Source organism: Paenibacillus jamilae (genome assembly GCF_050482105.1).
Lineage (GTDB): Bacteria > Bacillota > Bacilli > Paenibacillales > Paenibacillaceae > Paenibacillus > Paenibacillus jamilae_B.
The window spans coordinates 57,296-172,638 of the sequence record NZ_JBCNHI010000015.1 but is presented as its reverse complement, the minus strand read 5'-3'; the positions used below and the strand labels follow the sequence as shown (position 1 = coordinate 172,638).

Genomic DNA, 115,343 nt, shown 5'->3' with positions numbered 1-115,343 from the left:
CTTCCCGTTTTTTTGTTTGTCAAAGCTTACAACTACACTGCCATCACTGCTTTTGAATTGTCCATTGCCTATATATACATATTTTTGGGCTGGGACGAATTCCCCAAAAAAAGCAGGTAAATCAAACTCACCATTTTTAATGTCTACATTGATGGTAGTACCGACAGAACCGTATAATCCCGAATATGCAAGTAAATCAGACGGCATTTCTACTTTTACAGGAGACTCAAATGTTTTATCCGGTTTGATGTCTTTAATGATGCCCTTATCTTTTAAAAGTTCCAATAAAATGTTAGAAGCAAAAGTACTATCTAAGATAGAAGACCCTCCAGATGAAAGCACAGCCATAGAGATATGATGCTCTGGTATGGTGATCAAAGTAGAGTGATACAAAACAGTATCCCCCCCCTTGGATAACGCAGTTATTCCGTAATCACTAAACGGTGCCAACTGAACCGCATCCCAACCAAGTCCATAATTAAAGCTGTTTGTCTCTTCAGGTACCCATATTCCTTTTCGATATTCATGACTTTGCATGGACTTCGCCGATTGTACAGATAAAATATCGGGTCTGTTCCCCGTCAATACTCCTGCAAACATAGCCACCTCTTCTGCGGTGGAGTATAAGCCCCCTGTCCCGATGACATTGGCATTTTCAACCGGTAAGGCCCCCTCAATCGCAGGAAAATAAGTTTTGGACAGCTTTTGTCTATCAAATTGGTCGAGAGGTGTTTTGGTAGATTTCAAACCCAAAGGGGTACTAATATGCTTTGCCAGGAAATCAGTGTAGCTTAAACCGCTCACCCGCTCAACCAATATTTCAAGCAATTGAAATCCATCATTGGTGTATACGGAATATTCGCCAGGGTTTGATTTTAAAGTTTCTGATTGCAATCTCAGCAAGAGCTCATCATGATTTTTTGTATCATTGTCATTAAATAACATACTATTTTTAAGGTGAGCACCATAAAGACCTGACGAATGATTTAAAAGCATACGCGGTGTAATTTGTTTGTATCTTTCATCAGACATTTTAAAGTCCTTAATATATGTTGTTAGCGGCTGATCAATATCTACCTTATGGGCATCCACCAGCATCATCGTTGCAGCAGATACATACATTTTGCTTGTAGAGCCTATACCGAACATCGTATCTTTGGTGATTGGCTCGTTAGTTGCTTTATTCTTTACACCCACGCTATCCGATAGTACGATGTTTCCTTGGTCCATAATGGCATACTGCACACCGCTAGCACCGTATTTGGATACCAGCTCCGAGGCCAGACTGCGAGCCTTTTCCTTGATCGGTTCAGGAGTGCCTTGAGCAAAAGTATTTGTCATCGGTAGTACAACAAGCATAGCCGAAACGAATACAGCTATTATTTTCTTCATTCCATATTTCCTCCTCTTATAGCTTCACCAGATTTTATTACTGACCTGATCATACAGTGAACGAAGATTTTATATAAAAAATCACCCTTAAACGAAAAAAACAATCCCTAAACAACATATTGTCTAAGGATTGTCCTTATAAAATGGCAATAAAACCATATTATTGAATACTTTATTTTTCGTTTCAATGGTCATATTCCCACCGTATTTATCACATATTCTAGATATATTGGTTAAGCCAATACCATGAACATCCGGGTTTGACTTTTGACTATGCAAATGGGCCACTTCATTCTCCACATGATTAAGGATGTGAATGAAAAGCGCAGATTCATTGGAATGTATTTTAATAAGAATATATCTATCATCAGCAATTTTGACCTTTTTAGATGCTTCTATGGCATTATCCAGCATATTGCCCAGAGCGACACATAAGTCATAACGTTCAATATTTACTTTCTGTGAGTATAAGTTGAGCTGGGTATCTACCTTTATGCCATTGGCTTGCCCAATATTAAGACTATTCGTGACAAGGGCATCTATAACTAGATTACCGGTATTAACTCTTTGATAGGCTCCTTCGATTTTATTTAATGTGACCTTAATATGTTCACTTGCCTCAGCTAATTCATTTCTCTTGATACATTCGTCAATATACAAAAACTGTTGGTGTGTGTCATGAATAATTCTTTTCATATTTTTAAAGCTGTGAACCGTTTTTTCGTAGTTAGCATCTTGGTAGTCCATCTGGTGTTGTAGTTGAGCATTTTCATGCATTAATTGGAACTTTTCAATGACATTATCGAAGATGTATATGATAAAAACATTTAAAGAGATAAAACCAATAATAGAACCAAAATAATACAAATTCTTTTCACTATAAACAGATAAAACATGGACCTGGTATAAACTTATGATAGGAACGATTAAAAATAAAATATAGTAGCGATGCTGCAAAGGGAAGGTTCTGCGCTTGGCAAATAGCCGTATAATCTGAATGACAGCAAACATGATAATGCAGCTGAGTAACATAACCTTAGAGGATATCAAGCGATCTTGTCCGCCCAAATGGCTAAAGTTACTGATTTTAGCGGAGCCTACAGCATATAAAATATAAAGAGATATAAAATTAACGATAGTTATCAATACAGCATAAAGGATAGAAAAAATAATCTTTGTCTTTATTTCCACTGTATACGATTGCGCTAAACTAAATATGACAAGTAATGCTAAAATCGAAGATATCGTAGGAGATAGATAAACACTTAAATATAAAAAATTCAGCAACCCGAAAATAATGAAATACATCATTCTGTTCGGCTTTCGACTGGACTTATCAAAAACCGAGTTGAAGTAAAAATTCACTTGGAAGCACATAACAAGAACAACGCAAAGATTAAGCAGCAGGGAGTTATATTCCATCATATTAATGCATCTTCATGATCATAAATTTGGTATATAGATCTTTAACTTCTTTTATTTTAGAACGTCCAATAGGCAACTTCACATCATTTGACATCAAAACATCACCGCCAGCAAATTTTTTCACATGAATTAAGTTTATAATAATCGAACGATGAATTTGTAGAAAATTATGTTCTTTTAATGCTGAAGCATAGTCCGAAAGAATCCCTTTGCTATCATAGGTTTGTGTAGGGGTAACAAAATGCAGTTTGTTTTTTATGGTTAAGCTTTTAGCCACTTCAATACTAATGATATCATCATATTTTAAAAGCATCTCTTCATAAGCTGACTTGATGATAACGAATTTTTTATCGAGAGATTGAAAGTACTGACACAGCTTGATCATTTTTTCCTCAAAGATATGGGGAGCAATTGGTTTTATTAAGTACTGAAATGTAACTACGTCAAAACTTTCCAGCATATACTCAGGATAGCTCGTTAAAAAAACAATCTGTTCATCCAGGTGATTTAAACTCCTTATTTTTTTGGCGGTTTGAATTCCGTTTATGCCATTCATTTCAACATCCAATATTAAGATATGGAATGGAGACTGATGGTTTTGATAATGAGATACCAGCTTTTCTCCTGAGTCAAATAATTCAACTTTAAATTCTATATTGGTCTTGATCGACAACGTAATTAGCATATTTTTAACAAGTTCTCTCTGCTTGTGCTCATCATCACAAATAGCCACTCTATACATAAATAACATACACCTCATTCCTATTGCATTGACATGGAATTGTATTCTAAACAGTATATAACCTTTTAATACTCTATAAATAGCTTTTGGATAAAACGCAAATTCAAATCCCTCAAATGCCAGTATACAAGTCGCTCAGCAGTTGCATCCAAGGTAAAAAAGAAACCCTCGTCTTTAAAAGACGGGGGTTTCTTAACTGTTTTACTGATCGTTATTTAAAAAAATCTGCTCTCTTGTCTCCACCGTGGGAACGTCTGGCAAAATCGACGAATTGGAATTTGTCTAACCGATGTCTGGATTCGGTGTACTGGAACAATGTAGTGTCTTCCAGATAAACATAGTTACGTACTACAACCACATGAGTGTAGTTCAGGAGGTCCATCAGCCTACGGTCTTCTTCATCTGCATCTTCTACAGAAACGACCTTTTTGGCATAACTGATCGGAAGATGGAGTTCCCCCTCCAGATATTCGTAGATGGATTCACGACTAATCTCCTCGGTAAGCACTGGGACAATGTCTGATCGAAAGTAATCTTTGTCCAGTATGACGCATTCACCTTCAATTTCGCGCGCACGAATGACCTTCCAGACTAAATACTTGTCTTTGTCAATTTCAAGGTGAGTCGCGATGTCGTCTGGAACGGGAATCAGCTGATTTTCATGAACAATCGTTTGGGATTTACGTCCAATCCGCTCAGACATTTCTTTGAAACTGACCAATCCTCCTATCGGAAAATCCATCCGCCCGATGTCCAGAACAAAAGATCCTTTTGCCTTTATTTTATGGATATACCCATTTTGGGCAAGCAAGTGAAGTGCCTTACGCACGGTCTCGCGAGAAGTGTTATACTCTCGGGCCAGTTCATTTTCAGAAGGCATTTTCGAGCCTGGAGCTAATTCGCCTGTCTGAATTCGTCCCGAGTACTCCTGATAAATTTGCAAAAATATATTCTTAGTCAATTTTCATCACCACGTTTATTGTAGCATTCTTTCACTGACCAAGTTACTAAATTAGGCTAGCAGGATGAATCAGGCTTAATTCGTATTGTCCGATGAAGAATTCAAATGAATTCTCATTAAAACATATTGCAGATCGTTTGCCTCACCCGGCAGCTCCTCCACCGATTCAATCATACTCTGCCCATCGGGCACAATAACTGGTGTGATGATAGGATATCCCGATTTCTGAATCAGCTCACGGTCAAATTCCATCAGTAGCTGTCCCTGCTCGACGGTTTGACCTGTTTCCACATGCATGGTGAATCCTTCTCCCTTTAATGATACCGTGTTGATTCCTACATGTAACAGAATCTGCACACCTGTCGGGTGTTCTAAAATCAAGGCATGTTTGCTTTTCACCATGATGTGAATGACTTTACCACTGAAAGGGGCAAGAATTCGACCATCCCTCGGTTCCACTGCAATACCTTGCCCCATCTGCCGTTCGGCAAATGCCGGATCAGGAACCTGTTCCAATGGCACTACATGCCCTGGTACCGGAGTTTTTACTTCCAGCACATCCAGTGCAGAATTTTGTTGATCCGAATCTTTCCGTATGGAATCCTTAGCTGGTGTAGCTGGAGTTTGATGGCGCTTACTTAGCAGTTTTCCATACATAAAGGTTAAAGCAAACGGTACAATCAATACGATTGCCATCCCGATGAAAAATACTCCCCAGTTGTTTGGGAAAATAGACAAGAAGCCTGGAATCCCTCCTACACCAATGGAAGAAGCCAACACATGATTTACGGTGAGTAGTATACCTGCGATACCTGAACCGATCATTCCGAATACGAACGGATATTTATACCGAATATTCACCCCGAATATAGCAGGCTCGGTTACACCCAGAAACGCAGAGACGGAAGAGGTAAGAGCCAATCCTTTTCCCTTTTGCTCCTTCAATACCAGCATCATGGCCAGTGCTCCGGCCCCCTGAGCGATATTGGACAGCGCCAGCATCGGCCATAGGAACGTGCCACCCTGCGTACCAATTAATTGCACGTCCACCGCCAGGAAAGTATGGTGCATTCCCGTAATGACCAGCAAGGAGTAAAAGCCTCCATAAATCAAGCCACCCAGCGCAGGAGCCAAATCGAAAACGTATACAAGACCAGACGTAATTGCATTACCAATCATAAAAGTAACCGGACCAATCACTGTGAAAGCAAGAAATCCTGTAATTAACAATGTAATCGGAGCTACGAGCAACAGCTTAAATGAATCCGCTATCTTTTTATTGAGGAATTTCTCAATTTGTGCGAGCACGTAAGCGGATACCAAAACGGGTAGAACCTGTCCCTGATAACCAATCTTGTTCACGTGCCAGCCAAACAAATCCCACACCGGAACGGTTCCTTTGGTAACGGCATCCGCATAACTGTATGCACTTAGCAGATCCGGATGAACCAGAATCAAGCCTAGTACAATCCCGAGTAAAGGACTACCGCCAAACCGGACAACAGCCGACCATCCAATCAAGGCAGGTAGAAATGTAAAAGCGGTGCTGGCAATGGTATTAATGATTGCTGCAAAGTCTGTCCATTGAGGGTAGACCTGAACCAGAGACATTCCTTCGAAAAAGATTCCATTGCCTGTCAGAATATTATTGATCCCAAGTAATAAACCTGCAGTCACGATCGCGGGCAAAATGGGAATGAAAATATCCGCCAGTGTCTTGATGGCACGCTGAATCGGGTTTTGTTTTTTACTAGCTGCGTTTTTAACTTCATCCTTAGAAGCCCGACTGCCTCCTGTAATGGAGATCATTTCGTCATACACCTTATCGACCAGACCTGGACCAATCACGACCTGATACTGTCCTTGTGAAGAAAATTGACCTTTGACCAGATCATTTTGATCAAGTGCATCTTTGTCGACCAGCTTATCATCGTAAAGGGCAAATCGCAGACGAGTTACGCAATGCGTAGAGGCCTCTATATTGTCTTTGCCACCAACGGCTTTTATAATGTCTTCCACCTGTGCTCTTTCAATCGCCATCTAGTCCACTCCCTCGACGTTTGTTCATTTTTAAAGCAGCCACCCCGGTTGAAAATGAATGTACTACCGGGGTGCTGTTAGATGTTTTCATACTATTCACTAAGGTTATCGAACAATCCACATGTAGGAAGCATACGGAGTCAAAGAGACCACCTGATTTAGCTTCGGGGCGTGCTGGGTATTGCTGATTAAAGGCTCAGCCGCATCCAACCCTTTATTTTCTAAAGATGAATAAAATGAATCCGGTATACGGAATTGTACATCCTGCCCGCTAAAATTAGAGATGACGACCAAAGTCTCCTGTTCATTGCTGCGTTGATAGGCATAGACCTGAGGATGAGCTTCGTCCAAGCGTCGATAAGTCCCATCGGTGATGACCTGTACCGTCTTGCGCAGATGAATCAGCTTACGATAATGGTTGTAGATCGAGTTCGGGTCCTCTAGCTGGGACTGAACGTTGATCTGTGGATATCGTTCATCTACCTTAATCCAAGGCGTGCCTGTAGTGAAGCCCGCATTGCGAGTGTTATCCCACTGCATCGGTGTCCTCGAATTATCACGGGACCGCTCTCGAATGATATCCAATGCCTCCTCTGCACTTTTGCCTTGTTCCTGTAAGATACGATACATATTCAGCGATTCAACATCCCGGAATTCTTCAATATCTGACCACTGCGGATTGGGCATACCAATCTCTTCACCTTGAAAGATATAAGGTGTTCCCTGAAGTCCATGTAGCGTGGTGGCCAGTAGCTTGGCGCTTTCCGCATGATATTCGCCGTCATCCAAAAAGCGAGAGATCGCTCTTGGCTGATCATGATTGTTAAAAAACAATGCACTCCAGCCGCCACCCTGCTGCATGCCAATTTGCCAATCCGAGAATAGCCTTTTCAGCATTTCAAAATCATAAGGCATGAGTTCCCACTTTTGTCCATGGGGATAGTCCACCTTCAAATGATGAAAATTAAAGGTCATGGATAATTCTTTTCTCTCTGGGTTGGAGTAACGGATACAGTGATCCAGTGAGGTGGAGGACATCTCCCCTACAGTGACACTGTTATACACTGAGAATACTTTCTCATGTAATTCATGAAGGTATTCATGCACATGCGGACCGTCCGTATAATACTTACGTCCGTCCCCAGGAGCCGTGCTTCCATCATCATCCGAGAATTGCTGATCCTTGGAGATCAAATTAATGACATCGAGCCGAAAGCCACTAACTCCCTTCTCTGCCCAAAATTCCAGCACATGAACAACTTCCTGACGAACTTTGGGATTTTCCCAGTTCAAATCCGCCTGCGTCTTATCAAACAGTGTCAAGAAATACTGGTTGGTAGCCTCGTCATACTGCCAAGCGGGTCCACCAAACTTGGACATCCAGTTGTTCGGAGGTCCTCCGTCGGGTGCAGGGTCACGCCAGATATAATAGTCCCTGTACTCATTATCCTTAGAAAGCCGCGCCTGTTGAAACCAGACATGCTCTGTAGATGAATGGTTAACCACGATGTCGATCATCAAGTACATTCCACGTACCCGAATTTCCTGGCTTAGTTCTTCAAAATCCTGCATTGTTCCGTAATCAGGATTAATCTCGCAATAATCGGCTACATCATACCCGTTATCACGCTGGGGCGAGACATATACAGGCTGCAACCAGATAATATCAACACCCAGTCCTTGCAGATAATCCAGCTTTTGTGTCAGTCCTCTTATATCACCGGTTCCTTTGCCCGTCGTATCGTTAAAGCTTTTGGGATAAACCTGATAGACGACCGATTTGCGCCACCAGTCTTGATCTTGAGGAATTAAAGCTTTGTTCATTGCTTCCATTCATGCTCATTCCTTTCTTACGAAATGAAGTAGCGTAAAAGAATCTAGTATAACGCTTTCAACTTCTTGTATATACAAGATTAAATCATGTATATACAAGTTGTCAACAGGCTTTATCTATTAAGGTAATACCCGTTTTACAGCTAAATGATCAGTAATCTTATTCACGCTGTCCGATTGTTTTTCATGACTCTTTGAATAAGCTCTATTTCACACGAAAAAGGCTCCTGCTTTATAAGTCAGGAACCTATCTTTTTCTATGAGAAATACGTTATTCAATTTATATCCAGATTGATAGTGCACTATAAAGAAGCAATAAGGCCATGATGATATTGAAGGAACGCTCATATTTATTCAAGAAGCGTTGAAACATGGCACCAAAAATCGCCCAGCACATGACAGCAGCAAAGCCAATGCAGGTCAGGAGTAACGTGATCACAAGCATTGTCATATATGACACATCATACGGCATTACAAACGTTGAAATGACCGTAATACCATACAAAATGATTTTTAAATTGATAAATTGCAGCAGCAGGCCTGATTTGAAGGAATACCCTTCATTGTGGTCATTATCCTTCGTAGTAGATTTGCTCTTTGCTATTTTTACTGCCAGATAAAGCATGTACAGACTACCGAGAACATTCATCCAGATTTTGACCCGAGGCAAGAAATGATATAAAGCTAGATTAAAATAGCAGGCTAACAGCATAATGGCAAAACAGCCTGCTGTGACTCCCAGTAAGAATGGAAATGCCCTCTTCAATCCTAATCGCCTGGCACTGTCTAAGGACATAATATTGTTGGGTCCTGGCGTAAAGCTGGTAACAAGCACGTAAGATAAAAATGGAATAAACGGCATAAAAAATCAACTCCAGTGTGTTATAATTGAATAAAGCGTACGTTTAAGCGCATTTTTTGTACTCTATGATTGTACATTATGTTCTTTATATAGCACAATAGGGAGCGGAAAAATGATGGAGCATATTAATTTGATTTTAAGCAAAAATTTAAAGCATCTAAGAAATGAAAGAAAATTGAGCTTAGATAAATTAGCTGACCTGACTGGAATCAGTAAAACGATGCTCGGCCAGATTGAACGGGGAGAATCGAATCCCTCAATTACAACGGTATGGAAAATTGCGAACGGCTTGAAAATATCATTCACTGCCCTGATTAGCGAACCGCCTGCCGATGCCGTAGTCGTTCCTAAAAACAAAGTACAAGTGCTTGAAGAAAGCAATCACTATCGTTTGTATCCGTTTTTCCCCTATGAAGGAAATAGAAATTTTGAGGTCTATACCGTAGAGATCGAAACAGGCGGGGAACTGAGCTCTGCCCCACACCGTGAGGGCACTGAAGAATTTATTACTGTGTTTGAGGGGGAAATGGTGGTAAAAGTCAGCGAAGAAACATACACAGTGAAAGCTGGAGATTCGATCCGCTTTAAAGCAGACCGTCCACACATATACTATAATTTTGGAGAAACACTGGTAAGGATGAATATGATCATTTATTACTCTGTATAGTTCATTCCTTGAAGAGCATATATGTAAAATTCCTTAAATATAAAAGATCCTATTAAAATAAGGAGCTCTTTTAATAGGATCATCGGTACAAATATTAAATGATTAGACCTGTATAGCGTTTAGGAGATTTCAATTTGTTTAATTATTCGTGCTGGATTTCCAGCTACAACTACATGATCTGGAACGTCCTTGGTTACTACTGCTCCTGATGCCACAACGACGTTATTTCCTATCGCAACACCGGGATTTATAACCGCCCTGCCGCCAATCCATACATTGTTGCCAATCGTTACAGGCTTTCCATACTCTGCCCCAGCGATTCTTTCAAACGGATCAATGGGATGAGTCGCTGTGTAAATATGGACTCCTGGAGCCAGAAAACAATTATCCCCAATACGCACTTCGCAAACATCCAAAATAGTACAGTCAAAGTTGGCATAAAAATTTTCCCCAACATGGATGTTGTATCCGTAGTCACAGCGTATGTTAGGCTCCATGCTTATATTTTCACCCGTGGAACCGAAAAGCTGCTTAAGTAATTTTTCACGGTACTCACTATCCGCCTCCGTCGTCTGATTAAAGAGACGTACACATCTTCTCGCATACTCTCTTTCACTCGTTAACTGAGGATCAGCAGCTACATACAGTTCCCCATCCAGCATTTTTTGTTTTTCCGTTTTCATCGACATGTGACAATCTCCTTTATACTTTAATCTTATTTCTTTTCTCTCATCCCTACGGGCCGGGCAGCGCCCGATATCAAACCAGCAATCATAACGCCAATAAGCACGACAATTAAGGCATGCAGGAGGCCCACATGTTCACCTAAAAGCCCTAATCCTGGAGGTCCCACCAAAAAGGCAAGATAACCGATCGTGGCCACGGCTCCTACCCGGATAGCAGCACCACGAGGATCATCTCCAGCAGCTGATAAGCCTACCGGAAAGCCAAGTGATGCCCCCAGTCCCCATAGCAAGATACCCAATCCAGCCAAGAGATCCTGCTGCCCCCAGATCACTAGAATAATACCAACAGCAGCTAGGACAGCACTTCCTTTCAACACAGGGACGCGGCCGTATTTATCCAGGATAAATCCACCTGTGAAACGTCCAACGGTCATCGCTGCCACGAAAAGCCCATACATATAGGAGCTTGTTAAGGAGTCTACGCCGTAACCATCTACCATCATTAGCGGTAGCCAGTCATTCGCAGCCCCTTCTGCAAACGCCATCCCGAGCACGATGATACCAATTAATAGGATTCGCCGTTCTTTCCAGACAGCAAGCTGAACCTTAATACTAGATCCACTTTTATGGGAAGCACCATCCTTTTCTTTACCTGTACCGTGGGGCAAATAACGATACAAATAGAACGTTACTGCTGCAATCATCGCAGCCATAGCTCCGAAATGAATCACAACAGGTACGTGTAGCGCCGCAGCTCCAGAACCGATGATAGCTCCTGCAAGTGTCCCCATACTAAATGAACCGTGAAAGGCGGGCAAAAGCGTTTTATTCAACTGATTTTCTACCGCAGAGCCTTCGACATTAAGAGCTACTTCGGCTGTGCCATAGCCACTACCAAAGATGACCAAACCAACAAACACGATGCTCGTAAGCGAAAATGCAGTTCCCAACCCTACAATGACAAAACCAATCACAATCAAAAGCGCACTTCCCAGAATGACTGACCGTCCACCTATGCGAGAAATAACATTGCCCGCACCAAGTAGTCCCAATAAAGAACCCGCAGCTAATCCAAAAATAATGATCCCCATTTCGGCAGTCGAGGCATGCAAAATATCCCGTATGACAGGTGTGCGAGACACCCAGGAAGCAAAAGCTACACCCGGTAAGGCGAATAAAACAAATAAAATATTACGAACTATCCTAGGATTCATGGAGGGTTCTACTGTCATTGATTAGCTCCTAACGATACTTATTATAAATCTTTTAATAAGTAGCATTATAACAAGTTATTCTATTCGTATCCAGCACTATTGTCAAAAAAACTTGACGGTATGCTAAGCTGTGAGAAGGCAGTCTTCTGTTTTTAGAGCTTCATCATTAGAAGCCTTATCTTCATCCCCCAATTCGTCCCAGAAGGCAGCAGATTGCTACAGGTATCCAGGTTGGTTTAAACCAGCCTTTAGAGTTTAAAACGGCTCATGAAAAAAGAGTGCTCCTGGATTGTTCCAGAAACACCCTGCTTTTCCTATCCAAATTTCTACTTTTCGATTTTAAGCGTTTAGCTTTGTACGGAGGACCTATTATATATTTTTTTCGATACCAGCATATTGCTCTCGATTACTTCTTTAGTAGAACTATCTTTTAACAAAACCATTTGTGACCTCCATAGGATAATAAACTAGCAAGAAGACCTGAACAGATAGGCTATAAACATACACTACCTATTCAATCTTTTAAATTAAACCATACACGATCTATACCGAATCAACCTGAAATGTCATTATTCTTCTTCCATTCTCAATCTGATTTCTCCCTGCAACTCTCCATCTGCTGAAGCTTGAAGCAACAGCTCACCCGCCACACTCCCGGACTGCACGATCACAAGACACCTTCCTCTGTGTGTTCGTCTGCCATTCCCCTGGTAGGGTTCATCACTGGTGAGATCGCCATTGTCTATTCCAAGGATACGGCCATCACCATGTAACTCAAAACGCAAATCAACATCCTGGTTGGGTACAACGATCCCATGTTGGTCTATAACGGTTACTTCCACATGGGATATCTCATACCCATCAGCAGGTAGAATCGCCCGATCAGCTTCCAATTTTAGAGCATAAGGAAGCCCAGCGGTGGTCAGTTCATGCTCACAAACCTGCCGATTTCCATTGCGGCCTATCGCCCGGATTTTGCCAGGTGTATAGGGTAATTCCCATTGAATTAAATGATTAGGGTAATCAGCCAACTTCCTCTCGCCGTAGGATTCCTCGTTCACGATTAATTCCACGCGCTCACAATTGGTGAAGGTAACCAACCGTATTAGTTTCCCTGCGTATTCAGGTAATGTCCAGTGATCTTCCATAGCCGGTGATTTCCAGTGCATCGTCCATGTCGGATTATATTCCGATTTCATATGGTCGTTAAATGCGGCTATGTGCACAACGGGCTGATCAGACCATAGACTTTGTTGGAGATAAGACACAGGTTTGCGGAACCCACACGTGTCGATCAGGCCAGAGGACCATCCTTTGGAGGGGTAGCTTGTTTCCCCCAAATAGTCAATGCCACTCCAAACAAATTGACCGATCACATAATCGTGATTAGCGACATCAAACCATGGATTCTGGGGCAAATAACCTTTAACACGGTTACCTTGACCCCGATAGTATGGGAACGTCTCTGTTCCAAGGATAAGCGTATCTGGCATGGCTGCTCTATAATGCTCATACCACTGCTCCTGATAGTTCAATCCCAGCACATCCACTCGTTGTGCCAGCAGCTTGGTATGCTCCACCTTGGCCTCAATTGAGCCATCACGCAAGCTGATTGGTGTATTATGCGGCTCAAGCGCGCAGGTAACAGGCCGGGTGGGGTCTTTTTCATGGCAAAAGGCAACTAGCTGCTCCAACATGCTTAGCATGGACGGTTGCCCTTGGTTCTCCACTTCATTCCCAACGCTCCACATAAAAACACTAGGATGATTCCTGTCTCTAACAAGCATGGCTTCCAGATCCTTTGCCCACCATTCATCATATACATGCTCATAGGAAAGAGATTTCCATTTGTCAAAAGCCTCATCAACTACCAGGAAGCCCATCTGATCACACAAGTTTAATAATTCGGACGCCATAGGGTTGTGAGCACAACGGATCGAGTTACAGCCCATTTCCTTCAGCTTCTCCAGCCTTCTCTTCATAGCTGTATCATGGTAAGCCGCCCCCAGGCAGCCTAAATCATGGTGAATGCACACTCCCTTCAGTTTCAGGCTGCTTCCATTCAGCAATAATCCATTTTGAGAATCGAGGAGCACTTTTCTTATGCCAAAAGGGGTACGATAACGATCCACCTCCGTATGGTCGCAATAGATTGTCGTATGGGCTTCATAAAGCACCGGATGGTCCGGTGACCATAATTCTGGCTCTATAACTCGCGTTTTCTGCTCAATTTCCTCTGTTTCACAGCCCGCAAGAGCTACTCGAGTTTCAATTTTCCCTTTTACTTCTCCCTGTGAATCCAGTATTTCAGTCATAACCGTACACTCTACGGCATGTGCATGATGATTGCTGATCTGAATTCTGGCACTCACCTCGGCTTCATCTGGTGAAATTTCAGGTGTGGTAATAGTAGTGCCCCATTCGGTTACGTGAAGATAATCCGTATAAATCAGGCACACATTACGATAAATACCAGCCCCCGAATACCATCTATCAGGTGGAAGAAGCGTATTATCCACTTTGACGGCAATTACGTTATCCTCGTCCCACCGAATATATGGAGTCAAATCATACTGAAAGCTAACATATCCATAGGGCCGATTGCCCACAAAATGCCCATTGAGCCAAACCTCACTATTACTGTGAATGCCATCGAATTGTATGTATACGCGCTGTTTTGTAGAGGAGGGCCTCACATTAAAATGCTTTCTGTACCACCCGACAGACCACCTGGGCAAATAAGCTTGATTGCCACCATACGGCATATGTGGATCAAAGGACTTTTCAATACTCCAATCATGAGGAATATGAAGGTTCTGCCAATGCCCATCGTTATAATCGGTCTTCTCGGCGCCTGTGTAATTACCTTCTATAAATTTCCAATCCTTCCTGAACGGCATAATCACTCTGCTTCCCATTATCTTGCCTCCATTTCATAAAGTAGATGAACGGATAAAAACAACAGTGCGGGATGATCATCATTAGGTATGTTCTCGCCTATAATATTTGGAATACGGGACGATCCTCAACAAAGAAGACGGGGAGCATTGGAAATTGGACGGAAAGTGTATCAGCAAGATGCTTCATACCAGGTGCTTCACTTTCAGCATGTCCCAGCATAATAAGTGCTTTATTTTGCCCTTGATAAACAGCGTCCTTCACATATTCTGGTGTTTCCCATTCGGGCCCTTCACCAGCAATGATCAGGTCCACATTTTCATGTAAAAATAATGGGATGGCTAGTTCACCACCTCCCCTATATCCGACTAGGATTCCCACTCGTTCACACGGCATGGAAACCTCGCCAGCAACTCGTACATAACGAATATCAAGTTTGGCTTTTATATATTCAGCAATCTCTTTAACTTTCATAGTCGGAATAGCCAAAATGGAGGAAGAAGGCTGCTGTTTCACAACATAAGGGTGCCAGTCAAGCGCCTGTAGAAGTCCAACCATCACTCCATCCGGTTGGTAACGATGTATAGTGTCATGAAAACGATAAATCCCTACGCCTGAATCGGCGACCAGACGAGATTTGGACAAATAGACGGGATCATGAAGTAAACATTCCTGCATCTCGTGATGACTATAATACATACCTTCATGTGTAATAATAAAATTTGCACCAAGCGAAATAGCTTGCTCTATCACATATTGTGACGCGCAGAAAGCGGTTACAATTCCTTGGATTTCAATATCTCTAAATTTTGGGTCAAGCAAATCTACGCTTGTATTGGGTATGTCTATTCCCTTTGTCAGATAAATTACCATCTGCCCCATAGTTATGGTCATACACGTGTCCCTCCCCATGAAGAATATGCATCCATTGTACCATTTTATTCTATTATGGAGCCTATTATTTCTCGCAAAACAGCCAGCTCCGAGGGAACTAGCTGTTTTGCAAAAGCATCTATTTTTTACTTCAGAACTCCCAAAATAGAGTCGATTCGTTCTTTGGCTCCTTGCCAAGATGCCATGACCGGGAACTCATATTGCTCTCTTGCTCTCAAATTCCATGGATGAGGAATACAAAGCACCTTCTTCCCCTCCTCCAGTGCAGGCACCAAATTGTGGGGACCATCATCAATCAGGAGGTCATAGTTAATCAGATTCTTTCGTTTACATGGAAAAAAGTTCTCGATCGGAATGAATGGCATATGCCTTTGAAGCCAATTCCATTTCTCCACGACGGTTTTCGGTTCTGCCGCTGTCACAATAATGACATCAAAAGCATTGCAAAGCTTCTCCATTTCTTCTACGACATACTCGTCATACAGTTCAAGTTCCTCAAACAAACCCGGTCGTCCATAAAATACATCATGTGTGCTTTTCGGATGACGTAGATGATCGGTATTCCAATCTAACATTTCTTCATAACGAAGCGGATGAGTGGGAAATTCACTATTGTTATGGTATATAGCCCGTTTGACGAGATGACAGATCGTATCGTCCATATCGACTGCTATGATTGGTTTTCTCATCTCTTGCCCCTATCTATTCTGTTAAAAGTAGTACGAGAATATCATACAACAATTTAATACTGGGGTGAAGCTGGGCATAGACTATATCATTGGTGCTCACATGACTCCCGATAACTCCCCAAACGTATTGTTAGGTATTTCATATAAAACATATCTATTATAATAAAAAGTTAGTTTTTATTTTATTGTTTTTAGCTAACTTATCAATAAAAAAACAAGAACACATGTCATTTCAGAGAGAATAATCATAATAAAACCTTTGAAAACACTATTACAACAAGAAATTCGTACATAAATATTCCGAAAACAAAAATAAACTAAAAAAATCAATTGAATAACAAACACGCAAATGATAGAATAACGAAAAATAACTATCTTAAAAATGAAAGCGCTTTATATCGTGTTTAGCTTACTGCTATTTACATACCGGCATACCTACTCCACCTCTACATAGCAGGAAGTTGAATAATATATTTTAGGGAGGAATAAAAGTGAAAGCATTGTTAAGAAAAGCATTATTATCTGGACTCGCTGGTCTGCTTATCATGATTGGTTTGGGGGGATTCATCTCCAAGGCGCAAGCTGCTTCAGGGTTTTATGTAAGCGGTACCAAACTGTACGATTCTACAGGCAAGCCGTTCGTTATGAGAGGCGTCAATCATGCTCACACTTGGTACAAAAACGATCTTAATACTGCCATCCCGGCTATTGCCAAGACAGGTGCTAATACAGTCCGGATTGTCCTTTCTAACGGAACCCAATACACCAAGGATGACATAAACTCCGTAAAAAATATTATCTCCCTAGTCACAAGTTATAAAATGATTCCTGTACTTGAGGTTCATGACGCTACGGGTAAGGACGATTATGCGTCTTTGGATGCGGCTGTGAATTACTGGATTAGTATAAAAGATGCCCTGATCGGCAAGGAAGATCGGGTTATCGTGAACATTGCGAACGAATGGTATGGCTCCTGGAATGGAGGCGGTTGGGCAGATGGGTATAAGCAAGCGATTCCCAAGCTGAGAAACGCAGGTATCAAAAATACGCTCATCGTCGATTGTGCTGGTTGGGGACAATATCCTCAATCTATCAATGATTTCGGTAAATCTGTATTTGCAGCTGATTCTTTGAAGAATACGGTATTCTCCATCCATATGTATGAGTTCGCTGGTAAAGATGTTCCAACGGTTCGAACCAATATTGATAACGTTCTGAATCAAGGACTCCCCCTGATTATTGGTGAATTTGGCGGTTACCACCAGGGAGCAGACGTCGACGAAACAGAAATCATGAGATACGGCCAATCCAAAGGTATAGGCTGGTTAGCTTGGTCCTGGTATGGCAATAGCTCCAACCTTTCTTATCTTGATCTTGTAACAGGACCTAATGGCAATCTGACCGATTGGGGCCGCACCGTGGTAGAAGGAACCAACGGCATCAAAGAAACATCGAAAAAAGCCGGTATCTACTAAAAAGTGCTATAGGAAAATAAATGTAATAGACTCATGGCTGAACCACCATGAGCTATTACATTTTTACACTTCGTATTAAAAGTACTCGCTGAGCGTCTTGATCTTACCCTGTTATACGGTGATTTGGATTTCATACACAGGCACAATGCTGACCGTGCCAATGTCCGCAATTCGTTCCTCCGTTGTCTCTTTCCAGCCAGCCATGGTCGTATTGCTATTAAGAACCTTGCCCTTTCGAATTGGAGAAACATATACGTACATCCCTCGCTCGATAAGCCGATGTTCAAATGACTTCAAACCTATTTCCCAGGTCGTATGGTTGCAGAAATTATCGTGAATCAGTTCACCATCAATAAATGCATAACCGATATCTCCCGTATAATCAATACGCAGCAGAGCCTCCTTGACCCCATCAAGGGCATTTGTTTCAAAATCAAGGACGAATTTATCATGATTCACCCTTTTCAGATGAAAGTGTATTTCCTTCTTAGGAACTCTGAACCGATACGTTGTAAATAATTCACTTGCTGTTGTTGCAAGCAACTCTCCACCGGATATGGATGTGATTGAGTCGTCAAAATCCGGGAATACACTCAGCGTTACAATCTCCTGATCTGTTGATTCCAGCTTCACCTCAGCTCCGGATACAAGTAAATTGGTACTTGTCAAGACAACTCTGTCCCGACCTTGCAGATTGACCTTCCAAAACTCCAAGCTTTGTTCATCAGTCATTGTATAGATGACGACTTTTTGGCCACTTTCAGATACCAGGCGGATGAGACTCTCTTCCTCTTCAGCAACCTGAATGATCGTATTTTCACCCAATTGCTCAATCGAACCTTTGTCAATTGTGGCACGGATGATATCTTTTGATTCCAATACATACGTGCCTTTCATCCCGTCCGGTACAAAGAAAAAATAATATATTTCTCCATCCTCTTCTAGCCTTGTTATCAGCTGTACTGTTGCATATTTGAGCTTTATTCCATCCAAATTGAGGTTAAAAGGCAAAATAGCGAAGCTATCCCGTCCTAATGTCAGTTCACCTTGACTAGGGATTACAATCGTTTCCTCAGGCAGCTCAATGCTTACATTGAAATTGCACAGATCGTAATTTTCAACATGGTCCTGAAAATTATTTAGAAACAAGTACCCCGCCCCGGCACTGGAGCGAACCGCATATCGTAAGGTATCCACATCATAAGGGTCCATTGAGGACGTGTCCTCTGGCAGAATAGTCTTCGTCAGAGAGAATTGCTTTTGGAACGTTGAAAGAAAATAATGCTGCAGCTTTGTTCTTCGGTATGACTCCCTGATTTGACCGAATTCTCCAATCATGGCATTGAAATCATAGGATATTTTAGGTGTAGCCATATCGTTTGTGAACGGGTTAACCTTACCTTGAGGATTGGAACCCCCATGATACATATAGTATCCGATCAGGTTACAGCCTTCTGCAACCTTCATGACAGTCATCGCTGGAACACTACGATAGGGAAAGACAAACCGGTATTTATAAAACTGAACCATACCGCCACCCATTTCGCAGCAAGCGTACGGATAGTCTTCCGGGGCGTATAGGGGCTCGAAATTATAGCTTTTCGAAATCTCATTATTATGCTTGTCTCGGAAAATGTATTCCGGTGTCGCAGGATGCTCGTCCTTCCCCTCCAAGCGTCCCTCTTCATAATAAATCCACGGCCAGTAGGCGTACCCGCCCCATAGCGGCAGCATATCAGGAACAAGCGTTGTCGCTCCTCCCCATCCTGTGCATGTATAGATCGGAGTATCAATCCCCGCTTCTAGAGCTATTTCTTTAAGCTTTAACATATGTGAATTACCGTCACTCCCAGAGTTTAACCACATATCATTAATTCCTACAGTCAATCCCCACTGGGCAGAGGAATGATGATGCTCGTTTTCGATTTGGGTGCCGATGATCGGCCCACCCTCCTTATATAACAGCCCTTTAACCTGAATGCCGATTTCGTTATACATTCTTCTCGTATAAAACAAATATCCCTCATCATTAGAACGAACCTCAAATGGGCGACCAAATAGCCAATCCGGTATACCGCCGTTTCGGATTTCGCCATGATTGAAGGGTCCGATTCGGATAATGACATATAGCTGATGTTTGCCACATAACTCAATAAAATAGCGGAGGTTTTTGTTCCCACTCCAATTAAAAATACCCTCGACTTCTTCATGTAGATTCCAAAAAACATAAGTAGCAATAATATTGACGCCACCCATTTTTATTTTAATAATTTCGTCTTCCCAATAGCGTTCATCATAGCGTGCATAATGGAATTCACCACAAATCCCGAAAAAAGGCTCTCCATCCTTCTCCATAAAATAGTTGGTGAAACCGATTTGTTCTCCCTTTGGATTGGTGCCGCCAAGCCTGAGCTTTCCTTTCACAACATGCTTATGATCATCTCGGACCGTAATTCGATAGTTTCTCATAAAGTTCACTCCTCTCACTCGTTCATATTGAATGACTCTAGCTATCTCAGAGACAATAGGTTGTCTAAGAAGTAAACTCTAATTTGAGTTTAGAATAAATTGGTTCCACTTGCGCTGCCAGGCTATATCATTCCAGAATGGGTGATGCGGCGCACAGTTGGAGCAGAGGGTCATTCCCCAGAACCCCAGTGCCATTCCTTTTCGCAACACATATTCAGCTATATATTTACCGACTGGGCCTTCTTCAAATTGGGCATGCAGGGGTGTATAGCCTACGTAACCTTCTCCTATGACAATTGGAATACCGGAATGACGGGTCCATTCATGAATCTCTTCCAACCGGGAGTCAGCCTTCTGCAACATGGCCATTTTATGATCTCCGTACCGATCGTACAAAAATAAATCCCATTGATCCGGATCTACCCAGTCGTGTAAATAAATAAGCCTCATGCCAACGGGATTGCCTTCCATCCGCCAATTTTGCTCTGGAGGCAGAGCCCAATCTACAAATGGAGGGGCATCTTCCCTCAATAGGGATTGGACGAATGGATTGGGGAACGGCGCCAGCTCATTATCAAGCCCTGCCGCTTCCATAAGCTCATTCAGCACCCCTTTAATATAAAGATGAAAATGGGCCACCTGCATATTGCGCGCCACGTAAGCTTTAGGGTAGGCTTCATTTAGTGTATAGCTGGCTGTCATCATAATATCTGGATGGCTTTGGCGAAGATATTCAATCGCTTCTTCTACGTAAGGCTGCATTGCTTCAATCATTGCCGGTACGTTCGTTTCTGCTATGCCCTCAGACGTTCCGACGGCGTTTAGCTGCCCAAATTCCACTTCGTTATGCAGCTCTGTATAGATAATCTGATCCCTATAGCCTTCTGCTGTAACAAACCGAATCAACTGATCCATTGATTTTGCAATCGTCATGAATCTTTCCTTAGGTGGAATCGCAGCTAATTCATCTCTAAGCTCGGCATGAGCCAGGAAGGTCGGACTCTGCTGATATTCCCAAGAGGATAATATAATGTAACAATTATGAGCCTTGGCCTGTCTAAATAGTTCGAGCAAATGAGCATGCCCATCCAGCACTGCACCGCCGCGACAGTTATACCAGCGCGTACGCTGGCCCACTTTTCCAAGACTCGCAAACTCCAATGGCCCGGGGCGTTTGCCATCCACCGTAAACAACATGAAGGGCATAGCGCATATTCGGATCGTATTGTAGCCTCTTTCGACCGCTTCCTGAAAACGAGCTGCCAGGTCGCTGTAGGGCTCCCCCTCCTGTGTCATGGTATACCAAGAGAAGTCCCACATCGTGATCGTCAATTTGCGCGGTACACTTCTCATCAGATTACTCATTCGATCTCCCTCCCAGCCCCAGTCCATAGGGTTCAATGCTCCTTAATTCACAAGCCTTCCGCAATGCTTCTACAGCCTGTTCAATCTGTCCAGTTACCTTCATGCTCCATTCATCGCTCCCTCATAGTCGCTCTTATATCAAAGCTTATAAGTAAGCGGTATCACAGACAATTGACAATCCACTGTTTATGATGGACTATATACGTATTTCATCACTAGAGCCGCCTATGGCTGGGGGAAAAGTAGACTATGAATAAGAAAGCCGATGGATTTGAGCGTAAAAAAGTATATGTCCTTCCACCCTATATGCTGAATAAATTAAAAATAAATCCGCTAACAAAAAATGTATATATTACGGATATAGGCTGCTTCAGCCATGCCCGTCATCATTTTCGTGAAAGAACACGCGGCTGTGACTCTCATATATTCATTTACTGTGCGAGTGGAAGGGGCTGGATACGAACCAAGGATAACCAAACCATTGTCCTGAAAGAGCGAAGTTTTGCTTACATTCCTAGGGACATTCCACATGCTTATGGGGCTGACGATGAAGATCCATGGACAATTTACTGGTTTCATCTTAAAGGGGACCAAATGGATGATTTTATGGCGTTGTTTGAGCCGTTTAAAATGTATATTTCGATGGCCGCCAGTGATGAAATCAAACTGCTAGAGCTATTTCATCAGTGTTATGACCTTTTATTGAACAAATCCTACTCCATGATACATTTAGTTCAAGTGTCGCAAACTATCCGTTATCTACTGAGTTTTGTTGTATCCGTTGCCTCTCGCAAGGAGGACAGCACGTACCAGAGCTATGTCGATAAGGCCACACGTTATATGGGCGAACAATTGGAATCCACCGTTTCGCTTGATGAGCTTAGCCGACATGTTCAGGTATCCAAGCAGCATTTAAACCTAATATTCAAGCAATCCACCGGGTATTCTCCTGTCGATTACTATTTAAGAATGAAAATTCAAAGAGCCAGTCAGCTTTTGGATTTAACGAATGCTTCTATTAAAGAAATTAGCATACAACTCGGTTTTAGGGACCCTTATTACTTCTCCAGGCTATTCAAAAAAGTAATGGGCTGCTCTCCTCTGGCGTACCGAAGTAATTTAAAGGGCTAATTCATGGATGAGCTCCCCCTACACGGATCATTTACGGACCAAGGAGCAAGGTCTATACTTAAGTACAAAAAAGGAAGTTTTGTATGCTCCTAACGTTGAATCGAAGACTCAATGCAGCTATGCCGCTAATCACACCCATCAGCATTCTAATTGGCGTCCTGATCGGTACGCCGTTGTCCCAGTATACTGAGCTTTCTCCCTGGCTGTTTGCATTCATGACCTTTGCGGGCAGCATCGGTATGGGGTTCAAGGATTTTATCCATGTGATCAAGCATCCTGGTCCGCTGATCGCCTGTCTGTTTATTCTTCATCTCGCCATGCCGCTTCTCGCCATGCTGCTTGGGCATCTGGCTTTCAGTGACGATCCTTATACAATTACTGGACTGATTCTTGGTGCGGCTATCCCAACGGGCATCTCCAGCTTCGTATGGGTCAATATTTATAAAGGCAATACAGCGCTGACATTGGCGATCATTCTAATTGATACAATTTTGGCCCCGTTCGCTGTGCCCGGCATTATGTCCCTGCTGATCGGAGCGAATGTCCAACTCGACACCTGGGCAATGATGCAGAGCCTGTTCTGGATGATTGTCGTTCCTTCATTAATTGGCATGGTGTTGAACGAATGGACCAAAGGAAAGATTAAGCAGGTATGGGGACCTCGGCTCGGTCCATTCTCCAAGCTGGCTATGGCTCTGGTCGTCATGATTAACGGATCTGTCATCGCACCTTATCTGGTCGATTTTAATCTCAAACTTGTCGGAGTATGCCTCTCCATCATTATCCTTGCCTCCACTGGATATGCGATTGGTTATCTCATATCTGGGCTGATGCGATGGAATAATGCAGACCGTACAGCGCTTGTCTTCAACGGTGGCATGCGCAATATTAGCGCGGGGGCCGTGCTTGCCATCACCTACTTCCCGGCTCCGGTAGCGTTGCCCGTTGTACTCGGGATGATTTTTCAACAATCCACAGCGTCTCTGGTCGGATTTCTGCTGAGCCGCCGCGACCGCGCCAACGCTAAGAATAAGCGCAGTACGCTCTCTGCTTCCTAAAGTCGGAGCGGTTCTAAGTATCAATAAAAAAAGCCGCCAATATGGCGGCTTTTTTTATGATTACCTGTGTCAATCCTCACTCATTACCTTATTTAGTTTTTCATAAACAGACAATAAAGACTCTCTTTCTTCTTCGGTTAGATTTTCAAATAGTTCTCTTCTAAGCTTTCGTCCTTCTTCCTGTGCTTTATTTAGCATTCCGACACCAGCGTCAGTTATTTGCAGGTACACAATCCGCCGGTCCTCCTCATCCGCCACTCGTACAGCCAACTCCTTTTTTACAAGCTTTCCAGATAGATGGGTTAATGTCGGAGGAGTTAGCCCCAATAACCTGGCCAGGTCAGAAGGACGGCACTTTCCGTAACTATTTAGATACGAAAGAATAAGGATATGTGATATCCCTAGATTCTCATTAAACATTTTATTCCATCTAATTAATAGGTTGTTTGTAACCTGGTCCATAGCATGAATCAACGTAAATATATTTTGTTCTTTCATTAACACTCCTTAACCTGCTTTCTCAAATGAAATAACAGCCCCCTATATTGTATAGGGGGCTTGTATAAAAGTCATTCTTTACTGAAAGAAGGTCAGATATCCATTCCCCACAGTAAAGTGAATCGTAATGTTATTGGGCAGAAAAACCACCGTCAATCACAAGCTCCGATCCCGTAATGTATGAAGATTCGTCCGAAGCCAAAAACAAGGCAGCGTTAGCTACATCGTCAGGTCGACCAAGTCGCTGCAATGGAGTCGCTTGAATTAAGTGGGTAAGCATTTCCCTGGATGTGCTGAGCGCTTCAGTCATTGGTGTCTCAATAATGCCCGGAAAAAGCGTATTTACACGGACTCCAGCCCGTCCGAACGTTGTTGCCGCAGCCTTCGATAAAGCACGTACAGCACCTTTTGAAGCGGAATAATGGTTAAATCCCTGACCAATTTGAGCGGTGTAAGAAGAAATATTAATAATAGCGCCGCATTTTTGGGCAACCATATACGGGGCTACATGCTTAATACCTGCAAACGGACCATACCCGTTAATCGTCATCAGTTTATGCCAGTCATTTAGGTCGATATCCTGGTATCCTTTTTCAGATGTTATTCCTGCATTGTTAACTAGAATGTCAATTTTACCGAATTTAATGTTTACTTCTGCGGAAAGAGCCTTCCAATCCTCGTCAGAAGAAACATCCAGTTTCATTCCGTACACATTCGTTTTCTTACTAGCCCGTTCAAGAGCTTGATCATTGATGTCAGCAGCAATAACTATAGCTCCCTCCTCACTGAAGAGGTCAACCATTCGTTCTCCTATCCCTGATCCTCCGCCTGTGATAATAGCAACTTTACCTGCCAGTCTATTCATGTTGATATCTCCTTTTAATCATTATCAATCTGCTCAAATCTTATATATTCAGACATATTATTTAGACATCTAAATATTTGATATCTAAATTATATCCCTTTTATACTCAATATACAACTGCTGCTTTATCCCAATCTTATGGTATGAAAGGGAATTCCGTGCTATATAGAACGAAGGTTTTTTGCTTGTCTGAATCGGCTACACTTAATTGGACAGTAAAATGGACGTATCATTGTGTATAATTTCGATTCAGTAACTTTTCGCTCAAAACACCATTCTTTACGATTCATTACTATACAAAGTAAAAAAGCCTTGATTCATCAGTGTTTCTAATGAGTCAAGGCTTCTGCTTCTTTTGTTATTGATTTCAATGGCCTGTAGATACATCTTTCATAGCATTTGGATCATGTTTATACTTGAAGCTTACAGCAAAAATAATTGCAAGTACGAGTGTATATGCTCCAAAGGTTAGCCAAATACTTTGCCAATCTTTCACACCCTCCACCGTGAAATAGTCTACAACCTTTCCACTTGCGATGGCGCCTACATACGCTCCGATTCCATCAACCATGGCTAAAAATAAGCCTTGCGCACTTGCGCGAATACGAGGATCGACTTCTTTTTCTACAAAAATGGCTCCAGAGACGTTAAAGAAATCAAATGCACAGCCGTACACAATCATGGATAACAGAAGGAAAGTGAATCCTACACCAGATGGGTTACCATATGCGAAAAATAAAAAACGTAATGTCCAAGCCACCATACTAATGAGCATAACCTTTTTAATTCCAAAGTTACGTAAAAAGAATGGGATGGCAAGGATAAAACACACCTCAGCAATCTGTGATACCGATAATAAGATAGATGGATACTGTACGACCAGGCTATCTTTAAATTCAGGATTCAGTCCAAAATCATGCAAAAACGGATTACCAAATGTATTGGTTATTTGCAAGGCAACACCTAGAAGTGTTGAGAAAAGAAAGAATATAACCATTCTTTTCTGTTTGAACAGTACAAACGCATCCAAGCCTAAAAGACTAATCCATGACTTTTCTCTCTTATCGTTAGAGGTCGGGCAATCAGGCAGCGTAAGTGAGTATAGGGCTAACAAGAGCGAGATACTCGCGGCTATATATAACTGAACGTTGCTTAACTCAAATCCGCTAAGACTAACTACCCACATGGCAATAATGAACCCGATTGTTCCAAAAACGCGAATGGGTGGGAAATCCTTTACTGTATCCAATCCCGCTTTCTCAAGTGCAACGTATGATATAACATTTGTCAAAGCACTTGTTGGCATGTAAACCAACGAATTGAAAAATATCACCCAAAACATAGTCATTGGATCTGAAATGTGTGCTGCTATTAATAAAGAAATGGCACCTAGAACATGGAATATTCCATATAATCTATTGGCTTTAATCCAACGATCCGCAATAATGCCTGCAAGACTAGGCATGATGATCGCGGCTAATCCTTTTGAGCTATAAACAATTCCAACCTGAGCACCTGTAAAATGCAATGTATTGATCATATACGAGCCTAGCGTAACAAGCCATGATCCCCAAATGAAAAACTGAAAGAAGTTCATTATTCTCAGCCGTGTTTTCATTGCCATTTTTTATGTCCCCTTTTAGCTTGAATATTCAAGTTGTTGTGTTATTACTCTTCCGTCAATCCCTCTATCGGACACCTCTTGGAAGGGCTTACATTTTGTTATTCATAGTTTAATAGATAAAATCATTAAAGTAAAGAACTAAATATATATTTTATAAAAAGTAATAAATTATTTATAATAAATGACTTATAATATACATATTAGTTTCAGTCTTTTTTTATAAAATAGTAAAAGTTGTTTCTTTTCAAACCAAATGACCTCCGTAGGAGCGGAAGTTATTTGGTTTAATTCGTTTAATCCAAGTGTTGGATTAGCACGCTACAACGTTTATCTTTTTATGATTAACTCATGCATAAAACTGGTACCGTGGTCTGGCAATTCAACTCCAAAGTTGTCAGCAATGGATGCTCCAATGTCTGCAAACGTTTTGCGAAGAGGCAGCTCTCGGACTTCCGAAAACGCCTTGGAGTAGATGAGTAGCGGCACATATTCCCGTGTATGATCGGTTCCATGATGAACCGGGTCATTTCCGTGGTCCGCAGTCAATATAAGCAAATCCTTTTCGGTAAGCTTTTCCAGCAGTTCTGGCAACCGGGCATCAAATTCCTCCAGTGCATTGCCATACCCTTTTGGATCTCGACGGTGACCAAAAAGGGCATCAAAGTCAACCAGGTTTAAAAAGGACAAACCCGTAAAATCCTTCTGTGCAACCTGAATAAACTTGTCCATTCCATCCATGTTGGATACCGTTCGAATCGCCTCGGTCACGCCTTCTCCATCATAAATATCCGAAATTTTCCCTACAGCGATTACATCCAGAGCAGCATCCTTTAATTCATTCATGACCGTCCGGGAAAAAGGCTTCAGTGCATAGTCATGCCGGTTAGCCGTTCGTTTAAACTGTCCCGGCTCCCCTACAAACGGCCTGGCTATGACTCGGCCAACCATATAATCACTGTTTTTGGTCATTTCGCGTGCCATTTCACAGACATGGTATAACTCATCCAGCGGTACAATCTCTTCGTGAGCAGCAATTTGCAGAACGGAGTCTGCTGATGTGTAAACGATCAAGGCCCCCGTTTTCATATGTTCCTCCCCAAGCTCATCTAATATTTCAGTGCCACTGGCAGGTTTATTTCCGATGATTTTTCTCCCTGATTTCATTTCAAGTGCTTCAATTAAAGCGGCAGGGAAACCATTCGGAAATACTTGAAAGGGGACGTCTATACGTAACCCCATGATCTCCCAATGCCCTGTCATCGTGTCCTTCCCGTTAGAGGCTTCCTGCATTTTGGTCCAAAAAGCCACTGGGCGATTAGCTTTTGGTATTCCTTGAATCTCTTTAATGTTGGACAATCCAAGTGCAGCCATGTTAGGCATATACAGTCCATTCATTTTTTCTGCGATATGCCCCAACGTATCTGCCCCCTCGTCTCCAAAAGCCGCAGCATCCGGTGCTTCTCCAATACCAACTGAATCTAGGACAATTAAATGAACACGTTGAAATCGTTTATTCATATATCAATCTCTCCTCTCAACACGCACCTTTGTTTTATCTGAAGCATTATTTTTATATCCAGGCAGCAGTAATACGACACATAAAAGAGGACAGCTTCACTACCAAGTGAAGTTGCCCAATGAATTCATAAATTCTCATATTTAAAAAAAGTTATTTAATGAGAAAATTTGTATCCATCAAAGACTTTTAAACCTTCTTCATTGAGTATTTGTTCAACTAATTCAGGTCTTTGAGGGCTTTTCTCAAATACTTCATTACATGCGATCATGATGTTGCTCCCAGCGATTTCAGCTAACTGGTCATGTGATACGCTGTATACTATTTTGCCCAGATTAGACCACACCATGGCGCCAGAACACATTACACAAGGTTCACAACTTGTATACAAAGTGTATTCGCTCAAATCAAATACATTGTTTTCAGAACAAAACTTCCGGATTAAACCGATTTCTGCATGATGCGTTGGATCACAAAACGTATTAATTTTATTTTCCCCAACCATTACAACTTCTTCCCCTTTGACCAAAATTGCACCAAAGGGCTCATTTCCTTCTTTTCGGGCTTGTAGAGCAACCTCAATTGCCTTTTTCATAAAGATTTCATCTTTGTTCTTCATTCTATATGCCTCCCTAATCTGTGATTATTATCTAGCTAAGGACGTTTCAAATGGTTAAGATGTCCTTTTTATTTTTTTTCAGTAATTTCGGTAATGATATTCCAATTAAGATGAGAACGATCCCTACATATTGCGGAACACCAATGTGCTCATTCAGGACAAAGACAGACATTAATAAGGCTGTTGGAAGCTCCATTGCCCCTAATATTGATGCTATTCCTGATCCCACTAACGGAACACCTTTGGAGAAAAGCAGTGTGGAGAGGAAGGGACCGACAAAAGCTAAAACAAACCCATATTGTACAGCCAGTTGTAATAGAAGCTTTCCGTCTGTTAAAAACGTTGGAGGTAAAATGATCGAACAAACGAGCAGACCTCCGGTAGTCATGAAAGCTGTCTTCATCATCGGATTTGCTTGCACGGCGACCCTACCACTAACGATCATAAAAATAGAATAAGATAGTGCTGCAAGCAGACCAAATAAAAAGCCAAGCCAATGAACGGCAGAAATTCCAGTCGAATAAATATTAGTTGCGCTTATCGTTCCGATTAGCAAAGGAATAATGGATAGTAGCTTTCCCTTTTCAGGAATTCTCCTATTGAAAATCGCCTCTAGCAACACACCGATCCATGTAAACTGGAAAAGAAGTACAATCGCCAAAGAAGCTGAAATATATTGAAGTGAAAGATAATAAAACATTCCTGTAAGCCCCGTTGTAGACCCTACAGTGACCAATAATATTATTTCCCTTTTACCTGGCGTTACAAACTTTTTCTGTTTTGTACTCTTCGTGCCCTTAGTAATAAGCACTCCGCCCCATAATAATATCGATCCTAAGAAGAGCTGTATCCCAACAACATCATTAACGATAAAACCATCTTTATAGGCTAATTTCACAAAAGTCGATAATAAACCATAACAAATCGCACCTAATATGACATATATATACCCTTTCATAACCCCGCCTTTTTCTTCATCGGATTTTATCTAATTACTAAACCTTCTCTACAATTCCTTTAACCAATGAAATGAATTTCTCTCTTACCAAAGCAGCTACCTCAATCACCTCATCGTGGCTTAGAGGTTGATCCAGAATTCCGCATGCCATATTAGTCAAGCACGAAATACCTAGTACCTTCATACCTGCGTGGACAGCCACAATCGCTTCCGGTACAGTTGACATACCGACAGCATCGGCTCCCAACGTACGAATCATGCGAATTTCAGCCGGTGTTTCATAAGCAGGACCACTCCACCAAGAGTAGACGCCTTCGCGCAAAGCTATATTATGTTCTTTGGCTACTTCGGTAGCAATTTGACGCATTTCAAGATTGTATACTTGTGAAAGATCAGGAAAACGAGTACCAAGTTCATTATTGTTAGGTCCAATCAATGGATTCGTACCTACCAAATTGAGATGATCCGTAATTAGCATTAATTCACCAGGTTTAAATTCTTTATTAACGGCGCCGCAAGCGTTGGTGATGAGCAAGTTTTCTACACCTAGGGCCTTCATTAAACGCACCGGAAAAGTCACTTCATCCAAAGAATAGCCTTCATAGTAATGAAAACGTCCTTTCATTGCGACTACAGTTCTCCCCTTTAATTCGCCAATGACCAATTCGTTGGCATGACCTACCGCTTCAGATTTTGCAAAGTGAGGAATTTCGCTGTAAGGTATCGTGAAAGGGTTTTCAATTTCGTCAGCCAATGTTCCTAAGCCAGACCCCAAAATCATCCCGATCGTCGGACGATATGATGTTTTACTCATGATAAAATCTCTAGTTTCCAAAATATCTTGCACGTTATGCATATTTAGTTCCTCCTAAAATAATTTGCTGTAAGCTATCTGTAACAATCACTTCAACTTGCTGCTCCAACAGCTTTCATTGATTAGTGTAATAGCTTAGCTGCCTTTTGTAAATAACTATTTATCATTTATATAAAAAGATCAATCGATTGTTAAATTATTTATCATTATATACAGTTCTTTTTATACGAATCAACAAAAGTTAATTCATATTTTCTTCATGAGCTCAACGCTTCTTATCTAAAACATCCAAAATTGTACAGATTTAATAAGCAGAGTAGATATATCATCAAAAAAGCCCGATAATAATCGTAGCTATATATTTATGTCTGAAAACAACAGCATGTATTAAAGATCAAGGGGAAGTTATATGTTAAATAAATTTGAAGAGTTATCATCACCCAAAGCGAAAAACTTAAAACTGTTATATAGCTTAGTTCGTAAATTAGGTCCTGTAACCATTAACACGTTAGCTGAACACACTGGTTTTAAACATGTAACATGTGGGCGTTTACTTGACGAACTTGTTGCAGAAGACCTTATCTATGATAGTGGGATTGGAAAATCAAGTGGTGGACGTAAACCTCTGGCCTATGTCATCAAACCGGACGCTTACAACTTGGTTGGGGTTGAGATTACAAGCTTATACACAACTGTCTTGCTGCTTGATTTGAAGCTAAATATTATAGGTGTCAAAAAATTAAAGATGACCACTGAATGTACTGGAGAGTACACATTAAATTATGTAGCAAAGTGCGTTGAGGATTTACTGGCTGAGCATAACATTCCTAGGGAGAAATTGTTGGGCATTGGCATTGGAGTTCTCGATTCGTTTGATCCGGCAATGGGGGCTATTGCACATCCCCAGCTTTTCCCGGCAGGTGGATGGGATATAAATATGATTGAATATTTAAAACATAAAACCAACACTCCTGTATTTCTGGAAAATGGGACCAACCTGGCTGCACTAGCTGAATATCGTATGAACTTTTGGAAGGAAACAGACAATTTAGTTTTTGTGTCCAGTGATATTGGAATTCGATGCGGTACTATTTTTCAAGGCAGATTGGTCAGCAGAAAAAGAGATATGGATGATACCTTTGGGCATATCATCATTGATATTCATGGTCGACGTTGTTCTTGTGGCTCATATGGGTGTCTCCAAGCATACAGTAGTTTGCCCGCTATTCGTGACGAAATGGTTAGGCTCATGAAACGTGGCAAGCCTTCAATACTTACGACCGAAGTTAACGATTTCGAAGAAATCAACTTACACCATATTTTATATGCTTTAGAGCAAAATGACGCACTCTGTTTAGAAGTTGTTGAGGATGCGGCTTATTATTTTGGTGTGGGTCTCAGTAATCTAATTTTTCTGTTACGTCCTGAGATCGTGATTTTCGGAGGAACTCTAGTACCAAAACCGCGTTTCTTTGAGGTAGCAACTAAAACAGCACAGGAGCGATTACAATTTTATCCTGATAGTCATGTTCAAATCATTAAGTCCACTGAAGCTTACAATATTGTGGCTCAAGGAGCTGGTTGTATGGTGCTGGATTATTTCACTGAAGAGGTACCTGTTTAGCATTTAGTCATCGATTCAAGTTCTTATCCACGCCTGAGATGAGAACTTGAATCATTCAAAACAAAAAAAAGACGAGCCAAGCGACTCATCTTTTTGAAGTGACTGTTTATTTACGTACGACGGCATAGCCTTTATTCTTCAGTAAGAAAAGCCTTGATCCATCGGTACTTCTGATGAATCAAGACTTCCACTCTGTTTCAAACATGGATTGCAAAAAATCTCATCAATTAATTACATTTGCCTCAACTATAATGGTTACTCACAAGTTCTATGAGTAATGGCTATACTTGAGATAAAAGTTATTCTTACCTCCCTAAAATTTCTAGTTATAAGTGATACTTTCTTGCTTTATAACTGAGACTTATCCTCCAACAATAACATAATCACACCCTAATATGATCACTCGTCATTCTATAACTGTGAAGAGAAATGAGAACCAGTAGATTCCTTTTAGCTACTGGTTCTACCTGAACCGCAACAGCGACACAACATCCGTTTGAGTAAACTGTAGGCGATCTGCCCGGCTAAAAAAGTCTCAGCATATACCAAAAAAAGTATAGCCAAATTCGTCTCATGTATTACCGTAACTCATACCTGCGTCAATATGCCGGAAGTGTATTCAATTAAGATATCCTTTTTCACGAGCATATTTGATTGTATTTCTAATCCGACACTGAAACTCCATTGGTGATTTAACCTTTCCGATATAAATTTCTATCGTATTAATCCCACCGAAAATAGCCGTAAATAGCTGATCGACTCCACAGCCCGTAGCAGTTATTCAATCAATCTTTACCTCTAAAAATTTTCTCCCGCTGGATTGATGGCTGAACCGAAACATTGTTATCTCCTGACTACAATCAATCATTTTAAGCCCATTATCTTCAAACAGGCATTCAGCATATCCTTGTTTTTATAGATTACAACAGTAATCTCCTGTCGTGCTCTCGTTAGCATTTGGTACAGCATTTTGTCCATACGATAGGGAGGTACCCCCACTTCTCTAGTAGACAAAAGCTGCCCAGAATCGTTGTATAAAAACGCTCGTTTATTACAACGACAACTTTATCAAATTCTTGTCCAATAACATGATGAGCGTTTCAATTTCCCACTGAGTACTTATCAATTGCGATCCCCTTGGTTTTTGTACACTGCGGCTTTAACGCAGCCCCGTTGTTTCTTTGCACTCCACCTAGGCGACATTCTTTAGCTTGGCGTATTGTTGCAGGTGTAAGGCTTTTGCCGAAGCCCAACCGCCGATGACAAATTGACATCGGACAATTTGTCCGTTATAATCAAAACCAAAACGGACAAACTGTCCGAATTTATAATATGAAGGGTGAAACTGGGATGTATATCAAAAGGTTGTATTTTTTACCTGTAGGTGAATGTTTCCTAGATCAATCGGCAGTTAATCAAACCCTTGCCCCCGGGAAATTAGTCGGAATGCCTGTGTGGTCTTTTCTATTGGAAACGACCAGCGGGCCGATACTCATCGATACGGGAATGCCCGACGCTTTTATCAACAATCCCGATTACTACAAGGGGACTAGACGTGAAGGGCGCGTCGTCCCCAACATGTCTGACGGCGACTCGATCGTAAATGTGTTAAAGCGTGTCGGTTATCGACCTGACGATATTCAAATGGTCATTAGCTCCCATTTACACTTGGATCATTCTGGGGGAAACGGGCATTTCCGCAATACGCCGATCCTTATTCAAAGGGCCGAGTATGATGCGACCATAAACAATGAGGATTACTCTCCATTAGAGTGCAGGCTGCCTGATTTACAATATCAAATCATTGAGGGTGACCATGAATTGATTCCGGGGGTTCAAATTTTATTCACTCCGGGTCATTCCCCTGGCCATCAATCAGTCCTTGTCACAACGGAAAAGTCGGGTCCAGTGCTACTGACAATTGATGTTGCTTATACTCGGGAGAACTTCGAGAATAGCGTACCGTTCTTGACATTCGATCAAGAGATGGCTACCAAATCGATTACTCGCATGCAGGAGTTAATTCAGGATGTTCGGCCGTCCTATGTTTTCTTGGGGCACGATAGAGATCAGGCGCAAAAATGCCGCACCTTTCCTGACTTCCTGTAATGGAGGGACAGGCTATGGATACTCAATCAATGGCTTTATCCGGCAATGAGCGGAAATTAATGGGGACCCTTTGCTTGCTCATTATTTTCGGAAACATCAATATGACCATGTTTAATTTGTCTATACCTTCGATTTCCGCTGACTTTGCCCTGACCTCCTCGCAGGTGAGCTGGGTTATGGTCGGTTACAGCATTTTGATGGCTATCGGCGCCGGTACTTACGGCAAGTTAACGGAGTCCTTTTCCTTTCGCCAGCTGTATGTCATTGGTTTAATCCTTTTAGCTTTCGGCTCTATGATCGGCTTTTTTGCAGCTTCATACTTGCAAGTCATCATTGGAAGACTGCTGCAGGCAGCAGGGGCCTCATCCATCTCTCCCCTGTCTTATGCGGCAGTAACCCTGTATTTTAAGCCTACAGTCAAGGGACGGGTGCTGGGAACCTTATCCGCCACAATTGCCTTTGCTTTCCGGCTTCGGGCCTGTGTTCGGCGGTTTCGTGGAGCAATACTTTGGCTGGCGTGCTTTGTTCATCGTGTCCAGTCTGAGCCTATTTGTTATCCCTATGATATTCAAGTATGTTCCTGACAAGAAACACGACCGCGGTTCATTCGATTTACTCGGAGCTGTTTTGTTCTCCGCGGGACTGGCGTTGGTATTGCTAGGAGTTACGAACTATTGGTTTATGCTCATTGCAGGAGCAGCAGTTTTTCTATGGTTCGGTACTCATATTCAGAAAAAAGAACATCCATTTATCGATGCATCTTTCATGAAAAATGCTCCTTACCGACGAATTCTAGGGATTGGATTCCTTACCTTCATATGCAACACGGGGTTAACCTTTACTCTTCCTGTCATGATGAAGAATTCCTTTCATTTACCAACTAGTAAAATCGGTCTGCTGATGCTTCCCGGTGCCGCCTGTGCAGCCTTGCTCGGATCCCGGATCGGAGGTTGGACAGATCGTTTCGGAAGCTCCCGCGTGCTTGTCATATCGCAAAGTCTCGTCATCAGCGGATTTATACTACTAGGGGTATCCGTACATTTGCCGCCATGGATCGACGCTTTATTGATCATTATCCTTATGATTGGATTCAACGGTGTCCTCACCTCTAGCAGCAATTTAGTTTCGACGACACTCCGTTCGGCTGAGCTGGGTGTGGGGATGGGTATTTTCACACTGGCCTATCTCCTAGGCGGAGCATTCGGCCCGGCTCTGGTCGGCCGACTGATTGATCTAAAGATGCCTTTTTTTGTTGTTTATTTTACCATTTCCCTGTTGGCAATCCTGACATACTTATTCGCAAGAAAAGCAAATCCTAGCGGAAGCTATGGTAATTAGTTTGGTAGACTTACAACATGTCGGAAAGATACGGAGGATGAATAGATGAGTAAATTAAATTTCCAACTGTCCTTTGCTGCTATTCATGAGCTGGCCGAGGGGATCCGAGCAAGGAAAATATCCCCGGTAGAGATTACAGAACATGCGCTTCACCGCATCGAACGTTTGAATCCGAAACTGAACGTTTTCGTTACCCAAACGTCCGAACTGGCGATTGAACAAGCGAAGCAATCGGAACGCGATATTATGCATGGTCGGTACAAAGGGCCCCTTCACGGGATTCCCATCGTTCATAAGGATCTATATTACACTAAAGGGATCCGAACAACTGCCGGTTCAAAAATATTGAACAGCTTCGTCCCCGATTACGATTCGACGGTTGCAGCTAAGCTACATGAGGCTGGAACAGTTCTGCTAGGCAAAGTACAGACTCACGAGTTCGCTGCGGGATTGACAACAACTAGCCCGCACTTCGGCCCTTGCCTCAATCCGTGGAACACTGAACTTGTAACGGGAGGTTCAAGCGGCGGCTCGGCTTCTGCTTTAGCGGCTGGACTTACTTATCTGGGCACAGGCTCGGATACCGGAGGTTCGATCCGCATACCCGCTGCTTTGTGCGGTGTCGTAGGGATGAAGCCGACGTATGGTCGGGTCAGTCGGTATGGTATCATTCCAATGGCCTGGTCATTGGACCACCCGGGCCCGTTGACCCGCTGTGTCATGGATGCGTCCCTGTGCTTGGATGTGATGTCTGGCTTCGATCCAAAGGATGAATCGACTGTCGATCTGCCTGCGCCAGGTATCAAGATGTATCCGAATGGTCTTAGGGGTGTGCGTATCGGATTGCCGACAAGCTACTATTACGAGGATTTGATGCCGGAAGTGGAAGCTGCGATGAAGGCCGCTATCAATAAATTCCGAGAACTGGGAGCAGAAATCATCGAAGTTAGCCTGCCCCTGATCAAACATGTTAGAAGTGCGACGATGGCCATTATGATGACGGAAATGTACTCGTACCACGAGAAGTGGCTTGAGACAGAATTGGAACAGTATGGACCGGACGTCCGAATGTTTCTTGAAAGCAGTAGAGATATCCCGGCTTCCATTTACCTTCAGTCTCAGCGGGCCCGGCAACTAATCGTCAATGATTTTTTGAATGCATTGTCCGGAATCGACATCTTGTTGACGCCGGCAACACCGATCACTGCGCCGCGTGCAGATGATGATGCTAGTGTATTCAGATTGAACTCATTTACGGTTCCGACCAATTTGACTGGCTTGCCTAGCCTGAGCATGCCTTGCGGCTTCTCACCTTCCGGTCTGCCGATTAATATGCAATTGATTGGCCGCCCCTTCGAAGAAGCGACAGTACTAGGTATCGGCAATACTTATGAAATGAATACAGACTGGCACAAGAGACATCCGGATTTGTAAGCCTGACTATATTTGATGGAGGGTAATCTATGGATCAAAAGCAACTTAACTCTGAAATTAGCAGGAAAGCATCAACCGAAACCGGAACAGATACGACGAGCGACAAGAAAAAAGCATACGAGCAGTTTATTCATACGATCGCAAGTTTAAAGGAACTGGACCTATCGGGCATTGAACCGCATTTGCCTCCAATTTACAAAAAGCACTATACCAAGAAATAAAAAAAAGCTCATCGGTCACCCAAATGAATGTATTTTTAATTTTTCACGAAATGTATTATAATTATGAAGACGGACAACATGTCCGTTTTTCGTGTTAAATAACAGTTAAATTAATGATGAAGGGAGATGTTTATGGTGAATTCAGAATCGCAATCTGTCTCTCTGAAAATTCCCAGAGAGGAGTTAAACCGAAGACGAATTTTGGGGGCGGCTAGAGAACTTTTCATCAAAAACGGTGTTGAAAATGTCAATATGCATCAGATTGCGAAGACTGCTGGAGTAGGACAAGCAAGCCTATACCGCCGCTACTCGGATAAGGGCGACATATGTCAGGAGATCGCGTATGAAGAATACCAACCTTTGTTTGATGAAGTTCAAGCATTTCTTGATCAATCCCCAGAAACCGCTGCCTTGGATCGGCTTTACCATGTAATCGTAAGATATGTCTCTTTTTTAGAGGCGAAAGTTCCTTGGCTCTGTGAGGTCAGCCGGGCCTCTACCGGGCATCGTCCGTTACAATCTCCGTTATGTCAATGGATGCGCAATATAAGCAGAAATCTGCTAAATGAGGCCGTTGAACAGGGAGACGTATCCGGGGTGGACATTTCATATACTATTGAAGCCCTGCTGGCCGTGCTTCACAATATCGATTACCCTCTCCAAGATGAAGGCTTTACAAGCCAACGAGTTCTTGATGGATTACACCGCATATTTATTGAAGGTTTAAGAGCTAATAGACATTAATTGAGGGGCTGGCCACAAAGCCACATAACATGGATGAGGGATGGTCCTGCGTAACTCCTCTTTTTATCTCATAATGGTATATTGAATGTACAAAGAAACCATATCCTTTCAAATGGTCGGGTGGTACCTCCATTTTACCCAGGAACGGTTTCTTATTGTTTTACAATTGGAGAACAGGACGTCCCTAGTCATTTTTATGACTTATGGGACAACCCTTTTTTTCTGCCAATGGCTGCTATGCGAATTGTCCAGATCGGACTTCCATGGCACGCTCTCCTTATTCGGTCTTCTTATCATCAGCAGCGCTCTTTCGTCTACTTCCTGTAGGCTTCGTAGCAGCAGGCTTAGTAGCCTGAGAATCCATGGAGAACAAGCAGGTTTTCATCTTATGTATTCCAATATTGCAGTTGAAGAGATTTGTACAGCACTTGGGGATTTTATTAAAATTTAGTCTATCTTTCTCCTTACGGATATACAGTAATACTTCGGGCATTTAATAGCTACATTTAGATCAAGAATTTCCACATAATTAGCTTGTGAGCAGCGCATTACGTAACTGGATAAAGCTTCACCTGATGATGGTATAGGTCGAATTCCAAGACAGATTAATCTTCGCTTGTTTCAGTGTGTCTACTGTCAAATAAATATTCTGATAATTGGAAAAATCATTATCATAACCTTTTGAAGTCGATAGGCTTCCTTGATGATCAAATGTAAATAACCGATACGGCCTTGACAATAATAATGCAATAATTGAGAGAGACCTGTTGCTATGTCGTGCCACCCCATGGGTACCGGGGTTGAATGGCTTCTTCGTTCTACTAATCTATGTATTGTTGCTTTCGATACACGATATTTATTTAAGTAGTCCCTTTCAAGACTTTCTTTTAATATTTCAATTTGCTTATCAGTAAGATGGACAAGAATAGTATCCAGTACAATTCCTTGCCGTTCTGGATGGCAAATTGTCATCACTTTGTTATCTTTCTTCCTGTGTATCCTCTTCCTTTATTTGATATTAATCCCTCAAGTCCTCTGGATATCGATGCGTTTTCGTATTTTCTATAATTTGCCAAAAGGTGCATAATAGTTGCCCTGGATCCGCCATACTTTTTCACACAATTTTAGAGATTAACTCTTCTTGCTTAAGTTTAAACACTTCTTCATCCTCATGAAGAAGTTCCTTATATTTATCATTAAATTTTGACACGGCTTGAATATTACCATTCTTTATCTTTTCGAGTAAAATCAGCGGCTGTATCAGATCAAAACGTTTACTGACCTCGTCTCTTTTTTTCGGATCTAATTTTGCAAGTACATTATCGTATGACTTCTTCTCTTGTTGCTTCTCAAGTTTCATCGAGGCTTCCGGTACAAAAGTCGGGTGATTCACTAAATCAGTAAAAATTTTTTCTACTTGGGGGTTCACCTGTGTGTGTTTAGTGATATTATGCTACGGGATGAAATAACCTCGTTGAGATTGGTGATTAATGTTCCTTTTGCGATGAGGTGATAAATCAATCGTTTAATTATGAGGGGAACTGTATTGTTTACGAATGTGGAGGCAAGATGGTCAACTGGACAAGACCCAAATACACTGAAGTCGATAGATAACAGGGTTATACCATTGTGAATAGTACTTTCTCTCTTTTAAAAAACCTTTCAAAAACTTAAGGTTACGGGACAGAGATATCGGAAGTGTTTTTGCGAAAACTACTTGATATACCCAATCCTTTTTTGATGCGAATGTTCTACAATATTTATTACACAATTCTGTTCGATCATTGTTTCGTTCTTCTTTGGGCTCCAGTTTTATTTGATAAAGTAATGGAATATGCCCTTGCCTAAAAACCAAAACATCAGGAACATGGAACCATTCATGCCCTTCCTCAAAGATAGACACTTCAACTGGTTGTACATAATAACGAATCACTTCTGTATCCAATTCGAGATAGTAGTAAAAGAGACGTTCGGATAATGACTCATACTCAACGGTTCGTTTGTTTTTCTGACTAAAAAAACCAAACCACCTTTACGAAAATTATAAATTATGATCCTTATTTTGAATTTGATATCAATAACACCCTATGTTCGCATATATAGGATATATATAGTAAATAGAAACACAAAAAAACCAATAGAAACAAGGGGTTTTGTTTCTACTGGTTTAAAAATGTCTCAAACATATACCCAAAAATGTCTCAGTTATCAACCAAATCAGTCTCAATTATTACCGTTACTCACAAGTCCTTCAAAAACTCATTAAATCTTATAAGCCTTCATCGCTTTTCTTAGCTCTTTGAATGAAGGTCGTTTGCCATACATTAAGACACCCGTGCGATAAATCTTAGCGGCCAGCCAGCCAAATAATAGGATGGAAGCAACTAGAATGGCTAGGGATAGCCAAATTTCCAGTAGACTCGCCCGTTCCAGCCCGATGCGTAGCAGCATGACGGTCGGAGAAAAGAACGGAATGTATCCCGCCACCTTAATGAAAATCGTATCAGGTGCGGCAATATTGAAGATTCCGATGTAAAAGGCTGCCAGTGACAGCACGGTAATCGGCATAATGGCCTGCCCCAATTCCTCAGTACGGCTAACAATGGAGCCCACTGCGGCGAACAGCACTGCATACAGAAAGTAGCCGAGGATGTAAAATATGAGACCATAGCCGAGCACCGCGATGTTCAGCTGCGACAAATCCAGTCCGACCGAGCTAAGAATTACATTATTATGCGGCAGCATGAGGTTGGCACACATAACGGCTGCGAAAACGGCAATTTGCAGCAGACCTACCAGGAAGATGCCAATAATCTTCCCAAACATTTGGGTCAACGGCGACACGCTTGTGATGAGGATCTCCATGATCCGTGAGCTTTTTTCCGATGTTACCTCTGCGGCGATCATATTCCCCGTCATCATGGAAGAGGTGAAGAATAAAATCATCAATACATAGACCAAACCATAGTTAATCATGGAGGTCGCTTTTTCCTCTTTCCCCGCAGGTCCCCCTGCCTCAGACGGACTGTCTACTTCCCTGCTGTTCACCGTTACAGGCGTACTAATTTCCCTGATTTGGTCGCTGGTCAACGATTTGTCACCCACAATAGCCTTGACCTTTGCCTCCTGAAGTCCCGTTTGCACCAATGTGATTACAGCCGGAGATGGCTCTTTTGCTACAGAGACGTATTCCACTTTAGGAAACGTGTCTCCCTTGGCGGCAGGCTCCGTGAACTGCACGTAACCATGTAGCTTCCCGTTGTTCAAGGCTTGCTGCATTGCCGGCGCTTGTACACTGTCATAACGTACCCAAATGGCTGCCGGGTTGGACTGCTCCTTGGTGAATCGCTCCAACTGATTAGCCACTTCTGTCTGGTTCCCGGCAATCAGACCCAAGCGTTGGTGTTCGACTGCCGCCGTGCCGGAACCTCCGGCCCCTTCTCCTTTAAACAAAGAAATCAAATACGGCAGATTCATGCCCAGCGTAATGAGCAAGGCCAATACCAGTGTCGTAATGATAAAGGATTTGGTCCTCGCCTTCTGACGAAACGTAAATCCGATTACCGTACCCAATCTATTCATGGGAATCCCCCACCTCTCTTATGAAAATTTCGTTGAGCGTAGGTCCCTTGATCTCAAAATGCTCCACATCCGTTTGCCCCAACGCTGTTTGCAAAATTAACTTCGCCGCATCCGGCTGCTCAATATGCAGCATCCAGCCCCGATCCATATGCTCTACACGGCGCACGCCAGGCAGCTGCTCCAGTCCATTCACTTCACCAGTAGTGATGAGGCGAACTTTTTCACGTGGGTAGCGGCCCTTAATCTCTTGCACACTTCCCTGCACTACAGTATTCGAGCGATGCAAAATCGTAATATGTCGACACAGCTCCTCTACATGCTCCATGCGGTGAGTTGAGAATAAAATCGCAGCACCTTCATCCCGCAGCTCCTTCACCGTCTCCTTGAGCAATTCGACGTTCACCGGGTCCAGCCCACTGAAGGCCTCATCCAAAATGAGCAGCGTTGGGCGATGCACAACAGCCGCAATAAAACCCATTTTTTGCTGATTTCCCTTGGATAGCTCCTCAATCCGCTTGTCGTAATATTCTGGTACTCCAAAGCGTTCCAGCCAGTAGCGTAGACTTTTGTCTGCTTCCTTGGCCGACATTCCGCGCAGCCTGCCCAAATAGTTAATTTGCTCGCTCACCTTCACCTTGGGGTACAGTCCACGCTCCTCGGGCAAATAACCCATCGTCCGCTGAAGCTCCTTGCTGTAGGGCTTGCCTTCATATTGGATGCTTCCCCCGTCAGGGTAAATCAGACCGAGCACCATGCGCATCGTTGTCGTTTTGCCTGCTCCATTACCTCCCAGCAGTCCGTAAATCTCACCGCCGTTTACATTCAGCGATATTCCGTTTACCGCCGTATGATTCCCATATTGCTTCACGACCTTTTCCAATTGCAGCATGCTCATGATTGCTTTACCCCTTCCTTCTCCATGAATGTATCTGCATTCGCTGATAGTTGTCCCGCAGACCAATGTATTAAAATATCATCCAGCTCCAGACGCCGCACCCGGATGGGTCGAATACCTGCTTGTTCCAATATGGCACTGGTCTCCCCGGCAGCCAGCGTTACGATTCGTTGCAGATTCCCTTCACTCTCCGTCTCTACAACCCCCGGGAGCTCCGATGCCTCCTCTGGTGTACCTTCAAACCATATTTCCTTGCTATTCTCGAGCAGATGGTCTTTTTCCAGCTTGCCAAGCAGCTTACCATCATGCATCAAGACAATATAATCCGCCAAACGCTTGATCTCGTCCATGACATGGGTAGCAATAATGATCGTCGTTTTGCCGTTCTCCATACAATCCCGCAGTTCCTCCAGCATGAGTTTCCAGGCAAAAGGATCTAAACCCGATGAAGGCTCATCCAGCAGCAACACACGAGGGTGCGGCGCCAGGGCAGCCGCCAGTTCAAACTTTCGGCGCTGTCCCTTGGACATACGTGATAATTTCGTATGTGCTGGAACCTGAAAGCATTCCATTAGACGCTGAAAACGCGCTTCATCCCAGCCGGGATACCACAATGCTCGAAAAGCCGCTGCTGCCTCTGCCGTTAATCGATCCTCTTCGCGAGCCGGCTGTTCTGGCATATACCCAACCCATTGTCGTGTATCTGCCGGCATGCCGTCAGGATATGCTTGACCGAACCAGCGAATCTCACCGGCATCCGGATGAACAAGCTGAGTCAGCAAATGAATCAATGTGCTTTTTCCTGATCCGTTATGTCCAGCCAAAGCGACCACATATCCTGGTTCAACCGTTAGATTAATCGGTCCAATATTCCGGTTCCCTCGGGTTTTATAGACCTGGCTCATCTCAATAATTGGTGCTTTCCTCTGTATTTGCGTAGGAACTTCCACATGATTGTTCACAGCTGTCACTCCTTCACCTGGACTACTTCATACCTTCTTTTCACCATTTCTGCAAAAAGCTCCAATAATTCCTGCTCTGTCATCTGTACAGCGATGCCTGTGGCAATCGCCGTTTCCATTGCCTCAGTCACCGCTTTAAGGCGGTAGCCTGAGCGCATATCATCCTCAACCAGAGCTACGAAGGTGCCCGTTCCCTGCCGGGTACGTAGCAAGCCTTCGTTCTCCAAATCCTGATAAACCCGCCGGACCGTGATTACACTGCAACGGAGCGTTCCCGCAAACTCACGAATGGAGGGAAGCAGCGTTCCCGCTGCAATCTGTCCGGTTACAATGAGCGAACGAAGCTGCTTTTCAATCTGCGCATACAGCGGTTCCGCACTATTCTCATCAATTTGCACTGGAATATTCACCTGCTTTCCCCCCTTTTTGTTGTTATTTTTGTACACATACGACTAAGTTAAGTCCCGTTTCATGAGCTTACGCTGTGTCACCCGATAGGACACTGACATAGCCAGAACTCCTGCTAACAATGCTCCCCACATCACCGGAGATAACAGCAGCCATTCCTTACTGTAAGATGCCGTTATCGATACCAGATTGGTCCCACATGCTCGAACTATAATCGTAACTATTCCGCACATGATCATGATCACAATGGATAGCCAGAAGTACTCTTTTCCTTTTTTCAGAAATTCCAAATGAATATAAATAGCTTGAATGAGCATTCCGTAGCCTATCCAGGTCAGAGCAAACGATGCAAAGAAACCTGTGCTGGCATATACCCGAAGCGTACCTGACAACGTAAACAAAAGAGCAAAAAATATCACACTATTCACAACAAATGCCAACACCGCCTGTTGAATTCGACTTATAATCACTGCTTTCATCGGTATAGGCAAGGTGCGGAAAAAGGCTAACATGTGCGTATAAGAATCTTCCTGTAAATATTTGAACGCTCGACGGTTATAAAAGAACCCCAAAAACGGAATCAACGCCAGCATGATGAAGTCAGCTACTGGACTCAAGGCCGCATGCTCACCCCATTGCACACTTACCGCAAAACTCATGGTAAATCCCAAATACGCAACAAACAGCAACGTCCATAGTGCTGCATATGGATTCTTTTGAAAATCCTGACGGGTAATCATCCATGCCTGCTTCATGATCGTCATTTTCTTATCCTGATCCCTTCTGCACTGCCTGTGTAATAACATCCTCGTTCGCTCTTCATTCGAAGTGTTATAACAGTGTTCAGTGTTATTACTGTATATATCTTTATACACAGTATATAAACCAGGATTTACCGTTGTCAACTACCTGAACAAAATTGTGCGTACAATCACAATAGCTCGTTTGGACCTATGCTACTCTGTAAATGATAAACGTTCTCAATCGAGGGGATGAGCAATTGGATAAAATACTGCATTGGGATGAGTCCATATTTAACCTTGTTAATCGTTATCCTGAAGTGAAAGACATTATGGTAGAACTGGGTTTTCACGATATTGCCAAGCCCGGCATGCTCCAAACCGCAGGACGTTTTATGACACTGTCTAAGGGAATCGCGTTGAAGAAAATAGGTATGGAAACTGTGCAGCAGGCGTTTATGCAACATGGTTTTACCATTCAAAAATAAAGGAGTTAACGATCATGAGCGAGCTAATTAACAACCGTGAACATACAGCACAGGAATTAACAGAGCGTCAAAGAACACTGAAGGAAATTATAAAAGAGCTACATGCCGGGAAAAGCGTGGAGGAAGTCAAAGCTCGTTTTGCAGAGGCAGTTGGCGGAGTAAGCGTGGCAGAAATTTCAGCGATGGAGCATGCCTTGATGACCGAGGAGGGAATCCCGGTGTCAGAAGTCCAACGCCTCTGTTCCGTTCATACGTCGATATTCAAGGGTTCTATTGAGGATATACACCGTCCTTCGGGACCGGAGGAACAACCCGGGCATCCTGTTCACACCTTCAAGCTGGAAAATCGTGAGATTGAACGGTTAGTCAACTTTAAGCTGGCACTTCATGCAGAGCAATTTCAAAAGGACGACAGTCCTAAGATTATATACAAGCTGCTGGAGGATTTAAGTCTGCTAATGGATCTCGACAAACACTATAGCCGTAAAGAAAATCTGGTCTTTCCTTATCTAGAACGTTATGGAATATTCGGCCCGACCAAAGTAATGTGGGGAGTGGACGACGGCATTCGCGCCGCAATCAAGGATGCGAAGAAGCTGCTCACCGAATATAACGGAGATCGTGAACAGATTGGGAAGGCACTTGCCCATATCATGAGCGAAGTGAATGAAATGATATTCAAGGAAGAGAATATTTTGCTGCCGATGGCACTCAGTAAGCTGACCGAGGATGAGTGGCTGAAAATAGCCCGGGAAAGCGAGGAAATTGGTTTCTGCCTGACCGCTCCTGAACGTGAATGGATACCTGAACGGGCAGAAGACCCTATAGAGGCCCTTGAGCAAACAGAAGACACTTCCACTTCGGGTACTCCGCAAGGGTTCGTACGCTTCGAGACAGGAATTGTATCTGTACAACAATTGGAACTGCTGTTAAATCATCTGCCTGTAGACCTGACCTTTATCGATGAAAATGATGTTGTTCGCTATTTCTCTCACGGTAAAGAACGGATCTTTGCCCGTACAAAGGCCGTCATTGGCCGTACCGTACAAAATTGCCATCCGCCGCAAAGTGTGCATGTCGTTGAGAAGCTGCTGGAGGATTTTAAGGCCGGTCGCAAGGATGTTGAAGATTTTTGGATTCCAATCAAGGACAAATTTGTCTACATTCGCTACTTTGCCATTCGTGATGGCGAAGGACGCTATCTGGGGACGCTAGAATTCACACAAAATATCGCTCCTATTCGCGCCTTGGAAGGACAAAAGCGTATTCTATCCGAATAGCAGCCAGCCGTAAGCTACCATGTTCAGATTTTTGCCGCCCATATTTATAATATGCTGCTCTACTATAAGTTTGGCCCCCAGCCTCTCGTAAAAAGTACACGCTGGGTTATCTGCCAGCACCCACACCATGACAGAGTGAATATCCATACTATCAAAATGTTGAAGCAAACGCAGAAATAGTCTCTTGCCGAGCCCTAAACTATGGTATTCACTCAAAACATAAATAGCCATTATCTCTCCCCCATACGGGGGATATTCCCCTGACTTTTCCGGGCCTCCACTCACAAATCCGACAATTTCTCCCTTCTCATTTTCAGCCACATATACGAGATGACCGTCATTAGTAGATAGATTCGCATTCCACAGCTCTGTTCTTTGCTCATAGGAAAGCCGCTCCAGAACCTCGGCAGGCATGATATCTTTGTACGTCGTTCTCCAGCAGTCTACGTGCACCTTGGCAATATCTTCGGCATCTGATATCATCGCTTCCCTGATCATCATGTGATTTCCACTCCTAGTTTCCAATATTGTGCCTCCTATTATACTGACGATCCGAATCTCGAGCTATGATCTATAACAAGAAGCTCATTGTTTGGTGAAGCGGATATGCCGACCTAAAAAAACTTACCAAGAGAGTCTTATGCATACGACCCGTACATTGGACTCCCTATGGCACAATACTCTTTTATGAGGTCAAAATATAAGGACCGTTCTTTGTAATCGCAATGGTGTGCTCATATTGAGCTCCCCAACTGCCGTCTGCTGTGCTGATAGTCCAACCATCATCCCCCCAGAGCACCGCGCCTTCGGGTCCGAGGGTAAATACCGGCTCAATGGTAATCACCATCCCTTCGCGCAGTGGCAATCCCGTTCTAGCACGACCGTAGTGGAGAACGTCAGGCGGCTCATGGATTTGGCGGCCGATTCCATGCCCGATCAGGGTCTTGACGTTACCGTACCGTCGCCAGCCTGCCGTTTTTTCGACCGCATGCCCGATATCGCCTAATGTCCTGCCGGGGCGGGCAACCTCGATCCCTCGCATCAGTGCCTTATGAGTCTGACGCAACAGCTTTGCTACCGGACGGCTAATGTTACCCACTGCGTACGTCCATCCCCGGTCAGCCAGCCATCCGTCCTTGTTGACCACCATGTCGATGGTCACAATATCCCCATCATGAAGTACCCGCTCCGAGGGAAAGCCATGACACACCACCTCATTGACCGAAGCGCAGGTCGCATAAGGGAACCCCTTATAGCCCTTTTGTTCAGGCGTAGCTCCACGCTTGCTTAAAAATTGCTCCACCCAAGCATCGATTTCAAGCGTTGTGATTCCCGGAAGAATACGACTTTCCAGCGCACGATGGCAATCTGCCAAAATACGTCCGGCCTCTCTCATATAGCCGATTTCCTCCGGTGTTCGTATTGCTATTTCTATTGGAATCCGCCTCCTTTGAGCATACAAATTCACTAAACCTATCCCATTGTATGCAGGACGGACACAAAAAAACCGTCTCCTCTAGGGAAAGACGGTTTATAAAAGTCGTATTTCTAGTTGTTCGGATTAGCAAACCCTTTAAGATACTGAAGAATTGATGCGGCCGAGTTCGTTTTCCACCACCATGGTCAACTCTTCCTCATACCCTCCTGTTATCCGGTATTTTCGCACATATTCCTTTACAAATTTTTTGGGATCCTTAGGCCGGAAAATTCGAGTCATTTCCCGCAGACTTTCCTTAACTTCATTGTGACCTTTCGTTGCCATGTAACTCCCTCCCAAAACGTTGAAAATAAGTGCTCCGTTGAAGAGAATGCCGAAAAGTATTGATGTACTTATGCAGTGAAGTAGTATGTCTAGTGCAGCTTAGGTCGGGAATGTCTTATGCAAGACATGTACCTGACACTATTATTAACCGATTTTCTTTTGGCTGAATCACTACCCCATTATACCATATTCAGATACAGCTTTCAGCTTTCCAGTAAATTTACATTGATTTTACCTATCTTTTACGCTTCATATCATTTTGGAGTTCCCCATTAGCTGCTGTATGGAGGTATATCTTATTTATCGGCTTTTGGAGCGTATGTGTTTGGGGTAAAATAAATAAACATAACAAGGAGGGAAATGGATGAGCCGTTATGCTCCGCTGTTCACTGCACCTGTTGCCCGTCTATCTACGCTGAACCTTGGAACTTGTGAAGAGGAGGGCATTCATTCCTCCCTGCTTGATCAGGCAGACCACGAAATCCAAGCCAAATTCCCGAAAATGCACAGCTTTCTAATGCTTCGCCACGGCAAGCTGATCTGGGAACGCTATTACAACGGTCATGAAGCAAGCACTTTGAATGATTTGCGTTCCGCGACCAAAAGCTTCACTTCCACGCTCGTCGGCATTGCCATGGCACGCGGAGATATGCCTGGACCAGAGACCGCTGTGCATAAGCTGTTGCCTGAGTATTTACCCAAGCGGAAGGAAACACTGCTAGAACGGATTACGATTCGCCATCTGCTGACCATGACGTCGGGCTTGTATTGGCGGACAGGCAAAAAGCTCGGTGAAGCTTTTATCCACCGTTTTCATCGCAGTAAAAGCTGGCCGTCCTTTGCCCTACGATTACCTGTACAGGAGGATCAAATTGGCGTATTCCAATATCGAAGTGTTGATTCGCATCTGTTGTCTGTGCTGCTGACTCGTTGCTGTGGAATTGACGCCTATACGTATGCTCTCCAGCACTTATTTGAACCGCTAGGTTTCGGGAAAAGTGGCTGGGCACAAGATCCAGAAGGCTACACCATGGGCCACATCGGACTGTATCTGACGTCACGTGATATGGCTAAATTCGGCGATTGCTGCCTTCATCAAGGCATCTGGAACGGAAGAGAACTAATTCCAGCCGATTGGCTGCATGAGGCGACACAGCGACAGATTGAAGGTTATCCAGAATTCGGGGATTACGGATTCCAATGGTGGACTGGACGAATCCACGGTATCGACTATGCGTGTGCGCACGGACATGGAGGACAACAAATTTATCTTATACCGGAAGCACATGCAGTCGTGGTATTTACAGCAGACAGCAAGGTGAGCCGTTGGAAAAACCCACGAACACTGCTAGAGCGTTACGTTTTGCCAGCCGTATCCTCCCTCAACTTGGAACGTTCCTGAAATGAGCTTCATGTGCTTATTGAATATAGGGGGCTAAACAGTCATGGAAGTCTCAGCACCGAAAATTCTAATATTATACGCCAGCTACGGGGAAGGCCACGTGCAGGCCGCCCGGGCAATCATGGATAGTTTGCGAAGACTCGGACACTGCGAGGTACAACTACTCGACTTGATGGCTGAATCTCATCCGTGGTTGAATGGGCTGACCAAATTTGTATATATGCAAAGCTTTAAAACGATTCCACAGCTTTACGGCTGGGTCTATAACGTCACACGCGGTATGCAGGCTAAATCGGCCTTTGGCCATGTGTTGCATTCATTCGGAATGCGCCAACTTGCCCTCACCTTGAAAAAGGAGCGTCCGGATCTCGTAATTCATACGTTTCCACAGCTCGCTCTGCCGGCATTACGCCGCAAAATGGGAATGAATTTGCCTATTGTCAATGTGGTTACAGATTTCGATCTGCATGGGCGCTGGCTGCATCCCGATATCGACCGCTACTATGTAGCCACTGAAGATCTTCAGCAGGAAGCCGCCCAGCGTGGAATACCTATTGAACGTATTGCGGCCACTGGAATTCCGATTCACGCTTCTTTCTATAACCTATCTGCCAGCGAATCCCCTGATCATCCACAGATAATCCCGCCGTTACAGGCTGAGACAACTACACTGCTCATTATGGCAGGTGCCTATGGTGTGTTATCTGGCATACTGGAAATCTGTCGTCATTTAAGCCAGCTTCCGCAGCTGCGGCTACTGATCGTCTGCGGACGCAACCGGCAGCTGAAAGCAGAATTGGATGTGCTGTATGCTAACCATCCCCACATTCGCACCTATGGATTCGTGGACTACATTCCGGAACTTATGCGTGCAAGCAGTCTGGTGATTACAAAACCCGGCGGTATCACACTCTCGGAAAGCATCGCATCCGGCTTGCCTATCCTGGTGTTCAAGCCCGTCCCCGGTCAGGAACTAAATAATGCTCTGTATTTACAGCAAAAAGGAGCTGCCCGCATCGCTCGCACAACCGAGGAACTGATTCAGCATTGTCTGGATCTGGTCTCCACCCCTTCTCTTGCCGAGGAAATGAAGCAGGCGATCAAGTTACTCCGCAAGCCTCATCCCGCAGACCTGATTGCCGAGGACATTTTACAGCAGCTTGTGGATAAAAGAACCTCCGTTCGGACAAATTAACGAAGAATAAGCCAGACGGAGGGGATACGAATGGAACACAAAGGAAAGGATTTACTCCCGCTAACGGGTGAAAAGGTAGAAGTGGATGGTATTTATGTGGATGAGGATGGACATGAGCAGCATTTGCACAGAGGCCAGCACTTTCCCTCTGATGTTGTTTTGGGTACTTCCGAGTGGAAAATGACTGAATACGCCTTTGATAACCACCATGAAGGACGTACTGACGAACGACTTATCCCCAAAGAGGATGACAAGAATAAAATGGGTAAAATCACACATCCGCGCCGTCGTTTACAACGTGGTGATCGATAATTGAGGAAGTATATCCACAGTTAATCCCAATATGTTGATAATTTGTGTATATCCTGTGCGTAAACTATGTATTATCGTAATATTGTCTACAGTTTGTGCACAATTTGTGTATAAACTGTGTTGTTTTTGTGGATAAACATTAATATGCGGTGGATAAAGTGCGTACAGTATGTGCAAAACCTGTGTGTAACCATGTGAGTGGCTGAGCGAATCCTTTTCGTTCAGCCTTTTTCGCATTTTTATACACATTCTCTAATTCGCAAATAGCGCATGGAGGAGTGTAAAATGGAAACGAAGACGAACAGAGTCAAAAGATAAATCACCGAAATGTAAAAGGCGGAGTCAGCATGGCCGTGATGAAAGCGGAACAGGAACGTGAATGTAGAAGCATCTAACGAAACTCGTTGACCAAAATTTAGAGTAGAGGTGATCCGAATGGCATCTATTAAAATCCTTTCTCTTAATGTCGGCATGCCCAAGCAGATCCGGTTTAATCAGAAGGACGTTTCTACGGGGATATTCAAGTCGGCCACAGATGAAAATCTGTATTTATCTTATCTAAACTTCGAAGGGGATGGGCAGGGCGATCTAGTTCATCACGGGGGTAACGAGAAAGCTGTATGTGTCTATCCCTACGAGCACTACCCGTTCTGGGAAAATGAATTGCGGAGACCGCTCGATTACGGCGCGTTCGGGGAAAATTTAACGATAAAGGGTTTGCTAGAATCCGACGTTTGCATTGGAGATGTCTTTAAGCTTGGCAAAGCTATCGTTCAAGTTAGCCAGCCGAGACAGCCTTGCTACAAGTTGTCCATCAAGTACGACGTACCGGACATGCCCTTGAAGGTACAGCAAACAGGCTACACGGGATTCTACTTCCGCGTTCTGGAAGAGGGAGTTGCCTCTAAAGCCGACGGACTATCCCTCCTTCATCGCCATCCGAAAGCAATTACGGTTTCATTTGCCAATCGAATTATGCATCAAGAGAAGGATCATATCGAGGGTATTAAACAAATTCTCGAAGTGGAAGAATTGTCCGTAAACTGGAGAAATACGTTTCTAAAACGTTTGGCGGGAACTGAAAAGGATTCTCGGGAAAGACTATCGGGCAATTCGTAAGGTGGAAGTGGTTCAATGAGTTAGTATGTTTTGTGTAGAGCTAACTTTTTTACCGAGATCGGGCATATCCTTCAATCCTGTCCTCATAGCTTGTATAGTACGGATACGTAGCTTGAATCATTTACAAAGGGGGATATGCCTTCCATGTCAGTCTATAAGTCTTCCACAGGATTGGACGAAAATATAGCAGCTGTCCTGTGCTATTTGTTCGCATTTATTGGCGCGCTGGCCTTTGTCATGCTGGAAAAGAAAAGCCGATTTGTCTTATTTCACGCACTGCAATCCATACTTCTTTTTGTAGCCCTCATGATCGGACATGTGCTGGTCGGATTCATTCCGCTACTCGGTCCTTTCCTCGCCTCCCTGCTAACCCTGGCCAGCCTTGCTTTGTGGATTATCCTGTTAATTCGCGCGGGACAAGGAAAATGGCTCAAGCTTCCCTGGGTGGGTGATCTGGCCCTTCATCAGGCACGTCAGTTATAAAAATGGCGAAAAACCTTGATCCTAAACAAGGATTCAAGGTTTTTTCCATTTGGGCAGTTCATTCTTTTACGCTTGCTTCTTCTGACATTATATGAATGTATCCCAACTTATCTGGATTGACCATTAAATAAAAACTTTGAATATGCTGCCCATCCGGTGTCAGTCTGAGACATAGGGTTTCTTTCACTTCGCCGTCTTTCAGAAATGCCAGCTGAACCTCACCATTGATGATGGTGTGGACTACATCTCTTTCTCGTAAAACGGTTAGTACTCGACGAGAGGTCAGCAGGGCGAGAACGCCTTTGTGAACAACCATCGGTCTCATGACAGTATGCACATTACCTCCACCATCTGATACGAATACAGGCTGTTCTGCCAATAGCTCCAGCATGGAAGTCACATCGTAGGTGAGAAAAGCAGTTGTAAAACGTTCCAGCAGTTTTACCCGGGATGAGTCATTTATATTAGGACTGATTGGAGCTTCAGGAGCAGATTCTCCGGAAGATAGAATACGACGGGATCGACTGAACAACTGGCGACAGTTGCTCTCGGTCTTGCCCAGTAATTCCGCAATCTCTTTATAATCATACTGAAAAGCTTCTCTCAGCACAAAAACAGCCCGCTCCATCGGTTTTAGCTGCTCCAGCAGAACCAAAAATGCGTAAGATATCATATCCTTACGTTCTAACCAATCGGCAGGGAGATCTGCACTCTCGCCCAGCGGCTCTGGCAGCCACTGTCCTACATACGTCTCTCTTTGCTTGCGCGCAGAATTCAGTAGATTCAGACACCGATTCATTGTCATTTTGGCTACATAGGCTTTGGGGTTCTGTATATCATTCAGGGGCTTATGCTCCAGCTCGACAAAGCAGTCTTGAACGACATCCTCGGCATCCGTAACCGTTCCAAGCATGCGATAAGCAATGGCAAAAGAATATTTGCGATATTTCTGATACAGCTCCTCCAGACTTACATCCACCGATTCTTGCTCAATCCCTTGTTCTTTGCCAATCAAAAGCGTAGCCCCCTGTTCATTAAAGACTGCCTGGATACATCCCGGTCGCTATGGCAATCCGGTTCCAGCTGTTGATCACATTAATTGCCGTGATCAAATCTACGTATTCTTCCTCACTAAAATGTTCTCTGACCCGATTATACAAGTCTGTAGGTACCCCTTGCTCGGAGATATGAGTGACCGCTTCTGCTAATTCAAGCATAGCACGTTCTTTTTCCGTGAACAAAGGAACCTCCCGCCATAGAGCAAGCTGCAAAATATGGTCAGCATAATCCCCTAGTTTTAGCAAATCTTTTGCATGCATATCAAGACAATAGGAACAACCATTGATTTGGGATACTCTAATTTTCAGTAGTTCGTACAATACTTTGTCTGTAAAACGACCGGAAATATATTTTTCCATCTCCATCATAGCCTTAAATGTACTAGGGCTCACTGCTCTGTGATTGAATCTTAAACTCACGATACATCGCCTCCATTATTGGTTTACATATAGAAGACAAATGAACATGTGGTTTTGTGACAAAGTACAATACATCAATTTGGAATTGCCCTCAGTAGGCATAGCATGTATTATAGATAAATGATTTTATGTAAAGAAGGTGTACACTCACAATGAGCGGAAAAGGTTTTATCAAGGAATTTAAAGAATTCGCTGTACGGGGTAACGTGATTGACCTCGCGGTCGGTGTTATCATTGGTGGAGCGTTTGGCAAGATTGTCACTTCTGTAGTAAACGATATTATTATGCCTCCGATTGGTAAACTTCTGGGTGGTATGAATTTTCCAGACTTGTATGTAGCTCTACAAGCTGCCGATCCTTTAAATGCTGACGGCACACGCAAGACACTGGCACAGGCCAAAGAAGCCGGGATTGCAGTCCTCGCCTATGGTCAGTTCATTAACGTACTGCTAGACTTCCTGATCGTGGCCTTCTGTGTGTTCATGCTGGTCAAAGGGATTAACATGCTGAAGCGCAAAGAGGAAGAAAAACCTCCTCAGGAAAAAACGATCAAGGAATGCCCACATTGCCTGTCCGAAATTCCTATAGCTGCTACCCGCTGTGCACATTGCACATCCAAGCTAGAGGGATTCGTGGAGTCACTCTAGCTCATCCTACACTCCTATCAATACAACAAACGGCTTAAGACGGTATATCGTCTTAAGCCGTTTTAGCTTGGTAGAAAGTCTATTAGTTGAAGTTAGTGATAATACCCCGCGGTCTGACAGGCAACCCTTCTGCGTACAGATGGGAGACATCCCCGAAGCCAATGCAACGTGGAACTGCCCATTCCTTGGAGCGTTCATCAAACAAGATGGTGGTTACAGAGCTAGGCGGCATCCAAAAACCAGACCACACCAAAGCCAGCGGTAATTCCAATAGATGTGCAAGCCAGGTTAGCCCGAAGCCGCCATGACAAAATACGGCTACCCTATCTTCCGTGTGCTTCAGAATTCGGTACCTGCCCTCCACCCGCTCAAAGCCTTGCCGCTTCAGGAATTCATCAGAATGAACCTTCAGTCGCTCGAAGGTTTCGGGACTTTGCGTCCCCTGATAATAGGAAATTTCCTTCCAAGAGTCATGAGTCGGCAGGGGCGACCCAGAACGAATCACTTCACCAGGCAAATCCCAATGGGAAAGACGGCCGTATGGAGTATCCTCCAGCTTTAGTGCCAGCTCCTGCGTCCAGTCCTCCACTTCATATGTCATACCGAGAGAGTCGGTAGTGTAGCGCATCGTGTCTAAAGCCCGCCCCAACGGAGAGACGTAAATACGGTCCAGTCCGTGACTGGATAGCCGTTTGGCTAATGCCTTAGCTTCCAAATGCCCCTCCGGCGTGATGGTGTTGTTAGGGTAATCGGGGTCTGCATGACGGATAATATACAATCTCATTATTGGTTCTCCGTTCCTAAGAATGGCGAAAGGATCGCTTCATCTCTATCAATAAATCAGCTCTCCTGATCTTCAATTAATGTTTATTGAGCAAATTCTCCAAAATCGCGCGTAAATCCCTGTCTTCATGGTAAACTTCTTCGCCCGTATCCAGCTCAATAACCCGGATATATGTATAGTCCGCTCTGGCATCGACTGGTTTAAAAATCAATTCCTCCGGATTGTCTGGACGTACATCATAGCCCATATTTTTGAACATATCTGTTATTTGGTCAATCCCCGGCTTGCCCCCGCTTTCCAGCATAATCAGCCCGCGCAGTTCTTTGGGCTCCTCTGGATGCATAACTCGGAAATGTACAATACATTCCATGTAAAATCGCTCCTTTCAATCATAAATCTAAGTTATGGCACAAATCCCCATGTTCCCAGCATACCCCAAAAGCTACTCCACATTCCACATCGACCATCATATCGTCAGGGCGGAAAACACGTTATACTATAAAGTAGACTTTGATTTTCTGCATAGTATAGGAGGAATCACGATGACTAGCGAGCTTCTGGATATCTATGACGATGAAGACAACCCCCTTGGCACAGCTTCCCGACAAGAAGCACATGCGAAGGGCTACTGGCACCATACCTTTCACTGCTGGTTGGCACGAGATACCTCGGCAGGCCGCCGCTTGCTATTCCAACAGCGCCAGGATACAAAGGACACCTTTCCCGGATGCTACGATATTACAGCAGCAGGGCATTTGACTTCAGGCGAAGATATGTCTCAGGCGGCTCGCGAGCTGGAAGAAGAACTGGGCATTCAAGTTCCCTTTACGTCCTTAACACCGCTAATGACCGTTCGGTATGAAAGTAAAGGTACTGCACAGGGCACCTCTTTTTGGGATCGGGAGGTCAGCTCGGTGTTCGGACTGCTGTCCAACCAGCCCCTGGAAGCCTATCGTCTTCAGCAGGAGGAAGTAGCCGGATTGTACGAAGCAGACCTCAACCAAGCACTGGCCCTGTTTGAAGGCCATATTCCATTTATCGAAGCCCAAGGTATTACGTCGGGGTCGAACCCGGAAAAAACTCGCCGCCTGATTACATCCGATCAATTCGTGCCTCATCAAGCGGGCTATATTACATCTGTATGCCGGGCTCTAATGAAACTTCCTTCACAATAATCCTTAACCTATTCTCCGGCTGACATATATTTGCCGACAATGCCTTCATACCGCCAGCCATATCGGGTCGACAGCTCGCTGCCCATATCATGCTCCAGCTCATACAAAATAAGATCCTGGGCAAAATGATCAAGCAGCAAACCTGTCATCACCGGATGCTCGGTAATAAGCGCCTGTGTCGGGCAATTCTCTCCCCGCATCCCCAACATGCACCAACGCCGATCAATAACAAAGGAAAACTTGCGCCCTGACGGTTCCTGGCCGTCTGCACCAGACGCATGCGATAGCCACGGTCCCAACATACTTTCCCCGTTGTCGCAGGACCATAACAGACGCACACCCCGACTCTCGGCTTTTTTCAACGCTTCCCGCAGCAGTTCGGCTTCCTCACGCCACAAATCCAACACAATCTCCTGCTTTGCCCGTTCCAGCTCGCGTGTCAGGCTTTCCAGCACCTTCCGGTCACCTTCCACGTTATAAAAGGTCGGCTTGGCTGGCTCTGTTCGTGGCATCTCCTTCTCCACCGCCAGCAGGGATTCCCGCATCTGCCCTTCAATCATCCGGGTCAGCTCACCCGGCGGCAGCATGCTGTAGCGTACAGGCTCTCCCGCACTGGCTCTAAGGTATCCCTGCCCGGCCAAACGCTGCAAAGCCGCGTACACGTTGGAACGCGATGCGCCCAAACGCTTAGCCACTTCATAGCCGGACGCCGCATTTTGTCTCGAAAGCTCGACCATCACCTTAGCTTCCATCTCTGTAAAACCCAGATTCCGCAGATGTTGCAGCAAACGCTCCATATGTTCTGTTCCCCCTATGCTGCCCGGCGTTAGGTCTGTGTCCTGCGGCAGCCTGTTCGGCTGCGTCAAATCTGCTCAGCTCCACAGCGCGGGCACCATTTGGAGCCTTTGGGTAGTTCTGCTGTGCAGATTTGACATTTTACATTTTCGCGTATTTGCGTAGACGGCGTTGTTGGCTTCTCCCCCAAGGAATTATTGGCCTTCCAATATCGAATGCGCTCGTCCAGCTCTTCCTGACGCTCCCGCTCACGTTCCAATTCTTCAAGACGGTGGTGTTCTCTCTCCAGTTCTTCCTGACGACGGCGCTCCCACTCTTCGTCGAATGCCGCCTTTTCTTCTGGAGTGAAATCAGACACTGTGTAATTGCGGTCTAATTCCGCTGGATCATGCGTTTCATACTGCTCATCCTGTTCATGCCGATCAATGACTTCATCCTCTGCATACTCCGTGTAAGCAGGCACAGCATCCTTCACTACCTCTGACTTGCGCAGATCAAAAGAATAGGCGTCTGTTGGCACCTCTTCCCGCACAGCCGCTACTTGCTTGGAGGCAGCCTGACCTCCATTTAACTTGCGTCCGCATTTGGGACAAAAGTTCGCATCCAGCGGCACAACCGCACCACAGGCACATAAATGGGCATTTTTCAATTCTGCAATTCTACTGCGCAGCTCATCAATTTCATCCTGAAGCTCATCACAAGCAGTAGATAGCTGTGTCATCTCGGTTTCAGCCACTGACATATCGGATGCCCGGTAGCCTTCGTAAAAGATTTGACCCATTCGTAAGAAGTGTACATCCATTTCCTGCTGAATCGTTGTAATTTGCGAATTGATCTTACTAATTTCGACAGCATGCTGCGCCTTTTCCGTTGCGCGATTAGCGCCTTCCTTTATACGTTGAATCAGCTTCATCGTTATTTCCTCCCCATATCCAGCCGGATTTCACTGTACCGTCCGTATATCCCAAAGTTTTTTTCTGTTGGCAAGCCTCGAACTCCTGTATAATGGAATGCGGTCATATCGCCTGTTTGAAGGCTGTAGGCATTGGAGTCAATATGTTGACGTCCTGACGCTCTAGCTCTAGATCCGCATGAAATCAGCATCATTTTAGCCTATTGCCTTGTTCTTATCTTTAACTATAGCTGACTAGAACTCTATCATACCAAAAACTACCCCCATTTGTGAAAATGGAAGATTTTAAGAACGAAAGGGGTTTCAGGATCATGAACCCAAATCCTGCATTTTACCCCCGACCTATCGGGGTTCCTTATTCAACGACAATCCCTCAGGCACGTCGGGCTTCTATGGATACCAGTATCACACTGGTGCCTGACACCGACCAAGACGCGGCCTATTTTCGTGCTATAGAGGACGCGGGCATCCATCTCAACCGTCCGCAGATTCAAGCCGTACGCCATGGTAAAGGCCCCCTTCTGACCCTGGCAGGGGCTGGCTGCGGCAAAACCACGGTGCTGGCAGCCCGTGCAGGCTACCTTATGGCGATGCGGGATGTCCCGGCATCGTCCATTTTGCTGGTGACCTTCACTAGCAAGGCAGCTGCCGAGATGAAGCTGCGCATCGCAGGTTTACCCGGTGTGCGACCTGCCGCTGCACGTGCAGTACAGGCGCGTACCTTCCACTCATTCGCTTTGGCGATGCTGCGGCATCGCGGTGTGCAAGATGAAGTGTTCGGCGAAACGCAGGCCCAACATACCGTTATGAAAATGATGCTGCGCCAGCTTGGACTGAGTGAGGCTTTCCAGCCGGAAAGCCTACTGTCCGCCCTCTCCGCCTGGAAAGCGGAGGGGCGTAGCGCAAACGAGCTGCCGGAGACTATGCGCGAGGAGGCGGATGCCAAGCGTGCCATGCTCGCCTATGAAGCGTGGAAGCAGGAGCGCAATAAAATGGATTTTGACGATATTCTGCTGCGTGCCTCCGTTCTCCTGCGTGACCCGGATGTGCTTCAGCCGCTTCAACGGCGTTTTTCCTATATTATGGTCGATGAATTTCAGGATACGAATGCCCTGCAATACGAAATGGTGCAACGATTGGCTGCAAGGCACCGTAATCTAATGGTCGTCGGAGATGATGACCAGACGATCTATACCTTTAACGGAGCACGCCAGGAATCCATTTTGGAGTTTGACAAGGTCTATAAAGATGCAAAAGTCATCACCCTTGATATTAATTATCGCAGTGATGCGCGCATTTTGGGGCTCGGCTCCAACATCGTCGCCAAAAATGTCCATCGCCGCTCCAAACGTCTTTCGGCTGCCGGACGTGAAGGCTTGGCGCCACAGTTCGCCACCCCATCCGGGCCTGAGGAAGAAGCAGGACATATCGTTACTCATCTGCTAGGGCAGGTAGAGGAAGGTCGACTTCGCTATCGGGATATTGCTATTTTGCACCGGACAGCCAGTGGAAGCCGATCTATTTTTGAGCAATTAATTATGCGGGATGTACCGTTTATTCAGTACGGAGCGGGAGCCGTATTTTACGATCAATCTCTGATTCGTCCCTTAATGGATCACTTGCGTTTGTCGCTGAATCCCCGGCGAATGGAATCTATTCCAAGCACCCTTGGACCGCTGTATGTCTCTCGTGAGGCCGGAATGGAATGGATTATGCGTGAAGAGAAGCAGCAGGCTAAAAAATACCCGCTAATCCACCTCAGCCGCTGGGATCGACTACGTGATTTTCAGCGTGAACAGGTGAAAGAACGCATTCGGTTGATTCGCAGTCTCACTACCATGAAGCCTGCCTATGCCATTCAAGAAATGCGGCGCGTCTTTTATGACAAATATTTGGAAAGCGGCGATACGGGCGCATGGACACATTATAAGGAAACGATGCAAGAAAGTCTGGAGGAGCTCGAAACGGCAGCTAAACGCTTTGACACGGTAGAGGCCTTCGTCAGCTTTGCGGACGAGCTTTCCGAGCGCCACCGCCAGATGGAATCGCTGCGCAGAGAGGAAGACAGCGATGCTGTTCGGCTCATGACGATCCACCGCGCCAAGGGACTGGAGTTCCCTTGCGTATATTGGATCGGAGCCAGCGAAGGCATCCTGCCGCATAGCTCGGCCCTACACAGCGAGCTGCCGGAGGATCGTCGGGCAGGCGCCGCTCCCACAACGGCTGTGGATAACGATGCTGCGCTGGAGGAAGAACGCCGCCTCGCTTACGTAGCCGTCACCCGGGCAAAGGAGCTGCTATATATCACCTCCCCTGCCTCGAATCACGGCAAGCCTGCTGCCGTGTCGCGCTTCCTGCTGGAAGCCTATGGGGTCACTCCCCCTGAGGCTTCCAAACCGGACACACGTCGCAGCAGCTTTGGCCAATCGAGAGATACTGCCGGGTATGGCAGCCGCGCCGGTGGTTCGACAGCTTCAGGCGCGGTAACCCGTGTGAGCAGCAGACCGGGATCAACCCCAGCCGCCACTACACGGGCGGCCTCGGCGGCGGCTCGGTCACAGACAGAGCCACGCGTCAATGTGCCTGTGTGGAAATGCACGGACGCCGCCTGCAAGGCGTGGATGCGGCGCGACACCGTGGGTGGCCGCCGAACAACAGGGGCCAGTGCAAACACGCCGCCGGTGTGTCCGCTCTGCTCCTCCCCAATGACAGAGGGAACGCGCAACATCCCGGCCAGATAAGTGCAAAGCGCGGATAGCAGGATGGAACTGTTCTTTGCGAAAATAAGTTTTGGACAGATTAAATAAAACAAAAAACGGCAGACTAGGATATGAAAATAAAATCCTTGCCTGCCGTTTTTTTGTATATAATTTGATCTAGGTTAATCCTTCATTTGTTCTAGCTAAAATTTCGTTGATGACTGATTCCTAAAAGGAGGGAACATATAATGAAACTTTCAGGAAATACAATACTAATTACAGGTGGAAGTACTGGAATAGGATTAGCTTTTGCAGAACGATTTTTAAAAGCTGGCAATAAAGTCATTGTTACTGGACGACGTGAACATGTACTTCAAAAAGCGAAAGAGAAATTGCCTAGCCTTATTACTCATGTAAGTGATTTGAATATTGAATCCGAGCGTATAGCATTATTGGATTGGGTGACAGCCAGCTATCCGGAAGTAAATGTGTTAGTTAACAACGCCGGTATCCAGCAACGCTTTAACGTGCTAAAAATGGATGCAAAAAGCAATTGGGATTATTTCAGTAAAGAAATCACAACTAACATTGAAGCCCCTTTCCATCTATCCCTGTTATTCGCTCCGTATTTTGCAACAAAAGAAGAGGCGACTATCATTAACGTCACTTCTGGGTTAGCCTTTACGCCGTTTGTAATTGCTCCGATTTATTCAGCAACGAAGGCGGCACTTCATTCTTTTACAATCAGCCTAAGACACCAGCTTTCTGATACGTCTGTAGAGGTAATTGAAATTGTCCCTCCGGCAGTGAATACAGATTTAGGTGGAGCTGGGCTGCATACGCATGGAGAACCATTAGATGCCTTCGCAGATGGAGTTTTCAAAGGATTAGAAGAGGGCAAAACAGAAATCGGATATGGTACTTCTGTGGCTCGCTTACACATGTCACGAAATGAAGTCGACGAACACGTAGAAAATATGTATAAGGCAACGAAAAACTCAATTGAATAACACGCTTATGAGATTGATATAAAAAGAAAAACTCGCCACTATATAGGGCGAGTTTTTCTCCATATTGTAATCAAGCAAAGTCTGGCCTAGTTCGAACCAATAGATAGTTTAAAATCAACAATAGCCTGTTCAGCCGTGACCTCATAGCCCAAGTCCTTGTAGAGATGTACAGCTGCTTGGTTCTCCTTCAGTACTCCTAGATAGACATCTGATACAAGCGATCTGCCCAATTGGGTAAGTTGGCTCGCCAAATGCTTTGCTAGTCCTTTCCCTCTGTAAGCAGGGCTTGTATATATGTTTCCGAGCTCCACAAGCTTAGAATCATAAAAGTGGAAGCCGCCTACGGCAGTAAAATGATCACCTTCCTTGATCCCAAGGAAAGGATATTGTTCGAGTTCACTCTTCGTAAAAAATTTCATGCCTCCATTTCGCAATAAATCTACTATATCTGATAAGTCATTTTCCTTAACTAACTCAGCCCAGTTGGAGTCGAGCAGTCTCGATGAATCCATATGCTTCATCGTTAAGAAACGTTGTGGATTACCCGTTATGAGACCATAAGACTGAAAAAGTTGTAGGTCTCGATCACACAGGATTGTTCCACAAACGGTATTTTTCTTAAGTTGAATGGTTTCCTCAGTAAAAGCAATAAGTGCTGGAAAATCAAGCCTCCCCCTGTTTATGCAATAGAAGGAAAATGCAGGAAACGATAGCCCCCAAAAGTATGCCAAAACCGCTGTCAGTTTGTCGTTTACATATTGACCGACGAATTGAGCCTGCTCCTTACGTTGAGTTAAATAGCTATAGAATAACAAGTGTTGACCCCTATGAATCTGGTCCGCTAATGAATTAATAGTTTCGTAGGTAAGCAATCGATGAGAAATCATGTATTAGTCCCTTTCATTGCCATGTAGGTAGTATTCCTATTGGCATGATACCACAAATTGAAACTATTCCTCCCGCTTATCCCCTATAACCTTAAAATCCTGGGTTACACATTTTGAAAATATGAGGATTGTTTGCCGCCGAAGCATAAAATCCATAATTTAAGGATGATTTTCTCCGAAATTCATTGTATGGTTCCTGCCCCGCCTCTAATTTATGATGAAATTAAAGAGAGGTGAGGTACTCAAAAACTAATACCAAATATTGAAAACGCATACAAGGGAAGAAAAAATGCTTAAAAGTGCAAGCTGGTTTTTAATCACCCGCCATCGATTACTTCAAAGTGTGCTTCATATGTACGCACTAATGAAAGCGTTTTCTGCAATATACTTTGTAAATCAATTGAGGCGGTAACATCTACTAATTCAAGGAGTGAGTCATATGCCAGATCCATGGAAAAAGAGGTTTTTTGGTATTCTCAGCTTTGTTGTCTTATCCTTTTTGTTGGTATCTCTCAATTTAATCCCAGGCTTAGCAAAAGCAGAATCAGCTCACTTGGTCACCGATGCTGAAGACCAAACGACGATGAATACAAGTCAAAGCTTACCCACTAATAACCATTCATACCCTATCGTTGTCAGTTCCAAAGATGCAATTCTTCAAGGCTACGGCGTAGAAAAACGGGATATACCCTATACCGGCGATACGCTTTATAAAGGCGATGGATATGTATCCTTTTTTTATGACTATGATGAAAATTCTGGCAAGTCTGACGGGACGGCTACGTTTAAAGTGAACGTGCCTACAGCAGGCCTTTATAAGCTAAGCCTCGGCTACTACATTCCAGCAGGCACCGGCTCCAAGGATACGAGCATCGAGGTCAATGGCACCATGGCTGAAAGCATAACGCTGACTGCTCCTCCGAAAGATGCGGCGGTGAACGAGAAAATGGTAACCAAGGTCATGCTGAATGCCGGCACAAACGAGCTTACGTTTTCAAGAGGCTGGGGATATTATGGGATCGAATACGTGAAGGTGGAATTCGCCAATCTGCCTGCCACAATTAGCAAAATTGAAGCCGAAGACGGAGTCATTACTGGTGAGGTCAGCATAGAAGCTGCTGATACAGGCTATTCTGGTACCGGTTATGCAGCCTTTAAAGGCACAGGGTCACTAACCCTTACCTATAACGTAGCTTCAAGCGGGCTTTACAATCTTGCAATCGGTTACAGTAACCCTAATGGAGATAAAAAGACCCAATTGGTGGTCAATGGCCAGACCAGCGAAATATCGCTGCCGACAACAGCAAGCTACACAGAGGTATCCGGCGGCAAATTGATGCTGAAATCGGGAAACAACACCCTACAGTTCAATGTCGACTCGGAGCAATATCATATCGACTACATCAAGCTGTCAGCAGTAATCCCCCCGAAACTGCATCAGATTGAGAAAAAACCGGTTAATCCGAACGCAACTGCGGAAACCAAGGCACTCATGAGTTATCTCGTCAAGAGTTACGGCAGCCACATTCTTTCCGGTCAGCACACTCTTGAGGATGCCCAGTGGATTAAAGAACAAACTGGCAAGTATCCTGCTATGTTGTCAACGGACCTGATGGATTATTCCCCCTCTCGCGTCGAGCATGGTGCCACCTCAACTGAGGTAGAAAAGGCAATTCAATGGGCCCAAGAAGGTGGACTTGTCACATTCGCATGGCACTGGAATGCTCCTAAGGGACTGCATGATATTCCCGGTAAAGAATGGTGGCGCGGGTTTTACACGGATGCTACTACATTCGACGTTCAATATGCGCTTAGTCATCCCGAGTCGGAAGAGTATCAGCTTATGCTACGGGACATCGATGCCATTGCCGTTCAGTTGAAACGCCTCCAAGACGCGCACGTTCCGGTGCTGTGGAGACCACTGCACGAGGCGGAGGGCAAATGGTTCTGGTGGGGAGCCCAGGGCCCAGACTCCGCCAAGCAGCTGTACCGTCTCATGTACGACCGCCTAACAAACTACCATCACCTGAACAACCTGATCTGGGTATGGAACTCCGAGAGCCCCGAGTGGTATCCAGGAGACGATGTCGTCGATATTGTAAGTGTGGATATCTACAACCAGGCGGCTAATTACAGCCCGAGTATCGGCAAGTATGACAGCTTGGTGAATCTCGTGCAAGGCAAGAAGCTTGTTGGTCTGTCCGAAAACGGTCCGATTGGCGATCCCGAATTGCTTCAAGCCTATTCAGCCCATTGGCTCTTCTTCACCACATGGACAGGTGACTTCATACGCAATGGACAATATAACTCCCTGGATCATCTCATAAAAGTGTTCAACAGCGAATACGTGATCACGAGGGAGGAGCTTCCTCAAGACCTGTTTACTTTATCCAAGGATAAAGCGGAGTAAGGCGCTCTTACGGGAATTACCGTATCTACGTAAGAGTTCGGATATTCGGACTTTGGGCATGTGATCAGATTCGATAACAGCGGCCACCTCAGAAAATATCCGGGGTAGCCGCTGTTTGTTTGTGCCTAGAGCAACTGTAATCTAGGGCAAACCAATATAAAACAGGACCGTCTCCTTTCCTGCTGGAAAGGAGACGGTCCTGTTCTTTTATGCAAAACGAATTAGTTGGTGGACCATAGCTTAATCCGGTTTTGAATATGCTTGGTAAAAGCTTGTTCCATTTCTTGTACTCCGGCTTTCTCCAGTTCTGCCATGTAGGCATCCCAAACCTTGTCGAAGTTTTCCGGCTTGGTCATGACCGCTTCGGGAATCCGTTTCCATGTAATATCCTTCATCTTGGCTCCGAGGATAACAGCCGGATCGTCATTGGGAAGAGACATCGTGTATGCTGCCCCGTATGCTCTAGGCGGAAATTCCTCTTCCTTTGGAAAAAGATCTTTCCAGTGCTCGATCTTATAGCCCTTTAGGACTTCCTTCTCGGACTTGTTATAAGTCGCTGTCAGAATCTCTGGATAGCTGCGAGTGAAGTAGTTGCCGGTTGAGTCCTTGATGCCGTCACCATAATGGACCATCAAATTCCAATATAGACCGATCCCGGACTCTTTTTGGAAAGCCGCATTGTCATTGTTCATCCGCTCAAGTACAGCTGGAATAATCGTCCGTTTGCCATCTTTAATCGTATAATGTTTGCCTTCAATTCCCCAGTTATTCAGGATTTGACCCTCTTCCGATGCCAAAAAGTCGAGGAACTGGATAGCTCGTACCGGGTCCTTACACTTGCTAGAGATCGAGATTCCATATCCCCCATCAAAGCCAGGCAACCAGAAATTGGTATCCTTATATTCCTTGCTCATGGTGACTGGATAATGACCGTACGTTTGGTCGAATTTGCCCTCTGCTTTCAGTGCATTTTGTCCGTCGCCATAGTCCCACTCTGGATCGGCCAAGCCCAGTACACGTCCTGAAGCTACCTTCGCCTTAAACTGGTCTGTCTTCTGCACGAAGCTTTCTGGGTCCAGCAATCCAATGGAGTTCATGTGATTCAACCAGCGGAAATATTCCTTTTCTTCCGGTCGGCGGAAATGATAAGTCGCTTGGTGTGTTTTTTGATCAATGAAGTATTCACCGTCGTCTGGTCCCCCGGTCGTTTGAAATCCTGAGTTCGTGACCTGGTACATATGCCAATCGTCGGCATTCAGGGACAATCCAATATTTTTGTTGCCATTTTCATCCGTCGGATGCTTGGTGATATAGTCCTTAATGACTTTTTCAAAATCCTGTACCGTACGAATGTCCGGGTATCCCGCTTCCTTGACGACACGATGCTGGAGTTTAAATCCTACGTCAGGTTTGATTTTCTTCTCCTCGACAGCGGACCAGGTCGGAATCACATAGATCGATGGGTCATCCAAACTGTACTTCGTTCGAACAAGCTTGTCTCCCAGCATTTTTTTGATGTTCGGTGCGTGCTTGTCAATCAAATCTGTCAAATCAATGATTGCGCCAGCATCGACAAGTTTGCCGACATCCGCCTTAGCAGCGATTAAATCAGGATAGTTTCCTGTGGCTGCAATCAATGAAATTTTCTGTACTGGGTCGCCCACGGCGAATTCAGCATCTAGAGTTACTCCGGTTTTTTCAGCGATGACCTTACCGACTTCATCCCTCATGTTATTCCAATTTGTGCTAGAATCTTCCGAAAAATAAGTAAGCGTAATGTCTCCTGTTGTTACGGCCTTGGTATCCTCAGACGCTTTACTACCGCCGCACCCTGCAAGGGACGCGACTAAAGTTAATGACATTACGAAAGATACAACCATTCTATGTTTTCTTAGCTTCATGGAGCAAAACCTCCCATTATAATGAATGTTGCTTGTGTTAGCTTTTTACCGCCCCAAGCGTCATACCTTTAACAAAATATTTTTGTAAAAAAGGATACACGATAAGAATCGGCACGGTAACAATGATGGTGATTGCCATTTTGACGGATTCCGGCGAAACCTGTGCCATACGCTCCGCCATATTAGCAGCGTCCTGGGAATTGGTGGCGCTTGTTGTCGTACTTTGCAAGATTTTCATCAATTCATATTGTAGGGTTGTCAACGATTCGTTGGACCCATTAAACAGATAAGTATCAAACCAAGAGTTCCATTGCCCCACCGCCAAGAAGAGCGCTACTGTCGCTAATGCCGGTTTGCAAAGAGGAAGAATAACACGCCAGTATATCGTGAAGTCATTGGCACCGTCCAGCTTAGCCGATTCCTGTAACGCGTAGGGTAGACCGTCAATGAAGGAACGAATAATGAAGACGTTAAACGCACTTACAAGACCTGGTAAAATATAGACGGCAAATGTATCAATTAAATGCAGTTCCTTCATCAGGATGAAACCTGGAATTAACCCGCCAGAAACATACATAGTGACAGCAAGAAAGATGGAGATAAACCTTCTAGCTTGAAAATCACTTCGTGCAAGCGTATAAGCAAGCATTGAGCCGCTGACCAAGCCCGCTACGGTGCCAATGACGGTTCGCAGAAAGGAAATCTTGAATCCAGTGATTAACCCCTCATAGGTGAAAATCAAATCGTAATTTTTCAACGTAAATTGCCTTGGCCAGATGGTGATCCCACCTCTAATGGTGTCTACCGAATCGTTAAAAGAGATAGCTAGCACATTTAAGAACGGGTAGATCGTCAGAATGGTGACCACAATCATGAAAAGATAAACAACGGCTTCCAGAATTCTGTCCTGTGGCGATTTGGCCTGAAGCTTGTTGTTTAATCCGCTGGCCGGCGTAGTGCTTTTGACAGCCTCCATGTCATTTCTCCTCCTTACATAATGCTCTCGTTGGTATAGCGCTTAAAGATTCCGTTAGCCGTAAACAACAGGATCAGGCTTATCACCGAATTGAAAATATTAATGGCTGTTCCGAAGGAGTAACGTCCCATCGCCAGACCGTAATTAAGCGCATACAAATCAAGTACTTCAGAGTAATCAATGACCAGGTGATTGCCCAGCAGAAATTGTTTCTCGAATCCCGTACCGAGCAGATGACCAATAGACATAATTAGAAGAATAATAATGGTCGGCCGGATGCTCGGCAGCGTAATGTGCCACATTTGCTGCAATCGACTAGCGCCGTCCACCCGTGCGGCCTCGTATAACTCAGGACCAATACCGGCAATGGCAGCCAGATAAATAATGGCGTTCCAACCTGTTTCCTTCCAGATGTCTCCGAAAGTTACAACCCACCAAAATAATTTACCTTGGGCCATGAACTGGATCGGCTGTTCGATGATGCCTAGACCCATGAGCATATCGTTTACGACACCGCCATCCGCTGAAAGCATTTTGGTGACAATGCCTGCTGCCACCACCCATGAAACAAAGTGCGGCAGATAAGATACGGTCTGAACAAATCGTTTTATAACCTGAATACGGACCTCGTTGAGCAGCAGAGCAAAGACAACCGGTACAATAAAACCAGCGACCAGTCCCATAAGACTCATAGCCAGCGTGTTCCGCAGTACTTGGTAGAAATGATCATCTTGGAACAAAGTACGAAAATGCTCCAAGCCCACCCACTTCTGTTCAAAAAAACTCAAACCGGGTCTGTATTTCTGAAATGCCATTGTCCAGCCCCATAGCGGCAAATACTGAAAGATAAAGACCCAAATAACAAACGGAATAGACATGTAGTAAAGATACCTCTGGCTTTTAAATACCTTCCAAGCATTCCTCTTCGGTTTTTTGTATACGTTTTCCGAATTTGCTGTTACCGCTTTCATTTCTTCATCCCCTCTCTTAAAATCCATCATAAAACAGAGGGGAGTCTCAGCCCATACAACGGATTTCGGAAAAAATCATCCACAAATTATGGATTTCTATATTCCGACGGTGAACAGCCTTCGTACCTTTTGAATTTGCTGTAAAAGTAGTTGACGCTTGTATAGCCGACGCTTTCAGCGACTTCGTATACTTTCATCCCCTGATCCAGCAACTCCTTTGCCTTTTGGATGCGGACTCTGTCCAGGTAGGTGTTAAAGTACTCTCCCGTCTTGTTCTTGAAAAGCTGACCCAGATAGGCAGTACTGTAGTTTAGTAGTCTGGATAGCGTTTCCAGTCTCAGATTGTCTGCATAATGCCTGTGAATAAAGTCGATCATTTTCTTGAATTCCTGCTCTTTTCCACGGGGTTCGGAGTCTTTCGCCAAAGCAAGCAGAAAACGGTAGATCTCTTCCAAAAGATCCTGCAGGTAATCATGCTGGTATATCCCATTCAAAAAGCGGGAAACTTCCTCCGTCTCTTTCAACTCGATACAAAAACCCGCAGTGAGCTTATGAATGACTGCATTGGACAGGAAAAAGAACGACTCTTTGATCGACTTCTCATCTTGCGCCTGCTTGCGAAAAAAGGCTGCCGCCTCGTTCAACAGTGGTAGTATGATAGTCTGGTTTCCTACTTCCAGACTGTAATACAGGCCGAAAATTAATTCCTCCATCGTTTCTTCAGCTTTATCGACATATAATCGGGGAGAATCCAGTACAGGGGAAAGAAGAGGACACGGACCTAGCAGTCGGTTCTTCTCGCTGAAAAAGGATTGTTTTACCGCTTCCTGGGCCCTTAAAAAGGATTGGCAAATATCTTCGGGAGCAGATACGCCCCCTCCGGTTGCAGCAGCGAACCGGACATTACCCACAGTATTACGAATCTCATTGTACAGCATTTCACGTCGTTCTCTTCCGCGCAGCGGAGCGTTGAGCAAAAGGACGGCATACGGCGGGATTACTGTGACAAGTCCCGTCATCTGTCCCTCAATTTTTGCCTTCAAACCACTCGAAAGCTGGTATACGGCATCGGAACGGTCCACTTCAGAAACACGCGGGTAGACGACCACGACTTCGTAGTTGGTCCACAACAAGTCCGCTTCTGCTGCCTTACTTCTTAACTTGCTGGGGTCTTCCGTTTTCTCTTGAGGGACGAGCAGGCTATGCAGGTATAAATCCCGATTTATACCCTCCTTCTTACGCCACTCCGTTTGAAGGCGCTCCTCTTCGATCCGCTCGCGTATCCGTTTTAAACTGGACGACATTTCATCAATGTCGACCGGTTTAAGGAGATAGTCGAACACCCCGTATTGGATTGCTTGTTTGGCATATTCAAAGTCGGCATATCCACTGAGGATAATAAAATGCATATGATGACCGCCGGATCTCAAGTGCTCAATCAACTGTAGGCCATCCATAACTGGCATGCGGATATCGACGATTACGACATCGGGAGCTTTTTCCTCGATGACTTCCAGTGCTTCTTTTCCATTGGCTGCCGTAGCTATAACGGTAAATCCAAGGCTTTTCCATGGAATCAACGTTTGAAGTCCCTGACGAAGCTTCGGCTCATCGTCAACGATGACTACCCTGATCATTTGGCTTCACCCCCAGGTATGAAAAAATGAATACAGGTGCCTTTCCCAGGTTCGCTCTCAATATTTAAGGCACTAGAGGTCCCATACAATAAGACGAGACGATCGTTTACGTTTCGCAATCCAATTCGCTGAACCTCCTGTTCATGTACAGATGCAGCAAGCTCTTCTTGGACAAGGGCGAGACGACCGGCCGTGAAACCGGCGCCATTGTCACACACCATAACTTGGACCCCCTGCGGGATTTCCTTTACCTTCACTTCGATGACAGCTCCTTCTGCTTGATTATCCAGACCATGTACAATAGAATTTTCCACCAAAGGCTGGATAATCAAAGGTGGAACTAACATTTCCTCCACATTCGGATCAACGGTTAAACGATACTTCAAACGGTCCTCATACCGGAACTTTTGAAGGTCAAGATAACAGCACACCTGCTCAAGCTCTTTACGTAGTGGAATCTTGTCATTACCAGCCTCCAGACTGCTGCGTAATAACGTGCTCATCTGCCACACTGCCTCAGCAATATCGTCCTGTTTGCGAATGTGGGCCTCCATCCTGATAGACTCCAGAGAATTGAAGAGAAAATGCGGATTAATCTGGCTGGCCAGCATTTTAAACTTGATCTCGTTCTGTCTTTGCTCCACCAGATTTTTCTGGCGATTCGTTTCTTGAACCTCCTGGACCAAATGGTTAACGTTACTGACCAGCGCGTTAAATTCCCTCGATAGCAGGCCAACTTCATCTTTTCCGTCGATATGGAGGTAGGTTTCCCATGAGCCCGCCCCTACTTGGGTCATATGCTTGCTCAGGCGGAGAAGCCTTCTGGATAATAGCGAAGCAGAAGCATAGATAAGCAAGGCTGCAAAGATCAGGCTGGCTGTGATTACGATTCCGCCAATCCATATCACCTGATTAGCATCTCGGGTAATCCCAGAAACGGAAAAAACGGAAATAACGCGTAGTCCATTCCAGCTGTTTTGTGGAGTTAGATTTGCGATCACCACTTTCGACGCTTTTCCGTTAATGAGCGTGTTGTAACTGCCTTCCTGATGGAAAAGTATATTTTCATCAGCATGAATTTCAGAAAGATTCTTTCCGAACAATTCTGCTTCATTGGACGCGACAATCTGATTCTGATCATCTACGATTAAGGTAGGGAACGTTTCCTGATTCAGGATTGAGTTTAATTGGCGCTTGTTAACATTTATGACCAGAACCCCTTTTCGTCCTAGTGAATCCACTGAGAATGAACGGATCAGGCTGAGATTATCGGCATTAACCCTCTCATCCTTAATTAAATTCCATCCGGCTAATCCTTTCTGTTCTATAGCCTCCTTGTACCAATCTGTGGTTGTGATCGTTTCATCCGGCTGCATAAATTCCCAATTGTTAAGTGCTCCTGGATTAGAAACATACACACGGATACCGGATATCTCTTTATACAACTGAAGATAGTCACGAATACCTGTATACTCCCGGTATGCCTGAATAACTTCGAGGTAGCTGTCATACTTTTGGCTGGCTACCATTTTCATCCGGTTGTCGTTGGTTAGCCGGTACGAGATGTCTAGCGGTACTTTAATCAGCTCTTCTGTACGATTTCGGACCCGATCCACATTGTTGGATACTTGTGTAAAGGCGTCCCTAATGACGGTCTCTCGAAGCTTTCCCGTCAGAAACAGGCCGCATAGCAGCATGGGCAGAACAGTTACCGAAATGAATGTAATCGTCATTTTCTTTCTCAGCTTCATGTCATTCATCATTCGTATAAAAAGCATGAATTGTCCTCCCTGATCAGTACAGCTGTTGCGCGCAAAATACCCCTTTTTATATAAAAAGGGGTATAGCTCAATCGAATGTGTCCTCTCTTTCGGCAATTGTACTGTTGTGCTGATCTTAAGCCTTATCTGGTCTTATTGCCCGGAGCCTGAACCATCCACTTTCATAGTCTTTCTGTCTGTAGACAAGAGGGAGGCCCAACTTCATCAGCCTATCCCCCCCATTGATAGACTTTTGCCCGCTATTTCCTGACTGAACTTCATATTCAAGTTCTGGATTTAGTCCGTCAAGGCGCAGGGCTCGCCAAGGCGCGTTCGGAACAGCCATCACTTGAAAGTAGTAGACGACTGCATCCTCTTGGTCTTCAGAAACAAACATCCAAGCCGATTCGTTATGTTCAAACGGACTCTTTAGGCGATACAAGTCACCCTTCTGTACTAAGCCACGAACCTGCTTGTATGCTGTGATTTGACGTTTGACCGTCTCTTTTTCCTCATCGGTGAATTTTGTGAGATCAAGCTCATACCCAAAATTTCCGGACATGGCGACATCACCTCGAAAATCAAGGGGCGTTATGCGTCCAACTTGATGGTTCGGAACTGCCGACACATGCGCTCCGATGGCGCTTACAGGATAGACAAGACTAGTTCCATATTGAATCTTCAGGCGTTCCACCGCATCGGTATTATCACTAGTCCAGACTTGAGGCATGTAGTAAAGCATACCTGGATCAAAGCGTCCTCCACCACTTGAGCAGCTCTCAAAAAGAATATGCGGAAATTCGGTTGTGACGCGCTCTAACAGCTCATACAATCCAAGAACATAGCGATGGGCAGTCTCGGATTGGCGTTCTGGCGGCAGAGCAGCGGAGCCAATTTCCGTCAGGCAGCGATTCATATCCCATTTCACATAAGAGACTGGGGCGCTGGAGAAAATGGCAGCCAGCGAATCGTAGATGTAATCCCGTACTTCCTTGCGAGTATAGTCCAGCACCAGCTGCCATCTGGCTTCGCTGCGTCTCCGTCCTGGAACGTGAAGGCACCAATCTGGATGCTTCCGGTACAATTCGCTGTCTGGAGAGATCATCTCCGGCTCGAACCAGAGCCCGAATTTAAGACCCAATTGATTGACGCGTTTGGCAACATCGGCCAGTCCGTCTGGCAGCTTCCGGCGATCCTCGTACCAATCACCAAGAGACGAATTGTCAGAATCCCGTTTGCCGAACCAGCCGTCATCCAGGACAAAGAGTTCGATGCCTAGCTCAGCACCCTCTTTGGCTATCGATACCAGCTTATCCGCATTGAAGTCAAAATAGGTAGCTTCCCAATTATTGACCAGAATAGGGCGTTCTTCATCCCGATATGCCCCTCGGCAAAGTCGAGTCCGATACAAGCGATGATATGTACGCGACATTTCACCCAGTCCTTGGCCGGAGTAAACCATCACGGCTTCTGGCGTCTGGAAGCTCTCCCCTGGGCTCAGTAACCATGAAAAGTCAAAGGAGTTGACGCCAATGCTAAACCGTGTAGAGCCAAATGAATCTAATTCCGCTCCCGCCTCAAAGCCCCCGCTGTACACAAGGCTAAAACCGAATGCCTCACCATGGCTTTCCGTCGTCTCTTGCGTGACTAATGCAGTAAAAGGATTAAGCTGATGGCTGCTCATGCCTCTTTTACTATCAATTCGGGTTTCACCTTGCAGAATCGGTTTGCGGGTAATATTCCCTTCCCGTGCCCATGCTCCCGATAGATACATGAACTCTAAATCGCTTTTCCCCGAGAAATCGACACTGGCACTTAGTGCACGGAGGAGCCGAAGATTTTGTTCTCCCGCATTGCTCAAACGAGCTGAACGAGCAATCACATTTCGATCCGCGAAGACGGTGTAAAGAAGAACTACCTTGAGACCTGAAAAGGCATCTTTTAGTTCCAGCTCCAATGTATCCGCTTCGGCTTCATTCTCGGTATAAACAGCCGGCAGCCCGGGTAAAGATGGCTTTCCCTTAATAAGCCGGTAACCATCGTACTTTAACTCTGTGATGCGTGTTCCATCCTCCAGCTCTACTTGATACGCCGGGGTACGGAAGTCTCCACTCCCATACTGCGGGTATTCTTGCGGCAGCCGATCCAGTCCAGCCGTCGCGGGAGTGTGAAGCAATAGATCAGCCATAGGCTCACGGTGCTTCAACCTGTCTCCCCAGTATACATGCACAGGAAATCCATCGACAATCTGAATAATATAACTCATACCCGACGACTGCAAATGAAACAGCCCCGGTTGCTCTTGAACAATGATACCCATTGGGAAAATAACCCCTCTCTTAAATAATGATCATCAGATATCCACACCTAAAAAGGCACTCAGAAGAGGCATTTTGTAACAGCCATCAACTAAGTTCATATGGTGTAAAGCTTGATCCGATTCAATAATATAGCAGTAGGTTCTACAGAAATCATATATTAATTTTAGATATGAAGTACATGGCATGGTGCTCACTATTTATGTTATAATGCTTGATAATTTACCTAAGGAGATATACCGTGATAGAGTATTTGCCACGTAGTAAACAGCACTCTGAATTGTATCTAACTCAGTTTGGCATAGAAAAATGCATACCCAGTCACTTTTTTGGACCTGCTATAAGAGATCACTATTTGCTTCATTATATTTTGGATGGAGAAGGTACCTTTGAGGTCGGTGGGTTCAGTTATCGCTTGCAGAAAGGACAGTGGTTCCTAATCTGCCCGCAAGTCATCACTTATTATCAAGCCGATGCCGTGAAGCCTTGGTCTTATTGCTGGTTTGGGTTTGATGGAGCCCTGGCAGAAACACTCCTCAAGCAAGCAGGCCTAACGATGGCATCCCCGATTCTCTACTTTGAAGGAGATCATTTAATTTATCAGTATTTGCAGCAGATGAATGAATCGAGTGGATGCCATAAAGCTCGGGAAACCAGACTAACTGGGCTGCTTTACTTAATGTTATCGGAGCTTATAGAGCTCAGTCCGGTAACATCCCCCGGACAACAGGAAAGCCGGGCGGAAATTTACGTTGAAAAAGTGAAAGATTTTATCGAAATGAATTATGCTCAGAAAATTACCATTGGGCACATTGCACATTTTATCGGACTCAATCGAAGCTATTTATGTTCGCTATTCAAACAACGAATAAACACAAGCATTCAGGATTATTTGATTCGCTACAGAATCAACAAAGCCTGCGAAATGATGGGTAACGCCGAACTTTCGATAGGTGATATTTCCCGTTCAGTCGGCTATAATGACCCTTTGCTCTTCTCAAAAATTTTTAAAAAGATAAAAGGGGTCTCTCCCAAACATTATCGAGCCGAAACCTAATCCAAGCCCAAAACGGCTACCGTAATTACAAGTAATTACGAGTAGAAGCCTCTAACAAACAAAAGAGGTCAACCAGAAAACTGGCTGACCTCTTTTATGTTTATTTTGCAGTTTGTCCTTCCAAATAAGAAACAGGCTCTTTAACCTCTACTTTGGTTCCGCCAAATTCATCCTTAATGTACTTTTGAGTATCATCGTTATGATAGAGATCCGCTAATTTTTGTAGTCCCTTATCGTTTGCCTTATCGGATGAAGTAACCAGAACGTTAATATTGTTCTTTGTCGATTGACTGATCTCTTCGTGGAATAAGGAATCCTTCAGTACGTTCAAACCGCCTTCTAAAGCAATCGTGTTCCCAATCAACACCAAGCCTACATCTTGAATCACACGCGGACCTGTTTTGTCGTCGATTAGTTCAAATTTCAGGTTTTTAGGATTACTCGTAATATCATTGACTGTACCTAAGGCATCGTCAAAGTCAGCTTTAAGCTTTATCAAACCGGATGCTTCCAACAGCCTCAAGCCTCTCGCTGTATTCGCTGGGTTATCCGCCAAAGCCACCAATGCTCCGTCGGTCACTTCATCAATACTTTTGAATTTTTTCGAATAAATCCCCATAGGCTCCAGATAGGTTGTGGCTATCGCCTTCAAATCAGCTTTACTCTCTTTGTTATAGCTAACGAGATACGCCCACGATTGGAATGCATTCACGTCCACATCGCCTTGTCTCGTCGCATTGTTCGTTTCGATGCCACCGTTAATCTCTTTTACTTCAATATCCAGCTTGGCATCCTTGGCGGCCTGAGATTGGGCAATATGTCTCCAAATCTGGGCGTCAGAACCCATGGAGCCGATGACTACCTTTTGCGTTTCTGCACCGGAGGCGGAACTGGAGCCATTACTGTCTGTACTTTTGTTGCCGCATCCTGCAGCTACAAGTAATAAACTAATCCCTAATAGTAAAACGAACGATTTCTTCATGTTGTTTTCCCCCAGATCATGCTAATATGCTAGTGCATCGTCATTCCACCTGTAACATTAATCGCTTGTCCTGTCATATATGCGGAGAGCGGACTTGCCAGAAACAGCACCACATTGGCGACATCCTCTACCTCGGCGGTTCTCCCCAAAGGTACCTGCGAACAATCTTCTTCATATATCTCCTGGGCGGACATTCCGCGAATGACGCCCCCTTCAATCCGTTCGCGATGCTTCATCGGCGTTTCTACGATACCTGGACAAACCGCATTCACCAAAACTTGATGCGGAGCGAGCTCAATGGCCATTACCTTGGTCAAGCCGAGAACCGCATGTTTGGATGCACAGTATCCCCCCATCGCCCGGTATCCATTTTTTCCAGCCTGCGAAGCAATTTGAATAATTCGTCCCGGTTTACGCGCGTCCACCATTTCCTTGGCAAACCGTTTGGACGCTACATACAGTCCGGTTGAATTGATCGAAAATACCTTCTCCCAATCAGCCAACTCACTATCTATGACATAGTCCATCGTAGAAGTGCCTGCACAGTTCACCAATATATCAGGAACTCCCGCTTCGCTGATTAGCAAATCGCACCATCTTTCGATGTCATCCGGCTTGGATATGTCCAGCTGAGTTTCAACCAACTGTGAATTGACCACTCTATACGGCTCTTCATAAGAAATATCAGCAGAAATCACTTTGGCTCCACTTTGAATAAGAAGCTCTACAATCCCCTTGCCTATACCTGACTTGCCGCCTGTCACTACTGCTGTCTGATGAGATAGGTCTATTGAAATCATAGATATTAAAATACTCTTTTGAAAGGATCGCGGCTAATGCCAGCCTCCAGCACAATCTTCACATATTCCTGCGCTGAAAAAAGAGAATGGTCCTTGTAGTTCCCGCATTCCAAAGCAGTAACAGCCGGAACTTCTGTCGTTTCCAAAATTCTTTTCAGCGTTTTTTCCAAGGCAAGTGCAATTTCCTCAGGCTCATGTTCATTCCATAAAATCAAGTAGAACCCTGTTCTACAGCCCATAGGAGAAATATCAATAATGCCTTTGATTTCGTCTCTCAGATACGTTGCCAATAAATGCTCCAGCGTATGTACAGCAGCTGTTGGCAGTGCGTCTTCATTCGGTTGTAGAAATCTCAAATCATATTTTTGTACTGTGCTTCCTTTTTCATCATGCTCTACTCCCGCTGCTCTTACATAAGGAGCCTTTACAATCGTGTGATCTAATTGGAAACTTTCTACTTTAGCCATTTTTCTCATCCTCATTTTCTGTAATTTATATTTTTGATCTAATAACGACTACATAACATTTGTACCACTTTTCAAAATTTAATGCTTCAAATCAGCATTTTTGCAATTATACATCGGATTACTCGGTTTTACCACTAAAATTATTATTTTATTTCTCATTTCTTTGTCCGTCTCTCCTTTGCCTGTACGTTTTGACATAGTGTACAATATATAAGGTAATCCATCTTTACGAAATAGATCGAGGACATCGTAAGCCTCATTTAGGAGAATGCTCTGTGAATGAACCGGATTGGAAGCACTTAAATGCTGTCCCTTTGCCCTTGCAGGAATTTCAGCTACAGCTGGACCAGAACAGTGTTGATGCCAAGCAACTAGAGGAATGGAGAAAGATTCCCGTCCTTTATCAACTAGCCTTGGAGGAATTAAAGAACAAAATTAAGCTGATCCAGACGGAATGGAAGCTAATAGATGGTTTTAGCCCGATTGAGCACATTAAAACCCGGATCAAAGAACCCCACAGCATTGTGGAAAAGGTTCGGCGCAAAGGGCATGAGGTCACCCTGGACAATATATTGCGTGAAATTCATGATATCGCAGGCATGCGCGTGGTGTGCGCTTTTGTCAAAGATATCTATCGCCTGATGGATCACCTCCGCACACGGGAGGACATTCGTATTCTCGAGGTCAAGGATTATATTGCCCATCCTAAGCCCAACGGCTATCAGAGTCTACATGTCATTGTGGAGATTCCGCTAATCCTGTTTGAGGGCACACGCTGGATTAAGGTCGAAATTCAATTACGTACATTGGCTATGGATTTTTGGGCCAGTATGGAGCATATTTTGTACTATAAGTTTGATAAGAAAGTGCCGGAGCATGTCGTTAACGGATTGACCGAAGCTGCACGTGCAACTTACGAACTGGATCAGAAAATGCTCAAGCTGCGCGGGGAAATTTTATCACTTAGCGAGGAACAGGATGTGTCAGAGACCCCGGTCAAACGAGCCGAGGAGTCAGCTTTGAAGGCACTTTCCCTCCCAGCAGATCACGCCACTTCCCGGTCGCAGACTTGCTAGATTAAAAGGATCAGGATAACTAAAGCATTCAATCAATGATGCTTCTCCTCATGCTGGAGCTTAGGAACTTATGTATGATGTATAAGTAAAGAGCCGTCAAAACCACTATGATCCTGGTTTTGACGGCTCTTTATTTATATTTTTCAATCCAATATTACTGCTTCTCGTGAATCTCTGTGCTGATTTTCTCTACGATGTCCGCAATGCTGAATGATCCCAGATCGCCTTCGCCCCGTTTACGCACGGCTACAGTACCGGTTGTTTTTTCATTTTCCCCGATAACGAACATGTATGGAACCTTCTCCAATTGCGCTTCACGGATTTTATAACCGAGCTTCTCATTCCGAGTATCCACTTCGACACGCAGACCTGCTTTCAACAATGCTTCCTGCACCTCATTGGCAGTCTCAATATAGTTCTCGGATACAGGCAACAGCTTCGCATGAACAGGAGCCAACCACAATGGGAATGCACCTGTAAAATGCTCAGTCAGAATGCCCATGAAGCGGTCAATCGAACCGTAGATGGCACGGTGAATAACGACTGGACGGTGCTTCTGGTTGTCTTCGCCCACATATGTGAGGTCGAACTTCTCTGGCATTTGGAAGTCCAATTGGATCGTTCCGCACTGCCAGCTGCGTTTGAGCGCATCAAGAATGTGGAAGTCAATTTTCGGACCATAAAAAGCTCCATCTCCCGCGTTAATACGGTAGTTCATGCCCAGATGTTCCAGCACGTTTTGCAAAGCTTGTTCCGCTTGATCCCACAGCGCTGGTTCGCCCATAAAGTCATCCGGACGTGTGGACAATTCCACTGTGAATTCAAAACCAAACACACTGTACATTTCGTTAATCAGCTTGATTACGTCCGTAATCTCTTTTTCAATCTGTTCTGGTGTCACGAAAATATGCGCATCATCCTGACAGAATGTACGAACACGCATCATACCGTTCAACGCACCGGACAGCTCATGACGATGCACTTGTCCAAATTCGGATATACGAATCGGCAGATCGCGATAAGAATGAAGTTCATTTTTAAACACAAGCATATGCCCAGGGCAGTTCATCGGTTTCAGAGCAAATGTAGTTTCATCTACTTCAGAGAAGTACATGTTTTCCTTGTAATGGTCATAGTGTCCCGATTGTTCCCACAGACGGTTGTTCATCATCAGCGGTGTACGTACTTCCTCATATCCATGCAGACGTTGAATGTCACGGGAGTAATCTTCCAGCGCAGTACGCACAACCATGCCTTTCGGCAGGTAGAACGGCATGCCAGGTGCTTCTTCGGAGAACATGAACAGTTCCAGTTCCTTACCCAGCTTGCGATGGTCGCGTTTTTTCGCTTCTTCCAGCATGTGCAGGTGCTCATCCAGTTGAGCTTTTTTAGGGAAAGCTGTTCCGTAGATACGTTGCAGCATCTTGTTGTTGGAATCGCCTCTCCAGTATGCACCCGCTACACTTAACAGTTTGAATGCCTTGATACGGCCAGTAGATGGCAAATGCGGGCCACGACACAGGTCAAAAAATTCGCCTTGATCATAGATCGTAATTTCCGCTTCTTCCGGCAAATCACGGATCAATTCCAACTTCAATGGATCTTCCAGTTCACCAAAAATGCGAGTTGCTTCTTCACGGCTGACCACACGACGTGTAATCGGCAGATTTTCCTGCGTAATCTTCGCCATTTCCTTTTCGATCTTCGCCAGATCGTCAACGGACAGTGGGTTTTCGATATCAATGTCATAGTAGAAGCCGCTGTCGATGACCGGACCAATACCCAGCTTCACATTTTTCTCACCATAAATGCGTTTGAGCGCCTGTGCCAGCAAATGCGCTGTGCTGTGACGGTAAATTTCCAGACCATCTGTACTGTCCAGCGTAATAATTTCAAGGTCAACGTTCTGATCCAAAACAGTGTTCAAATCTACAGCCTTCCCGTTCACTTTACCTGCTACTGCGTTCTTTTTCAGCCCGGAGCTGATCGAACCTGCCACGTCGGCGATGGTTACGCCCTGCTCGTACTCACGTACGGCTCCATCCGGCAATTTCACTTGAATACTCACGATTAAAGCCTCCATTTCAAATTGTGTGCTATATCAAAATTGAACGCAAAAAAACGCCTCTCTCCCTCAAGGGACGAGTGCGTTCAGCTCGTGGTTCCACCCTAGTTCGGCCCGCTGCTGTACATACATTCATGTTCATCCAAACATGCTCATGCACGACCTGCGTAGCCCTCCATTGGTATCCGTTAACGGGGATAAATCGGTGGGCGCTTACTGATGTCACTGCCAGCTTGCACAGTTACACGTTCAACGTCACGGCTACAAAGGGGTAACTTCACATGCGGTTGCCGGAAAAGCTCTCAGCCTCGTCTTTTCTCTCTGAACGGCCCTTCAAGGAAATCATGTCTTTGGTCAGTGCCTTGAATATTACTATATGCTACAGCATTATAGATTAAATTCGCAGGTATTTCAAGTGGGCGTTCATGTAAAGTTATGCCTTATTTATCATCCGGCTATGGAGACGAATAGACCTATATTTACACACAACTAAAAAAACTGTAAAATCATTTCATCTAGACGATACCGTACAGAAAGAGAGCGGAAGAGATGCCTAAAATTATTGTCACAGAAGAACAATGGATTCAAAAAGGAATGGAACGTTTTGGGCAAGGTGGAATCGATGAACTCGTTGTTGAAAAAATGGCCGCTGCTTTAGGGTGCAGTAAAAGCAGTTTTTATTGGTATTTTAACAATCGCAGCAGCTACATTCGACAGATTGTAGAGACATGGAAGGCACAGACGACACAACAGGTTATTGACGCTTCCATCACCCATGCTGCTATAGATGAGCGAATCCAAGAGTTGCTAAACCAGATGTTTGGCAAGACAAAACGGGGCGATTTTCTGTTTTATCTACGCAAGCTGTCATTGAAGGATGATAGTTACCGCTCCTTACTCAATGAAGTCGAACAGATGCGAATGGAGTTTATGAAAGAGCTTTTAATCCAGAAGGGAATGCAGCCAGAGAAAGCTTCTCAGAGATCATGGATGTTGTACCATTACTACTTGGGTTGGTATGAGCGCCACAAGCAAGAGACGTTAAGTGACGAGGCCATCCAGCAGCATATTCACATGATTTGGACAGAGTGGATTTCAAATTAAGGGGGATATCAGATGTTGGAGTTACTTACATGGGCAGTTGGCGGAATTCTATTTGTACTGAGCGGTATGCACTTATATTGGGTATTCGGCGGACAAAAAGGCGCTAAGGCAGCGATCCCAAGCACGGGAACGGATTTGCTCTTTACCCCCTCCAAAATAGGGACATCGATTGTTGCCGTTTTACTAGCTTTAGCCGCTTGGTTCGTCCTGGAGCTAGGGGAAGCTGTACCATTTCGGTTCTTCCATTTCTTTTATTCTTACGGTGCAGGCTTGTTGACGTGTTTATTTATTTTGCGTTCGATAGGAGATTTCAAATGGGTGGGGTTCTTCAAGAGAAAAAAAGGAACGGTTTTTGCTAAATGGGACACCGCGCTCCACTCGCCCCTTTGTTTTCTCTTGGGAACAGCCATTTTAATGATGATGCTTTTGCGTATGGCGTAGTTTAAAGCTGATCTTTACCCGATTTATTTCTTTTGTACGTCTCCACCCGTTTCTTTCTCAGTGAAAAAGTACAGTAAAGCCAGCACAGGCAAGATGACTCCAATCAGAGCACTGAGATTCCAACCACCTAACGCATAAGACCAACCGCCTAATGATGATCCAATCGCTCCACCGATGAAAAAGATAGACATGAACAATCCGTTCAGACGCCCTCTCGCTTCACTTCCCAAGGAATAAATAACACGTTGCCCAAGCACAAGGTTTCCCGATACAGCCATATCCAGTGTAATCGCTGAAATAAAGAGCAGGATGAGCGCAGCCGTCGAATGACTTTGAAAAATATAGATGACCAAAAAAGACAAGGCGGCAATGATCATAGCTAGACCGGTTAATACTTTGCTCCAGCCTTTATCAGCCAATCTTCCGGCAATCGGAGCTGCCACTGCGCCGCCTACGCCTACCAAAGCAAACAGTGCAATCCCTTGCTGAGACATGCCGAAATCATCCGCCAAGCGTAGAGGGACAACCGTCCAAAACAGACTGAAGGCACCAAATAAGCAGGCTTGGTAAAAGGCACGGCGGCGCAACGCAGGCGTTTGTTTGAAAAGAGTACCTAGGGAGAGAATCAGTTTACTGTAAGATACCGTAGGTACAGGCTTGCGCTCTGGAAGAGCCCGCGAGAGCAGAATCGTCAACAGCGTCAAAACAATAGCTGACATAATAAATACGGCTTGCCATCCCCAGATGCTGGTTATGAAGCTTGCCAATGGACGTGCGAACATAATCCCTAGCAGGAGCCCGCTCATGACATTCCCGACAACACGGCCGCGCTGCTCTTCGGATGCTAAATAGGTAGCATACGGCACCAGTACTTGGGCTACGACAGATCCAACTCCAATGAATAAGGAGGCGGTTAGGAACAAAGTGGCATTGGGGGCAAAAGCAGCAACGAGCAATGCACAGACTGTGATGATTAGCGATACAACCATCAGACGTCGATTTTCAATAATGTCGCTAATGGGTACGATAAACAGCAGTCCTACAACATAACCAATTTGAGTTAGGGTGACAATGAAGCCCGCTGTGGTGGAAGAAAGCCCCATCGCCACATGAATAGGTCCTACAAGGGTTTGAGCATAGTAAAGGTTAGCAACAATAAGGCCACATGCTGCTGCCAACAGAAACATCATCCAATTTGAAATACGGTTGCCTTCTACAGCTTGTTGTTCTCTTTGCATGATAATCCTCCTCAATAATTTAAATACTGAACGTATAGTTCGTTAATTCGATAATCAAATAATATACTGAACGTTTCGTTTTGTAAATAGGCAAATTCAACTTTTTATTCTTGCCTGATATTTGATATACTGAACGTATAGTTTACTTTTTTTATGTTTCTTATATCTATGTAAGAAGGTGAGCATTCCAGTGCAGAGTAAAAGAGGACGTCCGCGTAATGTTGAGTCGCAAAAATCTATCCTTACCGCTTCCTATGAACTACTGTTGGAACAAGGCTTTGGAGCGGTAACAGTAGAAAAAATTGCTGAGCGAGCGAAAGTCAGCAAAGCCACCATTTATAAATGGTGGCCTAACAAAGCTGCCGTAGTCATGGATGGTTTCCTGTCAGCTACCATGGCAAGATTGCCTGTACCCGATACAGGCCGTGTATTGGACGACATTCTCATTCATGCTACGAATTTAGTGCGGTTCTTAATCAGTCGAGAAGGTAAAATCATTACGGAGTTAATTGGTGAAGGGCAACTTGATTCAGGATTAGCAGAGGCATACCGAACCCGATATTTTCATCCTCGGCGACTTGAGGCCAGGCATCTTATTGAGCGGGGAATAGAGCGCGGGGAATTGAAGGAGCATCTTGATGTTGAATTATGTATCGATCTCATTTATGGGCCGATTTTTTATCGATTGCTGGTGACTGGTTATCCATTAGACGATGACTATGTGCGACAATTAGTCATAAATGCATTCGAAGGGATTAGCTTGGACTGAATTGCGAATGCTATATAGCGGGCCTGGCAGCCACCACAGAGTATTCTTTGGGATGGCTGCTTTTTTCTTTTTACCTGCCCAAACCGCACTCCGCAATCCTCTATCCAGCTCCTGATTTGCTTATTCGTCAGGGTCTATACTAATCTTTTGCAGCAGGTCGATCAGAAGATCCTCTTCCTCTTCAGATAGATTGTGGACAAGACCGGCATTGAGTTCATCCAGTATCCCTTGTAAGACAGGAGCAAACTCTAACGCCTTAGCCGTAGGAGACACAAGTTGGGAACGCCGATCATTCGGGTCCGTTTTACGTTCAATGTAGCCTGATTCCTCTAATTGTTTTACAGAGCGGGCTGTGGTTGCCTTGTCAAATTTAAGTTCATTCGTCAGCTGCTCCTGTGTAATGCCCGGCCGCTGCAAAATCAGCTTTAGGAAACTGTGTTGTCCCCCACTGCCGATTCCGTAAGGAGCCAGTTTTTTGGACAGTATTTTTTGATTTCGACGGTACAGGTGGGAAATTAGCTTTCCAATCGGTTTTTTTCTCATCAAATACACCTCATTGGCTTGAAAATGGCAATCCCCAGCTGGGACCAAAACAAAGTTTACAATACTATTGTTGCACACGCAACTAATTTGCTGTACACTAGAACCGTTCATTTAGTTGCGTATGCAACTAATAAAAAGGGCTTTCAACGATAAAGAGGTGTTCATAATGAGCTCAACTGCTACAACTGCTACAACTGTTGCAACCTATCAAGAAAATATCGAAGTTCAGAAGAAACGTTGGATGATTTTGATTGTTTTGAATCTGTTTACGTTTATGTCCACCCTGGATGGAAGCATCGTTAATATTGCTCTTCCTGTGTTATCCCGCACGTTACATTTACCTGTGGCACAAATTGAATGGGTGACAACTGCCTACTTAATGGCGATATGTACTGCTATTTTATTTTTTGGCAAGCTAGGGGATATGGTCGGTAAAATCAAAATATTCAAAATCGGCACGATCATATTCATTCTTGGCTCCCTATTGTGTGGTCTTAGCTCTTCACTCTCCCTATTGCTGATTTCGCGCATCATCCAGGCCATTGGAGCATCCATGACCATGGCGAACAGCCAAGGGATCGTAACAGATATCTTCCCGTCCACTGAACGAGGCAAAGCGCTTGGTCTCATCGGTACCTTCGTTTCTTTGGGCAGTATCGCCGGGCCGAGCTTGGGCGGTATTATCGTCTCCTCGCTGGGCTGGCAATACATTTTCTGGGTCAATGTACCGATAGGTCTGGTCGCTGTCTTTCTTGGCTGGAAGCTTCTACCGAAGGATCTGATCAAGGTGAAGGATAAGGTTGACGTTCCCGGCAGCCTGGTGTTTGCCATTTTTATTCTGACCTTGTTCGTCGGATTGTTGCTGGGACAGCAGGTCGGGTACGGAGACGCACGAATTATTGCTTCACTGGTGGTGGCTGTAGTTGCTTTTGCTGTATTCATTCGGTTGGAATTGCGTCGTCCGCAGCCGCTGTTACAGCTCGCATTATTCAAAAATCCGCTGTTTTCGCTCAGTATTTTGTGTGCTTTTCTGGTGTTCGTCGCTAACTTCTGCTTTAACATCATTTCGCCTTTCTATGCGCAGAATATGCTGAACTTGTCGCCTTTTTATGCCGGGTTTCTGCTGATGTTGTTTCCCATCTCTATGGTTATTGTGGCCCCACTCAGCGGTGCGCTTTCCGATAAAATCGGGTCTGAGCTGCTCACCTTCGCTGGGCTAGTCGTTATGGTCGTAGCCCAGATTGGATTAGCCCAACTGCATGCAGGCAGCTCCATCCCGCTCGTCGGTCTGTGGATTGCCATGCTGGGTATTGGCAGTGGTTTATTCCAATCGCCAAACAACTCGCTGATTATGTCCAAGGTACCCCGCACACAGCTCGGCTCAGCCGGAAGCGTCAATTCGCTGGTGCGCAACGTCGGTATGGTTGTAGGGATTACGCTGGCCACATCCATTCTCTTTTATATTATGAGTAAAGAGGCTGGTTATCGGGTCACCGGCTTGGTTCCGGGTCATCCTGAAATTTTTCTGTCAGGCATGCATGTAGTCTTTATGACGTCTGCATCTATCTGTCTAGTAGCAGCATTGTTAACAGGCTGGAGGCTGATCGGGGCGAAACGGGCAAAAGCGCAGCAAGAAAAGAGATAGGGCCTCCTTACACTTCTACTAAACGTCCGTTCTCTCTCCAGGATTGCAGTATTTTCTCAAGTACCCACTGATTCTTGTATCCGTCATCGAACAAGGGGGCTCGATCCACGAATTCCCCCCTTGCCAGCTTAATAAAGTCTCCGTCGGCTGTATGATTATAGACGGCAGGGACAGCCCAAGTTTCGTATTCGGCATTCGGGTGTTTCAGGTCACGCAGCACGATGCGTATACTTTCTGGATTATTGAGACTGGCGTGCAGTGTACCGAGCTCGCCGTAGATATCCACTTCGATATCGTGACGTTTGCCGATGGCATTTTTGTGAGTAATGAAAGTACCCACAGTATTATCGCCGAGGATGCCATGAAAGGCAGCAAGATCTTCCACATCTACTTTAAGCGGCAGACCTGTACCCGGATCAGGCCGCTCGGGTGTAATGATATGTAGCAGCGCCGCGACGCTTTGAAATTCACCAATCAGAAAGCGGGCCAGATCAATAATATGTGAGGCAGTATCGCCCACGACTCCAGAGCCTGCCTTGGCTAAATTGTGCCGCCATGTATATGGATGCTGACGATATGGTGAAAATGCATCCATCAGATAACGGAATTGAATATTGTAGATTTTGCCCAGCTTGTGCTCATCCAGTAGCTGCTTGGTATATTGGAAGGCCGCGCCATAGCGATGCTTATAGTGAACCAGTAGAGGCACCGGATTCGCCGTATACAGCTTTTTCAGTTCACCTGCCTCCGACCACGTGAGTGTCAATGGCTTCTCTGCCAGCACTGCTTTATGTTCTTCCAGCGCAATCCGAATAATGTCAAAATGCACATCATTGGGTGTCAGCGACAGAATCGCATCTACCTCCGGGTCACGGATTAATGCTCCATAGTGGGAATACTGCTTGGAAGCAGGCAGTTGCAATTGTTCTCCGATGGCTTGAAGGCGATTCGTGTTTACGTCACTAACCGCCACAATCGATACCCCCGACATGCTGTTTAATGATCTGATATGATATTCAGCGATCAGGCCCAAGCCGATAATCCCCATCCGAATGGGGAGAGTTGGGGAGGGAGAGATACTCATATGTTCAGAATTCCCTTCTTTACAATTTGGTTTGATACCTTTAGCACATTTCTTTTTTCTATGCAGTATCACCCTTACCTTTGTAGAATAGTCCCCCACCAGAAGTGATCCCGTAACTTTTACTTCTACAGAACAGACAGATACCGAACAGTGATACAATTGCCCATAAAAAAAGAATCTGCAGCTCCGTTGTCCGGTTTTGCAGATCCTCTGTACCTTCTCTACCTCAACTTCATCCTGTCGACTACATCAAAAATGTACCTACAACAAAAGATACTCCAATGATAATTGAACGCAGCAGCTGTGCCAGAGCCACATTGCCTTTGGCAATTTCCTCGCACACCTTGGTGCGTGGTGTCACCAGATCAAAAATAATATAGACCAGGCACAGCACGACAATGCCCACAGCCGACCAGATCAGCATATCGAGCCATGAATGGCTGCTATACGACACCATCCCTACAATGATACACAGGCCTAGCAGCTTTGCCCCCATGTAGATGCCTGCGGCTTCATTGCCACGTGCGATTTCCTGGTTATCGTTATAACGTGTCAGCAAGCTGAACACAAAATAACCTACGATTAAAATGGCAAACAAGATAAGCAGGCCGATCCCTACATTGCCCAATGCGTTGCCCAAACTGATATGAGAGTCCAATTTTCTTCCCCCTTATGATACTTGTGACTAGGAACAGCTCTGTTCGAATAGTGTACATTTTGCAATTCAGCTTATACAGCGGGCGAATTAGAAGGCTCGTTGGCAATGGCAGCAGCGCAATAGTAGGCCATATCACCTGTTACCTTTTCACCAATTCGCGGCAGGACCCCCGCGAAACGCCCACCGATCACGAATATGCCTGTCAGCACATAGCCTTGAAATAGCCCTTCCTCGGTCTGCACCTCTGCGCTCTGCATGGGCCACAGCCGCTGATAAATCTTAGGCTGTCCCTCGTAATAAGCGGCAATATGTGCGGCTTCTTCCTGTTCAGGCGTTAGTGGAGCGTTTGCTTCATGAAGCAGACCAGGCTGGTCAGCCATCACATTTTCACCCACTCCCAAGACACCTTTCAGTCTCTCCTCGGATTCAGGATGTTCAATTAAATGCGTCCCTTTACCTTCTCGGCCCCATATGCCTTTAGCCACATAAGGCTCTTTATTTTGCAGAAACACGGATGGCTCAAAATATGTAGGTAGCAGATAGGTTCGTATGACCTCCAGCTCCTGGTCATCAAACAAACGAAAACCGCAGAACGCTGGTGTCTGCTCATTGCGCTCGTACAGCGACCATACAGTTGCGGTGAATCCTTTGCTCTGGGTAATGATATGCTGCGGCGGATTAATCAGTCCTATTTTCCCGTCTGCCACCATTTCCATTAGCGCCTGCCCCACCTCAAGCCCTGTATCCTCTTCCCGATCATCAATCAGATATTCCAGCGGATACAGGCGATAGAGGATGTGAATCTGCTCCCCCTGGTGATACAAGCCCTCATTTGGGACAATTTCCAGCTCTTCCAACGGCGCATAAACCACCTCAAACCCGGCTTGTTCACATAAGCGCATAATATATTTGGTATTCGTCTGATCCTCGATATGCCATTCATAGCAAGTGAAATGCACCTTTGTCCCCAAACCCTTGCTGCTATAAAAATGAATGAGCTCCGTCAAGGCAGACTGAATTGCCTCATCCATTCCAGATGAGGGTCCATGTAAAGTAATGTCGTTCTCTGACATTCCCTCACCATGCAGCACTTCCAGCAGCTTTCCTTCAAGATATGCCACCTCGGGAATCCCGGTTGGAGTATCGGTGTTGTTCTCAATGCACTTGATCCCCGCTTCCCCCACAATCCAGTCCTGACGGGTTATTCCATCCGGTGCGGCTTCCATACGTGCAGCACGCAGCAAGCCTGGATGAATCCCCAGCCGCTCCACCAGATATTCATCTGGCATATAGCGTTGGATAAATTGCTGGACCTTGCGATAAATATGATGTACTGCCTCGGAAGCAGCTTGAAGCTCTGCCAGCTCGCTTGCCTGATACACCGTTAAAGCCGGCACGCAATAGGACTTGCCGTACATGCGATGATACGGAATCATACGGCTGATTTCATCCTTAAAAAGCTCGTCATGTTCATAAGGTAGTTGCCGAATCGTACGCATGCTCATCTTAACCCCCAGAAAAAAAGCCGCTCCGTGAGCCGCTGCTGCCAAAACCACTGTGTGAGCTGGAAGATGAAGACGAGCTTTTGCGATAAGAGCTGGAGGAAGAACGACTGCTGTGATAGGAGGAGCCTCCATTATAATAGGTCGATCCGCCATAATAATACCCGCTACTGCCTGAATCCCGACAGGCCGTTTGCTCCGATACGGGGAGCTCGTCGCAGTCATAATACTCGTCGTCACCGCAACCCGTCAGAGCGGCCGGAACAGCCAGCATCAGGGCAAAGGCCGCCATCCGTGCACGAGAGCCAGGCTTGGATTTCATCGTTTCCCAAGAATGCTCCATCACAGATCGACCTCCTTCACAAACAAATGTACCTTCTTCAGCTGAGGGTCAAGTACCGAATAGATGAACTCGTATGTTGTGCCATTCAGCACCGTATAGTGATCCAGTAGTCGTTGAGCCAGCTCCAAGGTAATTACCGAGCCTTCCCGCTGATCCATACTTCGGAACGTAGGCTCATGCCATACCCAGTACAATGCGCTGAATGTAGAGGTGTAGCCTCCCTCACTGGCGAGCACGAGGTCTGTGATGGACGTACCATAGGGCTTTGCACGTTCTCCCGTAAAATCAGTCACATAAACGGAATGGTCCGTATGCTCCTCGCTTTCATTTGAAATATGCGCCCATAGTTTGTCATGGAGACGCGTAGCGTCTACAAGCTTGCGCAGGAACAGCTCATCTCCCGATACGGACTCCCTTGTCAGGCTGCGCAGTTCCTGTTGAGTATCTTCTGACCATTCGCGATACGTTAATGAATAATAAATAATGATTCCCATCCCTTCCGGTACGCTTCTGTCATGAGGCTTGCTATAAATCTAAGCGTTTCTGTCGTCGTTCATTATACGAGATTCTACCTTGAAAAGGTTCAATTTGGAAGAAAAATACGACAAAAAAGCCGCAATCCCCAGGATTACGGCTTGGTTGCAGCGGCTATAGCTTGATATTGCTTTCGTCGAAATATTCCTCGAGTGTCAGCCCCTGCTTGGCTACATCCTTTGCAATATCTACTCCTACATAACGGATATGCCAAGGCTCGTACACATAGCCAGTCACATCTTCCTTCCCCTTCATATAACGAATAATAAATCCGTATTCCGGTGCATGTTCCTCCAGCCATTTGCCTTCCTTGGAAGCTCCAAAGGATTGCTCCAGCTCATTGCCTACGCTGGGGCTGGATACGTCAATGGACAATCCTGTCTGATGCTCACTCGTACCTGGTACGGCGCTGACTTTAGAGGCGTATTCCTGCCCCTTTGTCTTTACATTGTTGTTGAAAATAGACACCTGACGCTTATAGGAGCGATATCCCGAAACCGCACGCAGCTCAATACCTTCCTTTTTCGCACCGTCGAACAGCTTCTCCAGTGCCTCTGCCGCTTCCTTACGCAAATGTCGCTTCTCATGCGGCCCCTCGAAGGAAAAAGGCACCTGTGGCTCCACCAGATCATCCGGGACATAGCCCACAGGCAAGCTGCGCTTTTTGTTTACAACGACTGTATCCGAAGTCGCATTGGTGACAATCGCCGTTCCATCCTCTTCCTTAACTGTAGCTTGCAGCGCGCTCTGGCTTCGCAACGCCATCACAGAGTCAGCCTGTCCGCTTTCTGTACCCGCAGAGGCTTGTCCAGCGCTAGCGGTGCCATTCCCCGCATCCGTCTGAGTGGAAGGCTGTACATTCTCCTGTACCGCTGTGGATGACTTTAATGGCTCACTTTCCTGCCCACCTGAGCCTCCTTGCTGGCAAGCTGCCAGCAATAGCCCTGGCAAGATCAGCCCCGGAATGAGCGCTTTGGTCCATCGCTGAGATGTGCGCGTCTGTTGTATATGTCGTTTCATGCTGGTATCTCCTCCAATATTGCAATTGATACATAACTTGCAGTGACTTTTCCATTCCCCCATTGTAACTGAACTTTGGACACTCTTCGAAGCCGCTATCCTATCCAATGAAGGTGAACAGACTCGAAAAAGAAAGCATATACCCGAATTATTACGGATTATGACGTTTTTGCGGGATTGCAGCCCGCGCTCGCTCGGCGACCCGTTCACGTATAAGCTTCAATGCTTCTTCGGCACGGGGTAAACCTGGCAGCAAGGACGTAATATCGGTTTCCTTCTTGGAAGCAAGTTTCTGCGGTAGACGGATTTCAATGGCATGAAAGCCTGCTCCGGGGCGATGCAAGGCTCCTTCAGCCGCCGATTCTGCAATCCATTCGCTAATTGCTGCTGATCCGCTGCGTCCGCTCTCCGCGCGTGAGGTAGACTCAAGCGCGGGGGATGTTCTTTGCACATGGGATAACTCCCCAGCCCAAGCACTAAATACGTACTCCAGCAGCTCCTCCCGCGTCATTCCGATCAACTCTGGACAGAGTTGTGACTCAACTTTCAATCCAGCCTGCAGAGCTTGCTTTACGTCGTCGATTGCACCCAATCCATTCTCTCTATTAGCAACGGCTGCCTCAGCTGCAAACTGAACGATCTCATCCAGCGACAGACAGGCTTCCCCTTGCAGGAAACGGTAGATGTCCAGAGGCTCCGCTTTTAGCTGCTCCAGCCATGCCTCTCGCTGTTCCAGGTTCAGTACAGGCACTGGGCCAGTCCATTGGACGGGATGTGCGAAAGGTACATCCGCCGATTCGTCTTCCAGCCCATTGCCGTCTAATTCCACGATCCATCGACCGTCAGTTACTTTCAGCTTCACTTGCGGTCTCGTCATCGCCTTCATCCTTTCTCTGCTCACTCGATCCATACGTCATTTTGCAACGCAATCAGACCACGCAGTTCATCATCAGACATTTCGGTGAGCCAATGTTCCCCAGAGCCGACAACCTGCTCAGAGAGCGCCTTTTTGCTCTCAATCAGCTCGTCGATCCGCTCCTCCAGCGTCCCTTGGCAAATCAGCTTGTGCACTTGTACATTACGGCTTTGGCCGATACGGAATACCCGATCCGTCGCCTGATTTTCGACCGCAGGATTCCACCAGCGATCATAGTGAATGACATGGCTGGCACGCGTCAGGTTCAGACCCACACCACCTGCACGCAGGGAAAGTACGAATATATTCGGTCCTTTTCCCTGCTGGAAGTTGTGAACAATCTCGTCCCGTCTGGTTTTCGCCAGTCCTCCATGCAGGAAAAATGGCTCTTCTCCCAAGATCTTGGCCAAACGGGATACCAGCAATTCTCCCATCGACACGTATTGAGTGAAAATCAGCGCCGACTCGCCGTTCTCGCGAATGGTTTCTACCAATTCCAGCAGCCGCTCCATTTTACCGGAATTTTCGGTTTTACCGCTGTCAGCACGGCCCGGAATGATCAACCCCGGATGGTCACAGATTTGTTTCAACTTGGTCAGCGAAGACAGAACAAGCCCTTTGCGGGCCATACCGACCTGCCCATCCAGTGTCCCCAATAATTGATCCACCACACCGCGATATAATCCGGCCTGCTCTGGTGTCAGTACACAATAGGACTTCAACTCCAGCTTCTCCGGCAAATCCTTGCGGATATCCGGATCGCTTTTGAGCCGGCGTAGCATGAACGGGGAGACGAGGCGGTGAAGCTCACGCAACGCAGACCCCCGCTCCTCTCCTGCCAGACTGTACCGCTGGCGAAATGAAGATGCCGTACCGAGGTACCCCGGGTTCAAAAATTGAAAAATAGACCACAACTCGCTTAACCGATTTTCTACCGGCGTCCCTGTCATGGCAATTCGATGTGGGGCGGACAGCTTCATGACGCTTTGTGCCTGCTTTGTACGTGCATTTTTTATATATTGCGCCTCATCCAACACGATGGAAGACCAGTAGACTGCAGATAAGTCACTGCCGTCCCGGCCTGCCAAATGGTAGGTAGTGAGGACGATATCATACTCGCGTACATTTTCCTGTAACAGCTCCCCGTGGAGTCGCTGGTTGCCATGGTGAATGTAAAGCGACAAATCCGGTGAAAAGCGCTTCAATTCCCGCTGCCAGTTGCCAAGCAAGGACGTCGGACAGATGATTAACGCCGGACGCTGATCATCTGCGCCAATCCCACCATCGAGCAGGCAGGTAATAACCTGAATCGTCTTACCCAGACCCATGTCGTCCGCAAGGCACACACCAAAGCCCAATCCGCGCATCGCAGCCAGCCATTGAAAACCGCGCTCCTGATACGGCCGTAGCGCACCATGCAGCGTCTCCGGCACAGGCCGCGGCTCTAAGGAACGGAGTACCCCGCCCTCAGCCAAAGACGCAAGCAATCCGGCGGATTCCGCGCCAAAGATAGACAAGCCCTTCCATGAGGCCTCGCCTGCACTTTCATTCTCCGCAGCCAGATGCATCCATTCGGACAAGCTCATCTCACCGTTCTCGCCACGCTTGATAAAACGCAGCACCTGACGAATTTCCTTGGGATCTACCTCGATCCATTCACCTCCGAGACGTACATATGGCAAATTGGCCGCGACGATGCTTTCCAGTTCCTCCATCGTCAAAGTCGTATCCCCCAGCACAGCCTCGGCATCAAACGAAATCATGCGGTTAATGCCAACGGACGATGTATCGGCAATCACACCATCTGGCTTGGCACCCTGCTCTGTCGAGCGCATTTTAAACCGCAAGCCTGCACGTCTTCGCCCCTCCCGGCTCCAGCGTGAAGGCATTTGCACAGTGATACCGTTCTTTTGCAACGCAGGTACAGCTTCTGTCAGGAAGCGGAAAAACGTCTCCGGCTCCAAGGCCAGCCCCTCGGGATAAGGGCGGTTCAAGGCTTCCTGCAATATAGGTGCCGCTTCAGCAGCCTGTCCGAGCCTCATCAGCAGTTGCGCCTGCACTTGACGGTACACAATTTCACCGCGAACCAGATCACGTTCAGGATACGCCCATAACGCCAGAGCAGGTAGTCGTAATCCGGGCTCAGCATCGCTTTCTGCCCAAAAGGTAATGCGCCATTCCTGGATACTCTCTTCCAAAGAAGGCTCCAAACGAAGGCATAGACGCAATTGCCCTTCAATAGGCTCCTTGGCTTCCCGTTCCGTGACAGGCATCGTGCTCCCCTTAAGGGAGAACGCCTGAAGAACCAGCTCCTCCATCTCAGCAGGCGTTCCCTGTATCGCAACTTGGCGCGAACCCGTCAACAGACTGTTCCACCACAGCTCCGCCAGTGGTGATCCTCCGCGCCGATAATCTGCCCGATGTCGTCCCAGTTCGCGATCTGACGCAGCCAGCACCGCGGTCGTTTCTGCATGAACGACCGCACACAAGAAGGAATACAGCACCATTCCGGCTGCATCCTCACGTGTTTCTGGCTCCTTGCCCGCAAAAACGGCCGGAGCTGCCATACAAACAGCCGGCATCGCAGCAGCCAGCTCATGAAAGCGGCGGACGTCCTCCTCTTCGCAAAGCCGAGGAACCCACACCCCTACCGCCGCATCCGGGCCGCGTCGTCGCGGTCCGGATGGACGCGCCTCTGTAAGCGATGGCGCAATTTCGCCCCGCTGCATCAGCTCCAATGCAAAATAAGCAGCCTTTTGCCAATATTGCATTTCCTCGCCGAGCGTAATGCCTGATGCCGCACAGCCCTTCTCGTCCATGCGAGTCAGCAGAGCCATCGTCTCGCGGGGTTCCAGTGCCAGACCCTCCAGCGTACGCCCCAGCATGGAACGTCTTTTGCCGCCTCTGCCCGCGGTTTCCACGCGAGCATGGTTAGGTATCCGCACCTCGGCAAGACGCAACGCAGCCTGCCGAAACGGCCGGAGGTCTCCCTTCAGCGTCAGCCTGCGGATCACACTGCTCCACGCATCAATACGTGGTTCCGACGTCTCACCAGAAAAGCAAAAAAACACATCACCGAGCCATATTCCATAAAGCGGTTGATTCATATCTGTCTCCCGTCCAGCCTTTTGAATTATTACTCTTCATCATATACGAAAACCGACTCTTTTCAAAACTTTATCACAAAAATAAATATGAACTGCCATCCATTCATAACCTTAAATATTTACGTAATTAACAATTAAGAGGCTTATCCTTCCTGGTCGGCCTCATCATCCTTCAGATAAGGATTCAGGCTGTCTTGCAGCAGCCGTTTGACTTGCATACGCAGCTCTCTTGGATATATAACCTCAGCCTCCGGCCCGTATTTTAACAGAAGTCTGGATACATATTTAAACTCTTCGACCGGAATATGTCCATGCCATTCCTGACCACGCGATTTGTCATGAGAAACATTTTGGAAGAGGGGGTCTGATTCCACCAGCCGAGCACCTAATGGTGTAAATTTTATTTTTGACGGAATTCCCGTACGCGAATCCTCCGCAGTCAACCATTCCTTAAGGGTGGGAAGGCCGGATAAGGTGTCTTCCAGTATGGTCATGCTCATCACTCTGTCTGAGCGGTACAAAATGATCCGATCTCTGCTTTGCGCAGGCATGTACCAATATCCATGATCAAAATAGAGCCCCACCGGATATACTTTCGACCATTTGTCCCCGGAAGCGGAGCGGTAAAGCATGTTCACCCGGCGTTTATTCAGCGCAGCCTCCAAAATGAGCGAGGTGTAGGGTGATTCTGCTTGAGTCGGCATCATCCGAAAAGCGATATAGTCCTTGAATTGATCAATGCTATCCCGCACATCCTGAGGAAGCTCGGCATAATAGTGCTCGGATAAATGCTCCCGCACCGACCCGAAGGGGATGTCCGGGATATTTTCCAGCAGCTGCAGCATGAGAAAGAGACCAAAAGCCTCATCGCGCGCAAGATGAAGGGGAGGAAGAAGTCGATTGGGAAGGGCCCGATAGCCGCCATGAGGTCCGGTTTCGGCATACAGGGGTAACCCGGTCTGCTGCAAATAGTCGAGATCTCTTTGAATCGTCCTGACGGAGACACCAAACCGCTCGGCCAGCTCACGTGCCGTATATTTTTTTCGGGAATCCAGTATCCTCATAAGTGCGATTCTGCGTTCGTTCATACCGTACTCCTTTGAATATAGAAGTTCATTTCAAATGATCAATACAACTACGACAAAGTATGTCATAAATATATTATAACATAGGTGATAGAAAGGAGTGATGAACCATGGATGCTATAAGATCCAACAACAAAGTCGTATTGTATATCGCCATGAGTCTCGACGGGTATATTGCGTTGCCGGACGGGGCGGTGGACTGGCTGTATGATGTCAAAGGTGATGGTGGCGACAATGGATATGCCGACTTTTATGACACTGTAGGCACGGTACTGATGGGCAGGCTGACGTATGAAGAGGTATTAAAGCTTTCCGATGATTTCCCCTATGCTGGCAAGCCTTGTTATATACTCACCCGGTCATTAGCGAAGCATGAGCAAGCACCACATGTTACGTTTACGGACGAGACTCTGACTGAGCTTGTTCCGCGTCTGCAGGAGCAAGCGGAAGGAGCGGTATGGCTGGTGGGTGGTGGTCAGTTAGTTCAAGCCTTCATCCAAGAGGGACTGCTGGAGAAAGCGATCATTGCAATCATACCCAAAGTACTTGGACAAGGAATCCCCTTATTTCCAAAGGGAACGCTGCCGAGCACGTTTGAACTCCAGGAAATAGAACGCCGCGGGGATATTATTCTACTTCACTATAATGTATAAGCCACACGAAAAAATGAACATAAAAACGGATTAGGCGGAATGGTGTTGTACAAGCGGGGCGGTGGTGACGGGAAGCACCGTCCGTCTGCGCTCTGGCACGAATAGGTAGATTTTAAGTGCTGCTTTGATTCTATAATTTTGTTCACAAAAAAGCCTTCGTATGCCCAGGACCATGTATCTCCCTGACATGCGAAGGCTTTTCTGTGTATTTCATTGAATTATTTGGTCTTCAAATTATCCCATGTTCTTTGGAAATCCTCGAACAGCTTCCCGGCATCCGATTTACCTGCCACATAGGCCTGCATCTGACTTCCGAATTCCTGCTGCGCTCCTTCAGGATAACGGCTGAAGAACCAGCCCAGCAGTTTATTTTCCTGGCTGTATTTTACTACTTCGGCACCCAATTGGCCCATATCGGCCTCTTCCCCTTTGATGCTCTTGAACGCTGGTATGAACTTAAATTCCTTGGTGATATACTTTTTCCCCTGCTCGGATGTCACCATCCAGTTTAAGAACTCTTTGGCTTCAGCTTTGACAGACGAATTTTTATTAATTACCCAGTTATTAGCGACACCTACAAACAGCTTATCTCCCGCTGTTGCGTCTTCACCAATTGGCATAGGCAGGATACCCAAATTCAGCTTCGGATTAATACCATCAATTTGGACCTGAGTCCAGTTCCCTTGCTGCATCATGGCAGCCTTGCCAGTGGCAAAGTTCGTTACCTGTGTGTTGTAATCGGTCGTGAGCGGCTTCGCATTGCCATACTTGAGCGTCAGATCGAACAGCTTGATCCACTCGGCGAATACAGCATTGCCCGGAATTTTGGCTGTTCCATCATTCAGTCCCTTGACGAAGCCTGACGGGTCTGGCTGATTGGCAAATGCCACGTTCAGCAAATGATTGCCCAGCACCCAAAACTCTTGGTATCCATTGGAGAAAGGCGTGATCCCTGCGGCTTGCAGCTTCTGCGCAGCAGCCTCCAGCTCAGACAGCGTTTTAGGAGGCTCGGTGATTCCAGCCTTTTTGAACAAATCCTTGTTATAAATAAAGCCGTACCCCTCCAGATTCATTGGCTGACCATACAGCTTGCCATCCTTGGTCATCGGTTCTTTGGCGACATCGACCACATCACCAACCCAAGGCTGGTCAGACAGGTCCTCCAAATATTCCAGCCACGTATCCAGCTCACGATAACCGCCGACGTTAAAAATATCTGGCTGTTCGCCAGAGGCAAACTTGGCTTTCAACGCTGCCCCATAGTCACTGCCCCCGCCTACGGTCTGAATGTCGAGCTTGATCCCCGGATGAGTCGCCTCATATTCTCCCTTCATGCGATTTAGCGCTTCTGCAATCTCTACCTTGAACTGAAAAATGTGAATGGTTTTCTCCTTAACTTCCTCATTGCTTGCATTTTGTCCACCACTGCTGTTACAACCCGCCAAAACCAGAGCAAAAGCAGCAAGAAGCAAAATTAGTGCCTGAGCTTTCTTTTTAAAAGTATGCGTTTTCATATTTATGTTCCTTTCTATTCTAAATTCATATCTGATAAACTCGAAAAATTCTGTGGAAACGGACTGATGCTGATACATTATACATTTTCAGCTCATCCCCACACTCAACCTTTGACCGAACCCGCCATAATCCCTTGTATAATATATTTTTGCATGGCCAGAAAGAACGCGATGACCGGCAAGATGCCCAGCACCAGAGCAGGCAAAGCCAAATCCCACTGCTTCGTGTATTGCCCGAAAAAGGCATAGGTTGCAATTGGAATGGTTCGCAATTCAGCCTTTTGCAGCACCAGAGAAGGCAGAAGATAGTCATTCCAGATCCAGAGTGTGTTCAAAATAATAACTGTTACCATCATGGGCAGCATCAACGGATATACAATTCGGAAAAACACTCCGTAAGGTGTGCAACCGTCCACTGTAGCTGCTTCTTCCACCTCGACCGGCACACCTTTGACGAACCCGTGAAAGAGAAAGATGGACATAGGAGCCCCGAATCCCAGATAACAGATGACCAAGCCACTAATGCTGTTCATTAAATCCAGCGTACTTACAACCTTGACCAAAGGGATCATCACCGATTGGAAAGGAATGACCATCGCAGCCACGAACAGGCTGAACAGCACTCGATTGTAGCGTGTTGGATACCGAACCATTCGATAGGCAGCCATTGAGCTGATCAGTACGAGCAGCAAATTGCTGACCACCGTAACCACGAGTGAGTTCCATAACGCTTCAGGAAAACGTGTGATGCTCCAGGCTCTAACATAGTTGCTCCATACAAACGTTTGTGGCCAGGCCGCAGAATCGGTGAGCAGATCACCAAAGCTTTTGACGGAATTCACAAACAAAAAGTAAAACGGGACGAGGAATACTAACGCGACGAGAATCATCACCAACTCGGTCGCCCAGGTTCCAATGCGGTAGCGATTGTTGGTTTCCATTTACGATTCCACCTCCCGACTTTTCGTCAGGCGTACCTGAAGACTCGTAACGATAGCTACAATGATAAAGAAGATAAGTGCTTTAGCCGTTCCCAGCCCATAGCGATTATTGACAAACGCCTCATTGTATATATTGAGTGCCACGGACTCTGTAGAACCAAAAGGACCGCCCTTCGTCAATGACAGATTGAGATCGAACATTTTAAACGACCATGATATCGCCAGGAAGAGACATACCGTAATGGCGGGCATGATCAAGGGCAGTATAATCGACCGCAAGATTTGCATCCGGCTCGCTCCGTCAATCTCGGCTGCCTCCAGCATATCCCGGGGCACGTTGGTCAGGGAAGAGATATATATCACCATTAAATATCCAGCTGTTTGCCAGATAAACACGATCACAATGCCCCAGAAGGCCGTAATTTCGTCTCCCAGCCAGGACAGATTGAAGAAGGATAACCCCGTACTCTCGCCAATCGCTGCAAATCCCTTGACGAAAATAAACTGCCAGATAAAACCGAGCAACAGACCTCCGATCACGTTAGGCATGAAAAAAATAGTTCGAAGCACATTTTTGGTTTTTAGCGGCTTGGTTAGAAAATACGCCAGCAGAAAACCAAAGATATTGGCTGCTACCACTCCAATCACCGTAAAACGAATGGTAAACCAGAACGCTGTCCCGAACTTATCATCGTTAAATAAAATGTGACTGAAATTATCCAGCCCGACCCACTTGGCCTGGTTGGCTACCCCATTCCACTCTGTAAAAGAATAGTACATTCCTAGCATGAAAGGGATTACAATAATGATAACGAAAAATAACGTCGATGGTCCTACAAAAATCCATTGCTGGAGCCATTGCGACGACTTGGCGCGATTCAAACCGATCCCCCCTTTGTTGTCTTTGGTGTCTGGAACGCTCCCCTATGGCATCCTTGCAAGCAGTGTGGTCGCTGAAGCCATATGGTTATGCAATTCACATGTTCATTATGTCGAATAAGCGCTCTGGAGAACACGCAAGATCGTGAACCATTAGGGGGGAAAATATTGACCTCTGGCTTGCCTTGAATTGTGAAAGGAGCTATCTGCATGAAATTCCATAGCATTCGTTCTCGTCTAATCTGGTTTCTACTCATTGCGGTCACTCTGCCGCTGCTGCTTTCAATGACCATGACTTTCATCCTCACCAAGCAATCTTTACGGGAGCAGGCCACCCAGGAAAATGAACGGCTTATTTTTCAGGGAATTACGAATCTGGATAATTATTTACAGGGGTTAAATCGCGCATCGATCGGAGTTTATAATGACCCTCATTTTCTGCGCAACCTGGCTAAAATTCCGGATGATTACCGGGCTGTCGCCGAGATTTACACCACGCTGCAAACGATGATGAATGCTTCCTCAGGCATTGACCAGGTGTACTTGCATTCGTTTGAGGCTGGGCAATCAACGCTGATTACCAGCACGGTTCCTTTACGGGAGTTCCGGCTGGAGCCCTTTACCGGTTCTATTCATTACGGCCCTTCCGGGCTGTTCATGCAACCCTCGCACATAAAGCATTTGTACGGCTTTTCAGCGGTTTCCTATGCAGAGCACAGCACACAGCGGCAGGTATTTACACTCCACCGGGCGATTCGTAACATTCCGTCTTCAGAAACGCTTGGGGTACTGGCTATAGATGTTGATCTGGAGTCGTTGCGCAGTATTTGCCGTCAGTTGTATGATGCAGATACAGAGGAGCTGTTTTTAATTGATCGGAACGGAACGATCATATACAGCGGAAAAGAATCATCTATTGGGACACACTGGAAGGAATCTGACCTACTCAAGCGAATTTCTAAAGGAGACGAGCACGGTGTAATTGAAGATGATACAGCACTGCACGTATATGGCAAACTGGATGCCAACCTGTCAGGCTGGACGCTTGTCAAGAAAATCCCTCATCGGACGCTTTATATGCGAGCTACCCAACTGACCCAGATCAATGCAGTCATTACTGGCGCAGCGTTGCTGCTCGTTATTGTCGCAACGTTATGGATTTCAATAAAAATTACGGAACCGATTAAGCGGCTGACTCGCTACATAAACCAGATTCAGTCCGGTCAGCTGGATGTAGACATCCGGGCCATGAGCAACGATGAGATTGGAGTGCTGTCGCGTCGGTTCAGACAGATGATGGATACCATCAATAATCTCATTTTGCAGGAATACAAGCTGGAGCTGGCTAACAAGACACACCAATTGAAAGCGCTTCAAGCACAGATTAATCCTCATTTTTTATATAATACGCTACAGTCTATTGGAACACTGGCTCTACAGCATGAGGTGCCGCGAATCTATTCTCTGCTCTCTTCCCTTGCCAAAATGCTGCGCTACAACATGCGGGACCAAACAGTAGTTACACTCAAGGAAGAAGCTGAGCATGTAAAACAATATCTTGATTTGCAAAAGGAACGCTTCGGTGAGCAATTAGAGGTCACCTATCAGTGGGATGATGAGGTCCTGAATGATCGGGTGCCTAAAATGATTCTCCAGCCGTTGGTGGAAAACTACTTTAAGCACGGTGCCGACCCCCGGCTGGGGCCTGGTAAGATTCGTATTACAGCCTGCCGAATCCGGGAAGGCATTGTGAGGATTGAAGTGGAAAATAACGGGGCATCGATTCCAGAAAACGAATTGGAGCAGCTCCAGTATATGCTGCAACGTCCGCTGAAAGCCCATGAAGAATCAGACACTGGTGAGCAGAACTCTATTGGTCTTCGTAATGTTCTATTACGTATCCAGCTTCACTCGGATGATGGTTCTAACACCCTGTGTGTAGACAATATTCTGCCTCATGGCGTTCGTTTCACACTTGAAATTCGCACCGAGCCCCATACAGAAATTCATTTTAAGGGAGAGTGATCTGTCAATGAAGGTCCTGATTGTGGATGATGAAAGGCATGTACGTCACGCCATTCGGATGCTTGTACATTGGGAAGCTTACGGTGTGAGCGAGGTGATTGAGGCTGAATCGGGCGACCAGGCGATTGAGGTGATTACCGCACTTTCTCCGCCCGTGGTACTTACGGATATGCGAATGCCTGGCAGGGATGGAGTAGCCCTGATGGAGTGGATTCAAGCGAATTCTCCAGCTACCAGAGTCGTAGTGGTCAGCGGTTACGATGATTTTGAATTGGTTCGGCAGACCATTCGTCGGGGAGGCATGGACTACATTCTTAAGCCCGTAGATCCGGTAGAGATTAATGAGGCGCTCAGTAAAGCTACTCAAGCTTGGCGGACTGCGGAGCAAGACCGGAACAGGCAGACCATGCAGGCAATGGAGGTCAATCGGATGCGGCCTCACTATGCTGATAAGCTCCTGACCGAACTCATTTCCGGTACAGTGCTCTCCATCACCCCCTTACGTGAGGAGCTGCGTCTTCCGCCAGCTATTCAGGTCTGTAATGTGGCAGTGATGAGCACCACTCAGCTGGACGCCGATATCCTGAACAAATATAAAACGCGCCGCGCGCTTCTAGGCTTTTCCCTCATTAACATTTGCAACGAATTTCTGGGTACCTTTCAGTCCGGAGTTGCATTCCGTCATCTGGAGCGTACGGACGAAATTATCCTGCTGTATTGGGGCGATCCGACTCGTTGGCCAGCGCTCTTGCAGGACATTCACGCAGGAATTAGAACGGCGCTACGGTGCTATATACACATTGGGGTTGGTTCTTTCGAAAGCTTTCCCGCAGGGGCAGCCACAGCCTACCAAGAAGCACGGCAAGCGCTCTGGAAACGGGATATGTTGCAGGCCACCGACTGGATACATGAGAGTTCTCCGGCCCGGCAGACCGTTCGTCTTCCCCAGTTGTCTGAAATGGAAGAGGAGCTTCGGCTTAGCGCACTCAGTTGTAATGCCAGTCGCGTATCCACAGCGGTAGGCGACTGGGTGGCAGCCGTAGCCGTGCTGCCTTCGGTTACAGCAGAGCAGCTCGCTGGCTGGAATCAAGAGCTGGATTGGATGCTGGCTCGCTGGCTGAATGACAGACCTGGAGATGCCGAAGGCGAGGAGCTGACAGATGAGTCCAACTCCATACCTGCTTTGCCGGTCGATAACCGTGGGGTGCTTTCCCTACCTTTATGGAAAAAACAGATCGAAAATCGATTGCTCGCAGCCGGTCAGGCACTTACACCAAGCCATAGCCCAAACAACCCGACGATCCGTGATATCGCCCGCTATCTGGATGCTCACTATGACGAGGATATTTCTCTACAGGATATAGCGAGCCGCTTTTACCTCAGCCGGGAATACATTTCTCGTAAATTCAAGCAGGAGTACGGGGTTAATCTGTCCGATTATTTGTGCCAGATCCGAATGAGCAAGGCAAAGCTGTTACTGCTGAATGACAAGCTGCGCCTTCACCATATCGCCGGGATGGTCGGATATCAGGATGAGAAATACTTTGGCAAGGTGTTCAAAAAGCTTGAAGGGGTCACGCCTGGCGAATTCAGAAGACGCCATTCTGCAAATCCTCAGCCGTCAGCGCATACAGCACATGATCTTCCCACACACCATTAATCTTCAAATAGTTGAGAGCCAGCCCCTCGCGGCGAAATCCCGCCTTTTCCATCACTCGATGGGAAGGCGTATTTCTTGGCATGACTCCAGCTTGAATACGGTGTAATTCCAACTCGTTCAGAGCGTAGCGGACAATATCCTTCACAGCGGAGGTAGCATAGCCTTGTCCATGATATGCAGGATCTACGAAGTAGCCCAGATTGGCATTTTGGAAGGGACCTCTAGCAACACCAGACAGCTCCATTCTGCCGATCAGCTTATCATTTTCCGGCAAAAAAAGTCCAAACGTATATCCCAGTCCGGCTTGTGCCGCTTCCAAGCCGGTGGAAATCAGGCGTGCCTGTTCTTCCAGCGTAAAGTAAATTTCAGGTCGTTCTGGTTCGTACGGCTTGAAGAAATCGAAATTTTCACGTCTGATCTCTAATAAACGTTCGGCATCACTTACTTGTAACAGTCGAATCTGTAACCCCGGATGAGTGGACTTCATCGAAATTACACCATTATTTTCATGTAACATTGTCAATATCCCCCTATCAGTTATTCCTATATTATTCTGTTCACGGTCACGAGACAAGAAAATACCCCAGGTGCATAAAAGCAGCCTAGGGTATTTTTATTCAAAATTTAGTCCGTAACAGGCATCCAGCCAGGAATAGTCGTCAGCGCACCCCACAAGTAGTCAGGAATGACCAGCTCCTGCTGGGCTTGCTTGGACAATGTCGTGCGAATGGTATCTTCTGTGCCGTTTTGCACCTTCTGAACCCATTGCGGCTCCATTAGTAGTGGACGTCCCAGCGATACAAGCGGTACACCTGTCTCCAGTGCTGCAAGTGCCTCGTCCGGTGTATTCAAGGAACCAACTCCCATGACTGGTACACGGTTTCCAACCTTCTCATGAATCAGAACCGTACGTGAACGTTCGTCACTACGGTCGCGGAACGAGCCGCCGAAGAAATGATTTACGGAAATGTGCAGGTAATCCAGCCCTTCATCCGCCAGACGGTCTACAAGCACCATCGTATCATCCAGCGTGATGCCTGGCGTATGTCCTTCCTCAGGAGACAAGCGGTATCCGAAAATGAATGGACGCTTCGCATGCTCTGCGATTACTTTCTTCACTTCGTGAACAATTGCCAGCGGAAAGGTCAAGCGTTTCTCAAGACTTCCTCCCCATTCATCGGTACGAATGTTGGAGTGCGGGGAGAAGAACTGCTGCACCAGATAACCGTTCGCTCCGTGAAGCTCTACACCGTCATAGCCTGCTTCAATTGCGCGGCGAGTGGCTTCGCCATAAGCGCGGATGACGCGGTGGATATCGTCAGATGTCATTTCACGCGGCACAGGTGCGCCTTCTTTTTCCTCGGCTACTGCGCTCGCACTAATCGGTTGTCCGTCTGGAATCTGATCCGGTGGGCACAGGCGGCCACCATGATAAATTTGCAGGATCGCTTTCGCGCCCTCCTGGTGAATCGTATCTGCCAGACGGCGCAGACTAGGAATCATTTCATCCTTGTCCGCACCAAACTCGTTAACAAATCCTTTGCCATCTGGAGTTACATACACACAAGCGGTAATAACCGCGCCCACACCACCGGAGCGTTCACGGTAGTATGCCAGTTCTTGATCACTGACTTCGCCATTTTCGTGGGAAGCAAAGTTAGTCATAGGGGCCATCGTAATGCGGTTCTTCAATGTAACACCAGATGGCAGGGTATAAGCTTCAAATAAAGATTTATATTTCGGGTTCATTCGTTCTCTCTCCTTCAGTTTGGGTCAGATCAGATCAAATAGGGCTGTTGAGTATGAAACGATGGCGAATACGAATTCGATGTCATTTTCCTTCCATGACAAAGCCTCTTTGCTGTTGCTTACTTAAATACAGTGGTTATAATAACCACAGTATAATGATCCGCCTCTATAAAGTCAAATCTATCCTTTCTGATCTCCCTTAAACTGTCCGAAAAGTCCGAACTTTAGCCACTTTACATCAGCTATTGACAGTCGCTTACTTGCTTCCGGCTATGTTATCTTTCTCCTCCTGACGGGAAAACCAGGTCGCCAGCACCGAGCCAGAAATATTATGCCACACGCTAAAAATCGCACTCGGTACAGCAGCAATCGGGTTAAAGTGAGCTGCTGCCAATGCGGCGCCCAGCCCGGAATTCTGCATTCCCGTTTCCAGTGTAACGGCTTTACGTTTGGAAAGATTCATGCCGAACAGCTTGGCAAACCAATATCCGAGCAGAAAGCCGATACCGTTATGCAAAATAACTACGGCAAAAATAATCGGACCTGTCTCCAAAATCTTGCCTCTGCTGCCTGCAACCACAATAGCCACGATGAGTACAATCGCCAATGTTGAAATGAGTGGTAGCGCCTTGACACTGGCTTCTGCCTGTTTGCGAAATAATGCTTTGACGATTACACCCAACACAATCGGGACAATAACCACGATGAGAATATCCATGATCAGCGACTTCGCATCAATATTCATCCAGCGCCCGGCAAGCAGACTAATCATTGCCGGGGTCGCCAGTGGAGCAATCAGCGTCGATACTGAAGCAATCGATACGCCAAGCGCCACATCACCTTTGGATAAGAGCGTCATTACATTGGATGCAGTTCCACTCGGACAACAGCCAACCAAAATGACACCCACTGCAATATCCGGTGGAAGCTGCAATACTAATGCCAATACAAAGGCGAGAAATGGCATGATCAGATAGTGGCCTACCACTCCTATAGCCACATCCACTGGACGCCGGAATACTTCACGAAAGTCGGCCGCAGATAAAGTCAGCCCCATCCCGAACATGACAATGCCCAAAAATAACTGTATGTACCCTTTCAACCCGGTAAACGCCGTAGGAAAGAAAAATCCCAAACATGCAAATAAAAGCACCCAGATGGAAAAGGTCCCACCTACAAATTTCCCTACTCTCTCTAATCCACTCATTCTACTGATCTCCTTACTTCTATATAAGTTGAATTTGAGAAAATACACACGGGAACTATCTCCCAGACTGCGTAGTTGGCACCCCATGTGAACTCTTCTTTCAGCTAATATAGTGCTTAAAATTTTTACCATTGTACTACATATGCATGCATATACATACAACTTTTTATGATTATGTTGGGTTCAAGAAACTTTTTCCCGTCTGGACATATTTGAAAGCAAAGTGGGTATATTCATAGTAGAAGATAGTGACCAGTCGGTCATTTTGAACATCATTTGTTGAGGAGGAGTTATTCCTATGTCACGAAGCCATCCGTATAAATGGTGGAATATTATTGCATTCATCGCTGTCGTTCTCGTTAATATTTTGGCTTCTACACTTCCTATTGGCGGAAGAAGCACCGCTGCTGTATCCAACATGTATCCTACCTTAATTACGCCAGCAGGTTACGCTTTTTCCATATGGTCGCTCATCTACGTGCTGCTCGCCTGTTTTGCTGTGTACCAAGCTACATCTACAGGGCAAGCCAAGACAAGCGTTCAGTCTATCGGTATTTTCTTTATTTTGAGCTGTCTCTTCAACATCATCTGGATTTTCTTATGGCAGTATGTATACGTAGAACTATGCGTGATCGTCATTATTCTATACCTGCTCTCCCTATTCGTCGTATATACACGTACCCGTACGCCGCAACCAACTCGCGGAGAAATGTGGTTCGTCAAGCTGCCTTTCAGTCTAAATCTCGGTTGGGTATCCGTTGCTACCATCATCAACATTGCAGTAGCACTGGAAAAGAATGAATGGAGTGGCTGGGGTCTCAGCGATACGCTATGGGCGATGATCGTTCTGCTTATTGGCGCCGCATTGGCCATCTTGGTCAGCTTTCCTTACCGTGACAGCATCTATCCACTTGTATTTGTATGGGCCTATGTCGCCATCGCCATCGAGCATCCAAACAATGAAAATGTACGGCTGGCTGCATGGATCTTGTCTGCAATCATCCTGGTGTACGCGCTATGGCTATTCTTTGCCCGTAATCGAGACCGGGATTAAAGGAACCGAATATCTTCTCCTATCAAGCACAAGCGAGCATGGGTCTGAATCATTTAGCCCAAGCTCGCTTGCTTTGTTTTTTATTAAAAATGATCAGGCGTAGACTTTTTTTATTCATCATCTCCACCTCCATTTTGTATACAAATGAACAACACTCAATACATTTAACAACCGGATGACACTACAGTAAGTGACACCCGGTTCCATGCAGAATTTCTTTATTTAATCAACGAACCCTGGGTAACTTATTCGCCCTTCAATGCAATGACTTCAATCTCCACCAGTGCATCCTTAGGCAGGCGAGCTACCTCCACCGCACTCCGTGCTGGATACGGTTGCTCGAAGAAAGAACTGTATACCTCATTGACGCTGACAAAATCGTTCATATCCTTCAGGAATACAGTCGCTTTCACAACCTGGTTCATGTTGCTGCCGGCCGCTTCCAAAATGGCTTGTACATTGCTCAAGGACAGACGAGCCTGCTCCTGTACATCCTTGCCGAACTCACCTGTTGCCGGATTCAGTCCAAGCTGTCCTGAGGTGTAAATGAACCCGCCTGCCTCCACCGCTTGGCTATAAGGTCCGATCGCACCAGGTGCTTTTTCAGTAGCAATTGTTTTTTTCATATGGGTTGAATTCTCCTTCCTGATACTGGTTCACCGTATTATAGCATGTGAAGTCCAAAGCCACTATTCCGCGCGAAGGTTTGACGTGTTGAGTTTCTTTGGAGACAACCTGTTGCGATGGTCTACATATTTTTATTTCCGCTGTAACCTTTAGCGCCCATGTATCATCTAACTCCTGTAACCTGCCACACCATGGATTCTAAATTTCAAATTCAAATACAGGTACAATGATTATAGCTAGTATAGATGGGAAAGGAGCACCATCCTTTGAATCTCGAAACAATCTTACATCAAGCAAGGAACGGGGACCGCAAGGCGTTTGTCGCCTTGATGAAACAGATGGAATCCGATATGTATGGCATGGCACGCTCCATTCTTCGCAGCAATGAGGATTGTGCGGACGCAATGCAAGAAGCGATGCTCAAAGCATACAAGTCCCTAGGCGAGCTGCGTGAACCTCGCTATTTTAAAACATGGCTGCTTCGCATCCTCATTAATGAGTGCTATCTCATAATCCGCAAGCAAAAACGGGTTGTACCCGTGGCGGAATTTATAAAGGAACCGTCCACCTCGGGCGGATATGAAAAAATCGAACTACGCGAGGCCATCGACCACTTGGAAGAATCCATGCGAACCGTGATTTCGCTGCACTATTTGCGTGATATGCCGATTAGAGAAATATCAGAGGTACTGGAACTATCGGAGGGTGCCGTCAAAACACGATTGCACCGTGCTCGCAGAACATTAATGGACCTGCTACAAAACCACGGAGAGAGGAAGATAACCTTTCAATGAACCCTTCAGAGTATGAGAATCAGGAACAAAAGCTGGATGAGAAATTACAATTGGAAAAGGAACACTTGGAAGCAGAAATGGTAGTCATCCCTGACTTGGTGAGACAACGCCTAGACGCATTTTATGCACAAATGGAATCGGGTCCAGACCTGCTACCCAACCGCCCAACCTCCCATCGATCCGTTAAAAGGTTTCTTCGAGGAACTGCAATTACCGCTGCTTCTGTAGCGCTTATAGGCGTTATGATCATCGGCAGCGCCTTTGTTTCGCCTACAATGGCGGAGTCATTGAAAGAGGTCCCTCTTGTTGATAGTGTGTTCAGGCTCGCTGGAGATCTTGGACTGCAAACTGCTGATCGCAAAGGGCTGGCAACCTCAATGAATCTCAGCGTTACCCATGACGATATTACATTGAAAGTACCTCAAATCATATTTGACGGAACACGCTTGGTCGTAGCACTGGAAAAAAGCGGTGGGGATTCACAGCATCAATTCCTGTATCCGGCCATCCCAACGCAACGACAGCCCGAAGAGGACATACTGGAGAAAGTGGACCTGTCCATCAATGGGACGTCGGTCAACAGCAACAGTAGCGCCTTTAATCTCATGTATGGTCGTCCGGGCAAAGACAATAGTTCTATGCTGATTGCGTATATGCGCGACCCTGCCAGTGGTAAAGCCGCCTTACCAGATCAGTTTGAACTGGAGATATATGCAAAGTTAAGAGGTGTAGCCGAGCCGTTCCGCATACAAACCACGGTTCACAAAACTAAAATAAATAACCAGATACTTCAGCCGCAAATGGGCAAATCTAATCCGTATCTTGCATTTACGGCAGACAAAGTAGAACTTACCCCCATCACAACCAAGATTACAACATCGTTCAAAATGCTGACCGATATTGCACATATGCCGCATGAGTATACTGTGGAGCGAGAGTACAATAATATCAAAGACGGACAACCGATCCAGTACACCAAAAAGGAATTGGATATACTCGATTATGCTGTATTCGACGAGCAGGGAAGAGAACTTCAATTGCTGAGCGGCTCTGGAGTTCCTTTTACCAAGGACCGTGAGGGCAAAATGATCACACTGTTTACTCCTTTTGTGGACACTCCCCAAAAGATCATCTTCAAGCCTTATATCTTGCCGACACAGCCGGGCGGTAGTGCCCTACTCGACGCTAATGGCAACTGGACACGTCATTACATTAAAGAATTAGAAATTACGATCGATGTGCCGCAAAATACAAACCAACCATAAAACACGAATAACGCCGCTAATGCCCGAATCATCGGGCATTAGCGGCGTTATTGTCATTTTCTAATCCGAACCATGGTTTTATACATTATCATCAGGAGTCGTTCCCGTACCAGATTCCTCATCATCGGAGGTTAGTTCTGCACCGATGACTCGAATGATGTCGTTCGGATAAATATGTACGCCGCTCGCCTGTGCGAGAGCAATTCGTACCATAGCTCGTGCGATGAACGAAGCGGGGATAGCGCGGTAGGAGGCTAGCCTGCCTGTCATCAGGCCATCTAGCGCCTTCATGACAACCGTGGCGGCGGCTTCGCCAAAACGCCGTTCAGACCTCGCTCCCAAAATGAGCGACGGACGGAACAAATGCAGTGCAGGCAATCCGATCGCGGCAAGCGCCTCTTCAGCTTCACCCTTGGTACGATTATAAAACACACGTGCATTCGGATCAGCACCCATTGCAGAGATTGCAAGCATTTGCACTGCTCCAGCCTCTTTGCCCAACTGGGCTGTCAGAACCGGGTAGTCCAGATCTACCTGCCGAAATCGCTCCTTGGAGCCCGCCTTTTTCATCGTTGTCCCAAGGCAGCAAAACATATCATCCACCCCTTCGAGAGCGAAGGCAGACTTCTGTGGCTGTTCCCAGTCGATGAGCGCCTGCTCCAGCTTGGGATGCTTGATGTCCAATGGACGCCTGCCCATAACCATGACGCGGGTGTATTCCTTTTGCACCAGCAGCTCCCGTACAACATACCCTCCGACGAGCCCTGTGCCACCCACAACAACCGCTTTACGTTCCATGATATACCTCCTAACGCTCCTTGTTCCCATGATTGCGATCAGGTTAATTTAAACGGCTGTTCGACCGCCTTCTTGCTTTCAGACGGACACATAGGCAGGTACAGGGAAAATGTACTCCCCTTACCCTCCTCACTCTCCAGACGGATAAACCCGCCCAACAAGCGGGAGAAATCACGGCTGATGGACAACCCCAGCCCAGTCCCACCATATTTACGATTAATCGAACCGTTCGCCTGCTGGAATGCCTCAAAAATCACATGCTGCTGAAGCTTGGATATACCAATGCCTGTATCTTTTACAGCAAATACAACCCAATCTCCCTCCTGGCCCTTTCGATCCAGATGCTGTGTGCTGATTTCCAGCAATACATGTCCTTCATGAGTAAACTTAAAGGCATTGGACAAGAGATTACGCAAAATTTGCTGTACTCGTTTGGAATCGGATCGGATTTCATCCGGTATATGTTCATGCACATTCAAGCTGAATTGCAGGTTTTTATCCTTCGCCATGACTTCAAAATGCATCATCATCCCCTGCGCAATCTCACGCACACTGACTGGCTCACTTACGATTTCCATGTGCCCAGCCTCGACCTTGGATAAATCCAGAATGTCATTGATCAGTTGGAGCAAATCATGGCCCGAGGCGTAGATTAAATCACTGTACTGGTATAGCTCGTCTTCATCCAGCTCTTTTCCCTGCTCGTTGATAATCTGTGCCAGGTTAATGATGCTGTTCAGAGGTGTACGTAACTCATGCGACATCGTTGCCATAAAATCGGATTTATACTGGGAAGCCATCATGAGCTGCTTGGCACGTTCCTCTAAAATCACCTTTGCCTTCTGCAGCTGATCACGCTGCTCTGACAATAACTCATTCGCCTGCTGAATCTGATAGTTTCGCTGTTGCTCCAATTGAAAATCACGTAATATCAGTGCAAATAAAAAGCTGAGGATAATGCCAATAGGCAGTGTAAGAGGAACAACCTCTGCTACATAATAGCGCCAGGGAATGACGCCCAGGAAGGCAATATTTAACGTATTTACGATATTAACCGCTAAAATGGTTACGGATGCCTTAATAATCAGGCGCCAGGTGGAACGGCGCATCCAGTAGTTCAATCCGGCGCATAATACGCCCAAAATGCTCATATTCAGAAAGCCGACCCACGCCGCCATATTCAAACCGAAGGTAAATCTCGTAAGACCGATCGCTACTCCAATAATAATCAGCGTATACGACCGGGGGTATACCAGCGCTGCGATAATGAGCGGAACAAAACGCAGATCAAAAATAACGGTTTCATTGAAGTTAAAACCAAAGCAAGAGCTGACCCATCCGCCAAATACCACCAGCAGCACCGAGCTAACATATTTGAACCGCGAAGAGGTACGACTCAAGCCATATTTATAAATCACGTTCGCCACATAGGCAACGGCAATCAGCATCCCCAAATTCATTAAAAACATCATTGAAAATTGCATGGATTCACACTCCCATTGCGCGAGAAATTGGATGCCAGGCCTATGCTAACCGATTTTGCCTTTCTCGTACATCATAACATGAAGCTCCATGTTTCGACATATCCAAAGAGGCTTGCTTGTATATATAAAAAAAGCGAACCGTAACGGCTCGCCCTAGTGGGAGTATCTATAGAGTCAGCTTGGGATGCCTTTGTTCCGGTGCCACTCCTTGACAAATAATTCGGCAAAGTAAGGGTCCCACTGGGTTCCCTTACCCTCTTCCAATATCATAACCGCCTTCTCTTCCTTCATACCTTTCCGATAGGGACGGTCTGAAGTCATCGCATCATAGGCATCCGCTACGGCTATGATGCGCCCAAATAGCGGAATATCTTCCCCAGAGAGCTGGTCAGGGTATCCCTTGCCGTCGTAACGCTCATGGTGCGAGCGTACACCGGGCAGATAAGGGGCCATAGCATAAGCCGGCTCCACTTGCCGAAGAATACTCTCTCCCATAACCGGGTGCATTTTAATCTGGTCAAACTCCTCGTCTGTCAGCTTGCCATCTTTAAACAGCACAGCGTCAGCCACACCGATTTTACCGATATCATGCAGCAAGGCTGTTTTACGGAGCAAGTCGAGGTCCGTTTCGCTTAAACCGCCCTTTCGTCCGATGAGCACAGAGTATTCAGCCACACGCAACGAATGTCCTGCGGTATAGGCGTCCCGTGCATCCAGCGCTGCAGCCAAAGTGGCAAAGTAACTGTCCAATAGCTGACCGTTCTTTTCCTCTCGTTCTCTCAGGCCCTCGATCATCATGTTGAACCCTTCGACCAGCTCCGCAAACTCGTCCGAGTACAAGTCACTGGCGTTACTGTTCAGGCGGCCTTCCTTCACTTCATTCATTTTTTCCAACAAGTGATGGATAGGCTGTTCGATCTCACGGGTCAGCAACCTGCCGCCCAAATAAGCAAAAGCTACACCAAATATTAAAATCGTACCCGCCCAGGCCCAATAGGAGCCGGAATTTGCCGTATCCAAGCGTTCCAGCCGAATCTGTGTAGCTAAACAAAACAGAAACAGAGGAAATGCACCAATTAACGTTGCACTTAACTGAAACTTAT

The 115,343-nt window shown here is 45.6% G+C and carries 105 protein-coding genes (2 of these 105 running past the window's edge); 35 read left to right on the top strand and 70 right to left on the bottom strand.

Features of this window, described 5'->3' with window-relative positions:
- The 7 genes from ABEW32_RS13045 to ABEW32_RS13015 form a co-directional block, all read right to left on the bottom strand.
- Positions 1-1,392, bottom strand: the 5' portion of a protein-coding gene (locus ABEW32_RS13045) for a serine hydrolase domain-containing protein (RefSeq protein ID WP_430188265.1). It extends 651 nt beyond the left edge of the window; the window shows 1,392 of its 2,043 coding nt (coding positions 1-1,392); the start codon lies at positions 1,390-1,392; the stop codon falls past the left edge of the window.
- Positions 1,393-1,515: 123 nt separating this feature from the next.
- Positions 1,516-2,817, bottom strand: coding sequence for a GHKL domain-containing protein (locus ABEW32_RS13040; RefSeq protein WP_430188264.1), 1,302 nt, complete (start codon positions 2,815-2,817; stop codon positions 1,516-1,518).
- Between the two features lies 1 nt (position 2,818).
- Positions 2,819-3,559 carry a LytR/AlgR family response regulator transcription factor gene (locus ABEW32_RS13035; protein ID WP_430188263.1) on the bottom strand — a complete coding sequence of 247 codons (741 nt, stop codon included), beginning with the start codon at positions 3,557-3,559 and terminating at the stop codon, positions 2,819-2,821.
- A 211-nt stretch (positions 3,560-3,770) separates the two neighbouring features.
- Complete coding sequence (gene treR, locus ABEW32_RS13030; protein WP_430188261.1) at positions 3,771-4,520, bottom strand: trehalose operon repressor; 750 nt, start codon at positions 4,518-4,520, stop codon at positions 3,771-3,773.
- Positions 4,521-4,595: 75 nt separating this feature from the next.
- Positions 4,596-6,560, bottom strand: a complete 1,965-nt coding sequence (treP, locus tag ABEW32_RS13025) for a PTS system trehalose-specific EIIBC component (RefSeq protein WP_430188260.1) — start codon at positions 6,558-6,560, stop codon at positions 4,596-4,598.
- A gap of 105 nt (positions 6,561-6,665) precedes the next feature.
- A complete protein-coding gene (gene treC / locus ABEW32_RS13020) occupies positions 6,666-8,393 on the bottom strand; it encodes an alpha,alpha-phosphotrehalase (protein WP_430188259.1) in 1,728 nt (575 codons plus the stop codon).
- Between the two features lie 280 nt (positions 8,394-8,673).
- Complete coding sequence (locus ABEW32_RS13015) at positions 8,674-9,255, bottom strand: LysE family transporter (protein ID WP_430188258.1); 582 nt, start codon at positions 9,253-9,255, stop codon at positions 8,674-8,676.
- A 112-nt stretch (positions 9,256-9,367) separates the two neighbouring features.
- On the opposite strand from ABEW32_RS13015, the gene ABEW32_RS13010 reads away from it, so the two are divergent.
- The gene (locus tag ABEW32_RS13010; protein WP_430188256.1) at positions 9,368-9,922 is read left to right on the top strand and encodes a helix-turn-helix domain-containing protein; all 555 of its coding nucleotides are present in this window, start codon (positions 9,368-9,370) and stop codon (positions 9,920-9,922) included.
- Between the two features lie 119 nt (positions 9,923-10,041).
- Here ABEW32_RS13010 and ABEW32_RS13005 read toward each other — a convergent pair whose 3' ends face one another.
- From ABEW32_RS13005 to ABEW32_RS12985, 5 genes are all read right to left on the bottom strand, one after another.
- Complete coding sequence (locus ABEW32_RS13005; RefSeq protein ID WP_430188255.1) at positions 10,042-10,611, bottom strand: sugar O-acetyltransferase; 570 nt, start codon at positions 10,609-10,611, stop codon at positions 10,042-10,044.
- Between the two features lie 26 nt (positions 10,612-10,637).
- Positions 10,638-11,840, bottom strand: a complete 1,203-nt coding sequence (locus ABEW32_RS13000) for an MFS transporter (protein ID WP_430188254.1) — start codon at positions 11,838-11,840, stop codon at positions 10,638-10,640.
- 551 nt (positions 11,841-12,391) lie between these two features.
- Positions 12,392-14,740, bottom strand: coding sequence for a glycoside hydrolase family 2 TIM barrel-domain containing protein (locus ABEW32_RS12995; RefSeq protein ID WP_430188253.1), 2,349 nt, complete (start codon positions 14,738-14,740; stop codon positions 12,392-12,394).
- 79 nt (positions 14,741-14,819) lie between these two features.
- The gene (locus tag ABEW32_RS12990; RefSeq protein ID WP_430188252.1) at positions 14,820-15,614 is read right to left on the bottom strand and encodes a Nif3-like dinuclear metal center hexameric protein; all 795 of its coding nucleotides are present in this window, start codon (positions 15,612-15,614) and stop codon (positions 14,820-14,822) included.
- Positions 15,615-15,739: 125 nt separating this feature from the next.
- On the bottom strand, positions 15,740-16,303 hold the full coding sequence (locus tag ABEW32_RS12985) for a 5' nucleotidase, NT5C type (protein ID WP_430188251.1): 564 nt from the start codon (positions 16,301-16,303) through the stop codon (positions 15,740-15,742).
- 491 nt (positions 16,304-16,794) lie between these two features.
- Here ABEW32_RS12985 and ABEW32_RS12980 point away from each other — a divergent pair, with 491 nt between their 5' ends.
- Positions 16,795-17,778 carry a glycoside hydrolase family 5 protein gene (locus tag ABEW32_RS12980; RefSeq protein ID WP_430188250.1) on the top strand — a complete coding sequence of 328 codons (984 nt, stop codon included), beginning with the start codon at positions 16,795-16,797 and terminating at the stop codon, positions 17,776-17,778.
- Positions 17,779-17,889: 111 nt separating this feature from the next.
- Here the strand turns inward: ABEW32_RS12980 and ABEW32_RS12975 are convergent, their stop codons facing one another.
- On the bottom strand, positions 17,890-20,247 hold the full coding sequence (locus ABEW32_RS12975) for a beta-galactosidase (RefSeq protein ID WP_430188249.1): 2,358 nt from the start codon (positions 20,245-20,247) through the stop codon (positions 17,890-17,892).
- 78 nt (positions 20,248-20,325) lie between these two features.
- Positions 20,326-21,612: a cellulase-like family protein gene (locus ABEW32_RS12970; protein WP_430188247.1), complete on the bottom strand. Its 1,287-nt coding sequence runs from the start codon at positions 21,610-21,612 to the stop codon at positions 20,326-20,328.
- Positions 21,613-21,861: 249 nt separating this feature from the next.
- Between ABEW32_RS12970 and ABEW32_RS12965 the strand changes: the two genes are divergently transcribed.
- Both ABEW32_RS12965 and ABEW32_RS12960 read left to right on the top strand, forming a co-directional pair.
- Complete coding sequence (locus tag ABEW32_RS12965) at positions 21,862-22,743, top strand: AraC family transcriptional regulator (RefSeq protein WP_117290134.1); 882 nt, start codon at positions 21,862-21,864, stop codon at positions 22,741-22,743.
- A gap of 83 nt (positions 22,744-22,826) precedes the next feature.
- Complete coding sequence (locus ABEW32_RS12960; RefSeq protein WP_117290132.1) at positions 22,827-23,801, top strand: bile acid:sodium symporter family protein; 975 nt, start codon at positions 22,827-22,829, stop codon at positions 23,799-23,801.
- Positions 23,802-23,870: 69 nt separating this feature from the next.
- Here the strand turns inward: ABEW32_RS12960 and ABEW32_RS12955 are convergent, their stop codons facing one another.
- The 7 genes from ABEW32_RS12955 to ABEW32_RS12925 all read right to left on the bottom strand — a co-directional run bounded on the left by ABEW32_RS12955 (position 23,871) and on the right by ABEW32_RS12925 (position 30,737).
- Positions 23,871-24,299 carry a MarR family winged helix-turn-helix transcriptional regulator gene (locus ABEW32_RS12955; RefSeq protein WP_430188244.1) on the bottom strand — a complete coding sequence of 143 codons (429 nt, stop codon included), beginning with the start codon at positions 24,297-24,299 and terminating at the stop codon, positions 23,871-23,873.
- A gap of 130 nt (positions 24,300-24,429) precedes the next feature.
- Positions 24,430-25,164: an SDR family NAD(P)-dependent oxidoreductase gene (locus ABEW32_RS12950; protein WP_430188242.1), complete on the bottom strand. Its 735-nt coding sequence runs from the start codon at positions 25,162-25,164 to the stop codon at positions 24,430-24,432.
- Between the two features lie 367 nt (positions 25,165-25,531).
- Positions 25,532-26,788: a nucleoside permease gene (locus ABEW32_RS12945; protein ID WP_430188241.1), complete on the bottom strand. Its 1,257-nt coding sequence runs from the start codon at positions 26,786-26,788 to the stop codon at positions 25,532-25,534.
- Between the two features lie 327 nt (positions 26,789-27,115).
- Entirely contained in the window at positions 27,116-28,306 is a 1,191-nt protein-coding gene (gene deoB / locus ABEW32_RS12940; RefSeq protein ID WP_430188239.1) for a phosphopentomutase, read from the bottom strand.
- A 155-nt stretch (positions 28,307-28,461) separates the two neighbouring features.
- Positions 28,462-28,923 (bottom strand): nucleoside deaminase, encoded by a 462-nt coding sequence (locus ABEW32_RS12935; protein WP_430188237.1) that lies wholly within the window; start codon positions 28,921-28,923, stop codon positions 28,462-28,464.
- A 46-nt stretch (positions 28,924-28,969) separates the two neighbouring features.
- Positions 28,970-29,881, bottom strand: a complete 912-nt coding sequence (locus ABEW32_RS12930; RefSeq protein WP_430188236.1) for an EamA family transporter — start codon at positions 29,879-29,881, stop codon at positions 28,970-28,972.
- A 37-nt stretch (positions 29,882-29,918) separates the two neighbouring features.
- A complete protein-coding gene (locus ABEW32_RS12925) occupies positions 29,919-30,737 on the bottom strand; it encodes a purine-nucleoside phosphorylase (protein WP_430188235.1) in 819 nt (272 codons plus the stop codon).
- Positions 30,738-31,104: 367 nt separating this feature from the next.
- Here ABEW32_RS12925 and ABEW32_RS12920 point away from each other — a divergent pair, with 367 nt between their 5' ends.
- From ABEW32_RS12920 to ABEW32_RS12890, 7 genes are all read left to right on the top strand, one after another.
- On the top strand, positions 31,105-32,319 hold the full coding sequence (locus ABEW32_RS12920; protein ID WP_430188234.1) for an ROK family protein: 1,215 nt from the start codon (positions 31,105-31,107) through the stop codon (positions 32,317-32,319).
- Between the two features lie 1,350 nt (positions 32,320-33,669).
- A complete protein-coding gene (gene aiiA, locus ABEW32_RS12915) occupies positions 33,670-34,428 on the top strand; it encodes a quorum-quenching N-acyl homoserine lactonase AiiA (RefSeq protein WP_430188493.1) in 759 nt (252 codons plus the stop codon).
- A 14-nt stretch (positions 34,429-34,442) separates the two neighbouring features.
- Positions 34,443-35,012 carry an MFS transporter gene (locus tag ABEW32_RS12910; RefSeq protein WP_430188233.1) on the top strand — a complete coding sequence of 190 codons (570 nt, stop codon included), beginning with the start codon at positions 34,443-34,445 and terminating at the stop codon, positions 35,010-35,012.
- Positions 34,990-35,766: an MFS transporter gene (locus ABEW32_RS12905; RefSeq protein WP_430188232.1), complete on the top strand. Its 777-nt coding sequence runs from the start codon at positions 34,990-34,992 to the stop codon at positions 35,764-35,766. Before ABEW32_RS12910 ends, ABEW32_RS12905 begins: the two co-directional genes overlap by 23 nt.
- Positions 35,767-35,811: 45 nt before the next feature.
- Positions 35,812-37,200 (top strand): amidase, encoded by a 1,389-nt coding sequence (locus ABEW32_RS12900; protein ID WP_430188231.1) that lies wholly within the window; start codon positions 35,812-35,814, stop codon positions 37,198-37,200.
- A gap of 29 nt (positions 37,201-37,229) precedes the next feature.
- The gene (locus tag ABEW32_RS12895) at positions 37,230-37,421 is read left to right on the top strand and encodes a hypothetical protein (RefSeq protein WP_430188229.1); all 192 of its coding nucleotides are present in this window, start codon (positions 37,230-37,232) and stop codon (positions 37,419-37,421) included.
- Between the two features lie 132 nt (positions 37,422-37,553).
- On the top strand, positions 37,554-38,165 hold the full coding sequence (locus ABEW32_RS12890) for a TetR/AcrR family transcriptional regulator (protein ID WP_430188227.1): 612 nt from the start codon (positions 37,554-37,556) through the stop codon (positions 38,163-38,165).
- A gap of 636 nt (positions 38,166-38,801) precedes the next feature.
- On the opposite strand, the gene ABEW32_RS12885 is transcribed toward ABEW32_RS12890, so the two are convergent.
- The 7 genes from ABEW32_RS12885 to ABEW32_RS12855 all read right to left on the bottom strand — a co-directional run bounded on the left by ABEW32_RS12885 (position 38,802) and on the right by ABEW32_RS12855 (position 44,776).
- Complete coding sequence (locus tag ABEW32_RS12885) at positions 38,802-39,137, bottom strand: hypothetical protein (protein WP_430188226.1); 336 nt, start codon at positions 39,135-39,137, stop codon at positions 38,802-38,804.
- Between the two features lie 142 nt (positions 39,138-39,279).
- Positions 39,280-39,594, bottom strand: coding sequence for a hypothetical protein (locus ABEW32_RS12880; protein ID WP_430188224.1), 315 nt, complete (start codon positions 39,592-39,594; stop codon positions 39,280-39,282).
- Between the two features lie 833 nt (positions 39,595-40,427).
- Positions 40,428-41,747 (bottom strand): ABC transporter permease, encoded by a 1,320-nt coding sequence (locus ABEW32_RS12875; RefSeq protein ID WP_430188223.1) that lies wholly within the window; start codon positions 41,745-41,747, stop codon positions 40,428-40,430.
- Positions 41,740-42,642 (bottom strand): ABC transporter ATP-binding protein, encoded by a 903-nt coding sequence (locus ABEW32_RS12870; RefSeq protein WP_430188222.1) that lies wholly within the window; start codon positions 42,640-42,642, stop codon positions 41,740-41,742. Before ABEW32_RS12870 ends, ABEW32_RS12875 begins: the two co-directional genes overlap by 8 nt.
- Positions 42,639-43,604: an ABC transporter ATP-binding protein gene (locus tag ABEW32_RS12865; RefSeq protein ID WP_430188221.1), complete on the bottom strand. Its 966-nt coding sequence runs from the start codon at positions 43,602-43,604 to the stop codon at positions 42,639-42,641. Before ABEW32_RS12865 ends, ABEW32_RS12870 begins: the two co-directional genes overlap by 4 nt.
- A 5-nt stretch (positions 43,605-43,609) precedes the next feature.
- Positions 43,610-44,014 (bottom strand): GntR family transcriptional regulator, encoded by a 405-nt coding sequence (locus tag ABEW32_RS12860; RefSeq protein ID WP_430188219.1) that lies wholly within the window; start codon positions 44,012-44,014, stop codon positions 43,610-43,612.
- Between the two features lie 42 nt (positions 44,015-44,056).
- A complete protein-coding gene (locus ABEW32_RS12855; RefSeq protein ID WP_430188491.1) occupies positions 44,057-44,776 on the bottom strand; it encodes a hypothetical protein in 720 nt (239 codons plus the stop codon).
- Positions 44,777-45,012: 236 nt separating this feature from the next.
- Here ABEW32_RS12855 and ABEW32_RS12850 point away from each other — a divergent pair, with 236 nt between their 5' ends.
- Complete coding sequence (locus ABEW32_RS12850; protein ID WP_430188218.1) at positions 45,013-45,240, top strand: DUF1858 domain-containing protein; 228 nt, start codon at positions 45,013-45,015, stop codon at positions 45,238-45,240.
- A 14-nt stretch (positions 45,241-45,254) separates the two neighbouring features.
- Positions 45,255-46,520, top strand: coding sequence for a DUF438 domain-containing protein (locus ABEW32_RS12845; protein WP_430188216.1), 1,266 nt, complete (start codon positions 45,255-45,257; stop codon positions 46,518-46,520).
- Here ABEW32_RS12845 and ABEW32_RS12840 read toward each other — a convergent pair.
- From ABEW32_RS12840 to ABEW32_RS12830, 3 genes are all read right to left on the bottom strand, one after another.
- The gene (locus ABEW32_RS12840) at positions 46,509-47,021 is read right to left on the bottom strand and encodes a GNAT family N-acetyltransferase (RefSeq protein ID WP_430188489.1); all 513 of its coding nucleotides are present in this window, start codon (positions 47,019-47,021) and stop codon (positions 46,509-46,511) included. The two genes, ABEW32_RS12845 and ABEW32_RS12840, sit on opposite strands and share 12 nt — an antisense overlap.
- 184 nt (positions 47,022-47,205) lie before the next feature.
- Complete coding sequence (gene map / locus ABEW32_RS12835; protein ID WP_430188215.1) at positions 47,206-47,988, bottom strand: type I methionyl aminopeptidase; 783 nt, start codon at positions 47,986-47,988, stop codon at positions 47,206-47,208.
- 105 nt (positions 47,989-48,093) lie between these two features.
- Complete coding sequence (locus tag ABEW32_RS12830) at positions 48,094-48,282, bottom strand: hypothetical protein (protein WP_007428354.1); 189 nt, start codon at positions 48,280-48,282, stop codon at positions 48,094-48,096.
- Positions 48,283-48,646: 364 nt separating this feature from the next.
- On the opposite strand from ABEW32_RS12830, the gene ABEW32_RS12825 reads away from it, so the two are divergent.
- The 5 genes from ABEW32_RS12825 (at position 48,647) to ABEW32_RS12805 (ending at position 52,793) form a co-directional block, all read left to right on the top strand.
- Positions 48,647-49,684: a serine hydrolase domain-containing protein gene (locus ABEW32_RS12825; protein WP_430188214.1), complete on the top strand. Its 1,038-nt coding sequence runs from the start codon at positions 48,647-48,649 to the stop codon at positions 49,682-49,684.
- 43 nt (positions 49,685-49,727) lie between these two features.
- Entirely contained in the window at positions 49,728-50,879 is a 1,152-nt protein-coding gene (locus ABEW32_RS12820) for an MGDG synthase family glycosyltransferase (protein ID WP_430188213.1), read from the top strand.
- 30 nt (positions 50,880-50,909) lie between these two features.
- Positions 50,910-51,191, top strand: coding sequence for a transposase (locus ABEW32_RS12815; protein WP_430188212.1), 282 nt, complete (start codon positions 50,910-50,912; stop codon positions 51,189-51,191).
- A 435-nt stretch (positions 51,192-51,626) separates the two neighbouring features.
- Positions 51,627-52,310: an MOSC domain-containing protein gene (locus ABEW32_RS12810; RefSeq protein WP_430188210.1), complete on the top strand. Its 684-nt coding sequence runs from the start codon at positions 51,627-51,629 to the stop codon at positions 52,308-52,310.
- 144 nt (positions 52,311-52,454) lie between these two features.
- Entirely contained in the window at positions 52,455-52,793 is a 339-nt protein-coding gene (locus ABEW32_RS12805; protein WP_165178889.1) for a DUF4870 domain-containing protein, read from the top strand.
- A gap of 58 nt (positions 52,794-52,851) precedes the next feature.
- Here ABEW32_RS12805 and ABEW32_RS12800 read toward each other — a convergent pair whose 3' ends face one another.
- Both ABEW32_RS12800 and ABEW32_RS12795 read right to left on the bottom strand, forming a co-directional pair.
- Positions 52,852-53,808, bottom strand: a complete 957-nt coding sequence (locus ABEW32_RS12800; RefSeq protein WP_430188209.1) for a sigma-70 family RNA polymerase sigma factor — start codon at positions 53,806-53,808, stop codon at positions 52,852-52,854.
- Positions 53,809-53,827: 19 nt separating this feature from the next.
- The gene (locus ABEW32_RS12795; protein ID WP_045245048.1) at positions 53,828-54,271 is read right to left on the bottom strand and encodes a carboxymuconolactone decarboxylase family protein; all 444 of its coding nucleotides are present in this window, start codon (positions 54,269-54,271) and stop codon (positions 53,828-53,830) included.
- 152 nt (positions 54,272-54,423) lie between these two features.
- On the opposite strand from ABEW32_RS12795, the gene mscL reads away from it, so the two are divergent.
- Positions 54,424-54,918 carry a large conductance mechanosensitive channel protein MscL gene (mscL, locus tag ABEW32_RS12790; protein WP_430188208.1) on the top strand — a complete coding sequence of 165 codons (495 nt, stop codon included), beginning with the start codon at positions 54,424-54,426 and terminating at the stop codon, positions 54,916-54,918.
- Positions 54,919-55,000: 82 nt separating this feature from the next.
- Here the strand turns inward: mscL and ABEW32_RS12785 are convergent, their stop codons facing one another.
- Both ABEW32_RS12785 and ABEW32_RS12780 read right to left on the bottom strand, forming a co-directional pair.
- A complete protein-coding gene (locus ABEW32_RS12785; RefSeq protein ID WP_016819533.1) occupies positions 55,001-55,702 on the bottom strand; it encodes a histidine phosphatase family protein in 702 nt (233 codons plus the stop codon).
- 76 nt (positions 55,703-55,778) lie between these two features.
- Positions 55,779-56,072 carry a hypothetical protein gene (locus tag ABEW32_RS12780; RefSeq protein ID WP_430188207.1) on the bottom strand — a complete coding sequence of 98 codons (294 nt, stop codon included), beginning with the start codon at positions 56,070-56,072 and terminating at the stop codon, positions 55,779-55,781.
- Positions 56,073-56,244: 172 nt separating this feature from the next.
- Between ABEW32_RS12780 and ABEW32_RS12775 the strand changes: the two genes are divergently transcribed.
- Positions 56,245-56,877, top strand: a complete 633-nt coding sequence (locus ABEW32_RS12775) for an NUDIX hydrolase (RefSeq protein ID WP_430188205.1) — start codon at positions 56,245-56,247, stop codon at positions 56,875-56,877.
- An 8-nt stretch (positions 56,878-56,885) separates the two neighbouring features.
- On the opposite strand, the gene ABEW32_RS12770 is transcribed toward ABEW32_RS12775, so the two are convergent.
- The 3 genes from ABEW32_RS12770 to ABEW32_RS12760 all read right to left on the bottom strand — a co-directional run bounded on the left by ABEW32_RS12770 (position 56,886) and on the right by ABEW32_RS12760 (position 58,779).
- Positions 56,886-57,674: a TrmB family transcriptional regulator gene (locus ABEW32_RS12770; protein WP_430188487.1), complete on the bottom strand. Its 789-nt coding sequence runs from the start codon at positions 57,672-57,674 to the stop codon at positions 56,886-56,888.
- Between the two features lie 65 nt (positions 57,675-57,739).
- A complete protein-coding gene (locus ABEW32_RS12765) occupies positions 57,740-58,585 on the bottom strand; it encodes a zinc-ribbon domain-containing protein (protein WP_430188203.1) in 846 nt (281 codons plus the stop codon).
- A gap of 2 nt (positions 58,586-58,587) precedes the next feature.
- A complete protein-coding gene (locus tag ABEW32_RS12760) occupies positions 58,588-58,779 on the bottom strand; it encodes a hypothetical protein (protein ID WP_430188202.1) in 192 nt (63 codons plus the stop codon).
- 117 nt (positions 58,780-58,896) lie between these two features.
- On the opposite strand from ABEW32_RS12760, the gene ABEW32_RS12755 reads away from it, so the two are divergent.
- Positions 58,897-61,326 carry a UvrD-helicase domain-containing protein gene (locus ABEW32_RS12755; protein WP_430188201.1) on the top strand — a complete coding sequence of 810 codons (2,430 nt, stop codon included), beginning with the start codon at positions 58,897-58,899 and terminating at the stop codon, positions 61,324-61,326.
- A 206-nt stretch (positions 61,327-61,532) separates the two neighbouring features.
- Entirely contained in the window at positions 61,533-62,294 is a 762-nt protein-coding gene (locus tag ABEW32_RS12750; RefSeq protein WP_430188199.1) for an SDR family oxidoreductase, read from the top strand.
- A gap of 86 nt (positions 62,295-62,380) precedes the next feature.
- Here ABEW32_RS12750 and ABEW32_RS12745 read toward each other — a convergent pair whose 3' ends face one another.
- The gene (locus ABEW32_RS12745) at positions 62,381-63,109 is read right to left on the bottom strand and encodes a GNAT family N-acetyltransferase (protein WP_430188197.1); all 729 of its coding nucleotides are present in this window, start codon (positions 63,107-63,109) and stop codon (positions 62,381-62,383) included.
- A 511-nt stretch (positions 63,110-63,620) separates the two neighbouring features.
- On the opposite strand from ABEW32_RS12745, the gene ABEW32_RS12740 reads away from it, so the two are divergent.
- Positions 63,621-65,591 (top strand): glycosyl hydrolase, encoded by a 1,971-nt coding sequence (locus ABEW32_RS12740; RefSeq protein WP_430188195.1) that lies wholly within the window; start codon positions 63,621-63,623, stop codon positions 65,589-65,591.
- Positions 65,592-65,812: 221 nt separating this feature from the next.
- Here ABEW32_RS12740 and ABEW32_RS12735 read toward each other — a convergent pair whose 3' ends face one another.
- From ABEW32_RS12735 to ABEW32_RS12710, 6 genes are all read right to left on the bottom strand, one after another.
- Complete coding sequence (locus ABEW32_RS12735) at positions 65,813-67,492, bottom strand: ABC transporter substrate-binding protein (RefSeq protein ID WP_430188193.1); 1,680 nt, start codon at positions 67,490-67,492, stop codon at positions 65,813-65,815.
- A gap of 37 nt (positions 67,493-67,529) precedes the next feature.
- A complete protein-coding gene (locus tag ABEW32_RS12730) occupies positions 67,530-68,468 on the bottom strand; it encodes a carbohydrate ABC transporter permease (protein WP_430188191.1) in 939 nt (312 codons plus the stop codon).
- A gap of 14 nt (positions 68,469-68,482) precedes the next feature.
- The gene (locus ABEW32_RS12725; protein WP_430188189.1) at positions 68,483-69,439 is read right to left on the bottom strand and encodes an ABC transporter permease; all 957 of its coding nucleotides are present in this window, start codon (positions 69,437-69,439) and stop codon (positions 68,483-68,485) included.
- Positions 69,440-69,525: 86 nt separating this feature from the next.
- A complete protein-coding gene (locus ABEW32_RS12720; protein WP_430188187.1) occupies positions 69,526-71,076 on the bottom strand; it encodes a response regulator in 1,551 nt (516 codons plus the stop codon).
- Positions 71,073-72,854, bottom strand: a complete 1,782-nt coding sequence (locus ABEW32_RS12715) for a sensor histidine kinase (RefSeq protein WP_430188185.1) — start codon at positions 72,852-72,854, stop codon at positions 71,073-71,075. The genes ABEW32_RS12720 and ABEW32_RS12715 overlap by 4 nt, the downstream gene beginning before the upstream one ends.
- 118 nt (positions 72,855-72,972) lie before the next feature.
- On the bottom strand, positions 72,973-75,156 hold the full coding sequence (locus ABEW32_RS12710; RefSeq protein WP_430188183.1) for an alpha-galactosidase: 2,184 nt from the start codon (positions 75,154-75,156) through the stop codon (positions 72,973-72,975).
- Positions 75,157-75,395: 239 nt separating this feature from the next.
- Between ABEW32_RS12710 and ABEW32_RS12705 the strand changes: the two genes are divergently transcribed.
- The gene (locus ABEW32_RS12705; protein WP_430188181.1) at positions 75,396-76,211 is read left to right on the top strand and encodes an AraC family transcriptional regulator; all 816 of its coding nucleotides are present in this window, start codon (positions 75,396-75,398) and stop codon (positions 76,209-76,211) included.
- 100 nt (positions 76,212-76,311) lie between these two features.
- Here ABEW32_RS12705 and ABEW32_RS12700 read toward each other — a convergent pair whose 3' ends face one another.
- From ABEW32_RS12700 to ABEW32_RS12690, 3 genes are read right to left on the bottom strand one after another with little or no spacing between them, the layout of a single operon-like run.
- A complete protein-coding gene (locus ABEW32_RS12700; protein WP_430188179.1) occupies positions 76,312-77,193 on the bottom strand; it encodes a MetQ/NlpA family ABC transporter substrate-binding protein in 882 nt (293 codons plus the stop codon).
- Positions 77,194-77,222: 29 nt separating this feature from the next.
- Positions 77,223-77,993, bottom strand: a complete 771-nt coding sequence (locus ABEW32_RS12695) for an SDR family NAD(P)-dependent oxidoreductase (RefSeq protein ID WP_430188177.1) — start codon at positions 77,991-77,993, stop codon at positions 77,223-77,225.
- 5 nt (positions 77,994-77,998) lie between these two features.
- Complete coding sequence (locus tag ABEW32_RS12690; RefSeq protein WP_013369209.1) at positions 77,999-78,460, bottom strand: S-ribosylhomocysteine lyase; 462 nt, start codon at positions 78,458-78,460, stop codon at positions 77,999-78,001.
- Positions 78,461-78,735: 275 nt separating this feature from the next.
- Between ABEW32_RS12690 and ABEW32_RS12685 the strand changes: the two genes are divergently transcribed.
- Positions 78,736-79,536 carry a GTP pyrophosphokinase gene (locus ABEW32_RS12685; RefSeq protein ID WP_430188174.1) on the top strand — a complete coding sequence of 267 codons (801 nt, stop codon included), beginning with the start codon at positions 78,736-78,738 and terminating at the stop codon, positions 79,534-79,536.
- A gap of 154 nt (positions 79,537-79,690) precedes the next feature.
- On the opposite strand, the gene thrS is transcribed toward ABEW32_RS12685, so the two are convergent.
- Positions 79,691-81,604: a threonine--tRNA ligase gene (gene thrS / locus ABEW32_RS12680; protein WP_430188172.1), complete on the bottom strand. Its 1,914-nt coding sequence runs from the start codon at positions 81,602-81,604 to the stop codon at positions 79,691-79,693.
- Positions 81,605-82,150: 546 nt separating this feature from the next.
- On the opposite strand from thrS, the gene ABEW32_RS12675 reads away from it, so the two are divergent.
- Both ABEW32_RS12675 and ABEW32_RS12670 read left to right on the top strand, forming a co-directional pair.
- Positions 82,151-82,705 carry a TetR/AcrR family transcriptional regulator gene (locus ABEW32_RS12675; RefSeq protein ID WP_430188170.1) on the top strand — a complete coding sequence of 185 codons (555 nt, stop codon included), beginning with the start codon at positions 82,151-82,153 and terminating at the stop codon, positions 82,703-82,705.
- 12 nt (positions 82,706-82,717) lie between these two features.
- Entirely contained in the window at positions 82,718-83,146 is a 429-nt protein-coding gene (locus ABEW32_RS12670) for a DUF3995 domain-containing protein (protein ID WP_430188169.1), read from the top strand.
- A 23-nt stretch (positions 83,147-83,169) separates the two neighbouring features.
- Here the strand turns inward: ABEW32_RS12670 and ABEW32_RS12665 are convergent, their stop codons facing one another.
- Positions 83,170-84,384, bottom strand: a complete 1,215-nt coding sequence (locus ABEW32_RS12665; protein WP_430188167.1) for an MFS transporter — start codon at positions 84,382-84,384, stop codon at positions 83,170-83,172.
- Positions 84,385-84,574: 190 nt separating this feature from the next.
- Between ABEW32_RS12665 and ABEW32_RS12660 the strand changes: the two genes are divergently transcribed.
- Positions 84,575-85,153 (top strand): TetR/AcrR family transcriptional regulator, encoded by a 579-nt coding sequence (locus ABEW32_RS12660; protein ID WP_025363908.1) that lies wholly within the window; start codon positions 84,575-84,577, stop codon positions 85,151-85,153.
- Between the two features lie 120 nt (positions 85,154-85,273).
- Here the strand turns inward: ABEW32_RS12660 and ABEW32_RS12655 are convergent, their stop codons facing one another.
- Positions 85,274-85,696 carry a MarR family winged helix-turn-helix transcriptional regulator gene (locus ABEW32_RS12655; protein WP_430188166.1) on the bottom strand — a complete coding sequence of 141 codons (423 nt, stop codon included), beginning with the start codon at positions 85,694-85,696 and terminating at the stop codon, positions 85,274-85,276.
- A 166-nt stretch (positions 85,697-85,862) separates the two neighbouring features.
- On the opposite strand from ABEW32_RS12655, the gene ABEW32_RS12650 reads away from it, so the two are divergent.
- The gene (locus ABEW32_RS12650) at positions 85,863-87,341 is read left to right on the top strand and encodes an MFS transporter (RefSeq protein WP_430188165.1); all 1,479 of its coding nucleotides are present in this window, start codon (positions 85,863-85,865) and stop codon (positions 87,339-87,341) included.
- Positions 87,342-87,348: 7 nt separating this feature from the next.
- On the opposite strand, the gene ABEW32_RS12645 is transcribed toward ABEW32_RS12650, so the two are convergent.
- The 9 genes from ABEW32_RS12645 to ABEW32_RS12605 form a co-directional block, all read right to left on the bottom strand.
- Positions 87,349-88,425: a Gfo/Idh/MocA family protein gene (locus tag ABEW32_RS12645; RefSeq protein WP_430188163.1), complete on the bottom strand. Its 1,077-nt coding sequence runs from the start codon at positions 88,423-88,425 to the stop codon at positions 87,349-87,351.
- A 244-nt stretch (positions 88,426-88,669) separates the two neighbouring features.
- Complete coding sequence (locus ABEW32_RS12640; RefSeq protein WP_430188161.1) at positions 88,670-89,083, bottom strand: DUF350 domain-containing protein; 414 nt, start codon at positions 89,081-89,083, stop codon at positions 88,670-88,672.
- A gap of 71 nt (positions 89,084-89,154) precedes the next feature.
- Entirely contained in the window at positions 89,155-90,588 is a 1,434-nt protein-coding gene (locus ABEW32_RS12635; protein WP_430188160.1) for a glutathionylspermidine synthase family protein, read from the bottom strand.
- Between the two features lies 1 nt (position 90,589).
- On the bottom strand, positions 90,590-90,928 hold the full coding sequence (locus tag ABEW32_RS12630; RefSeq protein ID WP_430188159.1) for a hypothetical protein: 339 nt from the start codon (positions 90,926-90,928) through the stop codon (positions 90,590-90,592).
- Positions 90,928-91,422 (bottom strand): hypothetical protein, encoded by a 495-nt coding sequence (locus ABEW32_RS12625; protein WP_430188158.1) that lies wholly within the window; start codon positions 91,420-91,422, stop codon positions 90,928-90,930. Before ABEW32_RS12625 ends, ABEW32_RS12630 begins: the two co-directional genes overlap by 1 nt.
- Before the next feature lie 154 nt (positions 91,423-91,576).
- Positions 91,577-92,482, bottom strand: a complete 906-nt coding sequence (locus ABEW32_RS12620; protein WP_430188156.1) for a M15 family metallopeptidase — start codon at positions 92,480-92,482, stop codon at positions 91,577-91,579.
- A 151-nt stretch (positions 92,483-92,633) separates the two neighbouring features.
- Positions 92,634-93,359, bottom strand: a complete 726-nt coding sequence (locus ABEW32_RS12615) for a phosphoribosylglycinamide synthetase (RefSeq protein ID WP_430188154.1) — start codon at positions 93,357-93,359, stop codon at positions 92,634-92,636.
- Positions 93,360-93,379: 20 nt separating this feature from the next.
- On the bottom strand, positions 93,380-96,505 hold the full coding sequence (locus ABEW32_RS12610; RefSeq protein WP_430188152.1) for a DEAD/DEAH box helicase: 3,126 nt from the start codon (positions 96,503-96,505) through the stop codon (positions 93,380-93,382).
- 143 nt (positions 96,506-96,648) lie between these two features.
- On the bottom strand, positions 96,649-97,593 hold the full coding sequence (locus ABEW32_RS12605) for a helix-turn-helix transcriptional regulator (RefSeq protein WP_430188150.1): 945 nt from the start codon (positions 97,591-97,593) through the stop codon (positions 96,649-96,651).
- Positions 97,594-97,700: 107 nt separating this feature from the next.
- Between ABEW32_RS12605 and ABEW32_RS12600 the strand changes: the two genes are divergently transcribed.
- On the top strand, positions 97,701-98,243 hold the full coding sequence (locus ABEW32_RS12600) for a dihydrofolate reductase family protein (RefSeq protein WP_430188148.1): 543 nt from the start codon (positions 97,701-97,703) through the stop codon (positions 98,241-98,243).
- A gap of 218 nt (positions 98,244-98,461) precedes the next feature.
- Here ABEW32_RS12600 and ABEW32_RS12595 read toward each other — a convergent pair whose 3' ends face one another.
- From ABEW32_RS12595 to ABEW32_RS12585, 3 genes are all read right to left on the bottom strand, one after another.
- On the bottom strand, positions 98,462-99,757 hold the full coding sequence (locus tag ABEW32_RS12595) for an ABC transporter substrate-binding protein (protein WP_430188146.1): 1,296 nt from the start codon (positions 99,755-99,757) through the stop codon (positions 98,462-98,464).
- Between the two features lie 104 nt (positions 99,758-99,861).
- Complete coding sequence (locus ABEW32_RS12590) at positions 99,862-100,698, bottom strand: carbohydrate ABC transporter permease (RefSeq protein WP_430188144.1); 837 nt, start codon at positions 100,696-100,698, stop codon at positions 99,862-99,864.
- Entirely contained in the window at positions 100,699-101,580 is an 882-nt protein-coding gene (locus tag ABEW32_RS12585) for a carbohydrate ABC transporter permease (RefSeq protein WP_430188143.1), read from the bottom strand. It lies immediately after the preceding gene.
- 207 nt (positions 101,581-101,787) lie between these two features.
- On the opposite strand from ABEW32_RS12585, the gene ABEW32_RS12580 reads away from it, so the two are divergent.
- Positions 101,788-103,602: a sensor histidine kinase gene (locus ABEW32_RS12580; protein ID WP_430188141.1), complete on the top strand. Its 1,815-nt coding sequence runs from the start codon at positions 101,788-101,790 to the stop codon at positions 103,600-103,602.
- A gap of 7 nt (positions 103,603-103,609) precedes the next feature.
- A complete protein-coding gene (locus tag ABEW32_RS12575) occupies positions 103,610-105,262 on the top strand; it encodes a response regulator (RefSeq protein WP_430188139.1) in 1,653 nt (550 codons plus the stop codon).
- On the opposite strand, the gene ABEW32_RS12570 is transcribed toward ABEW32_RS12575, so the two are convergent.
- The 3 genes from ABEW32_RS12570 to ABEW32_RS12560 form a co-directional block, all read right to left on the bottom strand.
- On the bottom strand, positions 105,192-105,779 hold the full coding sequence (locus tag ABEW32_RS12570) for a GNAT family N-acetyltransferase (protein ID WP_430188137.1): 588 nt from the start codon (positions 105,777-105,779) through the stop codon (positions 105,192-105,194). The two genes, ABEW32_RS12575 and ABEW32_RS12570, sit on opposite strands and share 71 nt — an antisense overlap.
- Before the next feature lie 107 nt (positions 105,780-105,886).
- Positions 105,887-107,011 carry an NADH-dependent flavin oxidoreductase gene (locus ABEW32_RS12565; RefSeq protein ID WP_430188136.1) on the bottom strand — a complete coding sequence of 375 codons (1,125 nt, stop codon included), beginning with the start codon at positions 107,009-107,011 and terminating at the stop codon, positions 105,887-105,889.
- Between the two features lie 256 nt (positions 107,012-107,267).
- Positions 107,268-108,218: a bile acid:sodium symporter family protein gene (locus ABEW32_RS12560; protein ID WP_430188135.1), complete on the bottom strand. Its 951-nt coding sequence runs from the start codon at positions 108,216-108,218 to the stop codon at positions 107,268-107,270.
- Between the two features lie 298 nt (positions 108,219-108,516).
- Between ABEW32_RS12560 and ABEW32_RS12555 the strand changes: the two genes are divergently transcribed.
- Positions 108,517-109,272, top strand: a complete 756-nt coding sequence (locus ABEW32_RS12555; protein WP_430188133.1) for a tryptophan-rich sensory protein — start codon at positions 108,517-108,519, stop codon at positions 109,270-109,272.
- Positions 109,273-109,517: 245 nt separating this feature from the next.
- Here the strand turns inward: ABEW32_RS12555 and ABEW32_RS12550 are convergent, their stop codons facing one another.
- Positions 109,518-109,898 carry a RidA family protein gene (locus tag ABEW32_RS12550; RefSeq protein WP_013308546.1) on the bottom strand — a complete coding sequence of 127 codons (381 nt, stop codon included), beginning with the start codon at positions 109,896-109,898 and terminating at the stop codon, positions 109,518-109,520.
- A 267-nt stretch (positions 109,899-110,165) separates the two neighbouring features.
- Between ABEW32_RS12550 and ABEW32_RS12545 the strand changes: the two genes are divergently transcribed.
- Both ABEW32_RS12545 and ABEW32_RS12540 read left to right on the top strand, forming a co-directional pair.
- Positions 110,166-110,693 (top strand): sigma-70 family RNA polymerase sigma factor, encoded by a 528-nt coding sequence (locus tag ABEW32_RS12545; RefSeq protein ID WP_430188132.1) that lies wholly within the window; start codon positions 110,166-110,168, stop codon positions 110,691-110,693.
- Complete coding sequence (locus ABEW32_RS12540; RefSeq protein WP_430188130.1) at positions 110,690-111,958, top strand: DUF4179 domain-containing protein; 1,269 nt, start codon at positions 110,690-110,692, stop codon at positions 111,956-111,958. Before ABEW32_RS12545 ends, ABEW32_RS12540 begins: the two co-directional genes overlap by 4 nt.
- Before the next feature lie 78 nt (positions 111,959-112,036).
- Here the strand turns inward: ABEW32_RS12540 and ABEW32_RS12535 are convergent, their stop codons facing one another.
- The 3 genes from ABEW32_RS12535 to ABEW32_RS12525 all read right to left on the bottom strand — a co-directional run.
- Entirely contained in the window at positions 112,037-112,756 is a 720-nt protein-coding gene (locus tag ABEW32_RS12535; RefSeq protein ID WP_430188129.1) for an NAD(P)H-binding protein, read from the bottom strand.
- 38 nt (positions 112,757-112,794) lie between these two features.
- The gene (locus ABEW32_RS12530) at positions 112,795-114,240 is read right to left on the bottom strand and encodes an ATP-binding protein (RefSeq protein WP_430188127.1); all 1,446 of its coding nucleotides are present in this window, start codon (positions 114,238-114,240) and stop codon (positions 112,795-112,797) included.
- 174 nt (positions 114,241-114,414) lie between these two features.
- A protein-coding gene (locus ABEW32_RS12525) for an HD-GYP domain-containing protein (RefSeq protein WP_430188486.1) crosses the window boundary here: on the bottom strand, positions 114,415-115,343 show its 3' portion. 574 nt of this gene lie beyond the right edge of the window; only the last 929 of its 1,503 coding nucleotides appear in the window; its start codon lies off the right edge, out of view; it ends in the stop codon at positions 114,415-114,417.

Bases quoted from the DNA above. Each gene is read 5' to 3' on its own strand.
- ABEW32_RS13040 (WP_430188264.1), bottom strand. From the start codon at position 2,817: ATGATGGAATATAACTCCCTGCTGCTTAATCTTTGCGTTGTTCTTGTT.
- ABEW32_RS13035 (WP_430188263.1), bottom strand. From the start codon at position 3,559: ATGTATAGAGTGGCTATTTGTGATGATGAGCACAAGCAGAGAGAACTT.
- treP (WP_430188260.1), bottom strand. From the start codon at position 6,560: ATGGCGATTGAAAGAGCACAGGTGGAAGACATTATAAAAGCCGTTGGT.
- treC (WP_430188259.1), bottom strand. From the start codon at position 8,393: ATGGAAGCAATGAACAAAGCTTTAATTCCTCAAGATCAAGACTGGTGG.
- ABEW32_RS13015 (WP_430188258.1), bottom strand. From the start codon at position 9,255: ATGCCGTTTATTCCATTTTTATCTTACGTGCTTGTTACCAGCTTTACG.
- ABEW32_RS13010 (WP_430188256.1), top strand. From the start codon at position 9,368: ATGATGGAGCATATTAATTTGATTTTAAGCAAAAATTTAAAGCATCTA.
- ABEW32_RS13005 (WP_430188255.1), bottom strand. From the start codon at position 10,611: ATGTCGATGAAAACGGAAAAACAAAAAATGCTGGATGGGGAACTGTAT.
- ABEW32_RS13000 (WP_430188254.1), bottom strand. From the start codon at position 11,840: ATGACAGTAGAACCCTCCATGAATCCTAGGATAGTTCGTAATATTTTA.
- ABEW32_RS12995 (WP_430188253.1), bottom strand. From the start codon at position 14,740: ATGGGAAGCAGAGTGATTATGCCGTTCAGGAAGGATTGGAAATTTATA.
- ABEW32_RS12990 (WP_430188252.1), bottom strand. From the start codon at position 15,614: ATGACCATAACTATGGGGCAGATGGTAATTTATCTGACAAAGGGAATA.
- ABEW32_RS12985 (WP_430188251.1), bottom strand. From the start codon at position 16,303: ATGAGAAAACCAATCATAGCAGTCGATATGGACGATACGATCTGTCAT.
- ABEW32_RS12975 (WP_430188249.1), bottom strand. From the start codon at position 20,247: ATGAGAAACTATCGAATTACGGTCCGAGATGATCATAAGCATGTTGTG.
- ABEW32_RS12970 (WP_430188247.1), bottom strand. From the start codon at position 21,612: ATGAGTAATCTGATGAGAAGTGTACCGCGCAAATTGACGATCACGATG.
- ABEW32_RS12965 (WP_117290134.1), top strand. From the start codon at position 21,862: ATGAATAAGAAAGCCGATGGATTTGAGCGTAAAAAAGTATATGTCCTT.
- ABEW32_RS12960 (WP_117290132.1), top strand. From the start codon at position 22,827: ATGCTCCTAACGTTGAATCGAAGACTCAATGCAGCTATGCCGCTAATC.
- ABEW32_RS12955 (WP_430188244.1), bottom strand. From the start codon at position 24,299: ATGAAAGAACAAAATATATTTACGTTGATTCATGCTATGGACCAGGTT.
- ABEW32_RS12950 (WP_430188242.1), bottom strand. From the start codon at position 25,164: ATGAATAGACTGGCAGGTAAAGTTGCTATTATCACAGGCGGAGGATCA.
- ABEW32_RS12945 (WP_430188241.1), bottom strand. From the start codon at position 26,788: ATGGCAATGAAAACACGGCTGAGAATAATGAACTTCTTTCAGTTTTTC.
- deoB (WP_430188239.1), bottom strand. From the start codon at position 28,306: ATGAATAAACGATTTCAACGTGTTCATTTAATTGTCCTAGATTCAGTT.
- ABEW32_RS12935 (WP_430188237.1), bottom strand. From the start codon at position 28,923: ATGAAGAACAAAGATGAAATCTTTATGAAAAAGGCAATTGAGGTTGCT.
- ABEW32_RS12930 (WP_430188236.1), bottom strand. From the start codon at position 29,881: ATGAAAGGGTATATATATGTCATATTAGGTGCGATTTGTTATGGTTTA.
- ABEW32_RS12925 (WP_430188235.1), bottom strand. From the start codon at position 30,737: ATGCATAACGTGCAAGATATTTTGGAAACTAGAGATTTTATCATGAGT.
- ABEW32_RS12920 (WP_430188234.1), top strand. From the start codon at position 31,105: ATGTTAAATAAATTTGAAGAGTTATCATCACCCAAAGCGAAAAACTTA.
- aiiA (WP_430188493.1), top strand. From the start codon at position 33,670: ATGTATATCAAAAGGTTGTATTTTTTACCTGTAGGTGAATGTTTCCTA.
- ABEW32_RS12910 (WP_430188233.1), top strand. From the start codon at position 34,443: ATGGATACTCAATCAATGGCTTTATCCGGCAATGAGCGGAAATTAATG.
- ABEW32_RS12905 (WP_430188232.1), top strand. From the start codon at position 34,990: ATGATATTCAAGTATGTTCCTGACAAGAAACACGACCGCGGTTCATTC.
- ABEW32_RS12900 (WP_430188231.1), top strand. From the start codon at position 35,812: ATGAGTAAATTAAATTTCCAACTGTCCTTTGCTGCTATTCATGAGCTG.
- ABEW32_RS12895 (WP_430188229.1), top strand. From the start codon at position 37,230: ATGGATCAAAAGCAACTTAACTCTGAAATTAGCAGGAAAGCATCAACC.
- ABEW32_RS12890 (WP_430188227.1), top strand. From the start codon at position 37,554: ATGGTGAATTCAGAATCGCAATCTGTCTCTCTGAAAATTCCCAGAGAG.
- ABEW32_RS12885 (WP_430188226.1), bottom strand. From the start codon at position 39,137: ATGACAATTTGCCATCCAGAACGGCAAGGAATTGTACTGGATACTATT.
- ABEW32_RS12875 (WP_430188223.1), bottom strand. From the start codon at position 41,747: ATGAATAGATTGGGTACGGTAATCGGATTTACGTTTCGTCAGAAGGCG.
- ABEW32_RS12870 (WP_430188222.1), bottom strand. From the start codon at position 42,642: ATGAGCATGCTGCAATTGGAAAAGGTCGTGAAGCAATATGGGAATCAT.
- ABEW32_RS12855 (WP_430188491.1), bottom strand. From the start codon at position 44,776: ATGACGATCATGAAGCAGGCATGGATGATTACCCGTCAGGATTTTCAA.
- ABEW32_RS12845 (WP_430188216.1), top strand. From the start codon at position 45,255: ATGAGCGAGCTAATTAACAACCGTGAACATACAGCACAGGAATTAACA.
- ABEW32_RS12840 (WP_430188489.1), bottom strand. From the start codon at position 47,021: ATGATGATCAGGGAAGCGATGATATCAGATGCCGAAGATATTGCCAAG.
- ABEW32_RS12830 (WP_007428354.1), bottom strand. From the start codon at position 48,282: ATGGCAACGAAAGGTCACAATGAAGTTAAGGAAAGTCTGCGGGAAATG.
- ABEW32_RS12825 (WP_430188214.1), top strand. From the start codon at position 48,647: ATGAGCCGTTATGCTCCGCTGTTCACTGCACCTGTTGCCCGTCTATCT.
- ABEW32_RS12820 (WP_430188213.1), top strand. From the start codon at position 49,728: ATGGAAGTCTCAGCACCGAAAATTCTAATATTATACGCCAGCTACGGG.
- ABEW32_RS12815 (WP_430188212.1), top strand. From the start codon at position 50,910: ATGGAACACAAAGGAAAGGATTTACTCCCGCTAACGGGTGAAAAGGTA.
- ABEW32_RS12810 (WP_430188210.1), top strand. From the start codon at position 51,627: ATGGCATCTATTAAAATCCTTTCTCTTAATGTCGGCATGCCCAAGCAG.
- ABEW32_RS12805 (WP_165178889.1), top strand. From the start codon at position 52,455: ATGTCAGTCTATAAGTCTTCCACAGGATTGGACGAAAATATAGCAGCT.
- mscL (WP_430188208.1), top strand. From the start codon at position 54,424: ATGAGCGGAAAAGGTTTTATCAAGGAATTTAAAGAATTCGCTGTACGG.
- ABEW32_RS12785 (WP_016819533.1), bottom strand. From the start codon at position 55,702: ATGAGATTGTATATTATCCGTCATGCAGACCCCGATTACCCTAACAAC.
- ABEW32_RS12780 (WP_430188207.1), bottom strand. From the start codon at position 56,072: ATGGAATGTATTGTACATTTCCGAGTTATGCATCCAGAGGAGCCCAAA.
- ABEW32_RS12775 (WP_430188205.1), top strand. From the start codon at position 56,245: ATGACTAGCGAGCTTCTGGATATCTATGACGATGAAGACAACCCCCTT.
- ABEW32_RS12770 (WP_430188487.1), bottom strand. From the start codon at position 57,674: ATGGAGCGTTTGCTGCAACATCTGCGGAATCTGGGTTTTACAGAGATG.
- ABEW32_RS12765 (WP_430188203.1), bottom strand. From the start codon at position 58,585: ATGAAGCTGATTCAACGTATAAAGGAAGGCGCTAATCGCGCAACGGAA.
- ABEW32_RS12760 (WP_430188202.1), bottom strand. From the start codon at position 58,779: ATGATGCTGATTTCATGCGGATCTAGAGCTAGAGCGTCAGGACGTCAA.
- ABEW32_RS12755 (WP_430188201.1), top strand. From the start codon at position 58,897: ATGAACCCAAATCCTGCATTTTACCCCCGACCTATCGGGGTTCCTTAT.
- ABEW32_RS12750 (WP_430188199.1), top strand. From the start codon at position 61,533: ATGAAACTTTCAGGAAATACAATACTAATTACAGGTGGAAGTACTGGA.
- ABEW32_RS12740 (WP_430188195.1), top strand. From the start codon at position 63,621: ATGCCAGATCCATGGAAAAAGAGGTTTTTTGGTATTCTCAGCTTTGTT.
- ABEW32_RS12735 (WP_430188193.1), bottom strand. From the start codon at position 67,492: ATGAAGCTAAGAAAACATAGAATGGTTGTATCTTTCGTAATGTCATTA.
- ABEW32_RS12730 (WP_430188191.1), bottom strand. From the start codon at position 68,468: ATGGAGGCTGTCAAAAGCACTACGCCGGCCAGCGGATTAAACAACAAG.
- ABEW32_RS12725 (WP_430188189.1), bottom strand. From the start codon at position 69,439: ATGAAAGCGGTAACAGCAAATTCGGAAAACGTATACAAAAAACCGAAG.
- ABEW32_RS12720 (WP_430188187.1), bottom strand. From the start codon at position 71,076: ATGATCAGGGTAGTCATCGTTGACGATGAGCCGAAGCTTCGTCAGGGA.
- ABEW32_RS12715 (WP_430188185.1), bottom strand. From the start codon at position 72,854: ATGCTTTTTATACGAATGATGAATGACATGAAGCTGAGAAAGAAAATG.
- ABEW32_RS12710 (WP_430188183.1), bottom strand. From the start codon at position 75,156: ATGGGTATCATTGTTCAAGAGCAACCGGGGCTGTTTCATTTGCAGTCG.
- ABEW32_RS12700 (WP_430188179.1), bottom strand. From the start codon at position 77,193: ATGAAGAAATCGTTCGTTTTACTATTAGGGATTAGTTTATTACTTGTA.
- ABEW32_RS12695 (WP_430188177.1), bottom strand. From the start codon at position 77,993: ATGATTTCAATAGACCTATCTCATCAGACAGCAGTAGTGACAGGCGGC.
- ABEW32_RS12690 (WP_013369209.1), bottom strand. From the start codon at position 78,460: ATGGCTAAAGTAGAAAGTTTCCAATTAGATCACACGATTGTAAAGGCT.
- ABEW32_RS12675 (WP_430188170.1), top strand. From the start codon at position 82,151: ATGCCTAAAATTATTGTCACAGAAGAACAATGGATTCAAAAAGGAATG.
- ABEW32_RS12670 (WP_430188169.1), top strand. From the start codon at position 82,718: ATGTTGGAGTTACTTACATGGGCAGTTGGCGGAATTCTATTTGTACTG.
- ABEW32_RS12665 (WP_430188167.1), bottom strand. From the start codon at position 84,384: ATGCAAAGAGAACAACAAGCTGTAGAAGGCAACCGTATTTCAAATTGG.
- ABEW32_RS12655 (WP_430188166.1), bottom strand. From the start codon at position 85,696: ATGAGAAAAAAACCGATTGGAAAGCTAATTTCCCACCTGTACCGTCGA.
- ABEW32_RS12650 (WP_430188165.1), top strand. From the start codon at position 85,863: ATGAGCTCAACTGCTACAACTGCTACAACTGTTGCAACCTATCAAGAA.
- ABEW32_RS12645 (WP_430188163.1), bottom strand. From the start codon at position 88,425: ATGAGTATCTCTCCCTCCCCAACTCTCCCCATTCGGATGGGGATTATC.
- ABEW32_RS12635 (WP_430188160.1), bottom strand. From the start codon at position 90,588: ATGAGCATGCGTACGATTCGGCAACTACCTTATGAACATGACGAGCTT.
- ABEW32_RS12630 (WP_430188159.1), bottom strand. From the start codon at position 90,928: ATGGAGCATTCTTGGGAAACGATGAAATCCAAGCCTGGCTCTCGTGCA.
- ABEW32_RS12625 (WP_430188158.1), bottom strand. From the start codon at position 91,422: ATGGGAATCATTATTTATTATTCATTAACGTATCGCGAATGGTCAGAA.
- ABEW32_RS12620 (WP_430188156.1), bottom strand. From the start codon at position 92,482: ATGAAACGACATATACAACAGACGCGCACATCTCAGCGATGGACCAAA.
- ABEW32_RS12615 (WP_430188154.1), bottom strand. From the start codon at position 93,359: ATGACGAGACCGCAAGTGAAGCTGAAAGTAACTGACGGTCGATGGATC.
- ABEW32_RS12610 (WP_430188152.1), bottom strand. From the start codon at position 96,505: ATGAATCAACCGCTTTATGGAATATGGCTCGGTGATGTGTTTTTTTGC.
- ABEW32_RS12605 (WP_430188150.1), bottom strand. From the start codon at position 97,593: ATGAACGAACGCAGAATCGCACTTATGAGGATACTGGATTCCCGAAAA.
- ABEW32_RS12600 (WP_430188148.1), top strand. From the start codon at position 97,701: ATGGATGCTATAAGATCCAACAACAAAGTCGTATTGTATATCGCCATG.
- ABEW32_RS12595 (WP_430188146.1), bottom strand. From the start codon at position 99,757: ATGAAAACGCATACTTTTAAAAAGAAAGCTCAGGCACTAATTTTGCTT.
- ABEW32_RS12590 (WP_430188144.1), bottom strand. From the start codon at position 100,698: ATGGAAACCAACAATCGCTACCGCATTGGAACCTGGGCGACCGAGTTG.
- ABEW32_RS12580 (WP_430188141.1), top strand. From the start codon at position 101,788: ATGAAATTCCATAGCATTCGTTCTCGTCTAATCTGGTTTCTACTCATT.
- ABEW32_RS12575 (WP_430188139.1), top strand. From the start codon at position 103,610: ATGAAGGTCCTGATTGTGGATGATGAAAGGCATGTACGTCACGCCATT.
- ABEW32_RS12570 (WP_430188137.1), bottom strand. From the start codon at position 105,779: ATGTTACATGAAAATAATGGTGTAATTTCGATGAAGTCCACTCATCCG.
- ABEW32_RS12565 (WP_430188136.1), bottom strand. From the start codon at position 107,011: ATGAACCCGAAATATAAATCTTTATTTGAAGCTTATACCCTGCCATCT.
- ABEW32_RS12560 (WP_430188135.1), bottom strand. From the start codon at position 108,218: ATGAGTGGATTAGAGAGAGTAGGGAAATTTGTAGGTGGGACCTTTTCC.
- ABEW32_RS12555 (WP_430188133.1), top strand. From the start codon at position 108,517: ATGTCACGAAGCCATCCGTATAAATGGTGGAATATTATTGCATTCATC.
- ABEW32_RS12550 (WP_013308546.1), bottom strand. From the start codon at position 109,898: ATGAAAAAAACAATTGCTACTGAAAAAGCACCTGGTGCGATCGGACCT.
- ABEW32_RS12540 (WP_430188130.1), top strand. From the start codon at position 110,690: ATGAACCCTTCAGAGTATGAGAATCAGGAACAAAAGCTGGATGAGAAA.
- ABEW32_RS12535 (WP_430188129.1), bottom strand. From the start codon at position 112,756: ATGGAACGTAAAGCGGTTGTTGTGGGTGGCACAGGGCTCGTCGGAGGG.
- ABEW32_RS12530 (WP_430188127.1), bottom strand. From the start codon at position 114,240: ATGCAATTTTCAATGATGTTTTTAATGAATTTGGGGATGCTGATTGCC.